This window comes from Acinetobacter sp. GW821-FHT09D10 (genome assembly GCF_059416285.1).
In genome coordinates this window covers 84052-199394 of sequence record NZ_JBWKOW010000007.1, presented here as the reverse complement: position 1 = coordinate 199394, position 115343 = coordinate 84052, and the positions used below count along the sequence as shown (strand labels likewise).

General features: G+C 37.4%; 96 protein-coding genes (1 of these 96 running past the window's edge). 28 read left to right on the top strand and 68 right to left on the bottom strand.

All coding sequences use genetic code 11. The features are described 5' to 3' along the window. The 7 genes from AC07M3_RS15690 to AC07M3_RS15660 form a co-directional block, all read right to left on the bottom strand. A protein-coding gene (locus AC07M3_RS15690; RefSeq protein WP_494567718.1) for a hypothetical protein crosses the window boundary here: on the bottom strand, positions 1–195 show its 5' portion. 141 nt of this gene lie to the left of the window's left edge; 195 of the gene's 336 nt are visible here — the first part of the coding sequence; its start codon is at positions 193–195; its stop codon lies beyond the left edge, outside the window. 6 nt (positions 196–201) lie between these two features. Then, entirely contained in the window at positions 202–4248 is a 4047-nt protein-coding gene (locus AC07M3_RS15685; RefSeq protein WP_494567717.1) for an RHS repeat-associated core domain-containing protein, read from the bottom strand. A 108-nt stretch (positions 4249–4356) separates the two neighbouring features. Further along, on the bottom strand, positions 4357–5001 hold the full coding sequence (bioD, locus tag AC07M3_RS15680; RefSeq protein WP_494567716.1) for a dethiobiotin synthase: 645 nt from the start codon (positions 4999–5001) through the stop codon (positions 4357–4359). Beyond that, on the bottom strand, positions 5002–5751 hold the full coding sequence (gene bioC / locus AC07M3_RS15675) for a malonyl-ACP O-methyltransferase BioC (RefSeq protein WP_494567715.1): 750 nt from the start codon (positions 5749–5751) through the stop codon (positions 5002–5004). Further along, positions 5748–6905 (bottom strand): 8-amino-7-oxononanoate synthase, encoded by a 1158-nt coding sequence (locus AC07M3_RS15670; RefSeq protein WP_494567714.1) that lies wholly within the window; start codon positions 6903–6905, stop codon positions 5748–5750. Before AC07M3_RS15670 ends, bioC begins: the two co-directional genes overlap by 4 nt. 1 nt (position 6906) lies before the next feature. Further along, entirely contained in the window at positions 6907–8187 is a 1281-nt protein-coding gene (gene bioA / locus AC07M3_RS15665; protein WP_494567713.1) for an adenosylmethionine--8-amino-7-oxononanoate transaminase, read from the bottom strand. 93 nt (positions 8188–8280) lie between these two features. Continuing rightward, positions 8281–9012, bottom strand: a complete 732-nt coding sequence (locus tag AC07M3_RS15660) for an alpha/beta hydrolase family protein (RefSeq protein WP_494567712.1) — start codon at positions 9010–9012, stop codon at positions 8281–8283. Positions 9013–9368: 356 nt separating this feature from the next. On the opposite strand from AC07M3_RS15660, the gene otsB reads away from it, so the two are divergent. Together otsB and AC07M3_RS15650 are read left to right on the top strand one after the other, a co-directional pair. After that, the gene (otsB, locus tag AC07M3_RS15655) at positions 9369–10220 is read left to right on the top strand and encodes a trehalose-phosphatase (RefSeq protein ID WP_494567711.1); all 852 of its coding nucleotides are present in this window, start codon (positions 9369–9371) and stop codon (positions 10218–10220) included. Further along, the gene (locus tag AC07M3_RS15650) at positions 10208–11641 is read left to right on the top strand and encodes an alpha,alpha-trehalose-phosphate synthase (UDP-forming) (RefSeq protein WP_494567710.1); all 1434 of its coding nucleotides are present in this window, start codon (positions 10208–10210) and stop codon (positions 11639–11641) included. Before otsB ends, AC07M3_RS15650 begins: the two co-directional genes overlap by 13 nt. Positions 11642–11710: 69 nt before the next feature. Here the strand turns inward: AC07M3_RS15650 and AC07M3_RS15645 are convergent, their stop codons facing one another. The 7 genes from AC07M3_RS15645 to AC07M3_RS15615 form a co-directional block, all read right to left on the bottom strand. Continuing rightward, complete coding sequence (locus AC07M3_RS15645; RefSeq protein ID WP_494567735.1) at positions 11711–12901, bottom strand: MFS transporter; 1191 nt, start codon at positions 12899–12901, stop codon at positions 11711–11713. Between the two features lie 289 nt (positions 12902–13190). Beyond that, positions 13191–13655: a heteropolymeric bacterioferritin subunit Ftn gene (ftn, locus tag AC07M3_RS15640; protein ID WP_001214863.1), complete on the bottom strand. Its 465-nt coding sequence runs from the start codon at positions 13653–13655 to the stop codon at positions 13191–13193. A gap of 252 nt (positions 13656–13907) precedes the next feature. Further along, the gene (gene ligA, locus AC07M3_RS15635) at positions 13908–15947 is read right to left on the bottom strand and encodes an NAD-dependent DNA ligase LigA (protein ID WP_494567709.1); all 2040 of its coding nucleotides are present in this window, start codon (positions 15945–15947) and stop codon (positions 13908–13910) included. 95 nt (positions 15948–16042) lie between these two features. Then, positions 16043–17062, bottom strand: coding sequence for a cell division protein ZipA C-terminal FtsZ-binding domain-containing protein (locus AC07M3_RS15630; RefSeq protein WP_494567708.1), 1020 nt, complete (start codon positions 17060–17062; stop codon positions 16043–16045). A 1-nt stretch (position 17063) separates the two neighbouring features. Next, positions 17064–20513, bottom strand: coding sequence for a chromosome segregation protein SMC (gene smc, locus AC07M3_RS15625; protein WP_494567707.1), 3450 nt, complete (start codon positions 20511–20513; stop codon positions 17064–17066). A gap of 10 nt (positions 20514–20523) precedes the next feature. Continuing rightward, on the bottom strand, positions 20524–21219 hold the full coding sequence (locus AC07M3_RS15620) for a GntR family transcriptional regulator (protein ID WP_003653383.1): 696 nt from the start codon (positions 21217–21219) through the stop codon (positions 20524–20526). 256 nt (positions 21220–21475) lie between these two features. Further along, positions 21476–22279: a sulfite exporter TauE/SafE family protein gene (locus AC07M3_RS15615; protein ID WP_494567706.1), complete on the bottom strand. Its 804-nt coding sequence runs from the start codon at positions 22277–22279 to the stop codon at positions 21476–21478. A 30-nt stretch (positions 22280–22309) separates the two neighbouring features. Between AC07M3_RS15615 and AC07M3_RS15610 the strand changes: the two genes are divergently transcribed. Both AC07M3_RS15610 and AC07M3_RS15605 read left to right on the top strand, forming a co-directional pair. Then, a complete protein-coding gene (locus AC07M3_RS15610) occupies positions 22310–23062 on the top strand; it encodes a biotin--[acetyl-CoA-carboxylase] ligase (RefSeq protein ID WP_092709275.1) in 753 nt (250 codons plus the stop codon). A 14-nt stretch (positions 23063–23076) separates the two neighbouring features. Further along, the gene (locus tag AC07M3_RS15605; protein WP_494567705.1) at positions 23077–23811 is read left to right on the top strand and encodes a pantothenate kinase; all 735 of its coding nucleotides are present in this window, start codon (positions 23077–23079) and stop codon (positions 23809–23811) included. Between the two features lie 51 nt (positions 23812–23862). Here AC07M3_RS15605 and ffh read toward each other — a convergent pair whose 3' ends face one another. Further along, positions 23863–25278 (bottom strand): signal recognition particle protein, encoded by a 1416-nt coding sequence (gene ffh, locus AC07M3_RS15600; protein WP_307012960.1) that lies wholly within the window; start codon positions 25276–25278, stop codon positions 23863–23865. Between the two features lie 140 nt (positions 25279–25418). Here ffh and AC07M3_RS15595 point away from each other — a divergent pair, with 140 nt between their 5' ends. Together AC07M3_RS15595 and AC07M3_RS15590 are read left to right on the top strand one after the other, a co-directional pair. Further along, the gene (locus AC07M3_RS15595; RefSeq protein WP_004641527.1) at positions 25419–26228 is read left to right on the top strand and encodes a cytochrome C assembly family protein; all 810 of its coding nucleotides are present in this window, start codon (positions 25419–25421) and stop codon (positions 26226–26228) included. 84 nt (positions 26229–26312) lie between these two features. Further along, on the top strand, positions 26313–27257 hold the full coding sequence (locus AC07M3_RS15590; RefSeq protein ID WP_026056231.1) for a tRNA dihydrouridine synthase: 945 nt from the start codon (positions 26313–26315) through the stop codon (positions 27255–27257). A 79-nt stretch (positions 27258–27336) separates the two neighbouring features. On the opposite strand, the gene AC07M3_RS15585 is transcribed toward AC07M3_RS15590, so the two are convergent. The 7 genes from AC07M3_RS15585 to AC07M3_RS15555 all read right to left on the bottom strand — a co-directional run bounded on the left by AC07M3_RS15585 (position 27337) and on the right by AC07M3_RS15555 (position 36874). Next, a complete protein-coding gene (locus AC07M3_RS15585; protein WP_307012958.1) occupies positions 27337–28290 on the bottom strand; it encodes a DUF6160 family protein in 954 nt (317 codons plus the stop codon). A gap of 160 nt (positions 28291–28450) precedes the next feature. Beyond that, a complete protein-coding gene (locus AC07M3_RS15580) occupies positions 28451–30862 on the bottom strand; it encodes a DUF6160 family protein (RefSeq protein ID WP_307012956.1) in 2412 nt (803 codons plus the stop codon). Between the two features lie 32 nt (positions 30863–30894). Next, a complete protein-coding gene (locus AC07M3_RS15575) occupies positions 30895–31620 on the bottom strand; it encodes a DUF6160 family protein (RefSeq protein ID WP_307012954.1) in 726 nt (241 codons plus the stop codon). Positions 31621–31635: 15 nt separating this feature from the next. After that, entirely contained in the window at positions 31636–33768 is a 2133-nt protein-coding gene (locus tag AC07M3_RS15570; protein WP_307012952.1) for a hypothetical protein, read from the bottom strand. Between the two features lie 224 nt (positions 33769–33992). Next, a complete protein-coding gene (locus AC07M3_RS15565; RefSeq protein ID WP_307012950.1) occupies positions 33993–35291 on the bottom strand; it encodes a type 2 periplasmic-binding domain-containing protein in 1299 nt (432 codons plus the stop codon). Positions 35292–35596: 305 nt separating this feature from the next. Beyond that, a complete protein-coding gene (dcd, locus tag AC07M3_RS15560) occupies positions 35597–36166 on the bottom strand; it encodes a dCTP deaminase (RefSeq protein WP_003653416.1) in 570 nt (189 codons plus the stop codon). Between the two features lie 114 nt (positions 36167–36280). Beyond that, positions 36281–36874 carry a LysE family translocator gene (locus AC07M3_RS15555; RefSeq protein ID WP_307012937.1) on the bottom strand — a complete coding sequence of 198 codons (594 nt, stop codon included), beginning with the start codon at positions 36872–36874 and terminating at the stop codon, positions 36281–36283. A gap of 362 nt (positions 36875–37236) precedes the next feature. On the opposite strand from AC07M3_RS15555, the gene AC07M3_RS15550 reads away from it, so the two are divergent. Further along, positions 37237–37806, top strand: coding sequence for a DUF2062 domain-containing protein (locus AC07M3_RS15550; protein ID WP_092709306.1), 570 nt, complete (start codon positions 37237–37239; stop codon positions 37804–37806). Between the two features lie 32 nt (positions 37807–37838). Here AC07M3_RS15550 and AC07M3_RS15545 read toward each other — a convergent pair whose 3' ends face one another. From AC07M3_RS15545 to AC07M3_RS15535, 3 genes are all read right to left on the bottom strand, one after another. Beyond that, on the bottom strand, positions 37839–38714 hold the full coding sequence (locus AC07M3_RS15545; RefSeq protein ID WP_307012935.1) for a 5'-methylthioadenosine/S-adenosylhomocysteine nucleosidase: 876 nt from the start codon (positions 38712–38714) through the stop codon (positions 37839–37841). A 143-nt stretch (positions 38715–38857) separates the two neighbouring features. Next, positions 38858–40048, bottom strand: a complete 1191-nt coding sequence (gene apbC, locus AC07M3_RS15540; protein WP_005048722.1) for an iron-sulfur cluster carrier protein ApbC — start codon at positions 40046–40048, stop codon at positions 38858–38860. Between the two features lie 147 nt (positions 40049–40195). Beyond that, entirely contained in the window at positions 40196–40696 is a 501-nt protein-coding gene (locus AC07M3_RS15535) for a hypothetical protein (protein WP_311076654.1), read from the bottom strand. 284 nt (positions 40697–40980) lie between these two features. On the opposite strand from AC07M3_RS15535, the gene metG reads away from it, so the two are divergent. Next, positions 40981–43047 (top strand): methionine--tRNA ligase, encoded by a 2067-nt coding sequence (metG, locus tag AC07M3_RS15530; RefSeq protein WP_494567734.1) that lies wholly within the window; start codon positions 40981–40983, stop codon positions 43045–43047. A gap of 90 nt (positions 43048–43137) precedes the next feature. Here metG and AC07M3_RS15525 read toward each other — a convergent pair whose 3' ends face one another. The 3 genes from AC07M3_RS15525 to AC07M3_RS15515 form a co-directional block, all read right to left on the bottom strand. Next, complete coding sequence (locus AC07M3_RS15525; protein WP_092709312.1) at positions 43138–43473, bottom strand: EF-hand domain-containing protein; 336 nt, start codon at positions 43471–43473, stop codon at positions 43138–43140. Further along, positions 43454–43642 (bottom strand): NF038215 family lipoprotein, encoded by a 189-nt coding sequence (locus tag AC07M3_RS15520; protein ID WP_003653431.1) that lies wholly within the window; start codon positions 43640–43642, stop codon positions 43454–43456. The genes AC07M3_RS15525 and AC07M3_RS15520 overlap by 20 nt, the downstream gene beginning before the upstream one ends. A gap of 162 nt (positions 43643–43804) precedes the next feature. Next, positions 43805–44428 (bottom strand): LysE family translocator, encoded by a 624-nt coding sequence (locus AC07M3_RS15515; RefSeq protein ID WP_004641496.1) that lies wholly within the window; start codon positions 44426–44428, stop codon positions 43805–43807. 178 nt (positions 44429–44606) lie between these two features. Between AC07M3_RS15515 and AC07M3_RS15510 the strand changes: the two genes are divergently transcribed. The 5 genes from AC07M3_RS15510 to AC07M3_RS15490 all read left to right on the top strand — a co-directional run bounded on the left by AC07M3_RS15510 (position 44607) and on the right by AC07M3_RS15490 (position 50252). Beyond that, positions 44607–45179: a TetR/AcrR family transcriptional regulator gene (locus AC07M3_RS15510; RefSeq protein ID WP_307012929.1), complete on the top strand. Its 573-nt coding sequence runs from the start codon at positions 44607–44609 to the stop codon at positions 45177–45179. Then, positions 45172–46815 (top strand): MFS transporter, encoded by a 1644-nt coding sequence (locus AC07M3_RS15505; protein WP_494567704.1) that lies wholly within the window; start codon positions 45172–45174, stop codon positions 46813–46815. The genes AC07M3_RS15510 and AC07M3_RS15505 overlap by 8 nt, the downstream gene beginning before the upstream one ends. Before the next feature lie 40 nt (positions 46816–46855). Beyond that, on the top strand, positions 46856–47989 hold the full coding sequence (locus AC07M3_RS15500) for an HlyD family secretion protein (protein WP_494567703.1): 1134 nt from the start codon (positions 46856–46858) through the stop codon (positions 47987–47989). A gap of 64 nt (positions 47990–48053) precedes the next feature. Next, positions 48054–48935: a 1-aminocyclopropane-1-carboxylate deaminase/D-cysteine desulfhydrase gene (locus AC07M3_RS15495; RefSeq protein ID WP_494567702.1), complete on the top strand. Its 882-nt coding sequence runs from the start codon at positions 48054–48056 to the stop codon at positions 48933–48935. Between the two features lie 117 nt (positions 48936–49052). Next, positions 49053–50252, top strand: a complete 1200-nt coding sequence (locus tag AC07M3_RS15490) for a BaiN/RdsA family NAD(P)/FAD-dependent oxidoreductase (protein ID WP_494567701.1) — start codon at positions 49053–49055, stop codon at positions 50250–50252. A gap of 1 nt (position 50253) precedes the next feature. Here the strand turns inward: AC07M3_RS15490 and AC07M3_RS15485 are convergent, their stop codons facing one another. The 3 genes from AC07M3_RS15485 to AC07M3_RS15475 form a co-directional block, all read right to left on the bottom strand. After that, the gene (locus AC07M3_RS15485; RefSeq protein ID WP_003653446.1) at positions 50254–50424 is read right to left on the bottom strand and encodes a hypothetical protein; all 171 of its coding nucleotides are present in this window, start codon (positions 50422–50424) and stop codon (positions 50254–50256) included. A gap of 128 nt (positions 50425–50552) precedes the next feature. After that, entirely contained in the window at positions 50553–52217 is a 1665-nt protein-coding gene (locus AC07M3_RS15480; RefSeq protein ID WP_494567700.1) for a mechanosensitive ion channel, read from the bottom strand. A 221-nt stretch (positions 52218–52438) separates the two neighbouring features. After that, a complete protein-coding gene (locus AC07M3_RS15475) occupies positions 52439–52672 on the bottom strand; it encodes a hypothetical protein (RefSeq protein WP_045436523.1) in 234 nt (77 codons plus the stop codon). A gap of 290 nt (positions 52673–52962) precedes the next feature. Between AC07M3_RS15475 and AC07M3_RS15470 the strand changes: the two genes are divergently transcribed. Continuing rightward, positions 52963–53382, top strand: a complete 420-nt coding sequence (locus AC07M3_RS15470) for a hypothetical protein (RefSeq protein WP_171056780.1) — start codon at positions 52963–52965, stop codon at positions 53380–53382. A gap of 48 nt (positions 53383–53430) precedes the next feature. Here AC07M3_RS15470 and AC07M3_RS15465 read toward each other — a convergent pair whose 3' ends face one another. Beyond that, positions 53431–54192 carry a ferredoxin--NADP reductase gene (locus AC07M3_RS15465; RefSeq protein WP_494567699.1) on the bottom strand — a complete coding sequence of 254 codons (762 nt, stop codon included), beginning with the start codon at positions 54190–54192 and terminating at the stop codon, positions 53431–53433. Between the two features lie 86 nt (positions 54193–54278). Between AC07M3_RS15465 and gigC the strand changes: the two genes are divergently transcribed. Continuing rightward, positions 54279–55163, top strand: a complete 885-nt coding sequence (gene gigC / locus AC07M3_RS15460) for a LysR family transcriptional regulator GigC (protein WP_494567698.1) — start codon at positions 54279–54281, stop codon at positions 55161–55163. Positions 55164–55358: 195 nt separating this feature from the next. Here the strand turns inward: gigC and AC07M3_RS15455 are convergent, their stop codons facing one another. From AC07M3_RS15455 to ndhC, 15 genes are all read right to left on the bottom strand, one after another. Next, on the bottom strand, positions 55359–55652 hold the full coding sequence (locus AC07M3_RS15455) for a cold shock domain-containing protein (protein ID WP_005042841.1): 294 nt from the start codon (positions 55650–55652) through the stop codon (positions 55359–55361). Between the two features lie 117 nt (positions 55653–55769). Further along, complete coding sequence (gene upp / locus AC07M3_RS15450; RefSeq protein WP_003653460.1) at positions 55770–56405, bottom strand: uracil phosphoribosyltransferase; 636 nt, start codon at positions 56403–56405, stop codon at positions 55770–55772. Between the two features lie 100 nt (positions 56406–56505). Beyond that, positions 56506–58002, bottom strand: coding sequence for an NADH-quinone oxidoreductase subunit NuoN (gene nuoN / locus AC07M3_RS15445; RefSeq protein WP_003653461.1), 1497 nt, complete (start codon positions 58000–58002; stop codon positions 56506–56508). Between the two features lie 2 nt (positions 58003–58004). Further along, on the bottom strand, positions 58005–59603 hold the full coding sequence (nuoM, locus tag AC07M3_RS15440; RefSeq protein ID WP_003653463.1) for an NADH-quinone oxidoreductase subunit M: 1599 nt from the start codon (positions 59601–59603) through the stop codon (positions 58005–58007). 1 nt (position 59604) lies between these two features. After that, on the bottom strand, positions 59605–61494 hold the full coding sequence (nuoL, locus tag AC07M3_RS15435) for an NADH-quinone oxidoreductase subunit L (RefSeq protein WP_003653465.1): 1890 nt from the start codon (positions 61492–61494) through the stop codon (positions 59605–59607). After that, positions 61491–61799, bottom strand: coding sequence for an NADH-quinone oxidoreductase subunit NuoK (gene nuoK, locus AC07M3_RS15430; protein WP_003653467.1), 309 nt, complete (start codon positions 61797–61799; stop codon positions 61491–61493). Before nuoK ends, nuoL begins: the two co-directional genes overlap by 4 nt. Next, the gene (nuoJ, locus tag AC07M3_RS15425) at positions 61799–62317 is read right to left on the bottom strand and encodes an NADH-quinone oxidoreductase subunit J (protein WP_014205902.1); all 519 of its coding nucleotides are present in this window, start codon (positions 62315–62317) and stop codon (positions 61799–61801) included. The genes nuoK and nuoJ overlap by 1 nt, the downstream gene beginning before the upstream one ends. Continuing rightward, the gene (gene nuoI, locus AC07M3_RS15420; protein WP_003653469.1) at positions 62317–62859 is read right to left on the bottom strand and encodes an NADH-quinone oxidoreductase subunit NuoI; all 543 of its coding nucleotides are present in this window, start codon (positions 62857–62859) and stop codon (positions 62317–62319) included. The genes nuoJ and nuoI overlap by 1 nt, the downstream gene beginning before the upstream one ends. Before the next feature lie 18 nt (positions 62860–62877). Continuing rightward, positions 62878–63894 (bottom strand): NADH-quinone oxidoreductase subunit NuoH, encoded by a 1017-nt coding sequence (nuoH, locus tag AC07M3_RS15415; protein WP_003653472.1) that lies wholly within the window; start codon positions 63892–63894, stop codon positions 62878–62880. Positions 63895–63897: 3 nt separating this feature from the next. After that, positions 63898–66582 (bottom strand): NADH-quinone oxidoreductase subunit NuoG, encoded by a 2685-nt coding sequence (nuoG, locus tag AC07M3_RS15410; protein WP_494567697.1) that lies wholly within the window; start codon positions 66580–66582, stop codon positions 63898–63900. Positions 66583–66594: 12 nt separating this feature from the next. Next, the gene (gene nuoF, locus AC07M3_RS15405; protein ID WP_003653475.1) at positions 66595–67926 is read right to left on the bottom strand and encodes an NADH-quinone oxidoreductase subunit NuoF; all 1332 of its coding nucleotides are present in this window, start codon (positions 67924–67926) and stop codon (positions 66595–66597) included. Continuing rightward, the gene (gene nuoE, locus AC07M3_RS15400) at positions 67923–68432 is read right to left on the bottom strand and encodes an NADH-quinone oxidoreductase subunit NuoE (protein WP_003653477.1); all 510 of its coding nucleotides are present in this window, start codon (positions 68430–68432) and stop codon (positions 67923–67925) included. Before nuoE ends, nuoF begins: the two co-directional genes overlap by 4 nt. A 13-nt stretch (positions 68433–68445) precedes the next feature. Then, complete coding sequence (gene nuoC / locus AC07M3_RS15395) at positions 68446–70233, bottom strand: NADH-quinone oxidoreductase subunit C/D (RefSeq protein ID WP_016139137.1); 1788 nt, start codon at positions 70231–70233, stop codon at positions 68446–68448. An 84-nt stretch (positions 70234–70317) separates the two neighbouring features. Further along, a complete protein-coding gene (locus AC07M3_RS15390) occupies positions 70318–70995 on the bottom strand; it encodes a NuoB/complex I 20 kDa subunit family protein (RefSeq protein WP_002050353.1) in 678 nt (225 codons plus the stop codon). Positions 70996–71001: 6 nt separating this feature from the next. After that, positions 71002–71553 carry an NADH-quinone oxidoreductase subunit A gene (ndhC, locus tag AC07M3_RS15385; RefSeq protein ID WP_003653481.1) on the bottom strand — a complete coding sequence of 184 codons (552 nt, stop codon included), beginning with the start codon at positions 71551–71553 and terminating at the stop codon, positions 71002–71004. Between the two features lie 424 nt (positions 71554–71977). Here ndhC and AC07M3_RS15380 point away from each other — a divergent pair, with 424 nt between their 5' ends. Next, entirely contained in the window at positions 71978–73396 is a 1419-nt protein-coding gene (locus AC07M3_RS15380) for a GGDEF domain-containing protein (RefSeq protein WP_092709345.1), read from the top strand. Between the two features lie 91 nt (positions 73397–73487). Then, positions 73488–73841: a hypothetical protein gene (locus tag AC07M3_RS15375; RefSeq protein ID WP_009393940.1), complete on the top strand. Its 354-nt coding sequence runs from the start codon at positions 73488–73490 to the stop codon at positions 73839–73841. Positions 73842–73863: 22 nt separating this feature from the next. On the opposite strand, the gene bfmS is transcribed toward AC07M3_RS15375, so the two are convergent. From bfmS to AC07M3_RS15360, 3 genes are read right to left on the bottom strand one after another with little or no spacing between them, the layout of a single operon-like run. Next, the gene (bfmS, locus tag AC07M3_RS15370) at positions 73864–75513 is read right to left on the bottom strand and encodes a sensor histidine kinase BfmS (protein WP_017392321.1); all 1650 of its coding nucleotides are present in this window, start codon (positions 75511–75513) and stop codon (positions 73864–73866) included. 32 nt (positions 75514–75545) lie between these two features. Further along, positions 75546–76262 (bottom strand): response regulator transcription factor BfmR, encoded by a 717-nt coding sequence (gene bfmR / locus AC07M3_RS15365; protein ID WP_003653488.1) that lies wholly within the window; start codon positions 76260–76262, stop codon positions 75546–75548. Continuing rightward, the gene (locus tag AC07M3_RS15360; RefSeq protein WP_016801725.1) at positions 76259–76441 is read right to left on the bottom strand and encodes a hypothetical protein; all 183 of its coding nucleotides are present in this window, start codon (positions 76439–76441) and stop codon (positions 76259–76261) included. The genes bfmR and AC07M3_RS15360 overlap by 4 nt, the downstream gene beginning before the upstream one ends. Before the next feature lie 353 nt (positions 76442–76794). On the opposite strand from AC07M3_RS15360, the gene AC07M3_RS15355 reads away from it, so the two are divergent. The 3 genes from AC07M3_RS15355 to AC07M3_RS15345 all read left to right on the top strand — a co-directional run bounded on the left by AC07M3_RS15355 (position 76795) and on the right by AC07M3_RS15345 (position 81232). Beyond that, complete coding sequence (locus tag AC07M3_RS15355; protein ID WP_494567696.1) at positions 76795–79626, top strand: ribonucleoside-diphosphate reductase subunit alpha; 2832 nt, start codon at positions 76795–76797, stop codon at positions 79624–79626. A gap of 56 nt (positions 79627–79682) precedes the next feature. Beyond that, entirely contained in the window at positions 79683–79814 is a 132-nt protein-coding gene (locus AC07M3_RS15350; protein WP_003653490.1) for a hypothetical protein, read from the top strand. Positions 79815–79948: 134 nt separating this feature from the next. Continuing rightward, positions 79949–81232 carry a ribonucleotide-diphosphate reductase subunit beta gene (locus AC07M3_RS15345; protein WP_005042873.1) on the top strand — a complete coding sequence of 428 codons (1284 nt, stop codon included), beginning with the start codon at positions 79949–79951 and terminating at the stop codon, positions 81230–81232. 129 nt (positions 81233–81361) lie between these two features. Here the strand turns inward: AC07M3_RS15345 and AC07M3_RS15340 are convergent, their stop codons facing one another. Beyond that, on the bottom strand, positions 81362–82291 hold the full coding sequence (locus tag AC07M3_RS15340) for a hypothetical protein (RefSeq protein ID WP_494567695.1): 930 nt from the start codon (positions 82289–82291) through the stop codon (positions 81362–81364). A gap of 243 nt (positions 82292–82534) precedes the next feature. Between AC07M3_RS15340 and AC07M3_RS15335 the strand changes: the two genes are divergently transcribed. The 3 genes from AC07M3_RS15335 to AC07M3_RS15325 all read left to right on the top strand — a co-directional run bounded on the left by AC07M3_RS15335 (position 82535) and on the right by AC07M3_RS15325 (position 85423). Beyond that, positions 82535–82804, top strand: a complete 270-nt coding sequence (locus AC07M3_RS15335) for a hypothetical protein (RefSeq protein WP_343597732.1) — start codon at positions 82535–82537, stop codon at positions 82802–82804. A 250-nt stretch (positions 82805–83054) separates the two neighbouring features. Beyond that, positions 83055–83516 carry a hypothetical protein gene (locus tag AC07M3_RS15330; protein ID WP_494567694.1) on the top strand — a complete coding sequence of 154 codons (462 nt, stop codon included), beginning with the start codon at positions 83055–83057 and terminating at the stop codon, positions 83514–83516. Beyond that, a complete protein-coding gene (locus tag AC07M3_RS15325) occupies positions 83465–85423 on the top strand; it encodes a TniQ family protein (protein WP_494567733.1) in 1959 nt (652 codons plus the stop codon). Before AC07M3_RS15330 ends, AC07M3_RS15325 begins: the two co-directional genes overlap by 52 nt. Positions 85424–85466: 43 nt before the next feature. Here the strand turns inward: AC07M3_RS15325 and AC07M3_RS15320 are convergent, their stop codons facing one another. Further along, positions 85467–85853, bottom strand: a complete 387-nt coding sequence (locus AC07M3_RS15320; protein ID WP_494567693.1) for a hypothetical protein — start codon at positions 85851–85853, stop codon at positions 85467–85469. A gap of 26 nt (positions 85854–85879) precedes the next feature. Next, positions 85880–86620: a PD-(D/E)XK nuclease domain-containing protein gene (locus tag AC07M3_RS15315; protein WP_288490934.1), complete on the bottom strand. Its 741-nt coding sequence runs from the start codon at positions 86618–86620 to the stop codon at positions 85880–85882. A gap of 208 nt (positions 86621–86828) precedes the next feature. Here AC07M3_RS15315 and AC07M3_RS15310 point away from each other — a divergent pair, with 208 nt between their 5' ends. Genes AC07M3_RS15310 through AC07M3_RS15300 form a run of 3 tightly spaced genes read left to right on the top strand, consistent with a single transcriptional unit; the run spans position 86829 to position 91329 of the window. Further along, on the top strand, positions 86829–88259 hold the full coding sequence (locus tag AC07M3_RS15310) for an ABC-three component system protein (protein ID WP_343597725.1): 1431 nt from the start codon (positions 86829–86831) through the stop codon (positions 88257–88259). Further along, complete coding sequence (locus AC07M3_RS15305) at positions 88259–88972, top strand: ABC-three component system middle component 1 (protein WP_343597724.1); 714 nt, start codon at positions 88259–88261, stop codon at positions 88970–88972. The genes AC07M3_RS15310 and AC07M3_RS15305 overlap by 1 nt, the downstream gene beginning before the upstream one ends. Then, positions 88969–91329 carry an AAA family ATPase gene (locus tag AC07M3_RS15300; RefSeq protein ID WP_494567692.1) on the top strand — a complete coding sequence of 787 codons (2361 nt, stop codon included), beginning with the start codon at positions 88969–88971 and terminating at the stop codon, positions 91327–91329. Before AC07M3_RS15305 ends, AC07M3_RS15300 begins: the two co-directional genes overlap by 4 nt. Before the next feature lie 214 nt (positions 91330–91543). On the opposite strand, the gene AC07M3_RS15295 is transcribed toward AC07M3_RS15300, so the two are convergent. From AC07M3_RS15295 to AC07M3_RS15270, 6 genes are all read right to left on the bottom strand, one after another. Then, positions 91544–92410 carry a DUF7281 domain-containing protein gene (locus tag AC07M3_RS15295; protein WP_494567691.1) on the bottom strand — a complete coding sequence of 289 codons (867 nt, stop codon included), beginning with the start codon at positions 92408–92410 and terminating at the stop codon, positions 91544–91546. 9 nt (positions 92411–92419) lie between these two features. After that, complete coding sequence (locus AC07M3_RS15290; RefSeq protein WP_343597719.1) at positions 92420–93637, bottom strand: hypothetical protein; 1218 nt, start codon at positions 93635–93637, stop codon at positions 92420–92422. 14 nt (positions 93638–93651) lie between these two features. Continuing rightward, positions 93652–94290 (bottom strand): condensin complex protein MksE, encoded by a 639-nt coding sequence (locus AC07M3_RS15285; protein WP_335957024.1) that lies wholly within the window; start codon positions 94288–94290, stop codon positions 93652–93654. Beyond that, entirely contained in the window at positions 94283–98008 is a 3726-nt protein-coding gene (locus AC07M3_RS15280; RefSeq protein WP_494567690.1) for an ATP-binding protein, read from the bottom strand. The genes AC07M3_RS15285 and AC07M3_RS15280 overlap by 8 nt, the downstream gene beginning before the upstream one ends. A 577-nt stretch (positions 98009–98585) precedes the next feature. Beyond that, on the bottom strand, positions 98586–98879 hold the full coding sequence (locus AC07M3_RS15275; RefSeq protein WP_494567732.1) for a hypothetical protein: 294 nt from the start codon (positions 98877–98879) through the stop codon (positions 98586–98588). Positions 98880–99149: 270 nt separating this feature from the next. After that, positions 99150–99734: a recombinase family protein gene (locus AC07M3_RS15270; RefSeq protein WP_133747999.1), complete on the bottom strand. Its 585-nt coding sequence runs from the start codon at positions 99732–99734 to the stop codon at positions 99150–99152. Positions 99735–100598: 864 nt separating this feature from the next. Between AC07M3_RS15270 and AC07M3_RS15265 the strand changes: the two genes are divergently transcribed. Together AC07M3_RS15265 and AC07M3_RS15260 are read left to right on the top strand one after the other, a co-directional pair. Then, positions 100599–101186: a recombinase family protein gene (locus AC07M3_RS15265; protein WP_092709357.1), complete on the top strand. Its 588-nt coding sequence runs from the start codon at positions 100599–100601 to the stop codon at positions 101184–101186. 606 nt (positions 101187–101792) lie between these two features. After that, complete coding sequence (locus tag AC07M3_RS15260) at positions 101793–102182, top strand: alpha/beta hydrolase (RefSeq protein ID WP_307012898.1); 390 nt, start codon at positions 101793–101795, stop codon at positions 102180–102182. An 80-nt stretch (positions 102183–102262) separates the two neighbouring features. On the opposite strand, the gene AC07M3_RS15255 is transcribed toward AC07M3_RS15260, so the two are convergent. The 9 genes from AC07M3_RS15255 to AC07M3_RS15215 all read right to left on the bottom strand — a co-directional run. Beyond that, a complete protein-coding gene (locus AC07M3_RS15255; protein ID WP_494567689.1) occupies positions 102263–102670 on the bottom strand; it encodes a hypothetical protein in 408 nt (135 codons plus the stop codon). A gap of 598 nt (positions 102671–103268) precedes the next feature. After that, positions 103269–104255, bottom strand: coding sequence for a hypothetical protein (locus AC07M3_RS15250; RefSeq protein WP_494567688.1), 987 nt, complete (start codon positions 104253–104255; stop codon positions 103269–103271). Then, positions 104209–105723 (bottom strand): glycosyltransferase, encoded by a 1515-nt coding sequence (locus tag AC07M3_RS15245; RefSeq protein ID WP_199991229.1) that lies wholly within the window; start codon positions 105721–105723, stop codon positions 104209–104211. Before AC07M3_RS15245 ends, AC07M3_RS15250 begins: the two co-directional genes overlap by 47 nt. A 10-nt stretch (positions 105724–105733) precedes the next feature. Then, the gene (locus AC07M3_RS15240; RefSeq protein ID WP_494567687.1) at positions 105734–106783 is read right to left on the bottom strand and encodes a YheC/YheD family protein; all 1050 of its coding nucleotides are present in this window, start codon (positions 106781–106783) and stop codon (positions 105734–105736) included. Continuing rightward, positions 106783–107577 carry a serine hydrolase gene (locus tag AC07M3_RS15235; RefSeq protein ID WP_494567686.1) on the bottom strand — a complete coding sequence of 265 codons (795 nt, stop codon included), beginning with the start codon at positions 107575–107577 and terminating at the stop codon, positions 106783–106785. The genes AC07M3_RS15240 and AC07M3_RS15235 overlap by 1 nt, the downstream gene beginning before the upstream one ends. 3 nt (positions 107578–107580) lie before the next feature. Continuing rightward, on the bottom strand, positions 107581–108306 hold the full coding sequence (locus AC07M3_RS15230) for a CatB-related O-acetyltransferase (RefSeq protein ID WP_494567685.1): 726 nt from the start codon (positions 108304–108306) through the stop codon (positions 107581–107583). 3 nt (positions 108307–108309) lie between these two features. Continuing rightward, a complete protein-coding gene (locus AC07M3_RS15225) occupies positions 108310–109968 on the bottom strand; it encodes a poly alpha-glucosyltransferase (RefSeq protein WP_494567684.1) in 1659 nt (552 codons plus the stop codon). A 114-nt stretch (positions 109969–110082) separates the two neighbouring features. Next, positions 110083–112134, bottom strand: a complete 2052-nt coding sequence (locus AC07M3_RS15220; protein ID WP_494567683.1) for a BapA/Bap/LapF family large adhesin — start codon at positions 112132–112134, stop codon at positions 110083–110085. Further along, on the bottom strand, positions 112047–115343 hold a 3297-nt coding region (locus AC07M3_RS15215; protein ID WP_494599135.1), incomplete at its 5' end, for a hypothetical protein. The genes AC07M3_RS15220 and AC07M3_RS15215, both read right to left, overlap by 88 nt.

Sequence of the window (115343 nt, the reverse complement as noted above, 5' to 3'; positions counted from 1 at the left end):
CACTTTCACTATTTGATAATTATTAATTTTCCCATAGTTATCTTTAATAATTTCATTATTAGTTAAAATAGGCTCCACAATTTTTACATTTTCATCAGTATGTAAACAGCTTCTAAAAATTGTCGCTACAAAAAAAGTAGCAATAACAAAATATATAATTTTTTTCCATGTTATATTTAAAATATTAATTTTCATATCATATTACCTATTAATGTATCCACCAACTTCGGTTGTATAAGAAAAACCTAATGAAGCTCCTACTTTCCAAGACTTATCAGACGTGGGATCAAGAGTAATTGATGAACCATTATCAAAAAAACTACCACCTTGTGATTGAACAGCAGCATTTCCTGTAATAAATGAGCCGCTAAGCTCTGCACCAACAGGACCAAGTCCTACCTCAGCCCCTATTGTAGTATTTGTACGTGCAATTACTCCTGAACCACAATCAAGAGCATGTTTTGAAGGCTCTCCATTAAGATCAAGGCCAAATCCTATACCAGCCCCAACACCAACTCGGCCAAGAACCTCTAACTTACCATTTTTATAACTAACTGAAACTCCACCACCTACACCATAATACCCATCAAAACTTAAAGTCCATAAACCATAAGGATCTATAAAGTTAACTGGATTATTTCCTACATACGCATAAGGATTTAACCCCCCAACCAAACCAATCGGATCAGTTTGTGTATATCGGCCTAAACTTGCGTCATAGTAACGATTCCAGTTATACCAAAGATTTGACTCAACATCATAATATTGTCCCGGAAAACCCAAGTTAAAGTCACCAATACTACTTTGAATCGTGGCACTATCATAACTTGCAGTTTGTGATTTCCAAACAATAGCTTTTACACTGTTCGTCAAAAATTCAGGACGTCCCAAATGATCTGTATGCACATAAAACAACTGGTTATCGCGTATTAAACCAATAGGTTTACCAGCAAGCCAAATATAGATATTTTTTAAATTACCTGTTTGACTATTGGCAGCAGGACTTTCTGCCAATAGTCGCCCATCAGGCGCATAAATATAATGAATGTTGGATGTACCATCACTTTTCCGAGTTCTGAGATTATCTACGCCATAGTCATAAGTATATGTAGTTGTTCCAGCTTTGGCAGTTTTTAAACGATTAAAACCATCATAACTATACTCAAGTGTGCCACCATACCCAGACTTTTTTGTAATATTTCCTAAGGCATCATAACTAAATGTTTTTGCTTCCGCACCAGTTGTAGCAGTTAAACGATTACCTGTAGTAATGCTGTAGTTAGTTGTAGCATTAGTATTTCCTACTCGACTAACGCGGTTACCATTACTATTAACAACCCAGTTTTCACTATATTGCTGTGAAGCCGATCTAGTAAGTTGTCCTAAATTATCATAGCTATAACTTGTCGAATATTTACTGTCTAAGATATTACTAATTCCATTTATTGAATTATTAGCATTGTATTGGTGAGATAAATTTTGGATATTCGGTGTTTGAATGCCAGTTAATCGATAATCTTTATCATAAGTTACTTGCCGAGTTAAGCCATTACCAAATGTCCAACTTTTAGCGCCCCCATATGGTTCATAAGTTATATTACTAACAACTGACTGTGTGGTAGCTCCTATTTTAACTTTGACTGCACTCACTCGGCTAAGTGCATCATATTCATATGAGATTTTATAGGCATCGTTAGGTCGACTTTCACTAATCAAACGTCCATATTGATCGTATGTCCAAAGGCTTTGATATTCAGTACCATTAATTTTTTTCACTTGGACAGATAATTGCCCATCTACGGTATAACCATAGCCTGTAGAACTTATACCATCTGCTGTCCCACATAGACGAGCTTTACCATTCGTACAATTATCATAGACCCACGTTTGTATTTGTGTTCCAGTTTGAGCTTTAATTCTTCGGTTTAGTGCATCATAACTATAGGTTGTGACTACATTATTTGCTCGAGTGAACTTAGTTAGATTACCATCAACATCATATTCATATTTGCTTAATCCACTATCTGGACTACTTTGGCTAAGTATTCTTCCAAACCCATCATAAGTATAAGCTGTAGTATTTCCTTTAGAATCTTTAATTGCTGTTAAGTTTCCTTGGCTATCATAGCTATACGTATTAATACTGCTATCATATTGTTTTTCTTGTTCTATCTGACCTCTTACATTGTAAGTATAGGTTGTAACATTACCCAAAGAATCTGTCTTTTGCGTAATATTGCCATTACCATCATATTGATAGCGAATATTTTGGCTATTATTCCCCACATCTGCTGTTGTCCATCCAAGTTGATTATGATTAGTAGTATGAGCATACTTAACATTCGCACCCTCTCGATATTCAACATTCAATAGAACGCCTAATTTTGAATAACTAAAGATTTGTTGGCTATTGATCTGTGTACCCACACCATGCGTAATACTAGCAATAGTTCCATTATCGCTGTAATTAATAGTTTCTCGCATTCCATTACTTTCTATTTGAGTAATACCAAATGCTCCATAAGTATAAGTCATCATACGAACTTGATTAGTTCCTAGAGTCTCTTTTTTTGTAATGGTTCGTCCTCGCGCATCATAGGTATATTCTGTAGTAAAGCCATTAGCATCTACTACTTTTCCAACATGACCCAAACCATCATAATCGCTCAGTGTGATGATGTGCCCTAATGCATTTTTTACCTGAATTAAATTACCCAGCGAATCATAACTATAAATACTAGTTTTTCCATTTCGATTTACTGCGATATCTTTTGGTATACCATTACTATGAAAAGTATATCCATACCCTACGGTATCGCATAAACTTGTACCAACTTTGCTACATGTTTTTATACTTTTTATACGATTGTGATCAGGATAATATTCATAGCTGATATCTTTTACTACGGTATTCGAATTATTTAGATATTCTTTTTTTGAAATAATACTAGGTGAAGTTTTCCATGTATATTTTATAATATTAGCATTCGAATAATTTCCATTTTTTATGCCATTAGTCTCTTGCAGCACACGTCCATAACTATCTCTTTGATATTTTGTTTCTACACCATTCCAGTCTATTTTTGAATTAATAAAACCATTCGTATCATAAGTTGTTGCAGCACTACTATTAGGACAACTCCCCACCCCACTACGCTCAATTCCAGTCAATTTATCTTTTTTTGTATCTGTATAAATATATTTAGATATTGCTCCTAATGGATTTGTAAAAATTGAGTAGTTATCATCATAACTTACTTTATCTGTCTGAGTTCCATCAGCACGCCCACTCTGAATAGCTTTATCTCCACTATAAAGGTATGTACTAAATCGCTTACTATTAACAGAAATACCCGTTAAATAGTTTGGATCTGCCCCATTTTCTCCATAGTGATATGATCGTGTTGAACCATCAGGATATCTAACACCCGTTAATCGGCTATCCTCACTACTATCAAAAAAATTATAATTATAAACCCCTCCATTTGGATCAATAATACTTATGGTTTGAGAAGGTCTGCTTGGGTCTCTCGATTGAAACTCAATAAATTTTCCATTCGTATGAGTTACACGTCTAATCATACTGACACTATATTTGACAGTCCAACCAACCCCATTTTTATTTTTCTTACTTATAATTTTCCCCACATTATTATATATTTCAACACCCCCATCGGGTAGAGTTAAAATATATTCCCTTCCTTTAGATACCACTTTACCCAATGTATTTAGGTATTGTTTGGTTCCATCTGGTAACAACCTTATATATCTATCATTTGCATCTTTTTTAAGTAAATAGTCATAATTATGTTGCCATTTAAATTGACCAAATTTAGAATCAGAGAATTCTGCCGCTCCTTTAGCTGAAGAGTTATAATAACGTATAAATTCTAATGGCATTTCACCTTCAGCTGTAAAATCAACTTCTTTTTGTAGTTTATGTCCATTCGCAATTACAATAGGATTAGAAGTTGTTTTACAATCATTATCTTCACTATCAGCAAGTTTTGCACCAATTGAATCATCAAGAAGTAAACCTTGTCCTGCTTCTTTTACTTGATAAAATTGGCACTCCCATTCATCATTGAAGGGACAGCTATTAGTATTATCTGATGGACTTGAAATAACTTGAGTCGCTTGAATATTTATCGTAGGCAACTGATAAATAGTATCAGCACTTAATTGACCACTTGTAGATATACAAAAACTACTTAAAGTAAAAATATTTAAATAGGCTATTTTTTTCATAAAGTTCAATAAAATATATTTTTATCAAATATATAATATAAACCACTCAAAGTAAATGAAAATCATTAACAACTGGTAATTAATTCAAAAACCTTAAATTAATAGTAATTATTCAATTTTTGCCAACCCAATCCACTCAGCTTGAGGGAAATGAATTGCTAAATAGTCTTTCAAGTAATTTGACGTATCTTGAGAAATTAATGGATCTTTTGATTCATCTTTTAGGTTATATACCAAGGCTTGTAATTTCAACCCACGAGTTTTAAGTGCTTCAAGACTAAGTAAAGTGTGGTTAATACTTCCCAAACGACCCGAGGTCACTAAAATAACAGGGAACTGATGCTGAGCCACATAATCAATGGTGAGTAGACTGGTGGTTAAGGGTACCATTAATCCACCAGCTCCTTCGAGTAAAACAATATCAAAACGCTCAGCTAATGTTTGAGTTGCATTTTCAATTTTTTGAAAGTCAATTTCTCGGTTATCTAGGCGTGTTGCCAGATGAGGCGAAGCAGGATAACTAAAAATTTCCGGCATGGTGAGCTTTTCATGATCTTCTTGAAACCAACCCAGTCCCATAATTTCACGATGCTTTTCAATATCTTCAGAAATATCAGCATTACCCGTCTGAATGAGTTTTTGGGTAATCACTTTTTTACCCTGTTCAGTCCATAATTTTGCTAAAAAGCCTGTCGCGTAGGTCTTACCAATTTCGGTATCAATCCCACTCACAAAATAGATCTGACCACTCATTTACTTCATTCTCCGGGCAATACAATAGATCGGATGATATGTTAAGGAATATCCCTCAGCATGCTTAAACCGATCATAATCTTGATAAAACTGTTGTAAAGTTTGCTTAGTCCAACGATGCTGAGCAGTTGCAGTCACACCTGTGGCTTTTAAATGCTGCAATACAGCTTTAGGCGAATCGAAATAGAGCTGGGCTTCTGACTCGGACAAATGCAGAACTTCAAAACCCGCCTGAGTTAAGGCATTGTTCCAATTTTCAATAGACCAATAACTTAAACCTTGTCCTGTTAATTCTTTAATCTCTATTAAGTTTCTTTGTCCAAAAGTTGAAAAACATAACCAGCCTTTTTCATTTAAAGCAGCGTGGCAATGTTGAAGTACACGAGGTAAATCTTGCATCCATTGTAAAGCTGAACCTGAAACGATCATGTCGAGCTGCTGCGGAAACGCTAAAGTTTCAATATCACCAATCAACCATTTCAAATTTTCTTGATGGTTAAAGTGCTGTTGCACATCTGCATACAAGTCATTCAAAATTAACTCTTCAATCTGAAAAGATGTAGCAATAAGAAGAGTTAAATTGCCAGAACCACAACCAATTTCAAAGACACGTGACATCGTTGTGGGGCAAAATTGCTGGAGTAAAACCGTTAAATTTTGGCAAATTTGTTTTTGAACAATTGCATGCTCTGAATAGCTTTGCCCTGCTTTGGCAAAACGCTGGGCAACCAAGTCTTTATTCAAACTCACAGAAAACTCACCAATTCTTCAAGCTCATGTTGCTGTACCATTGACGTTAAAGAAATACGCAAACGCGAACTATTTTTAGGTACGGTCGGTGGACGCACAGGCATGGCATAAAAACCACTTTGCTGAACCTGCTTTGCCTTATCGATAGCAGCCTGACTTTCTCCCACAATGACTGGAATAATATGGCTGGTCGATGGACTTACATAACCCTTTTGCACAACAGCTTGTTGAAGATATTGGCTAATATTTTTTAAATGTTCACGCTGAGATTGAGCAACTAATACTTTTTGAAAAATAAAGTCTGCCCAAGCCATCACAATCGGCGGTTGAGCAGTACTGAAAATAAGTGGACGCATTTTATTAATTAAATAGTCTTTAATAATGGGATGACAAATAATGTATCCCCCCACTGCTGCTAGTGCTTTACCTAATGTCCCCACTAAAAAATCGATATCTTGAATGACATTGTATTGTTCAGCACACCCTAAACCCTGTTGACCACGCACACCAATTGAATGTGCTTCATCAACATAGAGCATGGTTTTGGCAAAACGTTTTTTTAGCTGCACTAAAGCGACTAAATCAGTTTCATCACCATCCATGCTAAAAATACTTTCAGTCACCACAATGATTCGCTCAATCTTGTCATCATCATGATATTTTTGCAAAAGTTGCTCTAGGTGTTGCAAATCATTATGGCGATAACGTACATATTGCGCACCCGATAAACGTATACCGTCGATCATGCTCGCATGAACCAGCTTATCAGCCAAAATTAAAGTTTTCCCATCGGCAACAGCTGGCAAAATACCGATATTCATGTGGTAGCCACTATTAAATAATAGTGCTGCCCGACCACCAAATGCTTGGCTTAGGCTATTTTCTAATTGTTCATATTCTTCAAAATTACCCGTTAATAAACGTGATGACGAAGAACTAAAATAGCTACGTTCGACTGGAAAATTTTCTAAAAACTCTTCACGAAGTTTTACATCCGCAGCTAGGCCAAGATAATCGTTTGAAGCCAAGTTCAGCATCGTTTTATTTTGAATCGTAATAAAACGCTCATGCTGTACGTTTTGAGTGAACTGTCTGAAATTGCCGTGTTGTTTTAGTTCATCTAACTCAGTAGCAAAATGATCAAGCAACGACATTTCAATGCACTCCCTGCATGGTTTTAACAACTTCAACCAACTGCTCAAGCAAATAGCTTAATTCCTGACTGGTAATCACATAAGGTGGCATTACATACACCAATTTACCAAAAGGACGAATCCAAATTCCACGATCAACAAACTGTTGCTGCAACGTTTTCATATCAACATTAACAGTGAGTTCAACTACCCCTATTGCCCCCAATACTCTTACATCAGCAACATAATCAAGCTGATTGAGTGGTGTTAAGTATTGAGTAAGTTGTTGTTCAATTCGCTCAATATTGGCTTGCCAATCTTGCTCAATTAATAATTGCGTACTTTTTAAGGCAACAGCACAAGCAAGTGGGTTAGCCATAAAGGTTGGACCATGCATAAATACGCCAGCCTCACCGCGACTAATGGTCTCGGCAACATGCTTCGTCGTTAAAGTAGCCGACAATGTCATATAACCGCCTGTTAGCCCTTTACCTATGCACATAATATCCGGCTCGACCTGTGCATGTTCCCACGCAAAGAGCTTACCAGTACGCCCAAAGCCAGTAGCAATTTCGTCAAAAATTAATAACAGATTATATTGTTCACAAAGTGCTTTGGCTTGACGCAGATATTCAGGATGATAAAAACGCATGCCGCCTGCACCCTGTACAATCGGCTCAATAATTAAGGCTGCAAGATGCTCATGATTTTGCTGAATCGCTTGTTCTAATTCTGCAATATCTTGTGGATTCCATTCTTCATGAAATTTAGTTTGTGGTGCTGCAACAAAAAGACGATTTGGTAAGCTTGTACCAAAAATCTGATGCATACCTGTAACTGGATCACACACCGACATCGCATTCCATGTATCCCCATGGTAGCCAGAACGCGTTGTAATAAAATTTGTTTTTTGCGGTTTATCTTGAGCACTCCAAAACTGCACTGCCATTTTCAAAGCAACTTCAACGGCAACAGAACCTGAATCTGCATAGAAAATTTTATCGAGACTTGGCGGGGTAATTTTTAAAAGAATTTTTCCAAGTCCAATTGCAGGGTCATGCGTTAAACCACCAAACATGATGTGAGACATGTTTTGTAATTGATCGGTCACTGCCTGATTCAATTCAGGATGGTTATAACCGTGAATCGCACACCACCAAGATGACATACCATCAATTAAAGTCCTACCATCATCTAACTCAATCGTCGCGCTATAGGCACGTTTAACTTTAAATGTTGGTAAAGGTTGGGTCATTGAAGTATAAGGATGCCAAATATGTTCCAAATCAAAATTATCGGTCATCCTATTTACCCTTTTACAGCGTTCAAATCTTTCATTGAACACATGTTAAACCTGTTAAGAATGAAAGAAAATTGCGATATCAATCAAAGCTGATTAACTTTGCTGATGAATTGTTAAAAATTGGCAGATTTCTTCAATTGTTCGTTCTACTTGTAGATATGGAAAAGCATGAGTAGCTTCATTTAATACTTTGTATTTCATCTTTTCTGTCGCGATATGTGCAAAATTTTCCTCAATTTTGCAAGGAATGACACCATCTTGCTCTGCAAATAAATGAAGCTGTGGACCTGAGTAATTTTTTAAGTTATCTACCAAGTTTAGATGCTCTAACATTTCTAACCCTTGTAATAACAACTCATAAGAGGGTGGATTTGCTATATTTTGCATGTTTAGCCAATCTTTTTTAGCTTGTGCTGATCCTTGAGTAATTAAATAATAAAAGCGCTTTAAAGTGGCTTGTTGGTTTTGCAAAAAAGAAGCTTTAAATTGATTAAATATATCAGTAGGCATTGCAGTCTGCCAATTAGTGTTAGCAACAAAACATGGATTAGAAGCAAGTGTAATTAAAGTTTTAGTTAGACCAGTGCTCTTATAAAAAGAATCAACTAAGTAAGCTGCTAACTGACCTCCTAAAGACCACCCAATTACAGTATCGACATCATTCAATAAATTAAGCTGTTTCTGGAAACTACTAGTTAAAACATCAAATATATTAATAAGTTGTACATCAAAACCCTTCTGTTGCAAATGCAATTTTAATGGTTGCAAAGGTTCAATTCCCACTCCCCACCCTGTAATCAATAAAATTTTATTTTGTAACGTCATATTCTTACCCAAAGCTTATTTAATGCAAATTATATATTAATATTTCAAGAAAATATCTTTTAAAATCAGCCTTAAAATTTAAAATATTGATTTTAGATCACACATTAAAACCCATTAATATTCTGAAATATATTGATAAATAAAACGCGCACTATTAATAGGAAACATACAAAAATTTAATTATCTAAACATTGAAGCCAATCAAAAAACAACATACTCCACACTTCGCCTATAAATCCATTATGCAATGTAATTAATGTTAATACTTATGTTTTTTTATTAAAAGAAATGACTCATCAATTCATTTTAATGTTAGAAGATTAATTATTGATCAAAAAAATATTGGGAAGGCTAATATGAACAGTCAAAGTACAATATCTGATGGGAGAGAGAAAAACACATATTTTGTTACACCCAGTGATATTATAAATACTTTATCCTTAGATAAAAATTACTGCTTATTTTTAGATATTGATGGAACTTTAGCACCATTTAAAATCAATCCTGAGCAGAGTTTAATTCCAAAAACCACATTAGAAATTATAAAAAAAATTATTGAATTAAATATTCCAGTTATTGCTGTAACAGGTCGTGATATAGATACAGCAGGCAAGCTGCTACACCCTATTGAAGTTCCGATCGCAGGTTTACATGGTTTAGATATTTATTTTGGTTCAGATAATTATATTCGACCAGATTTAAGCAGTATTAATTTTAAAAAATTAAAACAAGATATTATAAAATCTTGTGAGAAACATCCTGAACTATTAATTGAAGATAAAGGATATTCTATTGCTTTACATTATCGTAAAAACCCAAACTTAGAAAATAATGCATTTAATATAATGCAGCAAATTAAATCCTTTTACCCCCAATTAAAAATAAATAAGGGAAAATTTATTGTTGAATTAATTCCTGACCAAGCTGATAAAGGTAAAGCAATTCAAACTATATTAAATCATCTTAATTTACCCTCAGCGTTACCTATTTTTATAGGAGATGATTTAACAGATGAATCTGGTTTTATGTGTATTAATCAGCAATCTGGCCTCACCATTAAAGTAGGTTCTGGTGAAACACATGCCAAATATAGATTAAAAGATATCGATGCCGTCGCTAATTTTCTTTTTTTATTTCAAAACAGAATAAAAAACTTATATGTCAAAAATAGCCGAAATCAGAATGGAGAAAAAATATGTCTAAATTAATCGTATTATCGAACCGAATAAGTATGCCATCCGGTAAGGCTTCAGCAGGTGGCCTTGCTGTAGCTGTACAAGATGCATTGAATGATAGCAATGGTATTTGGTTAGGCTGGAATGGTCAGCAAATTATCGATAGCGAAGCGCCAGAATTTGAGCAGGCCTATTCTCAGGGAATTGACTACATCACCTGCCCTCTCACCCATCAACAATACGCGCAATATTACTGTGGTTTTGCAAATAAGGTTCTGTGGCCAGCGATGCATGACCGAGAGGATCTTATTGAATATGATTCGCAAGAATATAATACCTATCAAAAGGTCAATCGATTATTCGCTGAAAAGTTAAAACAGCTGGCTCAGCCTGAAGATATCATCTGGATACATGATTATCATTTTTTTAGTGTAGCCCGTTACTGCCGTGAATTAGGCATGCAAAATAAAATTGGTTTCTTTCTACATATCCCTTTTGCTAGCCTGAACATCTGGCTCAAAATTCCCGTGGCCCGAGAGTTAATTCAAGACTTGAGCCAATATGATGTAATTGGCGTACAAACCCAGATTGATCAAAATGCATGTATGCAAACATGTTTAAGTTTACTTGAAGCTCAGAAAATTCACCGCGACAGTATTAGCTACAAAAAACGTCAAATACTCATTAAATCGTACCCAATTGGCGTTCAGCCAGAACTTATTCAAAAACAAGCGCAACAAGATTTACTAAGCCCTTGTGTGTTTAATTTTGAAGAAATACCTCGTCAAAAAACAATCATTGGGGTTGACCGAATTGATTATTCAAAAGGTTTACTTGAACGTTTTAATGCATTTGCAACCTTCTTAGAAACTAATCCTGAATATCATGGCTTAGTCCGACATCTGCAAGTTGCAACACCGTCACGTACTGATATTGCAGTTTATCAACGTTTATACGAACGTTTTAAGACCAAGCTGGAATTGATCAATGAAGAGTTTGCACATGAAGATTGGAGACCTGTAGATTGTTGCTATGATCCAGTTCAACACCATAATCTCATGCATATTTATCGTCACTCTGATATTTGTTGGATTAGTTCACTACGCGATGGTATGAACCTAGTCGCTAAAGAATATATTGCAGCTCAAGATCCGGAGAATCCGGGTGTTCTCATTTTATCTAAATATGCTGGTGCTGCTGAGCAGATGTCTCAAGCCTTGATTGTTGATCCGCAAGACAGAGCGGCAATGATGGATGCTTTAAAAATGGCTTTAGAGATGTCTAAAGCTGAGCGTATTAATCGTTATCAACAATTGATAGAGGGTTTATCAGCATCTGATCTTACTCATTGGAGAAACGATTTCTTAGATGATTTGGAAAAAACACCAACTTTACTGATGAAACCTCAGCGCTTATTACAAGACAATTATCAATCTATCTATCATGTTTTATAAATCTAAATAAAAGAACATCGAGAAATTAAATTTCTCGATGTTCTTTAGATTGTTTCTATTATTTATAAATTAATTCGCCTTTGCGAGTGTAAAGCGATTAAGTAAAGCAATAATAAATAGTAATACTGCTACACCTGTTAAAACTGTACTTAGACCAGTCCATTCACCAATTAAACCAATTAAAGCTGGTCCACTTAATGAACCTGTATAGGCAATCGTTGATACTAAAGAAAGTGCTGCTGCTTTAGGCATATCGTTTTGTCGACCTACGCGAGAAAACATCACTGGCACAATATTGGAACAGCCTAACCCTAAAAGTGCATAGCCTAATACAACCACTTGCCATACGGGTGCAGTCACAATAACCGCCATACCAATTGCTGCACCAATGGCACTATAAGTTACAACATTTTTTTCACCCCATTGCTTTAGCAAGATATGGCCCATAAAACGTCCAGTCGTCATGCTCAGAGCAAAAAAGGTATAAGCAAGACCAGCAAAGGCTGGATTAAGTTCATACTTACTTGTTAAATAAATACCACCCCAATCCATTGCTGCACCTTCTGATAAAAAGGCAATAAAACACATGATGCCAATAAGCAGAATAATGCCGTTAGGTCGATAGAGTTTTTTAGATGTATCGGCTTCTTGATGTGGCTTTTCATCCTGTTCAAAAGACGTTAAACAAGGAGGAATAGCAACTGCACCAATAACGAGCAAAATCATTACAACAGACAAAGTACTCATTAATGGAGAAAGACCTACTGCCAATAATGCAGTCACCAGCATAGCCCCAGTTAAGCCGCCAAGACTACACATTCCATGGAAGCTAGACATCAGAGCTCGCAGGCTATGTTTTTCAACAACCACTGCCTGTAAATTTATAGCTACCCCAAGACAGCCTGCTGCCGACCCAAACACAAATAATGCTACAGCCATCATCACAATGCTGTTCCACATCGTTAGGCTAGGTAATAACACCATTAACAGCATCAATGCCAACGCAATTAATGGCCGACATCCCCAACGCTTGACTAAAGCACCAGTCGCAGGCATCGCAATCATTGAGCCGATACCCATACAAAGCAAAAGCAAACCAAAATCGGCATGATTGAGGTTTAAACGTTGCTGTGCAAAAGGAATAAGAGGTGCCCAAGCTGCGGTCGCAAAACCTAAGCTAAAAAAGCTTAGTCGTGTTGCAAGACGCTGTGTGCTTAAGAGAGTAGCTGTATCTAAAACAGCAGGTTTGGTAAATAACATATTTCGCGAACTCACCATAAAATCATTGGCGATCCATACCAACCGATTTTCCATAGAAAAACCCTTGCCTCATGAAGTTTCTAGGCAAGGGTTTTGTTGGCGAAATTATATCCAATTTCATAAAAAAAATAGGGGGTGTGATACAATTTTTCTGACTTTTTTGTAACTACCAAAGCCTTATATAGTAAGGCTTTGAATATATTAAATTTGACAAAATTAACATTTAAGCGATGAGTTAGTTTTATTAAAATAAGCCAATAAAAAACCCAGCCTTAGCTGGGTCCTTTTATTAAATTTGAGATTGAATATAGTTTTGTAAGCCAATCAACTCAATTAAACGTAATTGCTTTTCTAACCAGTAGGTATGGTCTTCTTCAGTATCAGATAATTGTTGACGTAACATATCACGGCTAATGTAATCGCCTTTCTCTTCACAGAGTTTGATACCTGTCGCTAATTTTTCACGAACATGATATTCAAGCGCCAAATCAGCTTTTAAACAAGATACAACGTCTGTACCGACATTAATGTCTTCACGATGCATGTTTGGTTTAGCACCTAAAAACAATACACGGCGAATGATCGCATCAGCATGAGAAGCTTCTTCTTGCATCTCATGATCAATACGTTCATAAATTTTATTTAAACCCCAATCTTCGTACATACGAGAATGGATTAGATATTGATCACGGGCAGCCAATTCTCCGCCAATGAGCATATTTAAATAGTCTATGACTTCTGGATTGCCACGCATAATAAATCTCCTATCGTATGAGAACTATTATGGGCAATCTTAAAAATGATTGCAAAGCAAAAAATAGTTAAGTTTATGATTTTTATAAAATTAAAATGAGAAACATACGCATTTGCAGTTTAAGTTAATTAAATTTTCTCTGTAAAAAGAAACGCTTGTCCGATTTGTAAGCTCAGACAAGCGTTAAAATATGACATAAACCATCAATTTATAAATTTGTAACTAAAATCAATGGTTCTTATTTCGGTAGGTTTATTCGCTTAAGGTCTGCCCATAGCTCGCCATAAGTGATAAGAAATCAGTCTCATTCATAACGACAATACCAAGTTTTGCTGCTTTTTCTAATTTAGAACCAGCCTTCTCACCCGCAACAACACATTTGGTTTTACTTGACACACTACCGCTCACGCGCGCGCCTAATGCTTGTAGCATTTGAGTCGCCTGATCACGGGTCATTTGCTCTAATGTGCCTGTTAAAACCCAACTCTCGCCATTTAATGGCTGACGTGTTGGTGCAGTCGGCGCATCCCAATGAATTCCTGCTGCAATTAAACGATCTAGCACTTCAAGGTTATGAGGCGCCAAGAAAAAGTCAGCAATCCATTCTGCGGTAATATCGCCTACATCCGGTGTTTTCTTTAAAGCTTCAACATCGGCAGCTTTTAGGGCTTCTAAAGTTTGGAAAGTATTGGCTAACATTCTGGCAGTAGTTTCACCTACCCCACGAATTCCTAAAGCATAAATAAAACGCGCAAGAGTTGTTTTTTTACTGGCTTCGATGGCATCAATCAGATTTTGTACCGACTTCTCGCCCATTTTTTCAATGCCAAGTAAAGTTTCTCGATGCTCATGTAAATGATAGATATCGGCAACATCTTTGAGTAAATCGAGATGTAATAAAGACTCTACCCAACGATCGCCCAAACCTTCAATATCAAGAGCCTTGCGTGACACGAAATGACGAATGGCTTCAATTCGCTGAGCAGCACAATAAAGACCACCAGAACAACGCGCTAAAGCTTCCCCTTCAGGCATTACAACGGGTGAGGCACAAACAGGACAGCTTTCAGGTAAATGTACAATTTCAGCGTCAGGTGAACGGAATTCCGGCCAGACTTTTTCAACTTTAGGAATAACATCGCCGGTACGGTAAACACTAACTGTATCGCCAACACGTACATCAAGACGATGGATTTCACCAATATTGTGTAAAGTCACATTGGAAACCGTCACACCCCCCACAAATACAGGGTTTAAGCGTGCTACAGGAGTCAAAGTACCTGTACGCCCCACTTGCCAATCAATCTGATCAACCGTAGTTAATGCAGCTTGTGCAGGGAATTTATAAGCAGTTGCCCAACGTGGCTCACGACTTAAAAAACCAAGTTGTTGTTGTTGCTTTAAGTCATCAACCTTTACGACCATTCCATCAATTTCAACTTGTAAATCGGGACGTTCTTGCTGAATTTGCTCGTAGCGTTGTTGTACTTCTTGAATTGAATTACATAGATATTGACGCTCAGCAATTTCAAATCCAAGTTGTGTTAGCCATTGCAGGCTATCATGCATCGTGGTTAAGCCATGATTTGGTTCGCACTGTGCAATACCGTAAGCATAAAATGCTAACGGTCTACCAGCAGCAATATTTGGATCGAGCTGTCTTAAACTACCAGCTGCTGCATTACGTGGGTTCGCAAATGTTTTATCGCCTTTTGCTTCCTGATCGGCATTGAGTTTTTCAAAGCCAGACTTTGGCATGAGCACTTCACCACGTACTTCAAGCAATCGTGGAATTTCAAAATGATCCGAATGCAACACTTTAGGCAAGTTGCGAATTGTTTTAACGTTCTGGGTAATGTCTTCTCCGGTTTCTCCGTCACCACGTGTAACCCCACGGAGTAACACACCGTTTTCATACCAAAGCGAAATCGCAAGACCATCGAGTTTTAGTTCTACTTCATATTGTACTTTTTGATTGGGCAAACGCTCTTCGACACGGCGTGCAAATGCAAACAAGTCTTCCTGATTAAAAACATTCCCCAAAGAAAGCATAGGAACTACATGGGTCACACTTTGAAATTTAGAGAGTGCTTGTCCGCCTACCTTTGTAGTTGGAGAATCTGATTGAATCTGTTCTGGATATTGCTCTTCTAAAGCTTTTAACTGGTGAAATAAATGATCATATTCACTGTCCGAGATTGTCGGCTGATCCATCACATAATATGCATGGTTATGCTTTGCAATCAGTTGAATAAGCTGACGCATCTGTTCGATCACGGAAGTTGTTGCCATTATGTTATTCACCATAAAAAAAGGGTGGAAATTTCTCCACCCTGAACTGCGACTAGATATGTTGCAATTATCGCAACGAATGTAAAAAATTAAAACTAGGCGGTCGCCTGTGCCGGACGATAATCAATCACATGATGACGCCAGTGCTCTTTTAACTGTGGTGTAAATTCAAGATTATTCTCATCATAAACTTTGCCATCAATTTCACGAGCAATTAAACCTGCAATACTCGCCATCATGTCAAAACCAGTTACAGCTTTACTGTTTGGAAGCGCAAGGAAAAATGCCAACCCTTGGACTTGTTCAGTAGATAAGGTTTCAAGATCAAACCCAGCTGGTCCATTGTCAGTCATACGCAGTACTGAAAACATAAGTACGCTCGGCTCATCAGTATTTTCATAGCGATGGAAACATGACATTTCGCCATAACGTAAACCGTATTTCAGCAGTACTTTAAGTGCTTTATCACCAGACAACGCGCGACGAGGGTTCGGATAGACATTTAACGCAATAATCTGCTCAGCCATCGCTAATGCACTTTCATCATCATAGCGCTGCTGTTCATGTAAATGCACATCCAGAATATTACTCTCACCTTCAAATTCAGCAATTTCGGCAGTTTCAATATTTGGATTCAAACTTAACTCAGGCTCAGCCTTTTCGCTTTCAGGTTCCAAGCTTTCTTCCGATTTGACAGAAACCGTATCAACCAACTCAACTGAACGATCTATGTTAATGGTAGAGCTTTTTACAGTTTCTTCAGATTTAATTTCATCTGGAGACGTTTCAACAACTGGTTGAATTTGTTCGGCCGAAATTGATTTAGTTGGTTCTACAGCCAAAGTTTCTGTTTGTTTTGTTTCACTGACTTGTAACGCCGCATTTAAAGTCGGTTCTACTCGCTCTGCGCTAATCGCCGATACACCCTCGGCTTCAGCTTGCTCAAGCTGATCTCTCACATGCCTAGGTATAACTGGCTGATTACTATCAGGATTAATATGCAAATCACTGTCTAATGAGGGTTCAGCATGGTTTGACTTTTTTAAAATCATTTTTAAGCCAATTAGCATAATAATAATGGCGACAACGATGCCAATAATCGTATTGATTTCCATTCTATGACTCCGAAACTAACCCGTATTCTTTTGCCTGTTCTAAATCGACAGTGACTAATTTTGATGTACCCGGTTCAGGCATGGTCACACCCAACAAATCAGTTGCCATGGTCATCGCCAGCTTATTATGTGTAATGTAAATGAATTGTACATGTTCAGAAAGCTCTTTTACCAAATTACAATATCTCTGAACATTCGCATCATCAAGTGGTGCGTCCACTTCATCTAACACACAAAACGGTGCCGGATTCAATCTAAAAATCGCAAATACTAATGCTAAAGCTGTTAAAGCCTTTTCTCCACCGGAAAGTAATGCTAGAGAACTATTTTTCTTACCCGGCGGTCTAGCCATCAGTTTAACACCAGATTGCCAGTCATCTTCAAGACTTAAACTTGCTTCACCACCATTAAAGACCTTTGGAAACAGATTTTGCAATTCTTGATTAATCTGATCAAACGTTGCCATAAACAACTTACGTGTTTCCTGATCAATGCTTTTCATCGCATCTTTTAGTTGAGTTACCGTATTTTCCAGATCTTGAATCTGGTGACTCAACTCATCAAACCGCTGGGAAACTTCTTCAAACTCTTGTGAAGCAGCAAGATTAACCGCACCGATTTTTTCAAATTGTTTCTGTACTTTTTCCAGTTTTTGCTGGTGCTCGGTTAAGTCGATTTGTAAGCCCTTTTGGAGCTCAGCATTTAGCTCTTTAAGCTGTTCTTGGTAATGTTCACGATCTGACTTAGCTGCTTGCCATGCCAAACGTTTCGTTTCAAGTTGTTCTCTGAGCTGCTCATCTTTTTGTTGATACTGATGGCGCTGATCTGTCAGGGTTTGTTGTTTCTCCTGCACACTATTTAATTCAAGCTGCCATTCATTCCAGTTCTTTTGCAACTTTTCAGTTTGAGCAAATTGTTGCTGAAATTCGGACTCAAGATTTGGCAACTCTAACTGAATAGGATCAACAAATTTTTTCGCCTGTTCCATTTGAGCATTAATTTGCTGATATTGGCTCTGCAAGAACGAAATATCTTTTTCAAGCAACTCGATCTGTTGAGTCGTTTGCGTACTGTTACGACGTAAAATTTCACGTTCTTGTTGTTGCTGATGCAGAGCTTGTTGTTGTTCCTCTAGTTGCTCTGTTAACTCTTCTACCCGAAATTGCAATGTTTTATAGTCAGGTAAAATGGTTTCAAGCTTGATTGCTAGCGCATGTAAATCAATCTCCAGATCATCTTTTTGCATCGCATCTTCTTCAAGTTGCATATCTAACTGACTGAGTTGATCTTTCAATTGCTGTTTTTGCAGTAAAAATGCTTGTGCAGCGGTTTGCTGTTTAGCAATTTGCACATCAAGCTGTTGTAAGTCTTTTTGTTTTTGTTTAACAACTTGCTGTTTCTGTTGCACATCAGACTGCAACTGCCCTAGTTCATCTTTTTGCTGAACTACAATTTGATCTAATGTTTGTAATTCGGGTTGTTGCTTTTCAAGAACTTGTTCAATTTCATCTAAACGAATGCGATGACTGAGGATCCCTTGTGCACTTTGACTCTCGTCATCATACATAAGAGCAATGACCCAATCCTGCCCAACATGATAACCATCTAAAGTCAAAATAGACTGACCATGTTGCAGTTGCTTTTGCTCATTTAAAGCATGGGCCAAATCTTGTGCAATCGCTACATTCGAAAAAATTGATAGCTTTGGAGATTCAATCCAGTCATTTAAACAAGCTAAGTTTTGCTTAAATTGATTTATTTGCTCTGAAGGTTTTAACTGACGGGAAACTCCTTCTTGAAAAGCTTGTTCAGCTTCCAGAATATGAGCTTGCAACCATTTTGCTAAAAACTTTTCAATAATCTGCGCATGCAGTTTTCCCTGCTCTGTTAATTGCAAAGCCTGCATTAAACGTAGAGTATCTTGATGTTGCTTTGGGCTTTGCTTAGCAACAAGCTGGCTTAAATTCTTCTGTTCAGATAACAAAACCTGTATTTCTGTTTTCAGGCTTTGCTGCTGATTTCTGCTTACCTGATGTTGCTGTTGAGATTGCTCTAAACGCTGTGAAAGCTGCTCAATTTCAGTCTCAAGTGTCACAATTTCCCGACAAAGCTGCTGTTGCAGTTGCTCAAGCTCATCCTGCTCATCTTCATGAACATGCGATTGAATCTGACTTGATTGATGTTGCAACGTTTCTTTTTGCTGCTCAATTCTTAAAACATTTTTGCCTAACTGCTCAATTTGGGCAGACATTTGCATTTTTTGCTGCTGTTGTTTTTCAACCTGAGCTTTTACTTGTTCAAACTGTTGTTGTGCTTGTTTTTGCTGGGATTGTAAATCAGCAAAGTTTTGTTCAGCTTCCGTTGCAGTATGCTCAATTGCAGTTAAGGCTTCAGTTTGTTCATCTAACTGATTATTCAACGTTTCAAGTTGCAATTCAGAAAGCTGTAAACGTTCTTTAGTTTGGAATCTTTGCTGTTCTAATTGAACGAGAGTCGTACTGTTTTGCTGGTATAAACTCTGTTTTTGTTCCAGAGTCATTTTCAGTTCAGATAGTTTTTTTTCAGCTTGCTGCCATTCGTGTTGTAGTGGTGAAGATTGCTGAATGAGTCGCTGAAATAAAGCACTAGTTGCTTCCAAATCATGTTCAATCGTACTTAACTCAGAGCGAACCAATTTAAAAGTTTCGCCCAGTTCATTCATTTGAACTGTATATTCTTCTTGTAAGCGTACGCTTTTATCTGCCTGAAAAGATAAAATTTCAATCTTAAGCGTACGAATCTGACCTTCTAAAGTTTTATATTGAACTGCCGCTTCGGATTGGCGTTTAAGCGTCTTAAGCTGCGATTTTAACTCGAGGGCAATATCTTCTAAACGTGAAAGGTTTTGCTCAGTATGTTCAAGATGTTGCAAAGTTTCGCGTCGACGAGCTTGATAGCGTGAAACGCCTGCTGCCTCTTCAATAAAGATACGCATTTCTTCAGGCTTGGCATCAACCAGACGGTTAATCATGCCCTGTTCAATCACCGCATAAGAACGTGGTCCCAACCCTGTTCCCAAGAAAATATCGGTAATATCACGACGGCGACAACGTGTGCCATTTAAGAAATATTCGGATTTTCCTTCACGGGTGACCTGACGACGAACAGCTAACTCATTATAAGCATTATAGGATCCACCTAACTTGCCATACGTATTATCAAAACGTAGCTCAACACTCGCCACACCAACTGGCTTGCGTTTGGAAGTTCCTGTGAAAATAACATCTTGCATGCTACCACCACGCAGTTGACGAGCATTTGATTCACCCATCACCCAACGAATGGCATCAATTACATTTGATTTGCCACAACCATTTGGACCAACCACTGCTGTGCGGTTAGCCTTAAAATTTAAAGTTGTACTATCTGCAAAAGATTTAAAGCCGGAAAGTTTTAAACTGCTTAAACGCATAATGCCCTAACTAGCGGCGTGAGCGTCTTGCCCAGGCCAATTCAATCTGTTTCATTCGTGTCAGCGATTCCAACACAAGGTTACGTAAGTGTCGACAAAAATCTTCCATAAATAAAGCGGCTTGTTGTGATTTTCGGATCAAAATTGCATCAATCACGAGTTTAAATAATGCAAATGCTTCTTGTAGTTCTCGTTTAGATGTATTTAAGGTCAAAAAATAACTACGACGTAATGAAGGCAATAACTCTTTATAGAATTTCATTAGATAAGGATTTCCGACCATATCTTGCTGTTCAGCCAGATATTGGAAAACACCATCATAAAATTTCTCGATATCTCCTGCTTTTACATGCTCAAGAAGTTGTTCTAACAATAACTGTAATTGATCTGCTTCATGTGCCCGCCATGTTTCACTTATTCGCTGAACAATATGCCCCAATAACATCATGTTTGTGTCAAACAGTGCTTTAACCTGCTGTGCAGACATTTCTGAAACAATTGCCCCACGGCGTGGAAATATCTCAATTAAATGAGTACGCTCTAATAATAACAATGCTTCACGAACTGATCCTCGGCTCACGTCAAGCTCTTTAGCAATACGTAGTTCTTGAATACGTTCGCCTTCAACCAGCTCGCCACTAATGATCTGTTCGCTAATATATTTGACAATTTGCTCAGAAAGACTTTCTGTCTCTTCGAGATTCATAAATCACCCGCTACTTTTTATATGCATTAATCCATGATTTTCTTTCGCATCCTTGTTTTTAACTGATCCCATCGATTAAAAACTATGTCATTGTCTGACAATTTCATTGCATTTTAAGCCAACCCATTTTAAAACAACACCAAAATCGGATGAATAAAAGCCCCGAATGTTATTATATTATTTAATAAAAAAAGCTCGAATTTCTAAAAATTCAAGCTCTTACATCGTAGTTTTCTTAAGGTTAATATTTTATTCTCTAGTGCATAATGCCTTTATAAATAAAATAACTACCTACCACGACTAACAAACAGGCAAAGCATTTTTTTAACATTTGCGGTGACAATGCATGAGCGACTTTTGCTCCAAACTTGGCTGTAATAAAACTCATAATACTAATGCCGATAAAAGCATAGATGTGCACATAACCAATCGTGTTAGGTACAGAGATGTGTTCTTTAGCACCAAACCACATGAAGCCAATTGCACCCGCAATTGCAATAGGTAAACCACAAGCAGCAGAAGTTGCGACTGCTTTTTGCATAACGATGCCATGACGGTTTAAATACGGTACGGTTAGGCTTCCTCCCCCAATTCCAAAAATTGCAGAGGCAACACCAATTCCGCCACCTGCTATCACTTGCATAGATGCTGAAGGAAGCTGACGTGTTGAATCAACTACAACATGGGCACCTTTAAACATACGATAAGCCATGAAAACAGCAAAAATCCCTATAAGAAGTTGCAAATGTTGACCAGACATCAGATCAGCAATACCAGCACCCAAAAATGAACCAATAATGAGCCCGGGTGCTAAATTACGAAAAACTGGCCAAAGTACAGCTCCTTTTTTATGGTGAGCCGACACCGAACTAAAGGACGTTACAATAATGGTCGCAAGTGATGTTCCTACTGCAATATGCATGATTACCGCAGGGTCATAGTGTAACTGGGTAAAAACGACATAGAGGATTGGTACAATAATTAATCCACCACCAACCCCAAACAATCCGGCAGTAAAACCAGCAATTGCGCCAATGAGTAAATATATGATTAACTCCATAAATGTTTTACCACTCTGCTCATATTCAACATGGATTTAGAGACTCGCCAACTACAACAACTTTTAAGCGCAAAAAACCAGCTTCCAGAAGTGGTTTTATTAAAAGCAACCACAACTTCGACCAATGATGATATTCGTGAAATTGCCCAAAAAGGCATTACAACAGGCTTGGTTTGCAGTGCTCAACAAACTCAAGGGCGAGGTCAACATCAACGGCAATGGATTTCACCTGAAGGAAACATTTATTTAAGCACATTGGTGCAAACTCGAACACCCTTAGATGGGCGCTTAGCACTTGAAGTTGCTCTAAATATTTTGCAAATCCCTCAATTACAGCCTCTAAGCTTACAAGTAAAATGGCCAAATGATTTATATAGTGCGCAAGGTAAATGGGGTGGAATTTTAGTTGAACCCCTTTCGCAACATCAGGCTATAGTAGGTGTGGGCATTAATTTAAAAACGCCACCCGTAACCGACAGTGATCAGCCGATTACCTCTTTAGAAGATTTAGGTCTAGAGCAAAACAGCCGTCTTGAGTTAGTTTCAGAGCTGTATATCGCTATTCAAAATGCAGCTCGCTGGTTCGATCATGGCTGCTACAACTTAGCTGGCCGTTTTAATCATCATGCCGCATGGATTAATCAATTCGTGCAGTTTGAGCATAGCCAAGGACTAGTAGAAGGTCGTTTTGTTGGAATTTCCAATGATGGAGCCGTCATACTTGAAACTCCAGAACCTAAACAGTTTTATCAAGGTCGTTTAAGACCACAGATCAATCAATAAACAGGTGTTTCTCCATGAAAAGTTTATGGCTCGATATCGGGAACACTCGTTTAAAATACTGGATTACTGAAAATCACAAAACTATTGAACATGCTGCAGAACTGCATTTGCAATCCCCTGCCGATCTACTACTTGGGTTAATTCAACACTTTAAACATCAAGGCCTACATCGAATTGGAGTGTCATCCGTCTTAGATGCCGAGAATAATCAACGTATTCAACAAATTCTAAAATGGCTTGAAATTCCTGTTGTTTTTGCAAAAGTTCATGCTGAATATGCTGAGTTAAAGTGTGGCTATGAGGTACCCAGTCAGCTCGGAATTGACCGCTGGTTACAAGTACTTGCTGTGGCTCAGGCTAATGAAAACTATTGTATTATTGGATGTGGAACAGCTTTAACGATTGATTTAACGCAAGGCAAACAACATTTAGGCGGGTACATTTTACCCAACCTTTATCTGCAACGCGATGCACTTATTCAAAATACAAAAGGCATTAAAATTCCTGACTCAGCTTTTGATAATCTAAATCCTGGTAATAACACCGTAGATGCAGTCCATCACGGTATTTTGTTAGGCCTTATTAGTACTATCGAAAATATTATGCAGCAATCTCCGAAAAAACTGCTTCTTACTGGTGGAGATGCGCTTGTTTTTGCCAAGTTCTTGAAAAAATATAATCCAGTCGTAGAAACTGACCTTTTGCTCAAAGGATTACAACAATATATTGCTCATTATCCTAAAGACTAAAATGTAGGGCAAAATAAAAGGCGCTATATGCGCCTTTTATATTTTATCAGCTTATTTCTTTTGGTCGTTGTTGCCAAAGAGTGGTCCCATTCCGCCGCCACCGCCGCCGCCAAATTGTTTTTGCATATTGCCTAATGAACGCATCATTTTGCTCATACCAGATGGATTCGCAAACTTCTTCATCATTTTAGCCATTTGTGCTTGTTGCTTAATGAGTTTATTCACTTCAGCAACATCCATACCACAACCAGCTGCAATACGTTTTTTACGGCTTGGGTTCATCAGGTCCGGATTACGGCGTTCTTTAACGGTCATCGACTGGATAATAGCTTCCATTTTCTTGACCTGTTTTTCAGGATTCGCTTGCTCAATCGCCTGCTGAATTCCTGCACCGCTCATGCCAGGCAACTTATCTAAGAAGCCCATCATGCCGCCCATATTTTTCATTTGCTCAAATTGCATCAGCATATCTTCAAAGTTGAAGCTGCCGCCTTTTTGCAATTTTTTAGCCATTTTTTCGGCTTTTTCTTTGTCGATTTTACGTTCAACTTCCTCGACTAAAGAAAGTACGTCACCCATGCCTAAAATACGTTGAGCAACACGGTCTGGGTGGAATGGTTCTAAAGCATCAAGCTTCTCACCCATACCCAAGAACTTGATTGGCTTACCCGTAATTGCACGCACAGAAAGCGCTGCACCACCACGTGCATCACCATCAGTTTTAGTGAGAATCACACCTGTAAGTGCCAATGCATCATTAAAGGCTTTAGCTGTATTTGCAGCATCCTGACCTGTCATGGCATCAACCACGAACAAAGTTTCAGTTGGCTTAACAGCGGCATGTAATTCTTTAATTTCGTCCATCATGTCTGCATCGACATGTAAACGACCTGCGGTATCGACAATCAATACATCAGCAAATTGGATTTTTGCCTGTTCAATTGCACGATTAACGATATCAATTGGCTTTTCAGAAGCATCTGAAGGAATAAAACCAGCACCAACTTCGTTAGAGACAGTTTCTAACTGCTTAATCGCTGCTGGACGGTAAACGTCCGCAGAAACCGTCATTACTTTTTTCTTTTGACGCTCTTTTAAGAAACGTGCCAACTTAGCGGCAGTTGTCGTTTTACCCGCACCTTGTAAACCAGCAAGTAATACAACAACGGGAGGCTTAGCACTTAAATCAAGTGTTTCATTCGCCTCACCCATCATCTTGGTGAGTTCGTCATAGACAATTTTTACAAATGCCTGGCCTGGCGATAACTGAGTCATCACTTCCTGGCCCAATGCCTCTTCCTTAACTTTCGCGATAAATTCACGAGTTACAGGTAACGCGACATCGGCTTCAAGAAGTGCCATACGTACTTCACGTAAGGTATCTTTAATATTGTCTTCGGTCAGCTGCCCTGAGCCAGTAACATTTCTTAAACTCTGTGTGAGTCGTTCTGTTAAGGTATCAAACATTGCAAAATCCGCTTAAAATGGCTAGTTGCAAAAAAATCTTTCTCGAAATAGAAAATTTATGCATAGAATGCTATAGGATACTTTAGTTCGCAGCGAATTTATATCTTATATAGATGAATTAATCCTGAAAAAGGTTTGACATGATTAGCCTCCCCTTGGTTTACACAATTTTGGCACTCATTGCATATACCACTTCTTTCTGGTATCTGTTTATTCGTTTAATGTCAAAACGTGAACCAAACCCATGGTTATTTGCTGTTGTTGCAACTTTGGCACTCCTGTTGCACGGCACAGTTTTATGCCACGCCATGCTGACACCAGCCGGAATTAACTACGATGTTTTTAATTTAGTATCTTTTACATCGTGGCTTATGCTGTTGTTAAGTTTAATTTTTAGTATTTTTCGCCCCATTGTACCGTTAAACTTGTTAGGCATTCCTGTAGCAGCTATTGGCCTAATTTTAGGTTTTGCATTCAGCCGACCCGATCAATTTATTGAACAGCATTCCCTAGGCCTTGATGTCCATATCATTCTGTCTTTATCTGCCTATGCAGTTTTACTGATGGCAACCATTCACGCTATTTTGCTGTGGTTCCAAAATCGTGAACTCAAAAAGAAACAAAAAAAACGCTTTTGGGTCAATTTACTCCCATCAATTCAGGCGATGGAATCTTTGTTATTTGACCTCATCATTACTGGTTTTATTCTATTAACAATTGCACTCGCTTTTGGTTTCTTGACTATCGATAGCTTCTTTGCCCAACATCTCGCTCATAAAACCGTATTTAGTATTATTTCCTGGTTTATCTATGGATCATTATTGATTGGCCATTACAAACTCGGATGGCGAGGACAAAAGGCCATTCGTTTTACCTTAATCGGTTTTGTGCTTTTAGCCATTGGCTTTATTGGTAGTAAATTTGTGCTTGAAATGATTTTGGGTCTCTAAATTAATTAAAATTTCATCGATACTAGACAGCGTTATACATATCCCGTATAACGCTGTTTTCTTTTTGCTCAGGTGACACAGACTGTGAAACTCATACTCGCTCCAATGGAAGGTTTAACTGACCCGATCATGCGGGATACACTCACATCTGTTGGTCATTTCGACTGGTGTGTGACCGAGTTTATTCGAGTTACAGACAGCATTTTGCCAGACCATATCTACTATAGTTTTTGTCCAGAATTAAAAAATGACGGTAAAACGGCGGCTGGGACACCAGTCCATGTCCAGTTCTTAGGTAACAATCCAGATATGCTGGCAGCAAATGCAGCGAAAGTTGTTGAGCTTGGTGCGCCAGCAATTGATCTAAATTTCGGTTGTCCCGCAAAAACGGTAAACCGACACCGAGGCGGCTCTGTTCTTCTTGATGAACCTGATGTTGTACATATGCTGATTAAAGCGGTAAGAGATGCGGTACCTCCTCATATTCCTGTTTCAGCAAAAATGCGTTTAGGTTATCTAGATGAAAATCACACCATGGAAAATGCCCATGCTGTTGAAGATGCTGGTGCAAGTTGGTTGACAGTTCACGCTCGTACTAAAGCAGATGGTTATACGCCGCCTGCTTATTGGGAAAAAATTCTTCCCATTAAAGAAGCATTAAAAATTAATGTAATTGCCAACGGTGAAATCTGGACCAATGCTGATGCTAGAGCCTGTCAGCAACAATCTGGCTGTGAAGATTTAATGATTGGGCGTGGTGCTGTGACTACCCCAGACTTAACACAATGCATTCGTGAAAATATGAATGAGGCATTATTCAGTTGGGAACAACTTGTTGACTTACAAATTCGCTTTTTAAATGGTCAAGCAAAAACAGAAATTGGCATGGTTGGTCGTTATAAACAATGGTTAGGCATGATGACTAAAGCCTACCCACAAGCTAAAAACTTATGGGATCAAGTTAAGCGTATTAAAGCTTTGGATGAAATTGTTCAACAATTAGAACACACCAGATCAGAAAACATTTAACTGAATATAGTTATAAAAAGAGGGCGATTATTTTCATAAGCGCCCTCTTTCGTATTTCAGGTTAAGCTATTATTCTTTTTTAAAAGCCACTTACTTTCATTTTAAAGTCAGTTACAGAAACGCCAGTGACACCAAAACTCCCCATAGAACCATTAGGCAAGTTATTAAACGTTGTTGTATTTTGAGTACCCATATTTCCTAAAGTGACATTGTTAAGTGAAGCATCGAACTTACTCGACACGCCGTTATTACCAAAAGTTAATCCAGTTGGATCAACACCTGCATAGAAACCATCAAGCACAAAACCTGTTGAGGTATTTGTGCCTGCAAATTTAAATCCAAATGTAGCACCCGTATTATCGGACACTAAAGTAATTGGACAACCCGCAGCAGCAGAACAAATAGATTGAATTGCCCCTCCAAATTTAACCATAACGGATTGAGCCGCATGACCAAGCTGGATATTTAAACGAGGTTTATTGGTTTGTACAAAGTTAATATCTAGATTCCCAGTAGAACGAATGATTTCTTTTACACCCGTATTTACTGTCGTTCCCGAACTAAAAATTGATTTTGGCGCATAACTCGTTAATGCATAATCGGATGGACTAGATAAAGATGCACTTGGGGCTAAATAAACTGAAAAAGGTAAAAGTCGAATACCGTTTACATCATTGCCCATAGACACAGCTAAATTTAAAAAAGGGTTTCCACCACCCGCATCAGTATCCATTACGATATTAAAAGAAGGATTACTAGATACCGCAGCTTTAATAAACTCTATGCCAGGAACTGGATTAGTAGAATTCCCTGCAATAACAAAGCCAGCCTTACTATTATACGAAGTTGAGGCTATACCGTTTGTATCAATCAGGGCGACTTGATTAAATTGAACTTTATCGGCTTGAATACCTAGTGTTAAGCCATTTTGGCCTGTCGTCGCTGCAAGACTTTGATCATCCAAAGGCTGCATTGCAAAAACACTTGAACTACTGGCAAGTAACAACCAGCACCCTATATTTTTATTCTTCATGTCGCTCTAATCCTTAAGAGACAAACGCTTATTATTTGTTCAGACTATCAGAATAATATTCAAGCACAAAGCAATTATCCCTATAACCCGACGAATGCAAATCCAATCACATTCAAAATAAATTTTTTATAAAAAGTGGCAATGACTGCCACTTTTTTGGTTAGTTAAAAGCACCATTTCTAGGCACAATACTAAAGCTACTATTTAAACGTCCACCAGTAATCGCAAGCTCACCTAAACGTGCACCTGCACCAGTTGATGGAGGATAGAAGTTAATATCTTTAACACGTAATGCTCCGTCAATACTCTTATCTGGATTAAAATAAACCGCCGTATTTACGCCAACTTTACCTAAACCACTTGCACTGTCTTTACCAACAACTAAAGCAGTATTAAACGCAAGCTTTCCAGTAATATTATCAAAACCAATTGCAGAACCATCGATCGGATCACTAATTTGAACCGTATTTCCAGTTGCTGTGGCAGGCATGGTGAAATCGCCCAGTACAGTTAGAGCACTACCATCTGCAATTGAACTATTTGGCACGATCGATAAGTTAAGATCTCCGCCTAAACGCAGTTTTAGACCAAATAAGACATCATTATTTCTGGCAAAGTTATCAATAGGTGAAGTACAGGAACCAGTAGCTGGACAAGTTTTATATTTAGCTCCTGGTAAATAACCTGCTGCAATTTCAGTTGATAAAGCAAGGAGCATCTCTTTTAAACTAACATTAAGACTGCCATTTTCTAAGCCAATGCTTCCATTGCCTTTGAGGAACATATCGATATTACGTAACCCCATGTAATAATCGGTAGGACTACCTGCATTATTGGCATTTGGAGAACCATCAATTAATAAAATTGAGGTTGTTTTGGTTCCAGTCGCATCACGTCCTGTCGTTCCAGCAGCAATCCCAAAACCTAAACGAGAAGTCGTTCCAGATGCAGCAACAACATTCTGAACAGGCTTACCATTTGCATCTTTTGTATAGTAATAGGCACTATTTGCTGGCGCGTCTAAACCATATACAGCAGCATTAGCATTTAAGTTATAGAAAGGTAATGCCAAGCCCCACTGGTTGTTTGCCCCATTGTCTGCAAACTGATTTGCAGGAGCGACATTCGCACTTGTTGTAAAGCGACCGCGTCTTGAAAATGCTTGAAACTCTGCTCCACGCATCGCAAGAATTAAGCTAAACGGATTAGTAACCGTATCACGGTGAATATTATGTTGATAATCAGCAGCCGTTGTTAAAGTACCCGATCCTAAACGAATTCCATTTAAGGTTGCATTGTTTGGCATTAATAAGGTTTTTGTATCTGCAAGATTTAGATAAATATTTCCGCTATCGAAATAACCGCGTGTCGCTGAGTTAAGACCTGTTAAATTACCAAATTCAAAACCGTAAGCATTAAGACCTGCTCCACCAATTTCTAAAGTGGTTGCTTTGCCATCTGCACCTAGCATTGAATCATTATCTTTAGTGAACTCACCTTTCATGCGAAAAGCAATTCCCGAATTACCTAAAATACTATTACTTGAACTGGTACCAGAAGCGGTATTTGCCGCACCTAATATTGTTGTATCTGATGTACCATCCATACCACGGACTTGTAAATAACTATTTACCATACGTCCGCTAGCACCTAAACGAATCAAACCTTTCGCATTTTGTGGACTATTGGTTGCATCTAAAGCATAAGGGTTAGTCTTATCGACATTAGAGCTGAGCATCACCTCAATATTCAGGCCTGAATTGGTTACTTTGCCACTACTGTCAACATACGTACCAGCAGTTAAACCAGAAGCTGAATCTGCTACACGGTTAAAATCAACATAGCCATAGGTACTATTCGGAGTTTGTCCTACACCAGCAACGTTAGTTCCAGTATTTGTCTGTAAAACTAAGCCACGAGTTGGGTCAATTAACATTGCTCCTTTACCAACAAAATTAAAGTTAAAATTTCTTAAAATTAGCTGGTTTAACTGGCTGCGAGCATCCACTTGCCCTAGATAAATATTGGCATTATTAATACCAAGCGTCATGCTTGACTGACTATTTGCATTAAATAGACCATCTTGGGTTGTAAGCGCCAAATTTAGAGGAGAAGTAGTTTGAATAGCCAGCTGCCCCATTGTCGGTGAGCAAGTAGCAGAGTTATTACATACTTTAAAACTATTTACAGTAATAAGTGATGGACTACTTTGCATAGAAAAGTCGAGTCCAGTTTTACCTGTGGTTGGATTACTCCCCACATCTAAACGGTAGTTAGTACTTAAAGGTTGACTAGATGCATTACTTTTTTGGACTTTTACACCACTTGCTTGAGCTCTTAATACCTGATCAGCACTGCTAGGCGTACCTGCGTGGTCATCCCAATATGCATTATCAATATTAATTTCGTTAAATGTAGTTTGAATCGAGATCCCATCTTGTCCATTGACGGCACTCAAATCAGCATCTGTTAAAGCTTCTAAAGCATAAATTTGTCCACTCACTAACAACATGCTGGTTGTTAATGTATTTAAAATAAACTTTGAGCTGTGATTTTCTTTATTTTTTTTCATCACTTCAGTTCCTTTGAAATCTACATTAACCCTTAACAACGAGGATGGCTACCATCACAGCTAAAGACCATGACTTTTCCTTGAATAGCCAAGTTTCCGTTCATCATTAAGCCCATAAAACCAGTTTCACGTCCATAGTCATAGGCCGATGGAGTTGCAGTTGCAACTTGCTGTGCCCCACTATTGGCAGTCGCCGCATATGTCGGTTTTTTGAAATATGCATAATCATACATATTTGCACTCGACCCTTGCGTTGTTGTTGAGCTCGTAAAGTTATCTTGTTCAATCGATAAAGCATTGAAACCAAAATTACGAATTAAAATTGGCTGCGCTGCACTAAAACTCAGCTGAATGGCAGGCTTAATAATTTCTGTATTGTTTTTATCCAGATATTTTAAATCAGCACCATCTAAACCCATTTTTTGAATATTCAAAGTTCCTTGTACGCCTTTAAATACTAGCCAAAGTTTATTACCACTATCGCTATTTTCAGCCCAACCGCTTGGCTTACTCGCATCTGCTTGTACAAAACGCTTGTTAATTGCCAAACCAATATGGCAGAACTCTACGTTCTCGCAGGCCCCACCAATACCATTGTCAAAAATACCATTACTGGTCTGGTTTAAATTGAGCATCAAAGATAAATCAGCACCGGCCTGTCCATTAATCGCCTGCAAAGCTTCATTATCTAAAGTTTGCAGCTCTGCGTGAGTAACCGTTGCAAAAAGAGCGAGGATCAAAGTACTTAATTTTTTCATATCATTATCCTCCTCTTATAAGCCTTTAGTTGTCAGTTTCAGATGCTGGATTAATACACCATCAATTGAAGCAGAACCCAAGTTATTTAAAGGACTAATGTTGGACAATGCTGGAGCTTGATTGGCAGTTGGAATCACATAGCCAGTTGTGCCATTACTACTACCAATTAAATCATTAACTACGGCATTTCTTGAAGTTAGCCATGGAATAGCAGCATTGCTCCAATCACGATTGGAGGTTGCTCCATACATTGGTGTGGAGCCTGATGTACTCGTACACCCTAATGCACCAGAACAAGTTGCTGCATCGGCTGGTTTAGCTGTTGGATTTGTAATAACCCAAGCACCTGTACCTTTGTTATATTCCCACTGATATAAATAACCAGCGGTCTTATAACCACAGTTTGAATTAAACAATCCGCAGCTATATGTTTGGTTCCATACCTGTGTATTTTGCTGTCTTTGCTTATAACGAACTTCTGTCATTGTCGCCGATGTGGTACCAGATACTGAATTAGTCAGTGACACCAAACTCCCAGCTGAAGTTCCAGAAACTTGTGTTCCAGTTGAAATTAAACGCCCAAAGGAAACCCCAATTGCTCCTTCACCTGTATTTGCTAACAATGTTTTTCCATTGTCAGGACTATATACGGTACCAATTGCAATACTACTATGAGTAGGGTTAACGCACGAATAAACGTTACAAGTAGAACCTTTGTAAGTCGTGTCAGCACCAGTATAATCTGTATAAATCTGTTTATATATTTCAGGTTTATTTGCTATCCGCGCGATTTCAATACTAAAGTTTTTACCGTCGGAACCTAAAATAAGGGGCTGATATAAATTACCTAATACGAGGTTTATATTAGGATTGTAAAGGTATAAACCTTCACTATCAGCGAATTTCGGTGCTACAGCACCTGCAGAATCAAATGCTGGTGTATATAAATTATTTGAAGCATTTGGTGAATCTGAAGTTTCTCGAGTACTAAAACGTAATACCTTACTTGTATCATTAAATGCAATACGTGTTTTATTCGATGTTTTTATATCTGTTCTAGTTCGATTTTCTACATAGTAACGACATCCACGCGAGGTACTGAAACTTCCCGTTCCACTATTACCACAATCTCCAGTACTACTCGTACTTAAAGTTGAGTTTGCACCTGCATGTACCGTTTGCCAACCATTATTAGTGCTTGTTGCATATGTCTGTGTCTGCCCTGTAATATTTTCAGTGACAATACTGGTATTTTTACTATCCCCCGTGTTAAGACGGACTAGTCCAGACATTCCTAAAGTATTGTTATAAAAAGGGCTCATCCCACCAGCAGACGTGGCGCCTCCTAAGGTCTGAAACAAATTGATTTGGCTGCCATTTAAACTAAAGCCATTTAAAATACCTTGTAATCGCAATCTGTTAGCACGAGTTGCATCAATACTTGTTCCAATTAATCCATTGCTATTACCATATTGAAATTGGGCTGGAGAGCCATTCGTTGTAGCGACAACATTTGGATTTCGTACAAATGCATCTGCCCATAGACCTAGTTTTAAATTATATGCATCAGCTCCTTCTGCACCATCAATTGTTGGTTGATATAGAGGCGCTTCTAAAGATAAATATGTTACTGGATAAACAGAACTATCTGTTGTACTAAAATTAGGGACATTGGTAGCAGTTTGTACTTTGAATATCCATGGATTGGCTCCTGTGCCCCAATTCGAAATCGCTGCTGCGGCTGAGGTATTAGCAATACGCGAATTTGCATCACCATCCGACTTAGATAGTGCTAAACCATAAAGAAAGATATCCGCTTTACCTACTGCGCGGTCTTCTGGGCCAACACTACCATTACCACTGGTATCAGCTGCAGCAACACTCAAAGGTCCAACAGGCACATAATTAATGTAACCTGTATCTTTACTTCTATCGGTAATAATTTGATTTACAGATTCATTAGGCCCTGCACCACGGAACACCATAAAGGCATTTTGGGGTAATATTGCAATACCTTCGCCTGTAGTTTCACTTAAACCAGCATCAGAAAGTTCTTCAAGAGCAAAACTATACTGGCTTAATAAAAGACCAATTAAACTTGCTAAAACGGTTTTTTGAAAACTTACCGTATAATTAAGTGTAGTCATCGTGACCTTCCTGTTTTATACGATGCCGTGCACCATATTTCTTTTTCTTTAACAGTCCTTAGAGCAAGATAGAATAATTTCCTTTTCATCTTGCAAGTGGCAAACATTAAAATTGCCAACCTTTCCACATTTCTATTATGCTGAATATTTACACAAATGCAAAATTAAATAAGTAAAAAACAACTTTTCCGATGAATGAAATATAACAAATGGATTTAACTCAATTAACAGTATTTTAAAGAACCATAACAGTTAGCTGAAAAGCTTTGCTTTTGTAATACTACATTTGTTAAGGCCATAGAAGCTGGCGTTTTCCCTGTTAAATCAACAGTTCCAATAGGAAGATTACCCGCCAAACAGTTTATTGCTAATGCCCCACATTTAACAGGATGACTTTCTAAATAAGAACTAACTTGTCCCAAGGCATCAGTAATTGTAGCTAAAGCAATATCAACATTCCCCGTAGGAGTAATTTGTCCAATATCAATTGGATTTGTGAGCTCCAACCACCATCCTGTTTGTGCCGTTGAGGCCGCCTCAGGCCACAGAATATTTACACCCTGCACAGAGAGGTAACCAGCAGATCCATTTAATTGTGCAGCATGGAAATAACCCAGACTTTGTTTAATTGCTACATTTACATCTAAATTATTTACTGTTCCGGTTACATCGCCCGAAATCGGAACTGGAATACCTAGCACTGAAGCAGTTGCATCTAAAGTTCCTGTAACTGCAATCCCTCCCACCCTTGCAGTCGCATTTAAATTAGCTGTATTAATACGCTTACCTGTAATTATCTGCTGCCCCAATGATAATGTTCCGCTACCTGCACCTAAATTTAGATTATAGGCACTAGATGTAAACGGAAGTGTTGCTATGCTACCTATAAATTCTGCCCGTCCTGTAATTGCTGTTCCTGTCTCATCTTGGGTAATGCCATAGTAAGGGTTAGTAGTAACTGTTCCCCCGGTTGGTTTAGTTACCATATATCCACTTAATGAATTAATGCCACTAGGCGCGTCACCATTTTCCAAGCCAAAAGTAAGTAAGCCAGAAAGTGACTTAGCACTCAATCTAAAACCTTGAATCTCACGAGTAGAAGCTGAATCTGGATTTTTAACAGCGAATTCTAAAAATGGATTGGTAATAATAGCGGAGGAAGAGGCACGTTCAGTACTAGTACTATCTACCGTACCACCACTTAAGCTCAGATAATCGATATCAATGTCACAGGCACCCGCACCATTTACACCACCGCAACCTAACTGTAGTCTTCTAATATTGGCATTAATTTCTAATTGAGCATCTAATGCAAGTCGATAAAACCCCATATTTCCGTTTGAGCTAGAGTTGCTTGCAGAATCTGTAGGCGCAATATAAGACATACCCATTAAGGCTTGCCCGCGAGTCGCAGATAGTTCAGCATCTGACATAGGCACTAATGTAGAAGCAGCATAAGCTGAAGAAAAGCATAAGCTTCCGAGAGTTAAGAGTGCTACTCGAATAGACGTAAACTGTCGCATGGCCGACCTCCGTATCCGTGGGGGCATAATCCTGTTTAATTTCTTTTTATTTGGTTTACCTAAATTTAGTAGATATCTAAACAATTACTACTAAAAAGAAAACCTATATCCGATACATTTGCTTTTAAATTCTGTGATGCAGAACAAAAAAACAAATCAATTATTGATCATATTATATTATTTTTTACAAAAGGAAACTGTCATTTATCACTATTCCGATAAACGCACCTTACGTAAATTTTATTCATAAAATTGGGCCGCCTGAGCGACCCATTATTTTAAAACTCTTCTTTATCTAAGAAAAATTATGTTTTAGGAAGTGTAACGCCTGTTTGACCTTGGTATTTACCACCACGGTCTTTATAAGATGTTTCACAGACTTCATCACTTTCAAAGAATAGCATTTGTGCTACACCTTCCCCTGCATAAATACGTGCAGGTAAATTAGTGGTGTTTGAAAATTCTAAAGTTACGTGACCTTCCCATTCAGGTTCTAACGGAGTCACATTCACAATGATACCGCAACGAGCATAAGTCGACTTGCCTAAGCATACTGTCAACACATTACGAGGAATACGGAAATATTCAATCGTACGCGCTAGAGCAAATGAGTTTGGCGGAATAATACAAACATCAGACTCAATATCGATAAAACTTTTGTCATCAAAATTCTTTGGGTCGACAATTGCAGAATGTACGTTAGTAAAAACCTTGAATTCACGAGCACAGCGTACATCATAACCATAGCTAGAGACCCCGTATGAGATCAACTTTTCACCATTTTCATCAAAACGGACTTGATTCTCTGCATAAGGTTCAATCATGCCGTGTTTTTCGCTCATCTCGCGAATCCAACGATCAGACTTAATAGCCATGTATTTTCTATCCAAAAGGTAATTTCATTGATTTCGACGTACTTTAACTTAAAAAAGCAATTATGAAAACAACGCAAAGCTACTCAAACAAATAAGAATAGCTCAGCGGTACCTTTAAAGGCTCAGTAAAGCAGAATAGCTAATAGGAATTGAAAAACTGACTAAAACGAGTGAAGCTGTTTTTTGTAAATTCGTCTGATTTAGCCATGCAACTTTCTTGGAAGCTAAAAGTGATCCCAAGAAAATCCAGAATAAGGCAATTGGCGTAATAAGCGCTAAGTAAGCCATCATATGAATCAAATAAATGTGAAAATCACTCCACGCAGCTACCGGAAAAATTGCCGAAGCAAAGAGCAAGGCTTTAGGATTCAATAAAGTTGCACAAAATAATTCACGAGTACGGATCGTAGGCTGATTTAATTCAATTGCCTGATTTGCCGTATGCCATAACTTAATGGCTAAGAAAATAATATAGCAAGCACTCAACAGCTTAAGAATAGGCGGCAGCAATGGCAATGTGGTGGACACTTTCCCAATCAGCATTCCCCATGCAGAAATAGAGATCACGTAACCCAAAACTTCTGCCGGAATAAGTTTTACTGACTTCCGTAGTCCTACTTGCACGCCTGAAGAAGCGAGTAAAGTGTTAGTCGGACCAGGTGTAAGTAAAATTGTGGCTACTAAGCCAATAAAAAGCCATGAAATCATTGAATGACCTCATAATATAGTCATCTCAGATTAATAGATATCCTGTCACATGGCAAAAGCTAATTGTAAGACAAAATTTTTTAGATCACTTTTAATTTTCAAATAAAAACATTAAAAACATATACTTATAAAATTACCATAAAAAACGATAAAGAAAACTTTACGGTCAGTTGTTATGCTTTTCAAATAATTTCGTACTTAAATAACATAAGTATTTTTATTTTAAGTCTATTTTTCCATCAAAAGCCTTTATAATAAAAAATATATAGTGATGGTAAGTTTAAATTTTAAGCTTTTAATAAGTTTCAATTCATATATTGTTTCTGATTTTTTTATTTAGAGCACCGAGCTCTACTACCTTAATGATTATGGCAAAGCACTTTTTTCAATCTTGGCTTCCCTCACCCGAGAAAGTTTCAAATATGAAATTTCTAAGGATTTTTGGTAAAAAGACCCTGAATCCAGTGCTTTGGTATGTCAATCGAAAATCAATTACCCGAGCTGTTTTTGTTGGAACCTTTTTTGGTTTACTGCCTATCCCTTTTCACAGTGTATTTATTGTGATGGCAGTCTTACTATTTGAAGTAAATCTACCCATTAGCTTAATGCTAGCTTGGCTAAGTAATCCTCTTACTTTAGTTCCTATTCTATATATTGGGTTTTGGTTTGGTGCGCATATTTTTCATGTGCATATGATTAACAAAGAAATGCTGCTAGGTGTATTGCACCAGATTTCCCGCTGGATTACTCATTTCGGCCATGGGCACATTGATTTTAGTCTTGCGAAAATTTTGATGACAGGTCTTGTTGTAGAAGCTTTCGTATTTGCTGTCATTTTATATCTATCTACAGAAATTTTCTGGCGTTGGATGGTTATTAAAAACTGGAAAAATAGACATCGCCATAAAAAGCAAGAAGAAGAAGTTTTATAAAGACTCCGATCTTCTTACTTAGTTTTAAATTATTATTTTGGTAGTTTTGATTTCATATACTCTTCAGCTACATTGAGTACATACTCTTGGCAAGCCTCTCCTGTACCTGGGTCATAAGCTCCATTATTCGTAATATTATTAGATAAGATTCGAATTCCTAAAAAAGGAACATTAAACTGGCTTGCAATTTGCGCAACAGATGCTGCTTCCATTTCCTCGACTGAAGTGCCATAACGTTGATGGAAGAATTGAATACGATCAAGCTCATTATTCCAAACGTCTGCTGAGCCAATCGTTCCTTCGACCACTTCGCCTTTGTCATAACGGACTTTATGTGCCGCCATTAATAACTCTTGGTCACCTTCAAATTTACGAATTGCAATAGGTTCTGGGTCAGACTCGTCTGTTGGCAAAACATCAAAAGCCTCAACCCATGTGAGTGAATTTGAACCACCACCTAATGGTTGTTTAGGAGTTCTAAATGCCCCAATATTGGTTGCGTATTTTCCTAAGACAATATCGTAAACGTGTAGATCTGGGTCATGCCCACCTGATGTTCCCTGATTAATAATTGCTATCGGTTTATAACGTTCAATGGCTAAAGCAGTTGCCGCAGCTGAGTTACTCATACCCATACGGGTTTTAGAGATAATCATTGGATAGCCGTTATATGTACCTTTCCAGAATGTCCAGCTTTGCCCTATAGTCTCAACTGTTACATTCTCTAATTTAGAAGCCATGTGCTCTGATTCTACTGGCAAAGCACCCTGAATAATAATCGGCTGTAATTTCTGTTTTTGCTCCTGAACTGTTGGTGTTTGTGAAACAGAAGAGTCGTCATTATTGCATCCGACTAAAAATAAAGCGCTACATAAACTGATTACGCCAAAAGCACATTTAAATTGCATTTTTTACCCTTTCTTTTTAAAAAGTGTAAAGTAGCAATCTATATGCCAATTTCAAGTTTAGCTTTGTTATTAAGATTCAGTGGTTTAATTTTTTATTTTAACCAGATAATAAAAAACCCGACTTGAAGTCGGGTTTAAATAAATCAGAAGATACGTTTGTCATCACGTGTACGTTGAGGAATTTTTTCAATCTGCTCCCACATCGCTTTAGCAATATCAATGTAACTATCAGCCGCATCATCCATTGCTACAACACTAGGTTTGCCCTGATCAGCATGCTCACGGATCTGAGCATTTAGAGGCAAGCGACCTAATAATGGAATATGGTACTGTTCAGAGAGCTTGTCACCACCGCCAATACCAAAAATTTGCTCCTCATGACCACAGTTAGAGCAAATATGGGTCGACATATTTTCAACGACGCCTAATACAGGAATTCCAACTTTATTAAATAATTCGATACCTTTAGTAGCATCTAATAAGGCAACATTTTGTGGCGTAGTCACAATGATTGAACCAGTAACTGGGATACGCTGTGCAAGCGTGAGTTGAATATCTCCAGTACCAGGTGGCATATCAATCATCAATACATCTAAATCAGGCCAAAGAGTTTGATTAAATAATTGCATTAAAGCACCCGTTGCCTTTGGCCCACGCCATGCAACAGGTGTGTTGTTATCACCAGTTAAATGTCCAATCGATAACACCGCCATGCCATAAGCATCTAAAGGCACAAAATTTTCACTTTCAATAAGAGGAGTTTTGCCAGCATTTCCCAGCATAGTCGGAATACTTGGGCCATAGATATCGGCATCCAACACTCCAACTTTAAGCCCCATTTTTTGCAAGGCAAGTGCTAAATTGACAGTAGTTGTCGATTTACCAACACCACCCTTACCTGACGAAACTAAAATAACATGCTTAATGCGAGGATGAAGTGGAACATCTCTTTGTTGCGGAGCTGCTTTTTGGATAGGCGGATTATTCGGATCTGGTTCTGCTTTAGGTGAAGCATCAAGTACAGGAGGTAAGTTCGAACTTTCTTGTGCAGGGCGCTTTTGCTGAACCACATGCAGGTTTAGTTCTTCAATACCACACTTTTCCAAAGCTCCAGCCAAATCATCATGAATTTGCTGCAAGTGCTCTTTTTCATCAGGAAATGTATTAATGGTGAGTTGTAATACTCGACCTTGAACTTGAAGCTGACTAATGCGCTCTTTTAAAGCATCTTTTGAATGCGGTAGTAAATAATTTTGGAGTACCGTTTGGATTTCATCTTCTTTCACTTCTTGTGCGGGTGAAAAAACAGACTTTAATGAAGAAAGCCAAGACATATTGTTTACTCCAAAAACAGATCATTACAGCTTAATGGAGATAGTGTAACAGTATTGATCCGCACTCGCTCACCTAAGGATGAAGAATTGCTAATTTTCAAGCTTCCATCTTTTAGGTAAGGAGTGCAGATTTTAGTTTAAATAAACTTATTCATCAGAATCATGGTGCTTCAATTTATTTAACTTATCTGTTGCTGTTTTCTTCAACTCATCAAATTTCGCCGTTGCTTGCGTTTTTAACTCATCAAATTTTGTTGCAGCCTCATCTTTTAACTCTACTGCTTTGGCTTTGGCATCATCAAGTTTATGACCTGCTTCCGTACGTAAATGATCGAACTTATCTTGCAAGGTATGCTGAGCATCCTCAAGTTTGCCTTTCAAATCATTTGCTTTATCTTCAACTGCCTCTTTACCAGCAGCTTGTTTCTCTTTTACATTTTCCTTTAAATCATCCAAAGCTTTTTCACCTTGAACTTTTGCATCTGCCACTTTGGCCTTTAACTCATCTACTTTATCTTCAACAGCTTCTTTACCAGCAGCTTCTTTAGCTTTTACGTTTTCCTTTAAATCTTCCAAAGCTTTTTCACCTTGTACTTTTGCATCTGCCGCTTTTGCTTTTAACTCATCTAATTTATTTTCAGTAGTCATCGTTGTTATCCTCGTAGTTAATTAAAAAATTACCTGAATAAGTTATTAGTTATACATCGTTATGGCTTATTTTCTGACCGTAACTGCAATTTGAAACAAAGACAATACAGGAAGATTCAAATATTTTTTGATTTGTTTATCTGTTCTAAAGAGAAACGCTCTCTGACCGAAACCCATTTTTATAGAAACCTCTTGCACCAAGCCAAAGATTATTAATCTTTGCTTATCTCCCTGCATCAGTTAAAATCTTCCACCTTATAAATACGAATGAGAGAATGAAATCCGTGCGTAAAATTTTAGTCACTAATGCCCTCCCTTATGCTAATGGTCCAATTCATATGGGTCATTTACTCGGTTACATCCAGGCAGATATCTGGGTTCGTGCCATGCGAGCAATGGGTCATGATGTGACTTATGTATGTGCGGATGATGCTCACGGTACAGCAATTATGCTACGTGCCGAAGCAAATGGTATTAGCCCAGAAGAGCAAATTGCGAATGTTCAAAAAGAACACATCCGTGATTTTGACGGTTTTGGCGTACATTTCGATCATTACGATTCAACTCATAGCGATGCGAACAAAGCCCGCTCAACAGATATCTATATTAAAAACCGTGAAGCTGGAAATATTGCAGTTCGCCCTGTAACTCAATTATTTGACCCAGAAAAAGGCATGTTCTTGTCTGACCGTTTCATTAAAGGCACATGCCCGAAATGTAAGTCAGAAGACCAATACGGCGACTCATGTGAAGTTTGTGGTACGACCTATAATGCAACTGAACTACTTAACCCACGTTCAACCTTAAGTGGTGCAACACCAGTTGAAAAATCTTCAGATCATTATTTCTTTAAACTACCGAACTTTGCTGAGTATTTACAGAAATGGACCCGTGATGAAGGTCGATTACCTGTTTCGATTGCCAACAAGCTAGATGAATGGTTTGAGTCGGGTTTAACCGATTGGGATATTTCCCGTGATGCACCTTATTTTGGTTTTGAAATTCCTGATGCGCCAAATAAATACTTCTATGTTTGGGTAGATGCACCAATCGGTTATATGTCGAGTTTTGAAAATTACATCAAAACTAAACGCCCAGATTTAAGTTTTGATGATTTCTGGAAAAAAGACAGTCAAAACGATGTTTACCATTTCATTGGTAAAGATATTGTTTATTTCCATGCATTGTTCTGGCCTGCAATGTTGGATGGTGCAAACTATCGCACTCCAACAGGCTTATTTGTGAATGGTTTCTTGACGGTGAACGGACAAAAGATGTCTAAGTCTCGTGGTACTTTTATTAAAGCAGAGACTTATTTACAGCATTTAAATCCAGAATATTTACGTTACTACTTTGCATCTAAACTTTCAGATAAAGTTGAAGACTCTGATTTAAATCTTGATGATTTTATTCAAAAAGTAAATTCTGACTTAGTCGGTAAAGTCGTCAATATTGCTAGCCGTTGCGCTAAATTTATCAACAGTAACTTTAACAATACTTTATCTGTTGAATGCGCAGAACTTGAATTGGTACAAAGTTTTATTGATGCAGGTGATTCAATCGCTAGCGCATATGAAGCACGTGAATTCTCAATGGCTATTCGTGAAATTATGGCGCTTGCTGATCGTGCAAACCAATATATTGACGAGAAAAAGCCATGGGCACTTGCTAAACAAGAAGGTCAAGAACAACAAGTTCTTGATGTGTGCTCAGTTGGTATCAACTTGTTCCGTCAATTAGCTGTGTACTTAGCTCCAGTTCTTCCAACTTTGGCTGAGCAAGTTCAAGGTTTCTTAAAACTTGAGAGCTTCAATTTCGAGTCACGTAAACAAATTCTTGTAACCCATGAGATTGCACAGTTCCAACCGCTTATGCAACGTGTTGATCCAAAAGCTGTTGCAGCAATGGTGGATGCATCTAAAGAGTCTTTAGGTACTCCTGCTCCAGAAGCAACTAAAGCAGCGGCGAAAAAGGACAAAGCTGCCGAGAAAAAAGCGGCTCCTGTTCCAGCAGTTGGTGAAGCAGAAATCATTGGTATTGAAGATTTCTTAAAGGTTGACTTACGTGTTTCTCAGGTCGTTGAAGCAGGCACTGTTGAAGGTTCAGATAAATTACTTCAACTTACTTTAGACGTTGGTGAAGCTGAAACACGTAACGTATTCAGTGGTATTCGTAGCCAATACGCTCCAGAAGATTTAAAAGGCAAACTGGTCGTTATGGTTGCTAACCTTGCACCACGTAAAATGCGTTTTGGTATTTCAAACGGAATGGTACTTGCTGCTGGAAATGGTGAAGGTATTTTCATTATTTCTCCAGATAGCGGTGCAAAACCAGGCGATAAAGTTTCTTAATCTGCCTTCATAAAAAAAGCTTCCTAAATTGGAAGCTTTTTTTATTTTTAAAATCCGGGTTCTAAAGGAACATAAATAAGTGAATTTAAATTACGACCACGGCCACCCTTCACAAGGGTTATTAAATAAAACATGTATGTTTCCTAACTCCTCATTTGTTAAATAGCCATTCTTATTTTCATCTAAATAATGAAATAACTCTATATGCTTGTTTTCGCCTTGAAAACGTTTATCGCTGGGCCAGTTATAAGGATAAAAATCCTCAACACGTTGAAATTCTTTTAGGCTGTACATTCCATCATGATTTAAATCATATTTTCCCTGAAAAAGCTCCCAATCTAAAGATGCAGGTTCACATGCATTGACCATACTCAAAATACAGTAAGTCGCACATCCTGCAAGTAACTTAATAGTTGGATTGCTCATGATTATTCGCTTGGATATCGGAAATTTTATAATCCTTTTCATGAACTGGAGTGCCAACAATACTCATGGTCCGCTCATTTGCTGGAGGTTGCTTACTCATCGTTCTCATCTCGCATCCTGTAGTTAAGATGAGAAAAACTACAGAAATGCTCACCATTAGTTTTTTCATAACGTGATCCTCATTTCTTTTTGTTTTATTTATTAAGTTACCACTTTTTAAATGTTTAAGTGCTAAAAAAGATATTTCAATTTGTATATATTTTACGCAAAAATAAAGCCAGACTATAAATCGCTGGCTTTGGATTTTTTAGATATTTTAATTAAAGACTTATCATTTGAAGAAAATTAGCTTTAAACCCAATAGGCTAACAATGCTTCCAGCAACTCGGTCAACACCAGTTTTTGCCTTTAAGTACATTGTTCTAGGCTTCTCTGAAGATAGCAGCATTGCAACACATGAATACCATCCCGCATCGATCATAAAACAAATCACTGGCAATGCGACGTAGTAATAATTTGGGATTTCTTTCGGCAGTAAAGCAGTAAATACACTTGCTAATACAACTGCGATTTTTGGATTACTTAACTGAGTAATCAAACCATATCGATATGCCTGTTTATAGGTCATTTTCGATTTGGCATCATTTTCCATTGCAATTGGTTCTTTGGCATGCTTAATAATTTTAAAAGCTAGCCAAAGTAAATAAAGCCCACCACCAATTTTTAAAATTAAATAAGCAGAAGGTACAGCCAATAAAACCGCTTGTAATCCCATAACAGCTAATAAGCCAAACAGAGCCGCACCTGTACCCGTTCCTAAAGCCGTGAACAAACCATGTTTACGTGATTTAGAAATTGAATTTTGTGCCACATAAATAAAGCTTGGCCCAGGGCTTATTGCTCCAAGCATCAATGCCATCGCAATTGAAAAAAGAGGAATAAGGGACTCAAACATTGTATTGACCTAGCATTACGCAATTGCGCGGTATTCTAGCAGCTTTTTATGACGCATATAAAAATGCAGAAAATATAAATGATGAAAAGTGAATTTTCATGTTTTTACAATTTATCTCTTCACAACGGACAAAAATGTCCGTTAAATATATAACCTTTAAGACTCCCCAATCGATGACATGAGTAAACGTCAAAAAATTGCTGCCCATAATCGGGATGAATTACTTAATGCAGCCGAAGAATGTTTTCGTATTCATGGCATCAATGTCCCCTTACAAGTTGTGATTGACCATGCTGGTGTAGGACGAGCAACGTTCTATCGTAATTTTTGCGATCGCAAAGCTTTAATTAGCGCACTTTTAGAACGTGCGATTACACAGCTAGAGCAAAAAGCAGCTCATTTTCAACAATTCGAAGATGGTTTATTTCGTTTAATTGAAGGACATATTGGGCAGCTTCCCAAGCTCGCAATTTTGCAAGATTTTTGGAGAGTAATTGATCGACAAGACCCAATTATGTTAAAAATCTATGAACGGCGAAATAATGCACTTAATCCACTGATTGAAAATGCAATAGAACAAAAACTGTGCCGAGCTGATCTAACTGCCGATGACTATGCAATGGTCACAGCAATGTTGGGTTCTTCATTTCAAGGACATGAGCCAGAAGAACAGACTCGCTTAGCAAAACGAGCAATTGAATTACTATTTCATGGTATTCAAATACAAAAATTCGAGGGAAAGAATGAATAAAACGCCTCGTTATTTAGAAACACCACCCGACTGGACGCCAGAAGAACAACCAACTCTACCTGGTTCACCAGCAGCGATTGCACACTCTGTACCTAAGCGGTTTATTTACTTTTTTATCGGTTTATTTATCGCTCTTTCGGCAAGCTTAAGCAATGGTTTTATTACGGCAAACTTACCTTTAATCCAAGGTGAATATGGCCTTACACCTTCCGAAGCTGCTTGGCTGCCTGCGGCCTATGTCATGGCAAATGTCAGCTCAAATCTAATTTTGTTTAAAGCCAGACAACAATATGGCCTGAGAGTATTTTCAGAAATAGGACTCGTTATTTTTATTGCGGTTCTTGTTTTACATATTTTTGTACATACCTATGAAATGGCACTATTTGCTCGGGTTGTGGCTGGTTTAGCGGGTGCACCACTAAGCTCTTTAGGTATGTATTACACCATGCAAGCTTTTAAAAAAGCAGACATGGCAAAAGGAATATATATTGCCTTCGGCTTTCAGCAACTCGGTGTCCCGTTAGCTTGGATTATTTCGCCTTTTCTTGTTAGTACAGACAGTTGGTCTGTTCTTTACACCTTTGAGCTCGGTTTAGCGCTTTGTTGTTTAGCGATGGTCGTTTCATTGAAGTTACCACGTAGCTTAAGAATTTATGTTTTTGAGAAGCAAGATTTCTTCACCTTTGCTTTACTGGCTCCAGGTTTTGCATGTTTATGTATCGTACTGACGCAAGGTCCAATTTTATGGTGGTTTAATAGCGAATGGCTTGCCTATATATTAATCGTAGGTTTTAGCTTAGTTGTGCTCGGTTTACTCTACGAACACTATCGCGCCAATCCATTAATTATGACACGTTGGTTAGGGGCATCTTCGACCCTACGTTTCATTTTTGGTGCTTTTGCAATTCGACTTTTAATGTCAGAGCAAAGCTATGCTGCTGTTAACTTCTTAAAAACAATGGGAATGGGTCCTGATCAATTTGTGCCACTCTATGTTGTGATATTCATAGGAATTTTAAGCGGAACACTTTTTAGTGCACTTACTTTTTCACGCGAACGAATTATCTTCCACTTACTTTTTGCAGAATTTTTGATTCTGGTCGCCTGTGGACTAGATTATCACTTAACCAGTGATGTTCGACCGGTGAACTTCTTTGCGAGTCAGTTTTTAGTCGGCTTTGCTGGTGGTTTGTTTATTGGTCCATTACTTCTTATTGGCTTTGCACAAACTCTTGCTAAAGGTCCCTCTTATGTAGTGACCTTCATCGTCTTGTTCTCTGCCACCCAAACTTTCGGTGGTCTTGTAGGGTCTTCTTTCTTCTCGACCTATCAACAACATCGTACGCAGAACTATCAGGCAGAGATCATTAAAGATTTAGAACAAGCAGACCCTCTAGTCGCTCAAAGGCTCTCTACCTATCAACGCAGTGCATCAATCACCACTACTGACCCAGCATTACAAACAGCTCAATCCATGCGCTCACTTAATCAAGTAGTCACTCGTGAAGCCCAAGTACGTGCCTACAATGATGTTATTGCTTTAAACGGTATTTTTGCCGTCGCCCTACTCTTATGGGGTGGATTTAATATTGCACGTAGTAAATATCTACAACGCAGAGGAATTAGCCGTCCTTAACGGCTTTCGTATTTGATGAAATAGAAATTGAGATTGATATATGTCAGATGATCAACACAAACCAGAACAAACACCTGCTCAGGCACCTGCCAACGAGCCAACACCAACACCAACACCTGCACCTGCACCTGCAAGTAAACTAATTCCGACCAAACGCTCTACTTTATTGTGGATGTTGCTTGTTCTTATTGTCGGTATTTTAGTGATTTTATGGGCATGGAGAATCGGGCCGTTTGCAACCAGTGTTCAGCAAACTGACAATAGTTATGTCAAAGGTAAAACCACAATTTTATCTTCACAAATTAATGGCTACGTTAAAGATGTAGTAGTTAAAGACTTTGATCATGTCAAAAAAGGTCAAGTGCTCATGCATATTGATGCCACAACTTATGATCAAAAAGTAACGCAAGCAGCTTCTGGGGTTGAACAAGCTAAAAATACTTTGGCCAATCAAACTCAATCGATTGCTCAGAAACAAGCTGATATTGTGGCTGCACAAGCAAAAGTGGATCAAGCAAAAGCTCAATACGAACTCTCTTTAGCACAGCTTAGACGCTATCAACAGTTAGGAAATAGTGGTGCAGCCTCTAAGTCTGAGCAAGATAAAGCCGCGGCAGATGCAGAAAATAATCTTGCAGCCCTTAAACAGGCGGAAGCGAATGTGTTAGTTGCAAATGAAGCGCTTAAAACAGCACAAGTCGCAGAAGCTGGCTTAGAAGCACAAGTTTCAAGCGCTAAAGCACAGTTAGACCAAGCACAAACCACCAAAGATTATAGTGTTATTGTTGCCCCAATGGACGGTCAACTTGGCGAAGTAAACCCTCGTGTTGGGCAATATGTCGCAGCAGGGTCGCAGTTACTCTACCTCATTCCCCAGCAAACTTGGGTGATTGCCAATTTCAAAGAAACCCAGATTGCCAATATGCGGATTGGACAAAAGGCATGGTTTACAGTCGATGCCATGAAACACAAAAAATTTACAGGACATGTTGAGCAAATCTCTCCTGCAGCGGGTTCTGAGTTCAGTGTATTAAAACCTGACAATGCAACAGGTAACTTTACCAAAGTTGTTCAACGTATTGCTGTGCGCATCACCATAGACCCAAATCAAAAAGGAATGGAACATTTACGTCCAGGTATGTCAGTAGTTACTTCTGTCGATACAAACTCGTAAACAGCTTTTTAAAGTTCTATTTAAAAAGTTACAATGTGATCAATCATTATTTTCTCAATTTCTAATGTTTGATCACATTGCTCAATCCGTTCCTTATCAACATATTCAACTACCCTATCCCCTGCATCTCGACATTAAGCGGTTAGATCTAATTCACCCTCAAATCTCGGGGAATAAATTTTTCAAACTAAAATACAATCTACTTGCAGCAAAGCAACAAGAATTATCACGCGTTTTGACTTTTGGTGGAGCTTATTCAAATCACATTGCTGCAACTGCGTATGCAGCTCATCTTTTTGGCTTTAAAAGTATAGGCATTATTCGTGGGGAAGAGTTAGCTGGCAAACCTCTTAACCCTACTTTAGCAAAAGCTCAAAGTTTAGGAATGCATTTACTTTTTGTCTCGCGCACTGAATATCGTTTGAAAGATGATGCAAACTATCTTCAACAATTACACAACCAATTTCCTGAAACTTTCATTATTCCTGAAGGCGGTTCTAATGAGCTAGCCGTACAAGGTTGTCAGGAAATTCTCAGTCAAAGTGATTTACAGAACTATGATGTAATTTGCTGTGCCGTCGGAACTGGAGGGACTATTTCAGGGCTGATTGAACGAAGTGCACCACATCAAAAGGTTCTAGGATTTTCAGCATTAAAAGGCGACTTTCTACAACAAGATATTATGCAGTGGACTAAAAAACAGAATTGGTCACTGACAGATGTCTACTGCTGTGGTGGTTATGCTAAAACCTCACCTGAGTTATTCGCATTTATCCAAAATTTTGAAGAGCAATACGCTGTACCCCTTGAACCGATCTATACGGGAAAAATGATGTTCGGTCTGTTTGACCTTATCAAAAATAATTACTTCTCTGAAGGAACTCGTATTCTGGCAATTCATTCTGGCGGTTTACAGGCTGATATAAGAAACAAGCTAAGCTACTGATTCATTAATTTTTAGGAGATATTGCTCCTCATACCAATAAATGTCTTTAGCATGAGCAAGTGTCGGCATGATAGTATATGCCCCTTTTTAATTTTCAAGATTAATCGAGAATATCTTATGTCTAACAGTCATGTCGATGTCATTGTCTTAGGTGCAGGTGCTTCTGGACTCATGTTGGCTGCACATGCTGCTAAACGCGGGCGCTCGGTTTTAATTTTAGAAAAAGCCAATAAAATTGGTAAAAAGATTTTAATGTCAGGTGGTGGTAAGTGTAACTTTACCAATCTGTATGTCGAACCTGATAACTATATTTCTCATAATCCGCACTTTGTTATTTCTGCCCTGTCACGTTATAGCAACTGGGACTTTATCGGTTTGGTCTGTGATTATAAAATTGCCTATGAAGAGCGTAAACACGGGCAATTATTTACGCTAAACGGCGCTAAAGAAATTTTAGAAATGCTGGTGAGTGAGTGTAATAAAACTAAAAATGTAGATATTCAAACCCATTGCGAAGTTGGACAAATTACCCCCTTAGAAAAAGTTGGGTTTTCACTAAACACCAATCAAGGACATTACACTTGTGATTCCTTAGTGATTGCGACAGGGGGCTTATCGATTCCAACATTAGGCGGTTCTGGTTTTGGCTATGAACTGGCACAAAAATTTGGACATCAGGTTTTCCCAACTCGTGCAGGTTTAGTTCCATTTACTTTTTCAGATCATATTAAAGAAGTTACCACACGCTTAAGTGGTAACGCTTTGGATGTGACGTTAAGCAACTCAAAAAATAGCTTTACTGAAGCATTATTATTTACTCATCGTGGTTTGAGTGGACCAAGTTCTTTACAGCTTTCGAACTATTGGAATTCAGGAGAAAGTTTTAAAATTGACTTTTTCCCAAGCCAAGATTTAGCGACTTATTTAAAAGATAAAAAGAAAACACAGCCTAAAGTTTTATTACGTACTCTTCTTAATGAGTTTACTGCCAAAAGTATCATCCAAGAGTTACAACAACTCATATGGTCGGAGCAGAGCGAAACAGCGATTGGTAATATCAGTGATGTACAGCTAGATCATATTGCCGAGCAATTACATGGCTTCGCAGTTAAACCATCTGGAACAGAAGGATATCGTACCGCTGAGGTTACTTTAGGCGGAATAGATACAACAGAAGTATCTTCCAAGACTATGGAAAGTAAAAAGCAGAAAGGATTGTTTTTTGTTGGCGAAGTACTCGATGTAACTGGCCATTTAGGTGGCTACAACTTCCAGTGGGCCTGGTCTTCTGCCTATGCTGCTGCCCAATACGTATAAGCTAATTTGAGTTTTTCGAACTATTTGATGCGTTCTGTGAATCTTGCGGCTGGGAAGTAGTCTGTTTCGAGTTTTCTGACTTACTAAATACAAACTTATAAGCACTCGCTAAAAAACCTACCGTAATTCCGGCAATGACAATTGGTGCTAAAAAACGACCTGGTTTCTTCATCGTATTTTCCTCACTTATTTGTTTTTATAACGGCCAAAAAAGAACGACCACTCAATATAGAGTGGTCGAACTTATCACAAAAATCAAAGATTTTTTGTACTGTTTATCTGAAATTCAGTTTAATTCCCTTAAATTTCATCATTTTCGCCCGTAGAACCAAATGGTTTATTCACTGGAGGTTGCGCTGGATTCACCTGCACAGAATCTGCTGGTTTTGCATCAGATGAAACTGTTGATGGTGGAGTGGTTGGCGCAGATGTAGTTGTCGATGAAGCCGCACTAGTCGTACTAGAAGGCGGTTGATAAAGAGGATTTGGTTGATTCGCTTCTTTCTTAGCTTTATCTAACAAATCAGTTAAAAGTCGTTCTGCTGGTTGGCGACCACCTAAACCGAATGCAAGAGCGAAAGCCACTGCAACCGCACCTAGAGTTAAACCAAATGCAAGATTAACAATTGAATCTGCAATACCCATCGCTCTTAAACCAAGCGCAAGTACGAGACCAATAATTAAGACACGAACTAAACTGCCTAACCAACGCGAGCTATTATATTCACCACGTTGAACCACATTCGCTACAACATTCGCTAGCCAGAAACCAATTACTAGAATTACAGCACCCAATAGAATGTTTGCACCAAAATGGATGAACATTGCAATTAGACCACTGATTTGGTCGAAACCAAGACGATCTGCTGCTTCAGATACTGCAAATAGCATGGTAAAGAATACGATTAGGCAACCGACAGCACTAGAAACTTTGGTTTCACCTAAAAAGCGTTGTACATCTAATTTGGCAGGAATTTCATCAACACCAGTGCCTGCAATTAACTCTGCAACCAAACGCCCAACAAAACGAGAAACAATATAAGCAACCAGTAGAATTAAACCAGCCGCAATAATATTTGGAATTGCACGTAAGATTTCATTCAGCATTGCTGTCGCTGGCTGAGAAATTGTTTCAATGCCTAAAGCTTCAAAAGCCACAATCAATGTCGTAATAATAATGATGGCAAAAACAAACGAGCCTAAGAATTTGCCTACATTAGAGCTTTTGAAAAGACCAATTTTTTCCGCTTGAGCCTGAACACCTAAGCTATTAATTAAACCTTCAACAATACCGCGTACAATTTTTGCCAAGATATACCCAACAAAAACGATAACGCCTGCAATAAAGATATTTGGTAAGAAAGCTACTGCTTCATTTACCATATTCTGAACTGGAATCAGTAGACCTGTTAATCCTAATATTGAAAGAACAATCGGAAGGAAAAGTAATAATACAAGCCAGTAAAGAATCTCACCGATATTTTGGCTAATTCCACCTACACCCACTTCACTGCTTAACTTATCATCGAGTTGAGTTCGGGATAAAACATTGGTCACCCCTGCTCTCACCAGTCGAGCAACGATCCAACCAATAAAACCCACCACAACAGCAGCCACAATATTTGGAATATAGACGAGTACCTGATTTACCATATTGCTGAACGGGCCACTTACTCCACTAATGTTAAGTACATTGAGAGCTGCGACAACCGCTAAGATTAAGATAAACCAGAATACGACCTTGGAAATTAAGCCCTCAATATTGGGGGCTCGACCAGTGGCTGAGGATAGTTTTGCATTGGTATTTACTTTTTGTAGTAGCTTTTTCACACCTGCTGCTACCAATAAAGCAATTATCCAACCAACTAATAAGATCACTATTGCAGCCAGAATAGGATGAAACTGATCCCAGTAATACATTGCATCAAATTGAGCGCCGCGAGGCCCATCAAAAAAATCATTCATATTGTTATGTCCTCAATTGTTCTGTTCTTTTCAGTGTTATCTCTAGGAAACACCATTCGTTGTAAAAAATGACGATGAATGTGGTCTATCTCACATTATGTTTTGAATATTTTCTAATCAACACACTTCTGCATAAATACAACAAATTGATGCAAAAGGTTGCAAAAAAGCCTTCAGGTTTACACCTAAAGGCTTGATATCAAGATAAACTGATTCGCTTATTACCCTATATAGGTCTTTAAATTCAAATCTGAACTACCCTTAATTACATGTGGTGTGGTTTCATTTTGAAAAGTTCCCTCTTGTTTAGGAGTCTGGTTGTGGTCAGCAACCATATAAACAATAAGCGCCAGAAGAAAAAGCCCAACAATAATTAAAATATAAACTGGCAATCTTCTTTTTTTAGCAGTTTCTTCAGGACTCGTCACATGAGGTGGTTTTGAAAAATCATGCATCTTCTTTCCCCTCTTCTATTATCATTAACTTTATATTCATCATAGCAATTTGCTTTGTTGCATTGTGTGAAAAAGCATTATGCGAAGGTGTCTGTGATTGCAAAACTCTACTTTTAAAATAATAAGAATAGTATAAAATTTGCACACATTAATTTAGACGATTAAAAATAATTTCTAGTTATTCACGAACTTCGTCTATGTCCCATTTGTAATACAATATGTTTTAGCGCTTACTTTTTAGAAAATAGGCTATAATAAGCCCCCATGTTTTAAAGCTACTCTATTTTATGATGTATCGTCAGCAAAACGTAACTCTTGATCTCGACACTGACGTCACACATCAATGTTATATCCACCAGACAAGAGACGAACATCTCATTGGTATTATTGAATTTAATAAACCAAGTTATGAACTCAAATGGGGTGATCTAGAGTATTTTCGTCGTCGCACTGAAGAATTTTCAGTTATGCCATTTCCTGACTGCATTAACGCTATGATTGTTGATATTCGTAATATCAATATTTTTCTGGACAATGAAGTTCCGATTTTACCTTGGCGTTTACTTGAAGAAGACTGTCCTGTTCGCTTAGTTGTTCCCCAAGACCGTTTAGAACATTATGCAGGCCTTTTTGAACCTACTTGGCTTTCAAGCGATGTAGACAGTGCGATTTCCGAAATTCGTGAATTTATGGATATGTTTGTCCATTAATAAACATATCCATAAAAATAATTTTAAAGTTCTTTTAATTGTCGTTTGTTACCAGTAATTTTCTACTGCAATATTTCCCTCACCTCGACGATTCATCGTCAAACCACGGCGTTTTAAAGCCTCTTTCGTGTCATCTACCATTTGTGGGTTTCCACAAAGCATGACATGGCTTGTTGCGGGGCTCAATTCTATACCAGCAAATTTTTCTAATTCTCCGTTTTCAATCAAAACCGGTAAACGGTCATGTAACTCTGCTGATGGATCACGCGTAATAATTGAAATAAATTTAAAACCGACGTGCCCTTCCCCAAAAGTTTCAGCAATCTCTTGAATACGATCGACATAAGCTAACTCAGCAGCTGTACGTACACTGTAAACCAAATTGATCTTTTGATATTTCGACCATGTATCGAAGTCTTGTAGCATCGATAAAAATGGAGCTAAGCCAGTACCTGTTGCTAATAACCATAAATCATGCGGTAAAGGTTGTTGATAGCGAGCTAAAGTAAGATAACCATAAGGTATTTTTTCTAAATAAAGCTCATCTCCTACCTTCAAATGTTGAAGATTTGAGGTAAATGCGCCATCAGGTACCACGATCGAGAAAAATTCTAGCGTTTCATCAAATGGAGAAGACACCACCGAATAGGCACGAACAACAAGTTCTTCTCCAACTTTCAGTCCAATACGTGCAAATTGCCCAGCAGTAAATTTAAAATGTGCAGGGCGGGTCATGGTGAAACTGAAAAGAGTTGGGGTCCAGCGGTGTACAGATAAAACTTTTTCTACGCTAAATTTTTCAATTGACATGATTTCAACGTGGCATGAAATAGTGCGCTCATGTTAGCATGACAGCCGAAATAATGAATACTTTTAAACGTTAAGGCTTTTTAAACATGCGCATGACATTACGCCAGTTGGCTGTTTTTGTAGCAGTCGCTCAAGAAGGAACTGTCACCAAAGCCAGTGATGCGGTCAGACTGACGCAAAGTGCAGCAAGTATGGCTTTAGCCGATTTAGAGGATGGTCTTGGTGCCCCTCTATTTGATCGTTTAGGTAAACGACTACAACTTAATGATCTTGGTCGCTTTTTATTGCCACAAGCGCTAGAAATATTAGGTCGCTGTGAGGCTTTTGAGCAAGCTGCAAAAGGTGAGTTGCAAAGCATTGATTTACGTATTGGGGCAACTCTAACGATCAGTGATTACCTCATGCCAGATTTAATGGCGAACTTTTTACAATCTCATCCTAAGGCGCACTTGCAATTACAGGTGGGCAATACACGCCAAATGATTGAAGCGGTTAATCAGTTTCAACTTGATTTGGCATTAATTGAAGGCTCGTGTCATCTGCCTCAACTTCAATGCATTCACTGGCGAGATGACGAGCTTGCTGTATGCTGCTCCCCTAATCACCCGCTAGCACGTTTAAATCGACCTTTAACAGCACATGATTTTTATCAAGTTGAATGGATTTTACGTGAAGAAGGTTCGGGAACTCGTGAAGTGTTCGATAATGCTATTTTGCAAGATCTCCCAGACGCTAATATTCGCCTCACACTAGGTCACAATGAAGCAATTTTGAAAATCGTTGCTGGTGGTTTAGGAATGTCTTGTATCTCTAAACTCGCTATTGAACCTTTAATTGAAAAAGAACAATTAGTTATTTTAGATACGCCATTCTGGCAACTTACTCGCCCACTTTACATGTTGGTACATCGTCAAAAATACCAAGGTCCTGGCCTCAAAGCATTCTTACAATTCTGTGAAGAGCAGGTTTAAGACCTGATCTTCTAGTGCCATCTTGAGTTGTTCTCAGATAACTCACCATTCTTTTCATTTTATTATTTATTACTTAAAACAATTAAGGGAAGTTAACACCTCCCTTAATTTTGTATTACTTACTCGTTTCAAACGCGATCAAAAATCTTCTCTGCCAATCTCAGCCCAAGATAGCCTTGAAGATTGAGAACACTATTAACGTCGAAAATGTGATAACAACTCTGTTGTAATCGCTTTATTATGATCGGTAATTTGAGTTTTTTTGGTTTTAGACGGATTAGGATCGATACGTTCAATCTTTATAGCCTTAAATTTCCCCTGATTATCTACAGCGAGAAATTTCACTTTTTCATTTCTTTTCGGCTCCCCTTCTGATGCAGGAAAATCCGAAATATGAAAGAAAATATCTCCTTCAGCCGTTCCAATAAAACCAAATCCTTTGTCTGGATCATATTGTTTAACTTTTCCGGTATAAAACTCTTGCTTCATGATCTTTACCCTACTTTTTCAATACTGTTATTACAGCAGAAAATTAAAAAGAGACTTTCAATCCGCCCTCAAAACTTTACGGTTTGATTAAGTCTCTTTTTATCGTTATTTCAAAAATTAGTCTTTTTGGACACTACCAAAAATTTTATCGCCCGCATCACCTAAACCAGGAACAATATAGCCCTGTTCATTTAAGCCATTATCAATAGATGCTGTATAAATCTGTACATCTGGATGAGCGGCTTCAACTTTAGCAACACCTTCTGGGGCAGCAACTAATACCATAACACGTATATCTTTACAGCCACTTGCCTTTAACACATCAATAGCAGCAACTAATGAATTACCTGTTGCCAACATTGGATCGATAATCATTGCAAGACGATTAGCGACATCTGGAACTAGTTTTTTATAATAAGTACGAACTTCCAATGTTTCTTCATTACGTTCAAGACCTAAAACACTAACCTTTGCACTTGGAATCAGATTAAGTACGCCATCCAACATACCAATTCCTGCACGTAAAATCGGTACAATCGTTATTTTTTTACCAGCAATACGCTGAGTAGTAACAGTTCCGGCCCATCCATTAATTTCACAATCCACAACTGGTAAATCTTTTGTTGCTTCATACGTCAATAACATAGTCACTTCCTGAGCAAGCTCACGGAAATTCTTAGTACTGATGTCAGAACGACGTAACAAACCTAATTTATGACGAATAAGTGGGTGACGAATTTCTTGAATGGCCACAGATGTTACCTAAAAATATAAAAACGTATTTATTATAATCTTTTTTTAATGCCCAATAAAAAAAAGCCTCCAGATTTGGAGGCTTTTTTGTACACTAGGATTATTGTTGTTGTGAAAGCATGAAATGTAATGGAGATAAAATTTCTGCTTTTAATGCCAAATTAATCATTGGATCTGGGTAAACACCCAAAATAATAACTAATGCAGCAGCAGCCAATACCATTAAACCACCTACTTTTTGACCCCAATGAGCATCTGCATCAATACGAGGAGTTTCTGGTGGTGTCATATACATTACAACCATCACACGTAAGTAATAGTACAAACCAATACCACTACCCACAATAATCATTGCAGCCAAGAACCAGTGTTGAGTTGTTACAGCAGCCATTACAACCAAGAACTTACCAATGAAGCCTGCTGTTAATGGAATACCAGCCAAAGATAGCATCATGACTGTTAAAGTTGCTGTAAGTACTGGACGACGCCAGAACAAACCACGGTAGTCTGCAAGACTTTGCGCTTCATCTACGTTGTTATATGGGCTAGACATTAACGCTACCGCACCAAAAGCACCGATAGTTGTTAATACGTAAGACACCACATATACAGTTACGCTACCCAAGCTCGCATAAGTCATGCTAATTAAAGCAATTAACAAATAACCAAAATGAGCAATAGATGAATAACCAAGAATACGTTTTAAGTTAACTTGACGAACAGCGAGTAAGTTACCCACTAAAATCGACAATACTGCAATGATTGTCAAAATAGTGACTAACGAGTCCACCATAATTGCGCCTGAAGCAAGCATATAGCGCACAAACAAACCAATAGTTGCAACTTTAGCAGCGGTCGCCAAGAAAGTTGCCATTGGCGCTGGTGCACCCGCATATACATCTGGTGTCCATTTATGGAATGGCGCAAGCGATAATTTAAATGCAACAGCAAAGATAATGAGTGCTAAACCTAATAACACCATTGGCTGTTTGATTGCACCAAATAACGCCTGTACAGAATCATAGAATGAAAGCGAACCAGTATATGCATAGATATATGCCATACCCATCAACAACATTGCAGAAGCTGTCGCTGAAAGTACAAGATATTTAATACCAGCCTCAAGTGAACTACTACGTTGATAAGTATAAGCAAGTAAGCCATATACAGGAATCGACATTAACTCAAGGCTAATGAAGAACGATGCATAGTGAGAACTTGCAACCATCAACATTGCACCTGCTACTGAAGCAAGTAACAAAAGGTATAGCTCTTCGCGGTTATCTTTATAAGTTTCGATGTAAGCATGAGACAAAGTACAACAAGCCAATGCCGCAATCAAAATCATAAATTGATAGAACATGGTAAATGGATCAACCATAAACATGCCCATCACATTTGCCGGTACAAACTTACCGCCAAATACTGCAAATAAAATATAAAGTGCAGCGAGGTTTAAACCAACCACAGAAGTTGTTGCGATTAAATTATGATTACGCTTAATAGAAATTAACAGCATGACGACGATTGTTGTCAAAGCAACAATCATCACCGGAGCTAAAGGCATAAGCGTAGAGAGTGATACTGTGAAGTTCATGATTATTGGATCTCCACATGGTCAAGTTGAGTAGCTGTTTGCTGAACAGTTTCAACGACTTCTTGAACTGGCATATAACTATTGACCAACCACTGCATGCTTGAATGAGACATATCCAAGAATGTTTGTGGGTAGATACCAAGCCAAACGAGACCAATCGCACAAATCATCAAAATACCAACTTCACGAGCAGATAAGTCTTTTAGTGGACTAGTGTAGTGTTGCTTTTGTTCAGGGTTTGGTTCACCAAATAAAGCACGGTGAATCAAGATCAAGCCATATAAGCCTGCAAATACAAGGCTGATAGAAGCAAGAATCGTGAAGACAGGATATTTATTAAATGAACCCATCAAAATCAGGAATTCACCAATAAAGTTACCCAAACCTGGCACGCCTACAAGAGCAGCTACGAAGAACATCAAGAAAAATGGCAAGTACTGAAGCTGGCCACGAAGACCACCCATTAAACGTAAATCACGTGTATGTAAACGTTCGTAGATCTGACCAGACATAATGAACAATGCAGCTGATGACAAACCATGTGCCAACATCATGATCATTAGACCTTGGAAGGTCAAAATGTTACCTGCGTAAATTGCAAGTAAAATAAAGCCCATGTGTGAAATCGACGTATACGCAAGTAAACGTTTCATGTCAGTTTGCTGGTAAGCACACCATGCGCCGTAGAAAATACCAATCAAACCGAAAATAATCGCAATATCTGCAAACTGAGCAGAAGCTGTCGGGAAGAATGGAATTACAAAACGAAGCAAGCCATAGGCAGCTGTTTTAATCAAGATACCCGCTAAGTCCACAGAACCTGCTGTAGGAGCTTGAGCATGCGCATCCGGCAACCAACCATGTAATGGAAATACTGGTAACTTCACGGCAAAACCAATGAAGAAACAGATCATGAAACCATACGCTAGGTTTGCAGGTAAGTGGTTGGCTACAGCTAATAAATAGTTGTAATCGAAACCGATCATGCCTGTCATCATGTAGCCATAAACTACAAGACCAAGGATACCGATTAACATTACTAAACCAGCGATCTGCGTGTAAAGGAAGAACTTGGTAGCTGCGTAAACACGTGAACGACCGTTTGAACCTTTATGACCCCATAGCGCAATCAGGAAGTAGATTGGTACAAGCATCATCTCCCAGAAGAAGAAGAACAAGAACAAGTCAATCGCTAAGAATACACCGATAACGCCACCTAAACTCCATAAGAGGTTTAAGTGGAAGAAACCAACGTTCTTTTGAATTTCGCCCCATGAACAACCAACAGCAAGTACACCAAGTAATGCTGTTAATAACACCATGAGTAAAGATAAGCCATCCACAGCAAGGTGAATGCCGATACCGAGTGATTGAATCCACGGTAAATAGAACTCAGCAGTCCAAGTTGGGATTTTTGAACCCAACTCATAGCTATAAGTTCCACTTTGCCAAAGTGCAAGACCTAAGCCCAAAGTAATGAGCATACCAATTAAGGCAATCCAGCGTGGCAAAGTTTTGTCGAGCTTATCGACTAACCAACAAATAAAACCAGCAATGAACGGAACAAGAATCAGCGCGGGTAAAATTAAATTGTTTTCCATTTTATTTCCCCACTACCTGAATAACGATCAAGATCATCAATAACACCACTACACCGAGTGACATACTTGATGCGTATTCACGCAATGAACCGGTTTGACGTGAGCTTGTAAAACTATTTCCGCCTTTTACAAGTGCAGGAAGAACTAGCCACAAACTGTCAATCGGGTCACGGCCAAAGATTTTGGCGAAGAATAAATAAGGTTTAACAAAAACGATGTCATACAATGCATCAAAACCAAAAGCAGTACGGCAAATATGTGCCAGACCTGCACCCAAACTTGTTTGAGCGAATGATTTCACTGCACCATAAGCAAATGTAAATAATGCTATACCAACAACTAGACCAACTAGCGCAATTCCTACTGCTAAATGCTCTGCCCCATGCATGCCTTCTACAAATTGTTCAGCCACATGGAATTCAGGAATTTTTGCAGTATTAAGAATACCAGCTACAGGTGCTTTTAATACGGCACCAACAAAAGTAGACAGTACAGCTAAAATACCCAATGGAGCCCAGTAAGTTGCACCTTTAATTTCATGGTAAGGCGTGTTTTCTTGACCAAAGAATACAACCCAGATTAAACGGAATGTATAAATTGAAGTCAGGAATGCACCTGCTACACCCACCCAATATAAGGTGTGGTATAAAGCAACTGATTGGCCTTGTACCCAAACTTCACCAAGAATCGCATCTTTAGAGAAGAAGCCAATGGTCAAGAATGGAATAGCTGCTAATGCACCGCCACCAATCGCGAAACAAGCAAACAGGAATTTGTTACGTTTGAACAAACCACCCATTTTGAAGATATTTTGCTCGTGGTGGTAAGCAAGAATCACCGCACCAGAAGACAAGAATAATAAAGCTTTGAAGAATGCGTGAGCCAACATGTGGAACAAGCCAGCTTGATAAGCTTCAGCACCTACAGCCATAAACATATAACCAAGCTGACTCATTGTTGAGTAAGCCAAGATACGTTTGATGTCTGTTTGAACCAGTGCAGCAAAACCTGCAACTAACAAAGTCACAGCACCTGTTACCGAAATGAATTGCATCACTTCAGGCGCAAGTTCAAATACGCTGAATAGACGGCAGCATAAATACACACCCGCCGTTACCATTGTTGCTGCATGGATTAATGCAGAAACAGGTGTTGGACCTGCCATTGCATCTGCCAACCATGTTTGCAATGGAATTTGAGCAGATTTACCAGCAGCACCCAAGAACAACATTAATGCAGTCCAGATGGTAAGTGACGAACTCTTCGTCATTACTTCTGCTGCGTGTTCAACAATGTACTGAGTATTCAATGTACCAAATTGTTGGTAAAGCAAGAATAAAGCAATAAGCAAGAATACGTCACCTACACGGGTAACTGTAAATGCTTTGATCGCAGCCCAACCATTTGCAGGGTTTGCATAATAGAAACCAATAAGCAAATAAGAGCAAAGACCTACGCCTTCCCAACCTAAGAATAACAACGCTAAGTTGTCACCCAATACAAGCACAAGCATGCTGGCAACAAATAGGTTGAAATAAGAGAAGAAGCGCGCATAACCTTCTTCACCGCGCATGTACCATGATGCAAAGATGTGGATTAAGAAACCAACACCCGTAACCATGCCCATCATGAGTAAAGATAAGCCATCTAAATGTAAGCTAATGCCCGGTGCAAAACCGCCAACATTGAACCATGTCCACAGATTTTGAACAAAAACTTGCTGACCACTTGTGGTAAATGCCATTCCAGCAATCAATGCAAATAATGCAGATAAACCTACAGAACCCACACCAATAATTGCTGCAACATTTTCAGAGAGTTTGTCTCGTCCTGCCGCCAATAAAATAAAACCGATTAGCGGAAATAATACTGTTAGATATAAATAACTCATCCGCGCATCTCACTAGCAGCATCCACATCCAAATGATGGAAGCGATGATAGAACTGAAGGACAATCGCAAGACCGATACATGCCTCTGCTGCTGCAAGGGTCAAAATCAGAATGAACATAACTTGTCCATCTGGTTGTGCCCATACGCTACCCGCAAGAACAAATGCCAATGCAGCAGCATTCATCATGACCTCAAGGCTCATTAACATAAATAATAGGTTGCGTCGCACCATTACACCGTAAAAACCGAGTGCAAAAAGGATGGTTGCAACAATCAAACCATGTTCTAAAGGAATCTGGCCCATTATTCTTTTTCCTCTTCTGCACCTGGTTCACGTTTACCTAAGTGGTATGCTGCAACAAGGGCTGCTAGCAATAACATCGCGGCAACTTCAACCAATAGTAAATAGTGAGTAAAGAGTGCTTGACCAACTACTTTTGGTCCAATCACTTGTGCCCCAAGTGGTGCTGAAATTGTGGTGTATTCACCACCAAGCATCCAAACCAAAAGCAAGCCGAGTAAGAAACTCATGAGTGCTGGATATGCCCAAGCATCTGAAGAAAGCCATTTACGTTCTTGTTCTACAGTGTGTTGACCTAAATTCAACATCATCACCACGAAGACAAACAGAACCATAATTGCTCCGGCATAAACAATGATTTCAAGAGCACCTGCAAAAGGCGCCCCCACGATCATGAAAATACCAGCAACAGCAAGCAATGAAACAATTAGACTAAGTAAAGCGTGTACAGGGTTCGTGTTAGTCACTACACGAACCGTAGAAACGATGGCCACGAGTGCCATCAAATAAAACGGCCACATCATGGTAATAGACTCCGTACATCGATTGGTGCACTTTCTTTCTGCGCCTGACCTTTCTCTTTACCGTTAATTGCCATACCAGCTACACGGTAGAAGTTGTAGTCTGGGTATTTACCCGGACCTGAAATGAGTAAGTTTTCTTTCTCATAAACCAAGTCTTGACGTACATATTCACCAAGTTCGAAATCTGGTGTCATCTGAATCGCAGTTGTTGGGCAAGCTTCTTCACACATACCACAGAAAATACAACGTGAAAAGTTGATACGGAAAAATTCCGGATACCAACGTCCATCTTCTGTTTCTGCTTTTTGTAATGAGATACAGCCAACCGGACACGCAACCGCACATAGGTTACATGCCACACAACGCTCTTCCCCATCTGGGTCACGCGTCAACACAATACGACCACGAAAGCGTGGCGGCACAATCTGTTCAGCCGGTACTTCTGGATATAGAATCGTGTCACGTTTACGCGTTACATGGCTAAATACCATAAATAACGAACGTACAATCGATCCGAATCCAGCTAGAAATTTATACATTTTGTACTCCCTGCTGTCCTAGGCCTGATTCATCAGAATCACAGCACCAGTCACTAACAAGTTGACCAACGCCAATGGCAAACAAATTTTCCAACCAAAGTTCATGACTTGGTCATAACGTGGGCGCATTAAAGAACCACGAGCCAAAACAAACATCATTACAAAGAATGCTGTTTTAATCACAAACCAGAATACTGGCGGAACAAATGGAATTTCTAAATTGAATGGCGCTAACCAGCCACCGAAGAATAAAGTTACGATCAATGCAGAAATAAGTACCACGTTGACATATTCAGCAACGAAGAACATCCCCCATTTCATACCACCATATTCAACATGGTAACCTTCAGCCAATTCTTGTTCTGCTTCCGGTTGGTCAAATGGATGACGGTGAGTTACCGCAACCCCAGCAACCACAAAAATCAAGAAACCTAAGAATTGTGGAATGACGAACCAAACATCGCGTTGTGCTTCAACAATTTCACGAAGGTTAAATGAGCCTGCAATTGCAACCACACCCATCAATGAGATACCCAAGAACACTTCATAAGAAATGGTTTGAGCAGCTGAACGTAAACCACCAAGCAATGAGTATTTGTTATTTGAAGCCCAGCCACCAAACAATACTGCATAGACTGCAATACCAGCCATTGCCATAAAGAACAACAAACCGATACTCATGTCGGCAACACCCAGTGAAGGACTCACCGGGATAACCATGAATGAAAGAACCGCTGTTGCCATTGCAACAGCTGGTGCTAAACGGAATGTAAGTTTGTCAGCAAATTTTGGTGTCCAGTCTTCTTTGAACATGATCTTGAGCATGTCGGCAACGATCTGGAACATACCACCAGGACCAACACGGTTTGGACCATAACGGTCTTGCCACAAAGCAAGCAAACGACGTTCAATAAAAGACATCAACGCTGCAACTAAAACAACCACAAGCAAAATCACAACTGCTTGAACTACAGCGTAGGCAATTGGCCAGTTCTCAGCCCAAAGTGGCGTTTGACGTATAATTTCTTGATTCATGAATTACACTCCTAAAGCCACTGAAACAGGCTCAGCTAGTGACACCATTGGTGCTAAACCAACTGGGTAACCAATATAACCTGTAGGTAAATATTCAATTACTTGTACAGGCAAGTTCACACTGGTTTCGCCTGCTTTTACTGTAATACGTTGACCTTCTTGAAGGTTCAAACGAGTTGCATCTTGTTCGCCCACTGCAAACATAGCTTCTGGAATACGAGTTTCCATTGCAGGTGTTTTAGTTGTGAATTCACCAGAACCAAAAATATGATGCATTGGCACTAAGCGGAAACTTTCAGGGTTTGCAACTACCGCTACTGGAGCAACATAGCTACGTGCAGGGCGTTTTGCCAAGCGATCGAATAAACGAACACCTGAATCACCACCTTTTAAGTGACCACCCACTTCATCTTGGTATTTGTTCCAAGATTGTGGAGAGTTCCAGCCCGGAGCCCATGCAAATGGTACTAATGATGATGCTTTTTGCGGACCAACATAACCTTCCATTGAGAATGTTAATGCTGAATCTAGATCTGTAGGCTGTTTAGGCTCATGAACCGATAACGACGCACGCATTGCTGTACGACCTGAATAACGACGTGGTTCACGTGCAATTTTCAAACCATGTACACGGTAACCTGCATCAGGTGCCACATCTTGAATAGCTTCAAGTACTGGTACATTTTTTACGATGCTTTCAATCACATCATCAAGCAATGTCCAGTCTACAGCTTTACCTTTAATGCCAGTTTCAATGGCATGTAACCAACGCCATGATTCTTTAATTGCGTACTCAGGTTTGTAGTAACTTGGATCGTAAACTTGATAGAAACGCTGTGCACGACCTTCTTGGCTTACAACCGTACCGTCACCTTCGGCAAAGCTTGCTGCTGAAAGTACAATATCAGCCTGTTTCACAGTTTCAGTTTCACTGTGATCAAGCACAATTACTGTTTCAGCTTTATCAAGTGCAGCCTGCACTTGTACAGCAGGTAAGCGACGGAACAAGTCATTTTCAACAATAACAAGTGTGTCGTAGTCTTGAGCAAATGCTTGTTCGAGGCTTAAGCCACCAAACAATGCCAAGCCCATCGAGTTCACTTCAGGAACAACAAGACTTAAACCAGCTTTAGAACCTAAGTTCTGAGTCAACTCAGCCGCAGCTTCCATAATAGAAGCATCTTGCAAGCTAGTACCCGCAATGATTAATGGCTTGTTTGCTGCTTTTAACGTATCAGCAATGGTTTGAGCAAATGCTTTTGCATCGTCATCTAAACCATTCACTGTTTCGCCTTTCACTGCCGCAGCTACTGCAAAACCTAAACGAGCAATGTCATTTGGAGAAGCAACAACTTCACCAGTTGCAACATCGGCAAGACGAGTTTGAGTTGCAGCCAAGATATAGATCGGAGATTTTGCTTCTTGACCAATACGTTGTACAGGCTCAGCTAACCAGTCTGGCGTACGTGTTTTTGCAGCCATTTCACGAGCTTTGTTTTTCGCAGCTTGACGAACTGACAAGGCCATACGTGGTGCTGTTTGAGTCAGGTCTTCACCTAAAATCAGAACAGCATCATAGCTTTCGATTTCACGCATGTTCGGGTTATAAATGCCCTCGGTTTGCATGATAGATGCAGCAAGTTCAACAAGGTTTTGCTCTTTTTGCGCAACACCAGTTGAATAATTTGCCTGACCTACAAGCTCACGTAATGCATAGTTCGATTCCAAGCTTGCGCGCGGAGAACCGATACCCAAAACTTTTTTGCCTTGAAGCTTCGCAATCGTTTGATCTAAAGCTTGATCGACAGAAACAGTTGCAACAGTTTCACTGTTACGGAACTGAGGCTGACGTGGACGATCTGCACGGTTTACATAACCTGTGCCAAAACGACCTTTATCACAAAGGAAGTATTGGTTAACTGAACCATTGAAACGGTTTTCTACGCGACGGATTTCACCATAACGTTCACCCGGAGAAATGTTACAGCCAGAAGAACAGCCTTGACACACGCTTGGTGCATACTGCATGTCCCATTTACGGTTATAACGCTCTGAATGTGTCTTATCAGTGAATACACCTGTTGGACATACTTCAGTCAAGTTACCCGAGAATTCAGACTCTAAAGTACCTGATTCAGGACGACCAAAATACACACGAGATGCATTGGCATACACACCAAAGTCCGTACCGCCCGCATAGTCGTTGTAGTAACGAACACAACGGTAACAAGCAATACAGCGGTTCATTTCATGTGCAATGAATGAACCAAGTTCTTGGTTGTAATGCGTACGCTTTGTAAAACGGTAGCGACGACGGTCATGACCAGTCATCACAGTCATATCTTGTAAATGACAGTGACCACCCTCTTCACAGACTGGACAGTCGTGCGGGTGATTCGTCATCAAAAATTCAACAATAGATGCACGGAAATCTGTTGCTTCTTTGTCTTCAATCGAGATATAGGTATTGTCAGATGCTGGTGTCATGCATGACATGACTAAACGACCACGCGTATCTTCTGGATTCGCATATTGCGTAACAGCACATTGACGGCAAGAACCAACCGAACCTAAGGATGGATGCCAACAAAAATATGGGATGTCGATGCCCAGACTCAAACATGCTTGTAGCAAGTTTTCCGAGCCGTTGACTTCATACGATTTTCCATCGACATGAATTGTAGCCATAAGTCGAATTCCTTAAGCTTGTTCTACGTTGCTGGTTTGCACGACAGGACGAGTCGTCACTTTCGCTTCAAACTCACCACGGAAATGTTTGAGTGCGCCCATAAGCGGCTCCATCGCACCTGGTGCGTGGGCACAGAAAGTTTTACCAATCCATAATTTACGAGTCAATTCTTGTAAATGATCGATATCTTCTTTCTTACCTTCGCCTACTTCAAGTGCTTTAAGCGCTTTAACAGCCCATGGCAAACCATCACGACATGGTGTACAGAAACCACATGATTCGCGCGCAAAGAACTCTTCTAAGTTACGAGTGAGCGATACCATACATTGAGTTTCGTCTACCACCATCAATAAACATGTTCCCAAACGAGAACCTGCTTTCATAATCGTGTCTGCATCCATTGGTAAATCAATGGTATCAGCCGGTAAAAAGTCAGTTGAAGCACCACCTGGCAACCATGCTTTAAGCTTTAAGCCCTCACGCATACCACCCGCATGATCTTCAATCACTTCACGTGCAGTTGTACCAAATGGCAACTCCCAAAGACCTGGGAATTTTACTTTACCTGATGCACCATAAATTTTAGTGCCTGGGTCTTTTGATTTACCTGCTGATAAACCGATATACCACTCTGGACCACGAAGCATAATTGCTGGCAAGTTGTTATAAGTTTCAACGTTGTTCACAATTGTTGGACGGCCCCATGCCCCTGCAACTTGCGGGAATGGTGGCTTGGTACGTGGGTTTGCACGACGGCCTTCGAGCGAGTTAATCAATGCAGTTTCTTCACCACAGATATAACGCCCTGCGCCCGTATGTACATGCAGATCAAAATTCCAGCCAGAACCTAAAATGTTTTCGCCTAAATAACCTTTAGCACGAATCTGTTCTAATGCTTCATTTAAGTATTGAGCTGCCTCAATATATTCACCACGGATAAAGATATAACCTTGAGTTGCCTCTAAGGTATAACCCGCAATCAACATACCTTCGATCAATTGATGTGGAAGTTTTTCCATCAACAAACGGTCTTTAAAAGTACCCGGCTCCATTTCGTCGGCATTACAGATCAAATAACGTGGACCACCATCATTTGGTGCCATTAATGACCATTTAATACCCGCTGGGAAACCCGCACCACCACGACCTTTTACAGTTGCAGCTTTAATGACATCTAACACTTCAGCAGGTTTCATGCCTAATGCTTTTTTAAAGCCAGCATAACCTTCAAGTGCTTCGTAATCATCAGCACCACGAACTTCTTCACGTTTACTTAAACGCCAAGTGAGCGGATGAGTTTCTGGATTACCGTCGCCATAAATTGGTTTTGGTTCAGTATTCATACATACTTCTCCAATAACTGTTTAATTGATGTCACTTCGACTAAACCGTGAGTATCTTCATCAATCATTAAAGTTGGGCCTTTGTCGCAGTTGCCTAGGCAGCAAATTGGAAGCAGTGTAAAACGACCATCTGGTGTCGTTTGACCATACTGAATTCCTAATTCGCGCTGGAATGCTTCAGCAAGTGTTTCTGCACCCATTAAGAAGCAAGCAATTGAGTCACAAAGCAAAATCACGTGACGACCTACCGGGTGGCGATAGATACGGTTGTAAAATGTTGCAACACCTTCCAAATCAGCAACACTCATCGACAATAACTGTGCGATGGCATTCATTTGAGCGTCATCTACCCAACCATTACGGCGTTGTACACACTTCAATGCATCCAAAGAGGCTGCACGAGGGTATGGATAGTGACCAATGTGATGTTCGATGTCGTGAATTTCTTCCGCAGTCAAAATCCCTTCAACATTCACACGTGGCTTTTTATCAGTCAAAATCATCATTATGTGTTACCTCTTAGCGATCCACGTCAGCCATAACCACGTCAATGGTCGCCAGATAAATGATTAAGTCAGATACCAAACTGCCGTTAATCACTGCAGGCATTTGCTGTAAGTGAGTAAACGTCGGTGTACGAATACGAGTACGATAACTCATCGTCGATTTATCTGAAGTCAAGTAATACGTACTTGCACCTTTAACCACTTCAGTCATAAATGATGACTCGCCCGCTGGCATGACAGGACCCCATGAAACGCTCAAGAAGTGCGTAATCAAGGTTTCAATATCTTGTAATGTCTTATCTTTCGGTGGTGGAACAGCCAATGGATGATCCGCTTTATATGGACCAGAAGGCATGTTATCCAAACACTGTTGAATAATTTTTAACGACTCAGTAATTTCACGGAAGTGAACGAGTACACGTGCATATGCATCGCCTTCATACTCAACTGGCACATCAAAATCGAAGTTTTCATAGCCACTGTATGGACGATATTTACGAACGTCAAAATCGATACCTGTCGCACGTAAACCAGTACCTGTCACACCCCATGCAAGTGCAGACTTGGCATCGTATTGTGCAACGTTACGAGTACGACCAATAAACACAGAGTTTTTCAATGCTGCCGTGTAGTATTCGTTTAAGCGCTTAGGCATCCACTCTAGCAATTCTTTAACAAGTTTTTGCCAGTTATTTGGAAGATCGTGCGCTGTACCACCAATACGGAACCATGCTGGATGCATACGGTAACCCGTAATTGCTTCAACAATGTCGTAAACTTTTTGACGGTCTGCGAACATATAGAATACTGGTGTCATACCACCGGCATCCTGAATTGCCGTACCACAGAACAACAAGTGGTTATTAATACGGAACAATTCGTTCAACATGACACGAATGACTTGAGCACGTTCAGGAACTTTGATTCCTGCCATTTGCTCTACAGCCATCACATAAGGCATGTTCTGAGCACAACCACCTAAGTAGTCGACACGGTCAGTATAAGGAATGAAAGAATGCCATGTTTGACGTTCAGCCATCTTTTCCACACCACGGTGGTGATAACCGATATCAGGAACACAGTCCTTCACTTCTTCGCCATCTAACTGCAATACAACACGGAACGCACCATGTGCAGATGGATGGTTAGGACCCAAGTTCAGGAACATAAAGTCTTCGTCAGCGTTACCGCGTTTAAGACCCCAGTCTTCTGGCACAAAACGTAAGTGCTCTTGTTCAAAGTCTTGTTTCGCTTTGTCTTGCATGTACGGCGTATATTCTGTCGCACGTGCTGAATATTCTTTACGTAACGGATGACCTTCCCAGTACGTTGGCAACAAGATACGACGGAGCATTGGATGCCCTTCGAAATTGATACCGAACATATCGTAAGCTTCACGTTCATACCAGTTGGCATTTGGCCAGATATTGGTCGCTGTCGGAAGGTTAAGATCATTTTCGTTCAAGGCAACCTTGATACGAATGTCACTATTACGCTCAAGCGATAATAAATGATAGAACACAGTGAAGTCAGATGCTGGTAAACCATCACGATGAACACGTAAACGTTCATCCATCGCAGATAAGTCAAACAGCATTACATATGGACGTTCCACTTTACGTAGGAACATAAGGACTTCTTGCACGCGTGCGCGCTCAACCCAGACTGTTGGAAACTCTTCAAAAGTCGCCTGCACGTAAAAGTTCTCACCAAATTTGGTTTTGAGTTCTTCTACGATTGCAAATGCTGGGCGTGAATCAACTGGTGTTGACTCTGGCATAGCAATGTCAGTTTCAGCCATTGGCTTGGCTTCCTATTTAATACAAATTCTGTCAATTTTCTCGATGAACATATCGGTTAGATATGTCAAAGCACCGTCAAAAAATTATTTAATCTCATCCATAGAGCGTAAGTTTTTAACGGCAATACGCTGCGCATTCTTACGGTCACGTTCTGGCATCATCTTTGGCTTATACACTGGCTGAAGATCATCACCGATCACGGCAGAAAGCGGGCGTCGCTCTAATTGAATCTGGTCTTGTAAAAGCATTAAAGCTTGAATTAATGCTTCAGGACGAGGTGGACAACCTGGGACGTACACGTCAACAGGAATAATTTTGTCTACACCTTGTACTACTGAATAGATGTCGTACATACCTCCAGAGTTTGCACAAGCACCCATCGAGATGACCCATTTAGGCTCTAACATCTGTTCATATAGACGCTGAATAACTGGTGCCATTTTTACGAAACAGGTCCCTGCAACAATCATCAAGTCAGCTTGACGAGGTGAAGCACGGATAACCTCTGCGCCGAAACGTGACAAGTCATGCACACCTGTTAAGGTGGTTGCATATTCAACGTAACAACATGAGGTACCAAAGTTAAATGGCCACAAGGAGTTTTTACGCCCCCAGTTTACTGCTGTATGCAAGACATCCTCTAAACGAGTCATGAATACGTTTTTATTCACTTCCTCTTCTAGTGGATCTGTCACGATTTGACGTTCTTGCAATGGGTATTGATCAGCATCCGGATTCGCGCGGGTCAGAGTATATTTCATCCCGACTTACTCCTTTTCAGATGACAATGCAGGTGTAGTTTTTGACTTAACACGACCTGATGATTGAGCTGGAATCTGGCCTGTAGGGTCAGTTACGAGCTCTTCAATAGAGTTAAAGCGTGTAATTTCAGCAATATTCATTGTTGGTGAACCGATTTTAATCGCCTCACCTGCTGATTTACGGCGATCTGCTGGTGACCAACTTAAAGCACCTACAGAGAAGGCATAAACAAGCGCAATCAATAAATCAACGACAAAGATCACGACAGTGGTATATCCCAACCACCCTACTTCACGCACAGAAGTAGACCATGCATAGAGGTAAAGTGCCTCTAAGTCGAAGACAACAAAGAAAATTGCAACTAAATAGAACTTTGCAGACAGGCGAATGCGAGCGCCACCAGCACTCACGACACCCGATTCAAACTGCTCTTGCTTAGCACGCCCCCACGATTTCCCCCCGAGGAGTAAGGGAACTGTGAGCATAAAGACGCAAAGAAATGTAACGCCGATCACGAAGGCGATAATCGCCCAGTCGTATGGAGTAATGGCACTCATGCGGGGATAACTCCTGGCAGGCCTATTATTTAACAAAGAATGTATGTATTGGCCTTCAAATACACCAAACACAAAATTAATCCCGCCAATTGTACCTGATTTCTAATTTCGCATGCTAGTTGAAGCGTCTTAGTCTTTCGGATGATTTTCTAAACAAAACTATTCTTCTATGGGTTGTAAGGGGGGTTTCACCACGCATAATCGGTTTATTTAATAGTTTTTTTGTTTATGATGATTTTTTTCATTTTTTAATTTTAGAATAATTACACAGTTCATCGACCATTAAGTTTTTATAACTTACTTTTTTATAATATTAGTTTGTTTTTTATTGTATTCAACTTCCCCTCTGAATTATGATGAATGTTTAGTCATACATAATATTTTATTACTCTTGGATAAGAGTGTTTATCATTAAGGGCAGCTGATGCCAGACTCACTTCGTGAATTTTCATTTCCCTCTTCTTTAAAATTTTTTCTCCTGTTTGGCTTCATTATTACGGTATGTTGTTTTATTGGCATCGCATCTCGTCCTTTAAGTTTTCTGGCGTTCTTCTGGCCAGCCAATTCTGTTTTGCTCGGTCTACTCATTCGCTTTCCGAGCACACGTCGACCCAGCACGTTTTTAGGTGCCTACATAGGTTATGTTATTGCTGACCTATTTCAGGGTACTCCATTTGCTCTCACACTCGTTTTAACAACGTCAAATTTTATTTATGTTGTTACTACCCTCGCCCTCTATATGTTTTTTAATCAGCATATTAAAGCGGCCTATCGAGGCTATTCTTACCTCTTTTTATTTGGTTTATGCGGTATAGGCAGCGTAGCAGGTGCATTGTTTGCAGCAACTTTTGTGCCTATGTTTAATACCAAATTTATGCTTGGTAATTTGTGGGATGAATTCGGTTACTGGTTCACTTCAGAACTACAAAATGCCCTACTTCTTTTGCCGATCATATTAAACCTACCTCAATATAGTCAGGTAAAGCATTATTTTTCGAGAAATCGTGGTTTAGAAGCAATTGACCTTTTACCTTTCTTGGCTGTCATTATTTCTATTGGCGCTAGCTATTATGACTCTGGTCCTGGTTCATTACTTTACCCGATTGCCGCACTCATCTGGTGCGCTATTCGCTACAAACCTATTATTGTTGCACTCATTACGACCTTTACCAGTGCCTATATTATCTATCATGTCTCTGGACATTATCTTTTACTCTATCCGAACGAATATTTAAGCAATACCATTTCCATTCGTATTGGATTAATCATGATGACGATTGCACCTCTTACTGTCTCTAGCATTAGTGTTTTACATTCAGAGTTAATTCAAAAGCTTCAACATGCCATTGCGCATGACGAGCTAACCTCTAGCCTCACCCGACGCCAGTTTTTGCAGTCGGTCAGACTACTTCAAGAAAAGGTATACAAGGAAAATAAAACCTCAGCATTTTTCATGCTTGATGTAGACCATTTCAAACACGTTAATGACAACTACGGCCATCAAATAGGCGACCGCGCCCTACAGACTTGTGTCACTACTATTCAAAATATTTTGCATCCTCATGACTTATTGGGCCGCTTTGGCGGTGAAGAATTTGCAATTTTTATTGCAGATACCACCAAGGAGAGTGCTTTTGATCTTGCAGAGCAAATACGCATTAAAATTAGTCAGCAACCGATTTATATTTATGGGAAATTACCAATTTTCATTCAAGTGAGTATTGGCATAAGTTTATATTCCCCATCTTCTCATAGAGCGATTGAAAATTTATTTAAAGAAGCAGATGACGCTTTATATCAAGCAAAACGCCAAGGGCGTAATCGGGTCTTTATATCTTTATAGGTTTTCATTTAATCATCTAGTGTAATGAATTTTATACAATATCCTATATTTTGCCATGTATGCTAATAACAGATAATAAGGAGAAAAATGCATGACTCTAGAATATACGCATAAACCAAACTACTACTTGTTTGCGCAGTTACTTGTGCGACATATAGAAAGCTATATTCACAAACATCCAGATGCTAACAATGCAATTTTTGACTTGCGAGATGTCTATGAAATATTTAGGCAAGATTTTGCGTCAACCACAACAAACCTAGAAGGTATTTTGCATATTGCGGATGAATATAAAATAGAAACGCTTAATGGAGATCAACCTCTTATTCAAAAATACCAGATCGATGCAAAAAATAATTCGTTGCTGATCGACTTTAATTCCGATGCGTTGACCAGCTTAAGAAGCGGAAAACCTATTTTGGAACCAGATGCAACTCGATTATAAGTAATGCAATAAAAAAGCACCTTCATGAAGGTGCTTTTTTATTGGCTTTCAAAGGAGGTTGTTTAAAGCGTTTTGCAGGCCATGTCATGATAAAGCGAGCTCCACCTAAGGTAGGACTTTCATCTACTTTAATTTCACCACCGAACCAGTAAGCAATACGGCTTACAATTGACAAGCCTAAACCATAGCCACCCGACGCACGAGTACGGCTATCATCTAAACGAGCAAAGGCTTCAAATACTCTTTGACGATCTTGTTCTGGAATTCCAGCGCCATCATCTTCAACACAAACAAAGGCCATACCATCGCTGTGAACACCACCTGTGATGCGAACTTTATTATCACAATAACGAACAGCGTTACCTACCAAGTTTTGAACAACCCGATGCAAATAACGACGCTCTGCATCCACTTTCAAATAAACAGGAGGAGCAACAAGTTCAATTTCTTTTTGCGTTTTTAAAGCTTCGGTTTCTACCGCAACTTGATCTAATACATCAAATAGAGCAATTTCAGCAAAATCTAATGAAGGTGTACCCTGCTCTAGTTTTGCATAAGTCATGATTTCATCAATTAAGGTATTGAGCGCCTCAATATCTTTATCAATCATATCAACCTGATGCATACGATGGTTGTAATCGTCTTCTTCTGCCAACATTTCTGTACCAAAGCGTATACGGGCAACCGGCGTTCTAAGCTCATGAGATACCGCTCTCATCAACTCGCGCTGAGCCTCGATTAAACGCTGAATATGATCAGACATGTTGTTATAACTTGATGCCAAGTTTGCCATTTCGTCACTTCCTTCAATAGGAACACGCAATGACAAATCACCAGACTTCATACGGTTTAACGCATAACGTACTTGGCGAATTTTACGTTCTAACGGCAAGATGAGACCGTAAACACCTAAACTCAGTAAGAATAGGCTAAATAAGGTAATTCCCGCTGAAAGCTGTAAAGGCATCCAGTTAAACATCGGAACTGGCCCAAGAACTAGAACTTGTGCAGGATGATTCGGTATTGGAGATACGATCGAAATGGTCGTGCCGCGCATTGTTGCACTATCTTTGTACAACATGACACTTTGGTCTTGGCGTAACCGACCAATTTGCTCGGAATCCAGATTAACATCTTGAATATTGTAGATATTAATCGGATATGAGAAATGTTTTTGAATCTTAGCAAGATATTCTTGTTCTTGCCCTGGATAAAACATTAGATAATCAAGTACAAAAATAGGGAGAGCCTTCATTTGGCGCTCACTAATTTTGTCTACTTTTATCGATAAATAGTGCTGAGGATCATCACGTAAGCCAATAATAATATACGCAATACTATTACTGGCATCGTAACGGACAACAGATTTTTGAGCTTCGATCCGTTTTTTCTCGGTACGAGATAACTCAACCTTGCTCGCATCAGTGTAATAAATTGGAAGTTCCAATAAATCTGATGCATCTGAAACCCAGTCTATTTTCTGTTGCTTCCCCGGTTGTCGAGCGACTCCCTCACTAATGACATAAGAAATACCATCAGTTAAAGATTCTCGGTATTCTTGTGCCCGTTGATAATTGATGATTTGTACAAGCAAATAACCAAAAACGGCAACCAAAACAACAAGAATTACCAGTCCCGCATATATTCGCAGGAATATGCTGTGTTTAAACACTCGACCAACCTTATAGGAAGTTTATGCAGATCTTATAACCCATTGGTTTCTTTAACGAACAAGTAACCTTTACTACGTACTGTTTTAATACGCTTTGGATTTTCAGGATCATCGCCAATTTTTGGACGAATACGTGAGATACGGACATCGATTGAACGGTCCTGACCATCGTATTCAATACCGCGTAAACGTTCGAAGATATCTTCACGCGATAAGATACGGCCGGCATTTGATGCAAGCAACCATAATAGGTCATATTCTGCGCTAGTGAAATCAACAAGCTCACCATGCAACGTTACCGAACGGCCGCCATTATCAATCACAAGGTCATCAAACTCGATACGTTGTGCAACTTCGTCTTCTACAGTTTTATCTGTACGACGTAATAACGCACGGATACGGGCTAAAAGTACGCGTGGCTGAACTGGTTTAGCGACATAGTCATCCGCTCCCATTTCAAGGCCAAGTACCTGATCCATATCTTCTGTACGTGCAGTCAACATAAGAATCGGTTGATGATAATGTGGACGAACTTCACGGCAAACGGTTAAGCCATCGGCACCCGGCAACATGACATCCAAGACCACTAGGTCTGGTTGTTCACTAATAATACGACGAATTGCACGGTTACCATCAGTTTCTACACCAACTTCCAAGCCGTTGCGGATTAAATACTCTTGAGTTAATCGTGCTAAACGCTCGTCGTCTTCAACGATCAGAATCTTTGGTAACTTTTCTTCTTGGCTCATATCATTGCCCCTATAAATCTCATTACATGCATCTTAAAAATCTTGCAGATACATTCGTTTATCATTTGCAATATACACACGTTTACATTGTAAACAAGTAGGCGTTCACCAAACTGATACATGACAACCATGTTTTGTTGCATTTTATTAACCTTTGAATTTTCTCGTGTTTTTAACATTTAGTTATTGTTATTAAATTTCATATTCTATTCATATTTCCAATGTATGAATATTAAACAAATTATTTCTTTAACTACTTTAATTGTATTTAAGTGCTTGTTTTTTGAGTTATCCACAAAGTTATCTATAAGTGTTTTTTAATAGCTTTGCTATGCTATCTCCCATCAAATCATACAGATAAAAAATTACTAAAAAGTCAAGATTGATCTGCTATGAAAAATCCCGTATCTTGTGTTCAAAATAAACTTTAACTACTAAGTCTTGTGTTTATCCCTCAAACATCGTGGCATACTTTTTGCTCGGTTCAAACGGTCTATAAACATAACAAAAGTGACAATGGAGCTATGCTGGCATGAGCGTAATTACTTCGACTCCCGGTCAAATTCAGGTGATCAAACGCACTGGAGATGTTGCTGCATTTGATGCAGAGAAAATTTCTGTTGCGATTGGTAAAGCTTTTCTTGCTGTGGAAGGTCAACAGAGTTCGGATTCAAGCCGTATTCACGACCGTATTACCCAACTAACGGAAATGGTATTAAATACTTTCACTCGCCGTTTACCATCGGGCGGTACGATCCATATTGAAGAAATTCAAGATCAGGTTGAACTTGCTTTAATGCGTACCGGAGAACAGAAAGTTGCCCGCGCTTACGTAATTTACCGCGAACAACGTACGACTGCTCGTCAGCAAACGAACTCAAACCACCATCCTACGTTACAAGTGACCGATGCAAATGGTCAGCTTCAGCCACTTGATTTAAGTGCATTACAAGCAACTGTAGCTAAAGCAGCCGAAGGTTTGGAAGGTATTGATGTTCAGGCTATTGTCGATGAAACCGTTAAAAACTTATATAACGGCGTAAAAGAGACTGATATTGCCACTACGATGATGATGGCAACACGTACTCGTATTGAACAAGAACCAAACTATACTTACGTGACTGCACGTTTGCTCTCTAGTGAATTAGTGAGCACAGGTTTAGCGTTCTTAGGCTTACCTACAGATACTCCTGAAAACACTGCACTCGAAGCCTTTTTGAAAAAAGGTGTAGAGCTTGATTTGCTTTCACCAGACTTGCTTGATTTCGATTTAGAGAGACTTGCAGCAGCAATTCAACCAGAACGCTCTAATCAGTTTACCTATTTAGGTTTACAGACTTTATTTGACCGTTACTTCATTCACTCAAACGGCGTTCGCTTCGAATTACCGCAATTATTCTTTATGCGTGTGTCGATGGGTCTTACGTTAAATGAGCAAAATAAAGAAGAACGTGCAATCGAGTTCTATAACTTATTGTCTAGCTTCGACTACATGGCGTCTACGCCTACCTTGTTTAACTCAGGTACATTACGTCCACAGCTTTCTAGTTGTTACTTAACAACGATTGGCGATGACCTTTATGACATTTATGGCGCAATGCGCGACAACGCAATGCTTTCTAAATGGGCTGGCGGTTTAGGTAATGACTGGACACCTGTACGCGCATTGAACTCTTACATTAAGGGTACAAACGGTAAGTCTCAGGGTGTTGTTCCGTTCTTGAAAGTTGCGAACGATACAGCTGTTGCGGTAAACCAAGGTGGTAAGCGTAAAGGTGCAGTATGTGCATACTTAGAAACTTGGCACTTAGACATCGAAGAATTTTTAGAACTTCGTAAAAACACTGGTGATGACCGTCGCCGTACACATGACATGAACACTGCGAACTGGGTTCCAGATTTGTTTATGCAACGTGTATTTGAAGATGGTGAATGGACGCTATTTACTCCTTCTGAAACTCCAGACTTGCACGATTTAACTGGTGCTGAATTTGCTGAGCGTTATGCTTACTATGAGTCTGTAGCGAAAGAAACAAACATGCTACACAAGAAAGTACGTGCTAAAGACTTATGGCGCAAAATGCTTTCTATGTTGTTTGAAACTGGTCACCCGTGGATTACATTCAAAGATGTATGTAACTTACGTTCACCACAACAACATGTTGGTGTAGTTCACTCATCTAACTTATGTACTGAAATTACCTTGAACACAAATCAAGACGAAATTGCAGTATGTAACTTGGGCTCAATCAACCTTGTACAACACGTTCAAGGTGGTGTGTTAGACCGTGAGAAGTTAGCTCGTACAATTAAAACAGCAGTACGCATGCTCGATAACGTTATCGACATTAACTACTACGCTGTACCACAAGCGAAAAACTCGAACTTGAAACACCGCCCTGTGGGTATGGGTATCATGGGCTTCCAAGATGCTCTATATGAAATGAACATCGCTTACGGTTCAGATGCTGCTATTGATTTTGCTGATGAATCAATGGAAGTGATTAGCTACTACGCGATTGAAACTTCAAGCAACTTGGCTGTTGAACGCGGTGCTTACTCAACATTCAAAGGTTCATTGTGGGATCAAGGTATCCTCCCAATCGACTCTTTAGAAATTGTTGCGAAATCTCGTCCAGAGCGTATGTTCGAAGTTGACCGTACTCAACGTTTAGACTGGGACACATTACGTGCCAAAGTTCAAAAAGACGGTATGCGTAACTCAAATGTGATGGCAATTGCTCCTACCGCAACCATCTCTAACATTTGTGGTGTTTCTCAGTCTATTGAGCCAACATTCCAAAACTTATATGTGAAATCTAACTTGTCTGGTGAATTCACTGTCATTAACCCATACCTCGTTCGTGCATTAAAAGAACGTGGTCTTTGGGACACAGTAATGGTTAATGACTTGAAACACTTCGAAGGTTCAGTACAAAAAATTGCTCGTATTCCTGAAGAATTAAAAGCAATCTTTGCTACTGCGTTTGAAGTGGATACACGCTGGATCGTTGATGCTGCATCACGCCGTCAAAAATGGATCGATCAAGCTCAGTCGCTTAACCTTTACATTGCTGGTGCAAACGGTAAGAAACTTGACATCACTTATAAGATGGCATGGTTACGTGGTCTTAAGACGACTTACTACCTCCGAGCTTTAGGTGCAACTTCTGCTGAAAAATCTACAATTAACACAGGTGCTTTAAACGCAGTTAAACCTGCGACTGTTGAAGCGGCTCCGGTTGCTGCCCCTGTTGTAGAAGCGAAAAAGCCTGAAGCAGTTGAAGAAGATGGTTTTACCCAAGCAGCTCCAGTTCCAATGGCTTGTTCAATCGACAATCCTGATTGCGAAGCTTGCCAATAACATTCAATAAAATTGCTCTTTTTCACTAAAGAGCAATTTTACAAGAGGTAAAGATTATGCTTTCTCATCTCAGCCATAACTATATGCTTGGTGTTGGAGTTTTAATCTTTGCCTTTCTTTTCTTTTATATGCCACTGGTTTACGCATTTTTCACAATACGTAAGCAACAGCGTAAGCAAAATAAGTAGTAGAGACCAAAGGCCCAAAATTTGGTCATACATCAATAAAACTTAATTTTGTTTACACATTAAAAGCGTATAGTAGGGACATCTTCGTTTAAGAGATGTCAAATATAGATATACACAACGAAGAGAGAACAAAAATGTCTATCCTTAGTTGGGACGATTTTGAAGATGATTCGCAAAAACCGGCTGCACCTGAACTCAAGTCTGCGCCCGTCAAATCGGAAAAAACGACTAATTCGCAGAATGTATCTTCTGCGGAGTCATCATCGCAGAGCTTGGCAACTTCACAATCCGCTGGAACCCATTCCGTGCGACCAACAGTTGCCTCCGATACGGTGGCTAGAGCCTCTGCAGCCTTAGAACATTTAGATGTTGCTCCTGGCCTTGAAGAGCTAGAAATGGGCGCACAGCGTGTTCAGGTTGACGACAAAGCGATGATTAACTGTCGTGCGGACTTGAACCAGCTTGTTCCATTTAAATATGAGTGGGCTTGGCAGAAATATCTTGACGGGTGTGCAAACCACTGGATGCCTCAAGAAGTAAACATGAACCTAGACATCGCGCTTTGGAAGTCTGAAAACGGCTTAACTGAAGATGAGCGTACGATTGTTATGCGTTCTTTAGGTTTCTTCTCGACTGCGGACTCTTTGGTTGCAAACAACTTGGTATTGGCAATTTACCGCCACATTACCAACCCTGAATGCCGTCAGTACATCTTGCGTCAAGCATTTGAAGAAGCGATTCACACTCATGCTTATCAATACTGTATCGAATCTTTAGGTATGGACGAAGGCGAAGTCTTCAACATGTACCGTGAAGTTCCATCTGTTGCACGTAAAGCAGCGTGGGGATTGAAATATACTCAATCTTTAACAGATCCTAATTTCCACACAGGCACACCTGAAAACGACCAGCGTTTACTTCGTAACTTGATCGCGTTCTACTGTGTTCTTGAAGGGATTTTCTTCTACTGTGGCTTTACTCAAATTTTGAGTATGGGTCGTCGTAACAAGATGAACGGTGTTGCTGAGCAATTCCAATACATCTTACGTGATGAATCTATGCACTTGAACTTTGGTATCGACATGATTAACCAAATCAAGATTGAGAACCCTCACCTTTGGAGCGCAGAGTTCCAACAAGAAGTGGTTCAAATGATTGTTGAAGGTACAATGCTTGAAATCGAATATGCGCGTGACACGATGCCACGTGGTGTATTGGGTATGAATGCAAGCATGATGGAAGAATATTTGAAATTCATCTGTAACCGCCGTTTATCTCAGTTAGGTTTACCAGAGCAATTTGCTGGTGTAACCAACCCGTTTGCATGGATGTCTGAAATGATGGACTTACGTAAAGAGAAGAACTTCTTTGAAACGCGCGTAACTGACTACCAAACTGGTGGCGCGTTAAGCTGGTAAGTTTAAGCATCCGTCACGCGACACATAAGTTGTCATTTGCGACGCATAACATGTCATTGAGCGACACATAAGTTGTCATAGACACCATAGTAAAAAGGCTGCAATTCGCAGCCTTTTTTCAACCTTAGATTAGCATTTGAAGTGCAACACCATATTGTTGTGATAATAACTAAATGGACTAAACTCAACTGAGTCACTACTTAGTGGTGCAATACCACGCTTAAGGCACTCTGTTGTCCATCTTTTCGTTTTTTGTATGTCTAACAAATTGGATAAATTATTGACTGATGTTTCGTCTTTAATCTCAAAAGGAATAACGAAGATTAATTTATGTATAAAACTTTCTAAGCCATGAATTACATCTAGCATTACGCGTATTTTTTGCTTCTGGGTCAAATACTTCCCTTTTTTATGCTCCAACTCAAAAAAAGTATTATTTAAATATTCTACTTCTAAAGCAAAACCCTCTTCATTTTCAACTGCAACGCATTTATTTCCATTATGAGCTAATGGAAATACATATCGTTTCACCAACTGTAACAACTCAGCATTGTGCTCTCTATAGTACGGAAATGTACATACTATTAATAATACTCGATATATTGAGCATCCTATATCAAAGGCAGCTGTCCTGTAGTTTTTACTATCTGCAATACGTAAAAAAATAATCAAGGCAGCTAAAGAGTCTAATCCAGCTAGTCGTTCAAGCCTCTGAAGCTCTTTCGTATATAAAAAAGAAAACAACTCGTTAGATAATCCATCTTTATTGTATTTAAATAAAATCCTTTGAACCTCCCATGGAAGATATCTTATTCCTTCCTTGATAAGCCAATCCACTCCCTTGTGCCCACGCATTGCTTCCCAAAGAATATTATTAAGCACCTCAGAAGTACCACGTAGTTGTTGTTCTACCAATTCAACTAATCGCTTATTAGGTGTATGCCGTCCAGCCGCATAGCCTGACCACTTATTATTGTGATAAGGATCTCCATATTCATTTTTCCCAAATGCCATTGGTTCAATAGCCTTCTCAACTTGATAAGACGTTTTTAATGACAACCTATATCTCACCTCCTCGTACCAAAGTTTTACTCTCACAATATCTATATCATCACGCCTCTTACGGCACCTCTCTCTCATATAAGTCCCTTTTTTAAATCAGAACCCTAAATTAAATTAGTCTTTGTAAATTATATAATTAAATACTATTAATAGAGTAAAGTTAATACAGATTTTGCCTTTCTAGTATAACTCTCCATCCGTCTATATCATATTGTTAGGACAAGCTAGGACAGAGCAGGAATGCAGCACATCACTCCAGTTAGTGTAGAAACCATTGAACGTGAGCTTTTTGAACGCCATGGCCCGATGATTGCAGATGATGCATTACGAGTGGCTCTAGGCTATCGATCCACTGATGCATTCAGAAAAGCACTTACAAGAAAAACTGTACCGATCCCAGTCTTTTCAGTTAAAAACCGTCGCGGGAAATATGCATTGGTAAAGGATGTTGCAGAGTGGTTAGTCAAACAGCGTAATGCTGCTATAACGCAACAAGAGCTTAAAAAATAAAAATTATTAGAACTTCTGATTACTCAGATTAAAAGCCAATAACATAGGAGAAGTAAGCCATGACATAAAATTCTGCCCAAATAAAAACGGACCCTTTCGGATCCGTTGGTTCTATACGTGAAAGTACAGAGATGTGAGAATCCTAGTATCTTCCGTATAGAGCCAACAGTCAAGTTTTGCGTATTTTTTACGCAAGAATTAACTCATCCCTAAAAATGGGATGAATGGCTATACATACTGGAAATACTATATGTACGCTTTTTCTTTTGATGATAAACACAATCCTCATCAATCTATTCTCAATCAAATTAATAACGCTTTTAAAGCAGAGCCGAATCTTGCCTCTATAATCCATGGTCAAAGGAAAATCTACCAAGGCTGCTATGGACGAAGAACTGCACTTTTCCCCAGCGCAAAATCTGGGGGCTCCATTCCTACCGAAAGTCGTCTTGAATTGGCACACGTTATTTGTCTTGAGAAAAACCCACAGGTTAAATGTTTTAGATCTCAAGCTCTCAAAATCGCTCTTGGAGAAAAGGAATTCTGTTACCCAGATTTCTTAGTTCAAACAATCAACAACCAATATGAAGTTCATGAAATTAAACCCAATATCTCCAGCCTATCTGTAAATGATCTAGACAAATTTCTTAGGTTAGCAACATTCTTATCCATCCCATTCCTTATAATGGCGAATCGGCAGAGAGCTTCTTAGCTAGAGTTGCTGAGCTTAATAGACATTCATCTATCGAGAGATTAATTAATAAAGAGCAGCGCCATTTCTTGGCACAAAGCGCACCGAATTGTAGATTAGCAGATCTTCCGCGTTTTAAGTATGTCTTACAACTACTTAATATTGACCCAAATCATCAAAGTCTTGCTTTTGCAAAAGCTGGCCCCACGAGCCGATCAGCGAGAAAATGGAGCAATATAGAACTGCATGAAGATTTATTAAAATACTATTCTTGTTCTTATTGCCCACAATGCTTAGAAGAACAGCCATTTTTTAAAAAAATTTGGCTTTTACAACCCTTATATGCATGCCCAATACACTCTATTTTCCTTGTCGATAAATGTTATCAATGTGGATACTCAATATCGCTTAGCTCAGGAGTGACAAAATGCAGTCATTGCCATGCACTATTGCAAGATGCACCTAAGATTAAATGTTCTTCGATACAGGTCATTAGATGGTTTGTTGAAATTCTTAATTATGATTCAAATGAATTCTTTAAACATTTCACTGCATACTGGCTAGCAATACTTAGCTTCTCTAAGCTTGATAACTCCATGAGCATTGAAGTAGCGTTAGAAATGACATATGAATATTTTAATGTTCCTAATCAATCCGTTGATAGATTAAGTACACTGGTTAATCAACGCATCAAACTAGCGCACCCTAGAATTCAACTGCTCCCATTTTTGAAATACTCCAGATTATTTAAAAATTATGCAGCTTTAGTGGAGGCAAAGTGTGACGTTTATACGCCTAGTGATGAAAGCTGTACTAATGATATAAAAAGGGCTGAATTAAAACTTATTTTAGATATTACACATAAAACGCTCGACCATTGGATCGATCAAGACTTTCTAAAACTCGATGATAATCAATATTCTTATAGTTCCATCCCTAGCAATTATATTGAAAATTTCCTAACGACAACACAGCATGAAACTTTATTACAACAACCACGTATGAAGAAGATTTGCCCATATCCTAAGCAATTAGATTTAAAAGAAATTGCACAAAAGCTCGATATACACTACGAAACTGCACGCAAATTAACGAACATGGGATGGTTCGATTTGGATCAACTTTGTAATGATGCAAAAGCAGCTAAAGGATATTCCTTTATAAAGCTAGAAAATTTCCAAAATGAATATATCCTTGCCTCAACACTCGCAAAGAAATTAGGCCTTAATCCTACAAATTTTGTTGAAAAACTAACAAGCATAGGGATTGTTCCTATTCGAGGTCCACATATCGATGCTTCCCCACTAAATATCTATCTTAAGCGCTCCGTTAATCATCTAAGGAAACATGATTTTGATGAAATAATACGTTATCCCACTCGCACAGGCAGGCCTAAAAAAGGCGTTACTCCACTAAAAAAAAAGCAGAATTTTTTCTCGTTAAATGAAGCAGCAGAACACTTAAACATTAGCCCCAATAAGGTTTCTGTTTTGATTAATAAAGGAATTCTTATTAAAGATGTCAATTATCCTTTATCCATTAAAATTCCAAAAATATCCGTACTTCGGCTAAAGCATAAATTGCTGAGTGAAAACTCAATATCTACAGAGCAAGCAGCAAGACTACTCAATTGCTCAGTGAATTGGTTAGGTGAATATTGGTGCAAATCTGGTTTTTTAACTATAGAAAATTTGGTGTATTGGAAACTCGTTCGGCAAAAGGAAGTTGATGAAGTCCTTAAGTTGAAAGAAACCTATATGACGGGAGCCGAAGCTAGTAAATTGCTAGGTATGCCCCACTCACATATTACAAATTTACAAGCTCAAGATATTATACAAGCATACTATTTGGGTAATTCTGAATATAGAATTCGCCTATTTAAGACAAAAGATGTTATGAAATTGAAATATTCAAAAGATGAGACATAAAACTGAACTATCTCATAGCTATATATTTAACTTTAGTAAAATACTAAGTCATTTCCAATAATTCTTTTTTCATTTTATCAATTCTAGAAGCTAAACCTTCAGTACAGTTTTTATGTCGTTCATAAAGTGGATTATTCTTATCATTCCAGTCATTGAGAATGTCATTAGCTTCTTTGAATTCTTCCTCCAGCTTTACAATTCTACGTTGTAATGCCACTTTTTTATCCCATTTTTTCAATAGTTTTGCTTCAACTTCTTCAAAAGTAGTTTCTCCATCAATAATCTTTTGAAAGTCTTCTTCATATTCTTTTTCAGCCATATCAATAATTGATTTTGAATAAGAATGGTTCAATATACTTTTAGCTGACTCATGAGCTTTTTGCCGTTTCAGAACTTCTTGATCTGCATACTTCCGTTTATTATTGATCATCAAACACCTCATTTTAAAAAATTAAACTAATGCTTAACAATACAGCATTTAATTTTTTCAGATCTCTGTAATCCTTTTATAACTTCATCTTCATCTCTGATAAAACCTATATCATAAATTAAAAAATAAATGGATTCATATTCAGTAGAATAAGCAATAATATCTGCATTCATCTCATCAATTATTTCAGCTAACTTACCCTGACGATTACAAATTTTAATTTCTAACACCATGTTTTCATTTCTGAAAACAAAATCAGGTACTGACTCCTTTCCTGCTATTTTAACTCGCCCAGTCTCTCTGTCGTAATCAATTCCTTTTTGCTTTCCTTTGCCAATTAATAAGCTTTCAATACCATTCTGTACACTTTTTTCATTCGGAGGAATATCATAAATTGCTTTACGAAGATTTGCTTTTAAAAAATTCAAGATATTGTCAGCTTCAACTTGTGCCAACCCTCCTGAAGCCTCAATAAAAGATTTAAGTATTAATAAGTTAGAATAAACATCATCAAAATACATTCTCTGCTGAATGGTAACCGTATCGAAAGCAGAAGGAACTTTCTCTAAGTTATACATGTCTACTGGCGCATTAATATCTATTATCTCACGAGCTTTTATTAGTATCTCATTATATTTCCGCATAAATATTTTAAAACTTGAGTGTAACCAAACGTCATCTTTTCTTGAGTTTCTTGAAGCATCCATTGCTTTTTGTAAAGCTATACATTGATCACGTATCTCTTTTAATTTAATTTCCTTAACCACTTTACCCTACCTCTGAATCACCTATATACAATTAAATCATAGTTTTTTTTGTACAATAAGATTGTATCTGAAAAAATCTATATTTTTATATTTCCCAAAAAAACTACTAGAAATTGACCTTAAAAAATGATAAAAATACTTACATAATGTCAAAAAAAAATACATAAATTTACACTTTATTTAGATTTCGTGTGGGAGGGAGCTTTCAATGTCTTTTGATGCATCGCCATCTTGGAGTGGTTTCAACTACCAAGGTAAGGTCGCACTTTATTACTCTTTAAAATGTATCAACGAGGAATCCATCGAAAAAGATTTCTCTAATTATAGTTTGATGCTTGAGAATAATGAAGATTTTGAAATTATTATTGATAACGCTCCTATCTCCTTTCATCAAGTAAAAGCATATGAAACATGTAGCTATAGCAAATATTCAGATGCTCTTTTAGAAATCACGTTAGAACTATCAAAACATCCCAATGTAATTGGGAAAATTCATACATGGAAAGTGATAAACCCTAGGCCTAGTTTTAATGATATAGCATCATCAATTACCAATGATCTTAAAGAAATTTTAGTTGAATATCTTTTCCCAACTGATAGGACATCAACTCTCCATAAAGCAGCATCCGATGCCACGCAGATATCTAAAACTACATCAATCATTAGAAATGCTTTTAAAAATAAAACCGCTGTAGAATTAGCTCAACTTTTATCAGATATACACAATGGTCAGAATAATGCTATATCAAGGCTAGAAGCATACAGATACGATGATGGCAATTCATTTTGTGATCTCAGTAGTATAAATGACAAAATTAAATCAGAATTATCAATTTCCTTCACAAGGCTAAGCATTTCAGTAACCCACGATCAGTTGGAGAAAGCTTTTCTATACTTCTTAGGAGTTATGGATAAATACATCATACAACGCCACAAAAACAAACAAAATTCTCAAAAAATTCCTATTCATTTTACTGAAATTATTAGTGTACTTAATAAAGATCATGAAGATATGAGCAAAGAATATTTAGCTTATCATTTTAAAGAACGATTTGCCTACCATATTGAACATTACATGGATGATCCGGATGAAGGGTATATAAAACCTAATGATGGAACCTCTTGCAATTTACAAGAGATATGTAAGTTTCTGCTAGGTTTAAGTCCTCTTGAGCTTTGGGAATATTATCGTCATTTCTCCCCACAAATACAGCTCAACCATCAATGCAATATCGATAATGCACTCGAGTCAAATAGTGAAGGTATTCGCTACGTACTTATAAAAATTTTTCACACTATAAACTATCAGAGATTCATTATTAACAACTCAAAATATAAATTTATTTATCGTAATGCAACACCCCCATATCAACATTATTTACCAACTACAATTACTAATACACCACGTCTTTCCCAAATTGAAAGGCATATTACATCAAACCCGAATATAAATGAGATTTTATATGAAATTGAAAATCTTATTTATAACGGTATAAATCATCATCGATTCTCTCCATTATCATCAATGCATACAGAAGCCCCCATCGCAGAAGATGCAGATAGCCGCCTCAAAAGAGATGAGCCTTTAAGATTTATAAACCTTATCCCCTTATCAATCGCAAAGGATGAACTATCTTAATGATCAAAATCCTCAAAAACATACTTTCAAGTAATGGATATACTCAAATAAATATTGATTTACCTTTTCAAACTCAAACTATCCATCTTTTTAGTCCAAATGAAGAAAATGAACGTGAGGAATATTTCGTCACGATTCAACTTCATAATCAATCTAATGAAGCAGTTCAAATCTTACTAGAACAAGATGCACAAGAATTATTTGAATTTATTAGTCAATCAGGAGTAGTAGGGCTCTCATTTGAGAAAAACTGTACTATGTTGATTTGTCACAATGAAAATGCAATAGATCGACAACTAATTCTCTCAATTGAGGAGGATCAGTATAATTTCAAAAAAAATGTGATTACTCATTCTCTACATGAACTTGAAGATTTACATAATTATCTAACGACTAACAATATTAACGAAATTACAAATACTGTAATTAATGAAGTTATCAATGGTGAAAATGGGAAAGACTTTTTAGAATTTAAAGGTAGTCAAAATAATTCTCAAGGGTATTATTCTCTCATAATGAAAATTATACTTAAACTACCCTTTATTACTTATAGTCCCAAGGAAAAAGAACTAACGAACCTGTGCCTTGATATTGAAAACTCATTTGCCCCACGCTACCTCTCAATATACAGCCAACTTTTAACTTCAGAGAAAGAATGGTCTGAAGATGACAACTATAAGCAGATAGAAAAAATTTGGGGAACATTGGAATGATTAGTTTAAATAAAATCACTCTGAAGAACTTTAAAATATTTGGTAATGAACCATATGTCATCAATTTTGAAGATAGTAACCTTGTCTTACTTGATGGTCCTAATGGATATGGTAAAACCTCAGTTTTTGATGCTATCGAATTGGGTTTAACTGGAAATATTTCTCGATTGATTTCTCTAGAAAACCGCCAAAATCCAGCGGATGTAGTAGTTGCACATAAAGGCGCAGAGAATGTCGAAATAACTCTTGAATTTAAAAATGCCGAATCCCAAACTAGAGTTTTCAAACGAAAACTTAAATACCCTATTCCTAGTTCATTCAAGAAGATTTCAAAATTTACTGAATTATGGGAACTCAATGAAGTAGTAGATGAAACTCTAATTCAGGCAACTGATAAGTCTTTAGAAGAATATTTTAACAGCCAAGACTTTTCAAGAGATTTTCTACTATTCCACTATGTACAGCAAGAGGAGACTTCACGGTTTCTGAAATCAAATAATGAAGCTCAACGGGCAATTGAACTTGCACAACTTTTTGGTAATACCCGAGAGGCAGATGAAAAGCTAGTTAAATTATCAGAAATCGCAAACAAGATAGGAAGTACTAAGAAAACGTATGCAAAACGTATTGAAGAGATTAAACATTTATACAAAATTGAAGACGACAGCTATATCTCAAATAGTACTGCTGAACAACATACTTATGCTTTACCATGGTTAGTTGAGACTAACACATCACCTTTTTGGGATCTGGTGTCGATCTCTGATCTTAATCAAGAAAAACTTAATAACTCTTTAGCCGAAATCACTAATGTTAAAAATTTACTTACACATCAAAATTTTTTCATAAGAAACCGTATTTTTGAAAGAGTAATTCAGCAACGTGAATTTCTTGAGATCTATATCGGATACTTTAACTCTATCCAAAATTACGATTTATATCTGAATCAGAATCACTCATATCATATTGTTAAGAATACTCTTTCTACTCTCAAAAGTGGTGATTTAAAAGCTATTGGTAATATTTCTAACTTTAAAACTATCTTCCAAATACTGATGCTAGGAGATAGTAATACTTTTGAAGCGGCACTATTAGCTCTTATAGCAGAAGAAAATAAAGCTAGAGGATTAAGTTCTATTTACTCAGAATTACTCAAACATCACGATGCTATGACTGCTGGACTGCATCAAATACCAAATGAATCTAAATGTTTACTTTGTGGTCAAGATTATGAAAGTCACGATGATTTAACTAAGGTAGTAATGCAACATAGTCTTTTACTCCGATCTGAGCTTTCTGAGAATGACAAATTGCTTGTAACTACTCGAGATAATTTCAATACAACCCACCTTTCCCCATTAATTCTTGCCTGTTCTACTTATCTTGAACAAAAATTGATTGCATCACATGAAGATATAAATCTGCTTACAAAAGCGAAGAATATTAGTGAGCGTCTTGAAAATCTTCAAAAGTGGCTACAATCAGAAAATATTGAGCATCATGATTTGATGGGAGCTACTTTTCCTTTGCAAAATAGTCTTAATCTTACAGAAGCAACTAACAAAATAAGCGAACGAATACGCTCGGCTATTGGTATTCCACCAGAGAGTTATGATTTAGCTAATAATGGAAATATATTCGAGAGAATCTATAGAGATTATTTTAATAGCGAACAAGACAAGTTAACTCAAGTCAATATTGACGTACTTAACCAAAAAGAAAGTTATATAAAAAATCTTTATTTTAGTTCAATGAAACAAATAGTAGATGAACTTATAGAACTTAAGAAACGATACAATCTACTTGATACTGCCTCAAGTGATATTACTGAACTCATCAATATTGTACGCACAAAAATTCGTCAATACAGAAAAAAATTAATTACTGAGATTGAAATTCCTTTTTACATCTACTCTGGAAAAATTCTACAAACACACCAAGCTGGGCACGGTCAAGGAATATTTATTAAAGATCCAACAGGTGATGATGAGCTGAAAAATGTACGACTAGTTTCTAATTGGGAAAGTGACCATGACATCCTTAATACAATGAGTTCTGGACAAATATCCGCAGTCGTTATTTCACTTACCTTAGCTTTACATCGAGTTTATTCTACGAGATTTTCAACAATCCTAATTGATGATCCTGTTCAGACTATGGATGATATAAATATGTCGTCATTAGTAGAGGTTTTACGAAATGACTTTAGTCAAAAACAGATCATCTTATCCACTCATGAAGATAAGGTTGCTAAGTATTTTACTTATAAATATTTGAAGCACAATGAAAGTGTAAAGATTGTGAATCTAATGCAAAGAAGAGAATACATACCTAGTAATAAGTATATATACAAATAAAGGCAACTAGCTCGGACTCTATAGTCCGAGTTTTTTTGAATAATTATTCAATTGATTTACTAATTTCAAGTATAGCCTAGCTTCATTATTAATCTACAACTCATCTCATGAAATGAAGATGTAATGTATTTAGAATACTTAATATTTATTAACCAATCAAAAAAATATCAATCCAAAAATTAAAAATCACCCTAATCACTTTTAAACTTCAAATCTAAATCACCCTTATGATATCCAAGCCATTCATTAGATGGACGTTCTCCTGCATGATCGCCAATTTCTTGTTTTTCATATGCTGAAAAATATCATTTAAAACAGTATACTTAGCAAAAGTTTCATCAAAATTTATAGATTGTGATATCTGCTTAAGGTAAATTTGCAATCCATTTGATGAATGTTCCTCATCTAAGTTTTGCCAATCCTTTGGCACGACGATGTATATATCACGGCTTGAGATGTAATTTAAAACTATCAAAAGCCCACTAGGATCGAAATCAGAGTAAACTGCAATTTTAGCTGTATCAGCTAATCTTTCTAACAGCTCATTAACCAACTTAATATTCTTTCCTTGTCCGCGATATAGAAAGAGGCTACCCTGCCATTGCTCTGGCAAATACTGGTGCCATTTATATAAGTGGACCATCATGTCGCCATTTTCTACAATAACCAGTTGTTTAATAGCACTAGTATCTACTTCGTTAATATCTATTGTGGCTAGAAACTTCGGATGTGATATATCTAACATACCACTTTTCAGAGGTAATGCCGCTTTGACAGATGCAAAGACTAGATAATCTGAAAAAACAGATTTATTAGTGTCCTTTTCATTAATACTGTATTTAACATGTTCAAATCGAGATAATCCCTTTGGAATGTTAATATCAGCTTCAACTTTCCTATATTGCTTATAAATCTGATCTAACCTCACAAAGTCTAAATCATCTAGATGCAAATCACGGCCTCTAACCCTGCCAATTGCCTCAGAGTCATGTAGCATCCGCCACGTATTATTCAACGATACTTTTTTCGTTCTATTGAGCAATGCCTGTTGAATAACATTTAATTGAGTACCAGTAATCATGACAACCTGTTAAATACGTTTAATTACGACATCTTGAACTAACCAGTTGCCGTTATAATTAGGAATGATATTTTCGATAAAATGCATATCTAATACCCCAGCATAATATTCATAATTATCACGATACGAACTGACAAGATGCAATACCCAAGAATTGATTTCAACTTCTGGCTTTAAGTCTTGATAACATTGTACAGCAGTGAGCTCAACTGGCCCTTGAGGATGCATCAACGCCTCAAAGAAATGGTTTGATGCAACCTCTAGCGCTGAGGGTTCTACCAGAACTTCTGCATCTAACTGTATTTCTACCTCAACAATTTCTTTTTCAGCTTCTTTTGTTGTCTTCTCTCTATTTTCACTCGCTTTTCGTGCGATTAGCTCCAATGTTTCCTGTGCTCTGTATGAACCTAAATCAGCATAGGCCGTGAATTGTGGTTTATAAACTCGAAAAAAAGGGCTAGGTGCAGTGCTTTGATCTAATATAGAATTTAGCTGTTTACCAGCCAAAAAACTATGTACAGCATCAATCATGGAATTACGTTTCTGAATTTCTAAATCTTTCTTCCATCGGAGTAGATATTCATTCAATACATGCCCTGCATTAATCAGTTCTTTATGGCACTTAAAAACGATCGGTGTTAACCGTTTGGTAATCAGACGTTCAATCTCTTTGTCTCCAACACCAAGTTGAGCCAGTTTGTCTGGTGACAGCTGAACCATGATATCGCTTAATGGCTTTAAATCCTGAATTGCTTTTTCATTAGCTCTAATGCGGACTTCCAGATCACTAATAATCAATAATTTTTCATGAACTTGGCTAGAAAAATGAACATAGTCTTCAACAAGTACATTAGACAGCTCTAGGAGCGCATCGATTAATTCTCCTTGGTCATATTTTGCATCTTCATAGTTTCTCTGTTTAGAAAAAGCATACGAGTGTGCGCATTCCTCTATTCGGATTATGAGCGATGCAATCTGACCAGGACTATTCTTAATACGTCCTCTGCGATCAAAATGAGATACAAACCGTAATACGTTACTTTGAATGATAAAACCATCAAGATCACGATAGCCTAATCCAGCTTTAGCTAACGACTCAATTTTATTTTCAATATCATAAGTACAGTCGATGATGCCATGTTGGTGTTTAATGGCATGTCCTATTAAATCAATATTATTTGTTAATAAACGACATGGCACTAACGCTGGATGATTTTGATCTGACATAATTCAATCCTGTATTATAAAAGAGCATCTTGCTTTAGTTGACTATCTGAGTCTGACTTAATTTGTTCACATGCTGCAATATACTCTAACTGTTCATAGAACAAAGACCATTTAGCCGTAGCGACATAAACTGAACCAGTGTCACTACCAGTATTAAATAAATAATTTTCAGCGGTCAGATATTTCAGCACGCTCTCCAAGTGCTCTTGAGATGAACTAGCAGTATTGGAACGTCCTAGTTTTTTAATAATTTCTTTCAAACGACTTTGTAGATACTCTGATTGCTCAATCGCTGAGAGTAAATGGCCTTTAGTTATAATATCGTTATAAGCAAGAGGTTTACTTTCTGAGTGCAGAGAGCGGCACAAGCGTACCCATTCTACAAGTGGTTCAATTTTGCTGACGAAAGCATTAAAATGTGACTCTATGCTATCTTGAACCTTACGCTGTTGGACATTCAGATATACTGCATAAAACCCATATCCATCATGAGTTTTTACACATTTACGGTCAATCTTGTGCAGAAAATCATTCATCTCATCAAAAAAGACATTATCTAGCAGCCGTTGATAATGTAGCGTAAAGCAAAGGTTATCTATAACTTCACCACTAATGAGTAGGTGAACAATCTCGGAAAAAGCTTCGTTATTCATCAGCGATCTCCATGATTTGAGTATTAATTTTATTGCTAGATTGATGCTGATTTAATAATGGATTATCTTGAACAATTGACCTAGCAATGTAGTGTCGGACACCCATTTTTTTATCTATGTCATTCTTACAAGTGAAATATTTCCCTAAAATATCGTCCATTTTGGGTTGAGCGCAAACCAAATTAATGTTTCGCTCACGCATAAAATCTAGCAATTTACCGCAATTTACCGTGTCAATCTGCCCCAACTCATCGATTGGTAAATGAATAATAACATCTGGATCAGGACATAACTTTCTTGCTAAGGCGGTAAAAATCACCAAAATAGCTAAACGTGAGATGCCCGTACTACTAGAGTTTTCAAAGTCATTATCATTTCTTACCTCAACATATCGATCATTTTCAGTGAAGTTAATATTTAACTCAACCAAAGAGCCAATATCATTCGTTATGGACTTAGAACTATCTAACACACGTAACGCCCTATCAAACGAATCAAGAAGTGAGTCATCTGGCAGGGCATTAAAGTTATCTGCTGACGGTTCCCACTCCATCACAAATTGTTTTAAATCGCTGTTAAAACCACATCTATCAATCTTTGGTTCCAGTTTAATGTTAATTTCGTCCAAAAAAGTAAATGGGTTAGTACCGTTAATTTGATTGCTTAGCTCACGTGATACTGTTTCCACCTTATTTTTAAACTGGCGTAAAGACTGATAATAGCTGACAAAGGAATTTGAGATCACTTCAAATACATGGATGACTACTTCTACTTTCTGAGGAATATCATAATGGTACATTTCCTCAACTTCACTCATTGCACTCAGATAATACGGAGCACTGTCTACTCTAAAAGCATATTTCGACATTCGATTTAGCCACTGTTGTTCAAGTTCACTACCTGTGGCCGCTTTTAATGCTTTCAATACAGCATAATAAGCATCTTTGAGCGCTTTCAATTGCAGCTTAAAACCATCCAACTTTTCATGAGTGTTATCAATAAACCATTCAAAATCTAAAGGTAGGTTGTCATGTATCGCTTTAAATTCTGGAAAATCATCCAGTTTCTCGGAGATTAATTTAACCAAATTCGACAGTTTTTTCTGGTTAGTATCTATTTGAACAAGTTTATTATTGATTGTGGTAATTTCTAAGCCTGCCTTTTCTTCTATGTCCTTTAGTTTCTGGTCAATTGCACCCACCCGAACAACCAGACGCTTTAATTCAGCTTCAAATTCAAATTTATTAGTTTCTAAGTCATTTTTTTGAGAAAACTCAGTTTCCAACCACTTTTTATATTCAGTAATTTTAGCGGCATATGACATTATCAAATCGACTTTTTTATGCGCAGCAATTTGCCTATTTTCCGCATTCTGAATAGCATCTGTATCTGCTGATTCAGTTTTCAATGCACGTTTTTTAGCTTGTTCCAATTCTTTAATTTGTTGTTCTTTATTCGTCTCTATACTGATTATTTGAGTTTGTAGGATAGCTAGATTATTGTCATTGGCCATATTCAGATTGTCAAAAGATACTTTTAAATGCTCCAATTGTTTCTTATGGCTAAACTCCAGTTCTGCTTTTGCATTTTTGTGGTCATTACGCATCAGCTTTTCATTTTCTTGTTCTTGTTTTAATGCTTTGCGCGATTCTCTACTTCTTAATGTGCATTGACTGAGTATGGATTCCTGTAAAGTTTTAACTGCTTGTTCAGCCTCATCAACGCGACTTTTCCTACGTTGTAATTCAGTACTAGCCTCTGTCAACTCTGTATCTAGAGCAGTCTTTTCCTTATATCTGGCTTTAGCAATAGCTTCACTATCATCTCTAGTTTTCTTAGCAATTTGGGTGATTTCGATCTGACGATTTAAACGTATCTTCAACTCATCAATTGACTCAGCCTGTTGAGGAATAGGAAGTAAACTAGTATCCAAATTTAGACCATAAAAAGAATCATTTAAACCATTTATCACCCACTCGGGTTTTAGATCTTTACGCGCCAATAATTCAGGCGAAATAACCTTTGCAATAGTATGTTTCCAGTTCTGATCTTCACTGTCTCGTAGGAAGCTAATTAAAGTGTTCTCCGAATTAATTTCTTTACGTAATTCCTCTATTTTAATTTCATGTTGTTTATAAACCCGTTCAGCAATTTCAAAGTCCTTTTGTGTTAAAGTCACAGCTCTTCCTGTTGCTTCAACTTGCTCAGTTAATTTCTGGTGTTTGGATTGTTGTTCCAAATATTCAATTGAACGTTGCTGCGCTAACATTTTAGAATTGGTAATTTGCTGGGCTTCTTCATCAGTTGACTTCTGATTAGACTCAATCTCATCAAAGAGTTTATTTATTCGCTCTAAAACTGTTTCCAGCGCCAATTCTTGCACATTTTCTAACTTCTTTAACTCTCCAGCATTCAAGTCGCGGCGCTCATCAAGTGCAGCATCACGTTGACGAATTACCTCCTCCTTTTTGTCCTTCAAATCATCAACTTTAAGACGAATAGCTTTTATCGAAGTGATACTATTCTGAAGCACTGTACTTTTGTTGCTTTCAAAGTTATTGATAATTTGTTGATGCGACTCCTGCAAGTGCTGTAAATGTGTTTTGGCCTCTCTCAACTCTTGTTCATATACTTGCAGTGAGTCATATTCGGTTATTTTTTGGAGAATATTGATCCGTTGATATTCATCTTGTTGTTCTTCAAGTAAAATTAAATTCCTCGAGCAACTAGTTAACTTACCACTTAAATCAGCGGTCATTGAACTAATCCTATTTTTCTCCTGCAACAATTGTTGAGATTCTTCATCTGCCCTCTGCTTGATGACTGTTATTTGTTGTTCTTTATCAGAATATTCTTCAGCGAATTGAACTTGCATTTGTTGTGATTGAGCTCGAGCCGTGGCCAAATCACTTAAAGTTGTTCTGATAACATGCTGCTGTTTTATGCCATCTTCTAGTTTTACTTTTTCTTTGTTGAATGCATTTAAACTCCTAATATCACGGATAATTGTTATATTTTTTTCATGTTCTGGTTTTTTTGTTATTGAAACATCATCACTTAAAAAGGATTCGACAAGCATGTTCTTAAAACTGACGATCAACTGTCCCTTATTAACTGGAACACGAGAGAACTCGCCAAGAAACTTTAACTCATGTTTCGTATCACAAATCGAAAAGTCAGCAGCAGCGACTCGTAAGCTTCGGTCCCTTCGCAGACGCTCTTTATCATTATGCAAGATTGCAGCGTAATCCAAACTATTATCGAATTGATTACTGACTTTAATTCCATCAGCTCTAATCGTATTCAAAATCGTTGATGCATCAGCACCCGCAGTAAACAAAACATTATATTTTTCGGAAAATAAAGTTTCGTCTAATCCTCCCTGCACAATGCGATAACAATGCTTCTCACTACTATGTCTATACATAACAACACAACACAGACCTGATTTACGCAAATACTCAAACACAATCATGCTTTGATAATTAGGTAAGTAATAATCCAGGAAATTACTTTTGCCAGCACTCCTGCTGACCATTTGATTTGGTTTTGCTCCGTTAAAGATTGGAATTAGGTGCAGCAGTGAGGTTTTACCAGCACCATTAGCACCGGTAATGTTTGTGTGACCATCACACTTAACCAATGAACGCTTACTTCTGATGTAAGAGTTATGCAACACAATGTTTTTTAAGCCATAATTATTGATATTGCTCTGCATAAAAATATCCGTTTAGCTAAGTGATCGTCATTCTAAACATTATCAGAAATAATTAGATATATGACTATTAACCATCAATTAACGCGACATAGCACGTCGTGTTAATTGATGGTTAATCAGGGTGTTATCTCCCTACTAACTATAGGATCCATCCTGTTTACGAACATATACTAACGATATATAGCGATCATCTTTTAGCATTAAACTGAAACGCTTCCTAAGTTACTTATGAAAGAACAGCTTTTTATAAAATGACAGCTTATGTGTCGCAAAACTCTGAAAATGACAATAATTGTGTCGCAGAAATTGTCATTATGTGTCGTATTGATCGCTAAGCTTTTGAATTTCTGAAATGGAAAATGACAACATATGTGTCATGTGACGGCATCTGCCAAACAATAAAAACCGCTATTGATAGCGGTTTTTTTTATTTAAAGTATAATTCACTAGCTCAAACAGATCCGACATACAATACAACTAAAATAAACTTTAAAAATCAATAACATAAATTGCAACCATAAAAACCCAGAGTAGTTTTAACTAAACAAAAAATAAGCGTTTTTTTAATATTCAAAAACTAACAACCACAAATCCAAAACATATTATAGACAATAAAAGCTGGAGCATTTACAGGATAAGTATCACTATCGAGAGATTTATATAGCCTATCCTTATACTTAATAGTTAGTAACTTTTCTTTTCGATCAACGACCAAACCAACTCTATAAATAAAGTAGAAGGAATCATTATTATTTATTCGTCTAAATACAAATTGTACTGCATCTTCTTTTTGAATTTTTGAATGATCAACCGCTATAAAACCATTACATACAGGACACTTCCATTTATCTAAATCAATACTCATATCTATACTTCAAGTTAACGCATCGTATAAATTAATCGCATAGTCAAGTAATATAACTTTCAATGAATTAAAGTTGGGCTACAAAATACACATAACAATATCAATAGAAAAATAAAAACATCAATATGAATTTAATTTTAAAATAAAAATATTATTTAATAACTATTAAATTAAAAATTAAAACACAATTTAATACATAAAAATCACTAAAATAATCAAAAAATATTTTAATCAATTATTAATCACAATATAAAAACCCCATATTAACCTTTATATTTATTTACTGGATTTTTCAAGTATTCTTTGTATTACAGTCCTTGATACAGCAAGATCTTTAGCTAAAGAATATACGCTAAATCCTTTTTTAAATTTATTAATAACTTCCTGTTTTTGTTCGTTTGTTAGTTTTTCGGGTCTACCTACTTTTTTAGATAATCTATGATTCTTTTGTGTAGATTGATCGAGCAAGAAAAGTTTTTCAAAACTAATGCAAATTTCTATAAAATGAATAAAATCATTTCTAATACTTTCTTTCAACTCACAATTAAAATATTCCAAAATAATCAATTTGATTTGTTTTTTTTCAATCAATATAATTGTAGATAATATTTCTTTAAAACTATTCCCTAAACAGTCAATTCCTTTAACAATTAAAAAATCATCCTCTTCTAAAGAATAATTAATCAAATTAAAAAATATAGTCCGTAAAGTTATAGACTTATCAACTGAAGCCAATTCCAGTACTACTCTACTATATGGAACTTTATGATTAAAAGTATTTAACAATGAAATAAAAGATTCTTTTTCTTTGTCTAATTCATCAATATTAGAATTAACCCGCATATAAGCATAAATACGCATGCTCCCCCCCTATCCCTTAGAGTCATGTGAAGTGTATTTCCAAAGTATGTTCAAATCGAAGAGTTTCTTTTAGATACTTTTAGAGCTTCACTTATTGTTTGTTATATAATTAATGTCTTAAATTTATAATTTTATACTAGTATAAATTTTCTTATATTACCACCATCCAAAACAATTAAAATATAATATAAAAAAATATTATATAAACACAAAAACATTTGCCCGTTAAATCAATCATCAATTTCGGTCTTAAATATCAGTATTATAATCATCAACAAGAACTTAAATATCACTAGACATTAAATCAAATATCCACTTTAAATAAAACATTCAAAATATCATAAACACAGTGACAAAATATTTATAATAATAAACTAATTAATTTCTATAATATATTACCTAAAATTGTTTTAAAACTATGTTTTAAATTTACAATAAATTTAAACACACAATCAAAAATAAAATAAAATAAACATACAAATCATTAAAAATCAAATACCTACATCAAACATCTATAATCTTACAACTAACAACTTATTACTTTGTTATATTTTGTGCATTCAAATTAGTTCAAATAAAAAATAAAACTAGATTTTAATATCAAATTTATATTAAATTCAGGAGTAGCTTAAGTAATTAGTTAATTTAATATACAATATACTAAACCCAAAAAGCCAATAAAATTATTAGGTAACATGATTATGGAAGTTAATAAAAATTTGAAAAAAGTAATTATTTAACTATGTACTTAATTATTATGTTTTAAACACTGTATAGTACACTTTTGTGATTTAGTTCATGTTTTTTTTAAAAAAATAAGATGCTAATATTTGTTTTGTTTTTGTTTAATTTTGGTGTTTTAATATGCGTACATATGCCTATGTTAGAATAGAGCCTAATTTGCAATTTGAATTTTCTAGGTATATCTCTTTTTTTAGTGAGTATGGCTATAAAATCCAAAAGAATAGATTAGTAGTAGAAGAAGTATCTGTTGATAAATCTATTGCTTATAGAGATAAATTTCTTAATTTAATAAGTTACTCTTTAGAAGAAGGTGATATTTTAGTGATAAAAAGCATGGATTGCTTAGGAAATAGCTTTGAAGAAATTTTAGGAATAGTTGATAAAATTGATCAAAAAAAAATCCGGCTGATATGCCTAGATTACTCTAAAAATGAAATTAATGGTGACTTAAAAATTTTCTTTCTTCATTTTTTAAAGTTATCAGCTGAATTTGAGAAATTATTTAAGGCTGACAATAAAAAATTCAAGGATCACAAACCAACAAGAAAAGTTGGTCGTCCAGAAATATTAAATAATGAACAAAAAAATAGAGTAATTGAATTGTTTAAGAAAGGCTACAGCGTATATTCACTCGCTAAAGAATTTGCAGTTACAAGAACAGTAATTCAGAGAATTTTAAACAATGCATCGAAAAGTAATGCATTGTAATTATTAAATATTTTGGATTAAATGATCTATGACATACATATGGAATAATATAAAAAGGAAGAGTTATGAATCATATAGTATTAGTCCTCTAAATGAGCTTAATTAAATTTCAAGCAAAAAAATTAGATAAGCTATTGAAATATAATTTTATTTATTTATTTTTATGCTTGAAATTTAGATACTATTATCAAGAATGGATATAATTAATTCTATTTTAAGTTAGTTTTTCTTATAATTCTTTAAAATTAGTTTTATGTCTTTCATCATGATTACTCTACCTATAAAAACATAATTAGTTAACTCTCAAATAATTCAATAAAAATAATATTTATTATCAATAATTTAAAACACAACACTTTATGTAAAAATATAATTTATATAGATTTACTATTGATTATATTATATTTACATCGTAGAGTTGTTTTCCATGAAATAAAACGACTTAACTTTTAAGAAAAAGTTAATAGTGTAAATTTATTTCAAATATTTTCTTAATAAACTAACCATTTTAAATTTATAAATTTCAGCTTTTAACAAAAGCAACTTTATGCTTTTAAAGCATCTATTATGAAAATTTATTTATTTTAAAATATGATAATATTTAATATGAATGATATTTTTTGGAAGTCCTCAATAGGCTCAGCAACAGGTGATATTTATATTCCGAAAGGAATTGGACCCTTCCCAACTATTATTATTTTTGATACAGGGTTAATAAAAAGTACCAGAACTTATGCCACCTTCTATGCAGAGAAAATGAAAGAAATAGGTTTTTTTACTTTTCTAGTGACATTAAACTTAAACAAAATAAACAAGTATGAAAAAAATGAAATTGGCTTAGCTATAGAATATATTTCAAAACGAAAAGAAGTAAATGGTAATAAGATCTACTTAATAAAAATTGAAAAAAACAAAATAATAGATTCCAATATAAAGTTATACAAAAATTATTTTCAGGCTATCGCTTCAATTAATTATTTTACTTTAAACAGCTAAATCTTTAAATAAAAATTATTTGAATGAATTATAATGAGACCAAGCGAGTAAGGCTTAGTCTCCTTTTATCTGTTTAACTATCAAAAACCGTGACTAACAGATGATTTAGAAACATAAATTGAATTTTTTGGGTTTGCATCTTCTACCCAGCATGATTTAGAAACATTAATCTCTTCACCACTTACCAGAATAATTTTTGTCTGTTTCAGATCACTAATAACATTACTGGCAGCATAATAATGATGTTTATCACAAATTACTGTCTTCTTATGATTACTTGCATATTGAGAGGCTTTATCTTCTGTAACCTCTCCCGTCCCAAAGCCAGGGTGGTTTGATTTTTCTGATATTAAATACAATTTATGACTAGCAATAGTATTAATAGAAGCTGGTGAATAAACTGATTGATGACCATATGGCTGATTTACACAACCCGTCAAGATTAGTGTTAATGAAAATACGATTTGAAATAGAAGTAAATTCTTCATTAATTTTAATCCTCATGTTAAATATATAATCATCCATTTATATAAAATCCATCTTAAATTAAAATTTATAGAATTAGGATTATTAATAATAGATATATTATTACAATAGGTTTAAGTTAAATTCAACTATGCGTTCTTAAATTACAATAAAAGAAACCAATATAATTTTAAATTCTTTATTAATTAAGAAGAGTCCACATCCTGTAAGGCTGTGGACTTAGTGAATATCACTTAAACCTGAAATATGAAGAAAGTTGTATAACAACATCCTCAAGATTATATTCACATGAGAATTATGCTTTATCAATTACAAATTAATTAAGTTCAAAATAAATTTCTACAGGATAAAAATTATCCTTATTTTACATACAATAAGCTCATACATAACTTAAAAAATGTTTTAAAATTATGTTTTAAATACACTATTTTTTAAGTCACTTTTTTATGAAAAAGTACTATTTTTTAAAATTTTGAATAACTATACTTCTATAAAAAATACAAGAATAAAACCTATTTTATAATATTATATCTAAAATTAATTAAATATAGGTGATTTATTATTTAAAGGTTTAATAAAATAAATTATAGGCACCAATAATTACAAAGTTAAAAAATCCTTCTCATCAGAATTTAGTTTTATCCCTGATTCTATGATTGTTTTTTTAAGACATTTAATGATTATTGCAGAGTTATAAAAATTATTATATCTATTTAATGGAAGTAATACATTTCGGTCACTTGCTACTAATGATAAATTTGATAAAAAATTTCTCATAAATATGTAGCCAGAGAGAGACTTATCTTTAAAAACTAAGCTACCATCAACATACGTACGCTTTATTATGCTATCTGGTAAATTCAATTGACTGTCATTCTTTTTAGTCAAAAAAGCTAATCTATACCACAACTTATTGTAAGGTACTTGGTAAATATCATTTTGTAAACTGCTACTACTTGTTGGTAAAAGAACTCTCCCCTTTGTATCAATGTCATCTTTTCTTAATAATCTTTCTGACCAGTTTGCCATACCTTCAAGATACCAACTTGGTTTTAATGGACTATACCCATATTGATAAAGATGAAATATCTCATGGGCAACAACTGTCCAATAATTACCGGGAAAGTTTTTTAATCTACTATTTAATTTAATCAACAAAGCCTTGTTTCTTTTAGGCCCATCAAAACTGTATACATAGGGTTTATCATAGGCAATACCATTATAATTTATACTAACTACATGAATATCAATATAATTTACTTCAGAATTATACCTAGGGCTATTGAGAGGATTAACAAAACCTAGATAGTCAAGTGCATCTATAGTTGCATTAGCTTGAATTGCAATGTTTTCTACATAATCTGGAATACTATTTTTATTAGCATCTGTCTGCTCTATCTCATTCAGAGTATAGACCACCCTAATTTTTCCAGATTTATAATATTTTTTCTCTTCTTTTATAGTCATATTTTCTTTGACTCCAGCTAGACATGCTAAGCTAAATGATGAGATCAAAAATAAGAAAATAATCTTTAAAGCATTATTTAAAAATAAGATTTTTCCATAGTTTAAAATTATTTTCATCATTGAATCTCCATACAGATTTAGCACAGTTTTTATGGAATAAACTTATTTTTTCTCTATTACTTAATAATTCGACCGTAGTATTAATAAATTTTTCCGTATCGTTATCCTCAATCAAATAACCATTATAGTCATTAATAATCATTTCACTCGGACCATAATCAATATCAAAAGAAATTACTGGGCAATTATTCTTCAAAGAATCTAATATAGCCATACAAAATCCTTCGGATCCGCTAGTAAACAACATGAGATCTGCATTTTTAAGTATTGAACTTACATCAGAAACGAATTCACGCAGCCGAACAATACCCTCTAAATTATTATTTTTTATAATTTTGTTTAAATTTTCTTTCTCAGGCCCGAAGCCATAAATATCTAAATTTGCTTTAGGAATTTTCTTATGAATTTCACTAAATAATTCAATAAGTAGATCTAAACGTTTTACTTTATCAAACCTTGCCAAACATACACATTGATATTTCTGTGGTGAAGTTAAACTATTTTCAAATGTTGTATTTTTATAAAAATGAGGGATAACTGTATAGTTAGAATAAGAACCAAATCTCTCGCTAAAATCTATTTTTTGTTTCTCCGTTAGAAAAATGAGATGATCTATTTTCTCTAAGTTTTCGATATAACTATTGTAGTGAGCATTAGGTTTTGAATCTTTTTCTCTAGCTTTTGAGTAATGTGCAGCATGAATAACCCCAATCACAGTAGAATTTTCTTTTTTATTCAATAGTATATTTTTTGCAAAAACTATAGCTCTATCAATAATATAAACCTTATGCTCATTCACATTTATTTTAGATAATGTATATTCAAACAATTCAATTTCTGAACTAAACTTTCGTGAAATTATACCCTCCTCTCCATACAGATATAGACTAACTATCTTTCCTTCCTTATTATAATTTCTTGATAGAACAAGATGATTGTTAATATCATAGAAGTCTTCTGTGATAACTAATCTATTACTATCTAAGACTTGTGATGAGCTCAAAACTCCCTTTTCATTAAATTTCAATCTTTTAACTATTTGGCCAGATTCAAAAATATTTATATGGCTTAAAAGTCCTTGCTTATTTTTAACATAATATTTACAGAGTTTATTTTTATCATCAAAGACCTTAATATTTCCTAAACTATCACTTTCAATATTTTTTTCTTCGATGCTAAATTTATAACTCTCTTCAGGTTCAAAATTAATTGAAAATTCATTTTTTTGATAAAAAGAGTATAAATTAAAAAAATTAATATTTTCATTTACTTCTAAATCTAACAAACCACTTAAATATAAATCCTTATAAAGTAGATTAACCATAGGATTATAAGAAAGAGTACATATATTTACTTTAACTCCATTTCTACTAAATAAATCTGCTCTTTTAATTAGTGCAATTAATAGACCATTCTTTTCCTGCTTAATTGCAGGATAAAGCATATATATACCCTTTTCCTTTAACATTATAATTCTCTTATCTTAAATTGATAGGTAAAAAGTTATTCTTGAAAGGTGGTTTGGCATTTTCTTGTAACCATTCATAATAATCAACCTGAGCTTTTGCTACAGGGTAAGCCATAAATCCAATTCCAGGACCTGCATTAACCTCAAATATAGCAATGTTTCCTTCCTGATCAATGCCTAAATCTAAACCTAGCGAATCTAAGCGCCATGCATATTGCTTTTGGAAAGCGAGAGGAAATTTTTCGAAAATTTTCTTTATACTTTTATTAATTTTCTCAAATGAATTTGGATAATATTGTTCTAAAAACATTTTTTCACGCGTAGTGATTAATGCTCCTTGCATACCATTTGTAATATCAATATTTTTATTGATATTTACATAGGGAAAGAATTTTATTAATTTCCACTTACCCCCAGCCCCTCTACTAATTTGCATGCGAAAAACTGTATTAAGTGAATTGTTTGTAGAACTATTAAAATATTTACTGAGGGAATAACCTTTATTCTTAATATCTTTATCAAAAAAATTTCTAAGTTCATTTTTATTGAACTCATTTCTTTTATCCAACTGCTTTACAATATATTTTTTATCTAAAAATTCTACAGAAAAAATCCCTTTTCCCTGATTACTTGATAAGGGTTTTAATATCACTTTTTTATATTTTTGAACTGCATTCAAAAGATCATCAAATTCTTTACAGTCCTCAACACTTATCAAGAATTCATTGATATCTTCAATTTTTTTTAATTTTAGATCAACATTCTTTTTTGTTCCAATTCTATTTGATGTAAAAGGAATTTTTTCTGCTAGTTTTAGATATATTTCCTTATCCTCAGCCTTAACAGCTAGCCTATTTTGAATTACATGAGGAAAGTTAAATTCTTTTTCTAAAACTTTTCCATTTAGTATAGTCTTGCCTACTACCTTTTCAGTTTCAAAACATACATCTTTTGCTGTAAAAACATAAGCTTCATGACCTCGGCTTTGGGCAACAATAATGAAGATTTCTTCTACATCAGTTAAGTTCTTTGCTGGTTTTAAAATTCCAAATATAGACATTATATTACTCCAATTAAATCATTAATCATTTCTTGATCAATCAATCTACTGTGATCATCTTTTGAATACCCTAGACAAGCAATAAGATATTTATTGCTTATTTTTACTATCTGTACACTATTAAATACATTTGGAAAAAGAGTTCCTGTTTTAATAAATTTTTTCTCATTTGAATCAAAATCAATATTGATATAATTCTTATTCCGTTGAACAACGATACTTTGATGATTATAAAATAAGAAAGATTCTATTTTTTTATTCTTCAATATATTAAGAACTAGTTTCAATAAATCATCAACAGTTGTATATTGTTTGTTTTTATATAAGCCATGTGAATTTACAATGTTTGTAAGTTTCATCCCAATTCTACTTATTACTTTTCTTGCATGTTCCTCATAAGAAACATTTGTTTTTTCTTCAATTAATTCCTTTAAGACTTCAGCACTCGTATTACTTGACTTAAATATCATATTCTTAAGTAAGTCATTAATTGTTATAAGATCATTTTCTAACAAGTTATAACCGCTTCCAACTATTAAATTATTTTTTTTAATTCTTATAATTTCTCTTAAAGAAATATTTAAATCAAATACTAAAAATAATGTTAATAGCTTTACGACTGAGCCAGGTACAATTTTTATACTTGTATTCTTAGAATAAACTTCAATGCTATGCTCTTCATCAACGATAAAGATTGACAATGATTTAGCCGAAATTCTCTCAAGTTTTTTCATAATTGAATTAAATTCGATTAATCCTATTACTTTAGTATCTATGTTTGTAATAGTGTTCATACTTTACTCCACTATTAACTTTTCTAATTTAATTTTTTCTAAATTACTTTTTTTCAAATCAAATTCAATCAAAAACTGTTGAATATTCTCTATTTCTAGATTTTGAATATCTGAAAATCCATATTCCCACCATTTTGATTTTAATAACCGGTTAATAGTATCTTCATCAAATCTGTATTTTATAATTTTTGCAGGATTGCCACCGACAATTGCATAAGGAGGTACATCTTTTGTAACGACTGAATTTGCTGCAATTACAGCTCCATTTCCAATAGTTATAGTTGGTTTTAACAACGCTCTTGCCCCTATCCAAACATCATGTCCAATATCCAGTACTTTTAATTCAGGATTATTTGGTAACCTTCGTGCATTTTGATCCACCTTATTTATTTCTAAATATTTTTGATAAATTATAAAATTTCGATCATATGTTGTTGCTGAGGTTGTAAGCCATTCATGAGGATGCCTTAAACCAAGTACTTTCACTCCTTCTGCTATTGAGCAATACCGACCCACTTTAGTCGTAATTGGCAATAGAGACCAACTATAAGAAAATGCACCCATACTCCAAATATTGTTACCGACTAAAAATGCACAAAAAGGTTCAATTTCTACTTTTTCTAAAAAATTAATAAAATCTTCATCAAGAAATCTTGAGTTACCATTACGAGTAAAAAATATATTATTTTCACCCATAGTTTCTTTTAGCTCTATATATTGTCTTTTCATATGTCACTCAAAATAATTATAAAAAGCCACTAAACCAGACAAATTATGCTCTTGATCATCTATTCGTACTCTAAAACGATCATGTCTAACAAAGAATGCATTCTTAACTTTATCTGGCCTAGCCATATACATCGCTAATTCTGGATAAAAGAAACCGGTAGAACACTGAAATTCAACTCTATATTTAATTAATTCTTTTAACTCATCAAATTTAGCTTCATTAAACAAATCTAGATAATTATTATCTCGCATATATAAAACCATTTTATATGCTGACATCATCATTTCTAAAAATGTTGCATAAGCAGTTTTTCTATTTTTAATAAACTCCATGTGATTCAGATAGTTATTCATTCCAAATCTAAAATATTTTTCTTCAGGGCATATTTTTGTTAATTCATTTGTACAATAACTTAACCAATGATCATGATATTTATCATATTTTTTAACAATAAAATTATCAAACATTAATTTAACAGTATCTAGTAAATATTTATTTTTATTAATCTGATATAAACGTAATAGACCTAAGGCAGCTTCACCATCATAATATACAATTCTAAATTTTTCTTTTACACTTAATGAAGGATAATTTAAAATATGACTAGTTTGTCCATGTTCATCAATCATATATTGTATCCCTTTTGCTAGCATTTCAGCATTTTTAAGATACTTATCATTACCAGTTATTTCTTGATATTTAGCAAGCATAAAAATTGCAGTTGCATTTGAACCTAATTTTATTTCTAAATCTTGCTCTCCATCAATCATAAATCCTTTTTCTTCTACAATTTTATAAAATTTCTGGAATGCATACTCCATAGATTTTTCAATTTTATCTAAATATTTTTTATTAAAATCTACTTCCAATGTTTCTAACAATGCATATAAAGATGTACAATGCCTAACTGTATTATAGCTTTTAATCTCCCTATCATAAGCAGGAAAATAACCATAAATAAAGCGACCATCATCCATAATTTGATTATACAAAAACTCGGCATTATTAATAATAAGCTCTTTGATCTCAGCCTTATTAATTTTAGAATTACATCTTATTCCATTTGCTACACCTACAGTCTGCAAATCAATAAACACCCCATTTTCATAAAAAGCAGCTATAGTGTCAAAAACCCACACTTTTTTTATATCATCTAATTTAAAATACTTAGTAATATTTTTATATTTTGCTTTTATCGCATCATTAAGATTCTTTTCATCAAAAAAATTAGGTTTATCAAATGAAATACCTTTTATAATAGCTTTACCATATATTTCTTGTTCTAAAAAACATATATGAAATTTTTCGTCAAAGCTAATACCTTTTCTATAATGATTATTATGCTCCTGATTTAAAACAGAAAAATCAACATCCTCCCAGCTCTCTTCACTGATATTATATGCAAAATCTATTTTAAAAAACTCAGGTAACCCCCTATTTTTAGAGTACAATTTATCTAAAAAAGAATATATTCTTTTTAATACGGTATTAATATTTTCATCAAAAGTATTCCATACTTCACAGCGTTTTTTCTCATTTCCAACAGATAAGAAAATACATATATCTCTCTGACTTTCAGAATGGTTTTTTAATTGAATTAATAACCAATCTTTTAATTTTTTTTTGAATTCCTCAAATTTACTATAGGTATTAATTTCCATATTATCACTTTAAAAAATCTTTTAAGTTATTATAACATATCATATTTAATTTAAAAAATTATTTAGAAAAATAAAAAGAGGATCCGTAGATCCTCTTTTTTTTAATTAATCAAATTAAAATAATATTTGACTATTTTGCAGTAGTTCATCAATCGTAGTATTAGTATTTTTAAGAGTTAAGATTTCTGTAGAATTATAAGATGTTCCACTTCCATCTCTATCTATACTAATTACTGTATCCGTACCTACTTGAGTAGCAGTTACATATTGACCAATATTTGTATTATTAACAGACTGACCTGATAATAAAGTACTTATATCGATTTTATCTCCTTCTGCTTTATTAAAATCACTCCAGGTATCTGAACCATTTCCACCTGTAGGATCTGTAGCATTAAGAAGCTTAAATATAACTGTATCTGCACCAGTACCAGTTGTATAAACATCATTTCCTGATGTACCAGAAATAAAATCATTTCCAGTACCCGTTTCATAATGTCTACCCAAATTAATTGTTAATGTGGCTACATTACTTTCATCACCATTCGCAGCTATAAGTTTATAATTGAAACTTGTAGTTTGACTTCCGTCTGCTGTGGCATTTGGAGCAAATGTATATGTACCGTTTGCAGCAATATTTAATGTTCCATTACTGTAAACTAAAGTTTGGCCAGTAGCTTCAACAAATACACCCGCTGCATTTTCCACGAACAATTTAGTACCCACACCTCCTGTTACATCAGTACCATTACCACTATCACCAGTAATTATGTTACCTGTAGCTGGAGTAAATTCTCCAGAAGCAGTAAATGCATCATAATGCGTCACTGTTGGTTGAACTGAAGTTTGAACTGAAGTTGTATTAGTGCCATTAACAAGGAATGACTCATTACTTTCGGTACTTGTATAAACTACACGCCATTGTGTCGCCACACTACCCGCTGGTATCGAATAACTATTATCAATGATCGTAGCATTTGAACCACCGAGGAATGGATGACTATAAGTTGTAGTTGGTGAAACATATACAGTTTGCCAGCTACCCCCTACCAATTTTTGTACGCTATAACCGAAGGTATCATTATTGGCGCCAGATGAATCAGTTGTAGTAACTTTGATAGATAAAACAGCTGAGGCATTTTTATCTACAGTAACAACATCTGAAGTATCTGTTCCAGGATTACGTGTATAAGTATAACCGCCAAATAAGCTACCAGTACGAGTAACCGAAGCCGTCATTGAACCAAGATCTGCCGATTTTGTTTCAACAAAGTTTTTGTAATCTACTTGAGCGCCATTGATATCATTAGTAGCAACTAAATCAACTGTACCATCCAAAGTAGGGTCAGCTGGCCAGTTAATGTCTACTTGAGAACTATCAATTCTGATATTGAGATTAGCTGTTGCTGTATTTCCATCAACATCTTGAATTGTATAAGTAAACGTATCAACTTTACCTACTGAGTTAGGAATTTCCGGATTTCTGATGTATTCATAATTCCCATCCTTATCAATATAGAGATCGCCATAGGCCCCTTCTATTTTTTGGAAACCATTATCAGATTGATTCACTGTTAATGTATTACCAGTCTCAGAAATTACTTGTGTAACGACTAATGGCTGACCTTCAGGATCGACATCCGCTACATCCCCCGGACCTTCAGGAACAATGACGTTACCACTTACAACAACCTCACCATAATCAGTTGCGACGCCACCTGATGGAATGGTTAAAGTTGGGAAGCCTAAACCTGTAAAGTTAAGCCCTTGGTCATTTGTCATGACAATGGCATATTTACCTTCAGGTAAGTCATTAATTGTGGTTCCACCTGTATAGAACCCTACAAGTGCTGCAAAAGCAGTTCCGGCATTTGGAATATGCTCATAAAGCTCATATTCTCCCGTATTCTCATTTAGGCGAAGAACATCCAGACCTAAACTCACAATACCCACACCAGCATATAAACCACTGATATTTACATTAAAGTCCTGCAATGTTCCTTGAGGAACTTCTACTTGCAACGCGTTGTTCGAAGCCCATGTCCAATCCAAAATCAAACCATCATAAGAAGGTAAAACTACAGACGTTTTAGACTGTGTAGGTACGGAACTTGTCGTCGGATCAATATTGGCATCGAGCGTTGCCAAATCATCATTCGCAACCAAGTCAGAATCGCTGTCAGAGTCTGAATCGCTGTCGCTATCCGAATCGCTGTCAGAGTCAGAATCGCTGTCAGAGTCCGAGTCACTGTCAGAATCAGAGTCGCTGTCAGAGTCCGAGTCACTGTCAGAATCAGAATCGCTGTCCGAATCCGAGTCGCTGTCAGAATCGCTGTCGCTGTCAGAATCAGAGTCGCTGTCAGAGTCCGAGTCGCTGTCAGAATCGCTGTCGCTGTCAGAATCAGAGTCGCTGTCAGAGTCCGAGTCGCTGTCGCTGTCAGAGTCCGAATCGCTGTCAGAATCAGAGTCACTGTCAGAATCAGAGTCGCTGTCAGAATCAGAGTCACTGTCCGAATCAGAGTCACTGTCAGAATCCGAGTCGCTGTCAGAGTCAGAGTCGCTGTCAGAATCAGAGTCGCTGTCAGAGTCCGAGTCACTGTCAGAATCAGAGTCGCTGTCAGAATCAGAGTCGCTGTCAGAGTCCGAGTCGCTGTCGCTATCAGAGTCAGAATCGCTGTCAGAGTCCGAGTCAGAATCGCTGTCGCTATCAGAGTCCGAGTCGCTGTCTGAATCAGAGTCCGAGTCACTGTCTGAATCCGAATCGCTGTCAGAGTCCGAATCGCTGTCACTATCAGAATCCGAGTCGCTGTCAGAATCCGAGTCACTGTCAGAATCCGAGTCGCTGTCAGAGTCAGAGTCACTGTCAGAATCAGAGTCACTGTCAGAGTCAGAATCGCTGTCCGAATCAGAGTCGCTGTCAGAGTCCGAGTCGCTATCAGAGTCCGAGTCGCTGTCAGAGTCAGAGTCGCTGTCACTATCCGAGTCGCTGTCAGAGTCTGAATCGCTGTCGCTATCAGAGTCGCTGTCAGAGTCCGAGTCACTGTCAGAATCAGAGTCGCTGTCAGAGTCCGAGTCACTGTCTGAATCCGAATCGCTGTCACTATCCGAGTCGCTGTCAGAATCAGAATCGCTGTCAGAATCAGAGTCGCTGTCAGAATCAGAGTCGCTGTCTGAATCAGAGTCACTGTCAGAGTCAGAGTCGCTATCAGAGTCAGAGTCGCTGTCAGAATCAGAGTCGCTGTCAGAGTCAGAGTCACTGTCAGAATCCGAGTCGCTGTCAGAGTCTGAATCGCTGTCAGAGTCAGAGTCGCTGTCAGAGTCAGAGTCGCTGTCACTATCCGAGTCGCTGTCAGAATCCGAGTCGCTATCAGAGTCAGAATCGCTGTCGCTATCCGAGTCACTGTCAGAGTCCGAATCGCTGTCAGAATCAGAATCGCTGTCGCTATCCGAATCGCTGTCAGAGTCCGAGTCACTATCAGAATCCGAGTCGCTGTCAGAATCAGAGTCGCTGTCAGAATCAGAGTCGCTGTCAGAGTCAGAATCACTGTCAGAGTCAGAGTCGCTGTCAGAGTCTGAATCGCTGTCAGAGTCTGAATCGCTGTCAGAGTCAGAGTCGCTGTCAGAGTCAGAGTCGCTGTCAGAATCCGAGTCGCTGTCAGAGTCCGAGTCACTGTCTGAATCAGAGTCACTGTCAGAGTCCGAGTCGCTGTCAGAGTCCGAATCGCTGTCAGAGTCCGAATCGCTATCAGAGTCAGAATCGCTGTCAGAATCCGAGTCGCTGTCCGAATCAGAGTCGCTGTCAGAGTCAGAATCGCTGTCAGAGTCAGAATCACTGTCAGAGTCAGAATCACTGTCAGAGTCCGAGTCGCTGTCAGAGTCCGAGTCGCTGTCAGAGTCCGAGTCGCTGTCAGAATCAGAATCACTGTCTGAATCAGAGTCACTGTCCGAATCAGAGTCACTGTCCGAATCCGAGTCGCTGTCTGAATCAGAGTCGCTGTCAGAGTCAGAGTCGCTGTCAGAGTCAGAGTCGCTGTCAGAATCCGAGTCACTGTCCGAATCCGAGTCGCTGTCAGAGTCCGAGTCGCTGTCAGAGTCAGAATCGCTGTCAGAGTCAGAATCGCTGTCGCTATCAGAGTCCGAGTCGCTGTCAGAGTCAGAATCGCTGTCAGAGTCAGAGTCGCTGTCAGAATCCGAGTCGCTGTCAGAATCAGAGTCGCTATCCGAATCCGAGTCGCTATCAGAGTCAGAGTCGCTGTCGCTATCAGAGTCAGAGTCACTGTCAGAATCAGAGTCGCTGTCAGAGTCCGAGTCACTGTCAGAATCCGAATCGCTGTCCGAATCCGAGTCGCTATCAGAGTCCGAGTCACTGTCAGAATCAGAGTCCGAGTCGCTGTCAGAGTCAGAGTCGCTGTCAGAGTCCGAATCGCTGTCAGAATCAGAGTCGCTGTCAGAGTCCGAATCGCTGTCGCTATCAGAGTCAGAATCGCTGTCACTATCAGAGTCCGAATCGCTGTCAGAGTCAGAATCGCTGTCCGAATCAGAGTCGCTGTCAGAGTCCGAGTCACTGTCAGAATCCGAATCGCTGTCAGAATCCGAGTCGCTGTCAGAATCCGAGTCACTGTCAGAATCAGAGTCACTGTCAGAATCAGAGTCGCTGTCAGAGTCTGAATCGCTGTCGCTATCAGAGTCCGAGTCGCTGTCAGAGTCCGAATCGCTGTCAGAGTCCGAATCGCTGTCAGAGTCAGAATCGCTATCGCTATCCGAGTCAGAATCGCTGTCAGAATCCGAGTCGCTGTCAGAATCAGAGTCACTGTCAGAGTCCGAATCGCTGTCAGAGTCTGAGTCCGAGTCACTGTCCGAATCAGAATCGCTGTCAGAGTCTGAATCGCTGTCGCTATCAGAGTCCGAGTCCGAATCGCTGTCCGAATCAGAATCGCTGTCAGAGTCTGAATCGCTGTCAGAGTCTGAATCGCTGTCGCTGTCTGAGTCCGAGTCACTGTCCGAATCAGAATCGCTGTCAGAGTCTGAATCGCTGTCAGAATCAGAGTCCGAGTCACTGTCAGAATCAGAGTCGCTGTCCGAATCAGAATCGCTGTCAGAGTCAGAATCGCTGTCAGAGTCAGAGTCGCTGTCCGAATCAGAGTCCGAGTCGCTGTCAGAGTCCGAGTCACTGTCAGAATCCGAGTCACTGTCAGAATCCGAGTCACTGTCAGAATCCGAGTCACTGTCAGAGTCTGAATCGCTGTCAGAATCAGAGTCCGAGTCACTGTCAGAATCAGAGTCGCTGTCAGAATCAGAATCGCTGTCAGAGTCTGAATCGCTGTCGCTGTCAGAGTCTGAATCGCTGTCGCTGTCAGAGTCCGAATCGCTGTCAG

Excerpts from the sequence above, each read along its gene's own strand:
- AC07M3_RS15580 (WP_307012956.1), bottom strand. The coding sequence starts at position 30,862 with ATGAAAAAAAATAAAGAAAATCACAGCTCAAAGTTTATTTTAAATACA.
- bfmR (WP_003653488.1), bottom strand. The coding sequence starts at position 76,262 with ATGAGCCAAGAAGAAAAGTTACCAAAGATTCTGATCGTTGAAGACGAC.
- AC07M3_RS15475 (WP_045436523.1), bottom strand. The coding sequence starts at position 52,672 with ATGCATGATTTTTCAAAACCACCTCATGTGACGAGTCCTGAAGAAACT.
- AC07M3_RS15320 (WP_494567693.1), bottom strand. The coding sequence starts at position 85,853 with ATGATCAATAATAAACGGAAGTATGCAGATCAAGAAGTTCTGAAACGG.
- AC07M3_RS15260 (WP_307012898.1), top strand. The coding sequence starts at position 101,793 with ATGAATGATATTTTTTGGAAGTCCTCAATAGGCTCAGCAACAGGTGAT.
- AC07M3_RS15555 (WP_307012937.1), bottom strand. The coding sequence starts at position 36,874 with ATGATTTCATGGCTTTTTATTGGCTTAGTAGCCACAATTTTACTTACA.
- ftn (WP_001214863.1), bottom strand. The coding sequence starts at position 13,655 with ATGCGTGGCAATCCAGAAGTCATAGACTATTTAAATATGCTCATTGGC.
- AC07M3_RS15455 (WP_005042841.1), bottom strand. The coding sequence starts at position 55,652 with ATGAAGCAAGAGTTTTATACCGGAAAAGTTAAACAATATGATCCAGAC.
- nuoN (WP_003653461.1), bottom strand. The coding sequence starts at position 58,002 with ATGAACTTCACAGTATCACTCTCTACGCTTATGCCTTTAGCTCCGGTG.
- otsB (WP_494567711.1), top strand. The coding sequence starts at position 9,369 with ATGAACAGTCAAAGTACAATATCTGATGGGAGAGAGAAAAACACATAT.
- AC07M3_RS15505 (WP_494567704.1), top strand. The coding sequence starts at position 45,172 with ATGAATAAAACGCCTCGTTATTTAGAAACACCACCCGACTGGACGCCA.
- nuoL (WP_003653465.1), bottom strand. The coding sequence starts at position 61,494 with ATGAGTTATTTATATCTAACAGTATTATTTCCGCTAATCGGTTTTATT.
- AC07M3_RS15280 (WP_494567690.1), bottom strand. The coding sequence starts at position 98,008 with ATGCAGAGCAATATCAATAATTATGGCTTAAAAAACATTGTGTTGCAT.
- ligA (WP_494567709.1), bottom strand. The coding sequence starts at position 15,947 with ATGGCAACAACTTCCGTGATCGAACAGATGCGTCAGCTTATTCAACTG.
- AC07M3_RS15480 (WP_494567700.1), bottom strand. The coding sequence starts at position 52,217 with ATGAATGATTTTTTTGATGGGCCTCGCGGCGCTCAATTTGATGCAATG.
- AC07M3_RS15235 (WP_494567686.1), bottom strand. The coding sequence starts at position 107,577 with ATGAACACTATTACAAACATAGATACTAAAGTAATAGGATTAATCGAA.
- AC07M3_RS15490 (WP_494567701.1), top strand. The coding sequence starts at position 49,053 with ATGTCTAACAGTCATGTCGATGTCATTGTCTTAGGTGCAGGTGCTTCT.
- AC07M3_RS15650 (WP_494567710.1), top strand. The coding sequence starts at position 10,208 with ATGTCTAAATTAATCGTATTATCGAACCGAATAAGTATGCCATCCGGT.
- AC07M3_RS15265 (WP_092709357.1), top strand. The coding sequence starts at position 100,599 with ATGCGTACATATGCCTATGTTAGAATAGAGCCTAATTTGCAATTTGAA.
- AC07M3_RS15290 (WP_343597719.1), bottom strand. The coding sequence starts at position 93,637 with ATGTCAGATCAAAATCATCCAGCGTTAGTGCCATGTCGTTTATTAACA.
- nuoI (WP_003653469.1), bottom strand. The coding sequence starts at position 62,859 with ATGTATAAATTTCTAGCTGGATTCGGATCGATTGTACGTTCGTTATTT.
- AC07M3_RS15305 (WP_343597724.1), top strand. The coding sequence starts at position 88,259 with ATGATCAAAATCCTCAAAAACATACTTTCAAGTAATGGATATACTCAA.
- AC07M3_RS15605 (WP_494567705.1), top strand. The coding sequence starts at position 23,077 with ATGAAAAGTTTATGGCTCGATATCGGGAACACTCGTTTAAAATACTGG.
- ffh (WP_307012960.1), bottom strand. The coding sequence starts at position 25,278 with ATGTTTGATACCTTAACAGAACGACTCACACAGAGTTTAAGAAATGTT.
- AC07M3_RS15345 (WP_005042873.1), top strand. The coding sequence starts at position 79,949 with ATGTCTATCCTTAGTTGGGACGATTTTGAAGATGATTCGCAAAAACCG.
- AC07M3_RS15355 (WP_494567696.1), top strand. The coding sequence starts at position 76,795 with ATGAGCGTAATTACTTCGACTCCCGGTCAAATTCAGGTGATCAAACGC.
- AC07M3_RS15380 (WP_092709345.1), top strand. The coding sequence starts at position 71,978 with ATGCCAGACTCACTTCGTGAATTTTCATTTCCCTCTTCTTTAAAATTT.
- AC07M3_RS15230 (WP_494567685.1), bottom strand. The coding sequence starts at position 108,306 with ATGAAAAGACAATATATAGAGCTAAAAGAAACTATGGGTGAAAATAAT.
- AC07M3_RS15565 (WP_307012950.1), bottom strand. The coding sequence starts at position 35,291 with ATGCGACAGTTTACGTCTATTCGAGTAGCACTCTTAACTCTCGGAAGC.
- AC07M3_RS15510 (WP_307012929.1), top strand. The coding sequence starts at position 44,607 with ATGAGTAAACGTCAAAAAATTGCTGCCCATAATCGGGATGAATTACTT.
- ndhC (WP_003653481.1), bottom strand. The coding sequence starts at position 71,553 with ATGAGTGCCATTACTCCATACGACTGGGCGATTATCGCCTTCGTGATC.
- AC07M3_RS15610 (WP_092709275.1), top strand. The coding sequence starts at position 22,310 with ATGGATTTAGAGACTCGCCAACTACAACAACTTTTAAGCGCAAAAAAC.
- AC07M3_RS15595 (WP_004641527.1), top strand. The coding sequence starts at position 25,419 with ATGATTAGCCTCCCCTTGGTTTACACAATTTTGGCACTCATTGCATAT.
- AC07M3_RS15375 (WP_009393940.1), top strand. The coding sequence starts at position 73,488 with ATGACTCTAGAATATACGCATAAACCAAACTACTACTTGTTTGCGCAG.
- nuoJ (WP_014205902.1), bottom strand. The coding sequence starts at position 62,317 with ATGTGGCCGTTTTATTTGATGGCACTCGTGGCCATCGTTTCTACGGTT.
- AC07M3_RS15535 (WP_311076654.1), bottom strand. The coding sequence starts at position 40,696 with ATGACTACTGAAAATAAATTAGATGAGTTAAAAGCAAAAGCGGCAGAT.
- AC07M3_RS15630 (WP_494567708.1), bottom strand. The coding sequence starts at position 17,062 with ATGGAAATCAATACGATTATTGGCATCGTTGTCGCCATTATTATTATG.
- AC07M3_RS15620 (WP_003653383.1), bottom strand. The coding sequence starts at position 21,219 with ATGAATCTCGAAGAGACAGAAAGTCTTTCTGAGCAAATTGTCAAATAT.
- AC07M3_RS15500 (WP_494567703.1), top strand. The coding sequence starts at position 46,856 with ATGTCAGATGATCAACACAAACCAGAACAAACACCTGCTCAGGCACCT.
- apbC (WP_005048722.1), bottom strand. The coding sequence starts at position 40,048 with ATGTCTTGGCTTTCTTCATTAAAGTCTGTTTTTTCACCCGCACAAGAA.
- smc (WP_494567707.1), bottom strand. The coding sequence starts at position 20,513 with ATGCGTTTAAGCAGTTTAAAACTTTCCGGCTTTAAATCTTTTGCAGAT.
- AC07M3_RS15585 (WP_307012958.1), bottom strand. The coding sequence starts at position 28,290 with ATGAAGAATAAAAATATAGGGTGCTGGTTGTTACTTGCCAGTAGTTCA.
- AC07M3_RS15330 (WP_494567694.1), top strand. The coding sequence starts at position 83,055 with ATGTACGCTTTTTCTTTTGATGATAAACACAATCCTCATCAATCTATT.
- nuoC (WP_016139137.1), bottom strand. The coding sequence starts at position 70,233 with ATGGCTGAAACTGACATTGCTATGCCAGAGTCAACACCAGTTGATTCA.
- dcd (WP_003653416.1), bottom strand. The coding sequence starts at position 36,166 with ATGGCTATTAAGTCTGATCGTTGGATTCGCGAGATGAGCGAAAAACAC.
- AC07M3_RS15570 (WP_307012952.1), bottom strand. The coding sequence starts at position 33,768 with ATGACTACACTTAATTATACGGTAAGTTTTCAAAAAACCGTTTTAGCA.
- AC07M3_RS15270 (WP_133747999.1), bottom strand. The coding sequence starts at position 99,734 with ATGCGTATTTATGCTTATATGCGGGTTAATTCTAATATTGATGAATTA.
- AC07M3_RS15390 (WP_002050353.1), bottom strand. The coding sequence starts at position 70,995 with ATGAAATATACTCTGACCCGCGCGAATCCGGATGCTGATCAATACCCA.
- AC07M3_RS15485 (WP_003653446.1), bottom strand. The coding sequence starts at position 50,424 with ATGAAGAAACCAGGTCGTTTTTTAGCACCAATTGTCATTGCCGGAATT.
- AC07M3_RS15495 (WP_494567702.1), top strand. The coding sequence starts at position 48,054 with ATGTTTGATCACATTGCTCAATCCGTTCCTTATCAACATATTCAACTA.
- AC07M3_RS15335 (WP_343597732.1), top strand. The coding sequence starts at position 82,535 with ATGCAGCACATCACTCCAGTTAGTGTAGAAACCATTGAACGTGAGCTT.
- nuoF (WP_003653475.1), bottom strand. The coding sequence starts at position 67,926 with ATGAATACTGAACCAAAACCAATTTATGGCGACGGTAATCCAGAAACT.
- nuoH (WP_003653472.1), bottom strand. The coding sequence starts at position 63,894 with ATGAATCAAGAAATTATACGTCAAACGCCACTTTGGGCTGAGAACTGG.
- AC07M3_RS15245 (WP_199991229.1), bottom strand. The coding sequence starts at position 105,723 with ATGTTAAAGGAAAAGGGTATATATATGCTTTATCCTGCAATTAAGCAG.
- bioA (WP_494567713.1), bottom strand. The coding sequence starts at position 8,187 with ATGACCGATAATTTTGATTTGGAACATATTTGGCATCCTTATACTTCA.
- nuoG (WP_494567697.1), bottom strand. The coding sequence starts at position 66,582 with ATGGCTACAATTCATGTCGATGGAAAATCGTATGAAGTCAACGGCTCG.
- AC07M3_RS15465 (WP_494567699.1), bottom strand. The coding sequence starts at position 54,192 with ATGTCAATTGAAAAATTTAGCGTAGAAAAAGTTTTATCTGTACACCGC.
- AC07M3_RS15360 (WP_016801725.1), bottom strand. The coding sequence starts at position 76,441 with ATGTTAAAAACACGAGAAAATTCAAAGGTTAATAAAATGCAACAAAAC.
- gigC (WP_494567698.1), top strand. The coding sequence starts at position 54,279 with ATGCGCATGACATTACGCCAGTTGGCTGTTTTTGTAGCAGTCGCTCAA.
- AC07M3_RS15520 (WP_003653431.1), bottom strand. The coding sequence starts at position 43,642 with ATGAAAAAACTAATGGTGAGCATTTCTGTAGTTTTTCTCATCTTAACT.
- AC07M3_RS15575 (WP_307012954.1), bottom strand. The coding sequence starts at position 31,620 with ATGAAAAAATTAAGTACTTTGATCCTCGCTCTTTTTGCAACGGTTACT.
- AC07M3_RS15470 (WP_171056780.1), top strand. The coding sequence starts at position 52,963 with ATGTATCGTCAGCAAAACGTAACTCTTGATCTCGACACTGACGTCACA.
- AC07M3_RS15660 (WP_494567712.1), bottom strand. The coding sequence starts at position 9,012 with ATGACGTTACAAAATAAAATTTTATTGATTACAGGGTGGGGAGTGGGA.
- AC07M3_RS15300 (WP_494567692.1), top strand. The coding sequence starts at position 88,969 with ATGATTAGTTTAAATAAAATCACTCTGAAGAACTTTAAAATATTTGGT.
- AC07M3_RS15295 (WP_494567691.1), bottom strand. The coding sequence starts at position 92,410 with ATGATTACTGGTACTCAATTAAATGTTATTCAACAGGCATTGCTCAAT.
- nuoK (WP_003653467.1), bottom strand. The coding sequence starts at position 61,799 with ATGGGCCAGATTCCTTTAGAACATGGTTTGATTGTTGCAACCATCCTT.
- AC07M3_RS15255 (WP_494567689.1), bottom strand. The coding sequence starts at position 102,670 with ATGAAGAATTTACTTCTATTTCAAATCGTATTTTCATTAACACTAATC.
- AC07M3_RS15525 (WP_092709312.1), bottom strand. The coding sequence starts at position 43,473 with ATGAGCAATCCAACTATTAAGTTACTTGCAGGATGTGCGACTTACTGT.
- AC07M3_RS15670 (WP_494567714.1), bottom strand. The coding sequence starts at position 6,905 with ATGTCGTTGCTTGATCATTTTGCTACTGAGTTAGATGAACTAAAACAA.
- AC07M3_RS15350 (WP_003653490.1), top strand. The coding sequence starts at position 79,683 with ATGCTTTCTCATCTCAGCCATAACTATATGCTTGGTGTTGGAGTTTTA.
- AC07M3_RS15615 (WP_494567706.1), bottom strand. The coding sequence starts at position 22,279 with ATGGAGTTAATCATATATTTACTCATTGGCGCAATTGCTGGTTTTACT.
- AC07M3_RS15645 (WP_494567735.1), bottom strand. The coding sequence starts at position 12,901 with ATGTTATTTACCAAACCTGCTGTTTTAGATACAGCTACTCTCTTAAGC.
- nuoM (WP_003653463.1), bottom strand. The coding sequence starts at position 59,603 with ATGGAAAACAATTTAATTTTACCCGCGCTGATTCTTGTTCCGTTCATT.
- AC07M3_RS15550 (WP_092709306.1), top strand. The coding sequence starts at position 37,237 with ATGATTATGGCAAAGCACTTTTTTCAATCTTGGCTTCCCTCACCCGAG.
- AC07M3_RS15545 (WP_307012935.1), bottom strand. The coding sequence starts at position 38,714 with ATGCAATTTAAATGTGCTTTTGGCGTAATCAGTTTATGTAGCGCTTTA.
- AC07M3_RS15285 (WP_335957024.1), bottom strand. The coding sequence starts at position 94,290 with ATGAATAACGAAGCTTTTTCCGAGATTGTTCACCTACTCATTAGTGGT.
- AC07M3_RS15310 (WP_343597725.1), top strand. The coding sequence starts at position 86,829 with ATGTCTTTTGATGCATCGCCATCTTGGAGTGGTTTCAACTACCAAGGT.
- AC07M3_RS15250 (WP_494567688.1), bottom strand. The coding sequence starts at position 104,255 with ATGATGAAAATAATTTTAAACTATGGAAAAATCTTATTTTTAAATAAT.
- AC07M3_RS15225 (WP_494567684.1), bottom strand. The coding sequence starts at position 109,968 with ATGGAAATTAATACCTATAGTAAATTTGAGGAATTCAAAAAAAAATTA.
- AC07M3_RS15515 (WP_004641496.1), bottom strand. The coding sequence starts at position 44,428 with ATGTTTGAGTCCCTTATTCCTCTTTTTTCAATTGCGATGGCATTGATG.
- nuoE (WP_003653477.1), bottom strand. The coding sequence starts at position 68,432 with ATGATGATTTTGACTGATAAAAAGCCACGTGTGAATGTTGAAGGGATT.
- AC07M3_RS15685 (WP_494567717.1), bottom strand. The coding sequence starts at position 4,248 with ATGAAAAAAATAGCCTATTTAAATATTTTTACTTTAAGTAGTTTTTGT.
- AC07M3_RS15240 (WP_494567687.1), bottom strand. The coding sequence starts at position 106,783 with ATGTCTATATTTGGAATTTTAAAACCAGCAAAGAACTTAACTGATGTA.
- bioD (WP_494567716.1), bottom strand. The coding sequence starts at position 5,001 with ATGAGTGGTCAGATCTATTTTGTGAGTGGGATTGATACCGAAATTGGT.